The organism is Marinobacter sp. (assembly GCF_046484525.1).
In the GTDB taxonomy this organism is placed as follows: domain Bacteria; phylum Pseudomonadota; class Gammaproteobacteria; order Pseudomonadales; family Oleiphilaceae; genus Marinobacter.
In genome coordinates, this window is record NZ_JAWOIS010000013.1 from 1 (window position 1) to 115,343 (window position 115,343).

The 115,343-nt window shown below is 58.5% G+C and carries 96 protein-coding genes and 6 tRNA genes (1 of these 102 running past the window's edge); 71 read left to right on the forward strand and 31 right to left on the reverse strand.

Features of this window, described 5'->3' with window-relative positions; genetic code table 11:
• On the forward strand, window positions 1–537 hold a 537-nt coding region (locus tag R6W86_RS02640; RefSeq protein WP_410327848.1), incomplete at its 5' end, for an HNH endonuclease domain-containing protein.
• A gap of 113 nt (window positions 538–650) precedes the next feature.
• Window positions 651–1,460: an SDR family oxidoreductase gene (locus R6W86_RS02645; RefSeq protein WP_410327849.1), complete on the forward strand. Its 810-nt coding sequence runs from the start codon at window positions 651–653 to the stop codon at window positions 1,458–1,460.
• A 4-nt stretch (window positions 1,461–1,464) separates the two neighbouring features.
• On the opposite strand, the gene R6W86_RS02650 is transcribed toward R6W86_RS02645, so the two are convergent.
• Entirely contained in the window at window positions 1,465–2,649 is a 1,185-nt protein-coding gene (locus R6W86_RS02650; protein ID WP_410327850.1) for a trans-sulfuration enzyme family protein, read from the reverse strand.
• 173 nt (window positions 2,650–2,822) lie between these two features.
• On the opposite strand from R6W86_RS02650, the gene selD reads away from it, so the two are divergent.
• Window positions 2,823–3,860: a selenide, water dikinase SelD gene (gene selD / locus R6W86_RS02655; RefSeq protein ID WP_410327851.1), complete on the forward strand. Its 1,038-nt coding sequence runs from the start codon at window positions 2,823–2,825 to the stop codon at window positions 3,858–3,860.
• Window positions 3,861–3,890: 30 nt separating this feature from the next.
• Window positions 3,891–4,805: an AEC family transporter gene (locus R6W86_RS02660; protein WP_410327852.1), complete on the forward strand. Its 915-nt coding sequence runs from the start codon at window positions 3,891–3,893 to the stop codon at window positions 4,803–4,805.
• On the opposite strand, the gene R6W86_RS02665 is transcribed toward R6W86_RS02660, so the two are convergent.
• Window positions 4,782–5,702, reverse strand: a complete 921-nt coding sequence (locus tag R6W86_RS02665; protein WP_410327853.1) for a zinc ABC transporter substrate-binding protein — start codon at window positions 5,700–5,702, stop codon at window positions 4,782–4,784. The genes R6W86_RS02660 and R6W86_RS02665 overlap by 24 nt on opposite strands.
• A gap of 146 nt (window positions 5,703–5,848) precedes the next feature.
• Between R6W86_RS02665 and gltX the strand changes: the two genes are divergently transcribed.
• From gltX to R6W86_RS02680, 3 genes are all read left to right on the forward strand, one after another.
• The gene (gene gltX, locus R6W86_RS02670) at window positions 5,849–7,330 is read left to right on the forward strand and encodes a glutamate--tRNA ligase (protein WP_410327854.1); all 1,482 of its coding nucleotides are present in this window, start codon (window positions 5,849–5,851) and stop codon (window positions 7,328–7,330) included.
• Between the two features lie 116 nt (window positions 7,331–7,446).
• Window positions 7,447–7,522, forward strand: a tRNA-Ala gene (locus R6W86_RS02675).
• Between the two features lie 7 nt (window positions 7,523–7,529).
• Window positions 7,530–7,605 (forward strand) — tRNA-Glu (locus tag R6W86_RS02680).
• A gap of 266 nt (window positions 7,606–7,871) precedes the next feature.
• Here the strand turns inward: R6W86_RS02680 and R6W86_RS02685 are convergent.
• The gene (locus tag R6W86_RS02685; RefSeq protein ID WP_410327855.1) at window positions 7,872–8,723 is read right to left on the reverse strand and encodes a 6-carboxytetrahydropterin synthase; all 852 of its coding nucleotides are present in this window, start codon (window positions 8,721–8,723) and stop codon (window positions 7,872–7,874) included.
• A gap of 103 nt (window positions 8,724–8,826) precedes the next feature.
• Between R6W86_RS02685 and R6W86_RS02690 the strand changes: the two genes are divergently transcribed.
• Window positions 8,827–9,474, forward strand: coding sequence for an NTP transferase domain-containing protein (locus R6W86_RS02690; protein ID WP_410327856.1), 648 nt, complete (start codon window positions 8,827–8,829; stop codon window positions 9,472–9,474).
• Here R6W86_RS02690 and R6W86_RS02695 read toward each other — a convergent pair.
• The 3 genes from R6W86_RS02695 to R6W86_RS02705 all read right to left on the reverse strand — a co-directional run bounded on the left by R6W86_RS02695 (window position 9,434) and on the right by R6W86_RS02705 (window position 12,423).
• A complete protein-coding gene (locus R6W86_RS02695; RefSeq protein ID WP_410327857.1) occupies window positions 9,434–10,534 on the reverse strand; it encodes a response regulator in 1,101 nt (366 codons plus the stop codon). The two genes, R6W86_RS02690 and R6W86_RS02695, sit on opposite strands and share 41 nt — an antisense overlap.
• A 51-nt stretch (window positions 10,535–10,585) precedes the next feature.
• Window positions 10,586–11,848: a PEGA domain-containing protein gene (locus R6W86_RS02700; protein ID WP_410327858.1), complete on the reverse strand. Its 1,263-nt coding sequence runs from the start codon at window positions 11,846–11,848 to the stop codon at window positions 10,586–10,588.
• Window positions 11,849–11,961: 113 nt separating this feature from the next.
• Window positions 11,962–12,423, reverse strand: coding sequence for a hypothetical protein (locus R6W86_RS02705; RefSeq protein WP_410327859.1), 462 nt, complete (start codon window positions 12,421–12,423; stop codon window positions 11,962–11,964).
• Window positions 12,424–12,522: 99 nt separating this feature from the next.
• On the opposite strand from R6W86_RS02705, the gene R6W86_RS02710 reads away from it, so the two are divergent.
• Window positions 12,523–15,447 carry an insulinase family protein gene (locus R6W86_RS02710; RefSeq protein WP_410327860.1) on the forward strand — a complete coding sequence of 975 codons (2,925 nt, stop codon included), beginning with the start codon at window positions 12,523–12,525 and terminating at the stop codon, window positions 15,445–15,447.
• A gap of 71 nt (window positions 15,448–15,518) precedes the next feature.
• On the opposite strand, the gene R6W86_RS02715 is transcribed toward R6W86_RS02710, so the two are convergent.
• Complete coding sequence (locus tag R6W86_RS02715; protein WP_410327861.1) at window positions 15,519–16,334, reverse strand: pyruvate, water dikinase regulatory protein; 816 nt, start codon at window positions 16,332–16,334, stop codon at window positions 15,519–15,521.
• A 207-nt stretch (window positions 16,335–16,541) separates the two neighbouring features.
• Between R6W86_RS02715 and ppsA the strand changes: the two genes are divergently transcribed.
• Both ppsA and rraA read left to right on the forward strand, forming a co-directional pair.
• On the forward strand, window positions 16,542–18,878 hold the full coding sequence (ppsA, locus tag R6W86_RS02720; protein ID WP_410327952.1) for a phosphoenolpyruvate synthase: 2,337 nt from the start codon (window positions 16,542–16,544) through the stop codon (window positions 18,876–18,878).
• Between the two features lie 30 nt (window positions 18,879–18,908).
• The gene (gene rraA, locus R6W86_RS02725) at window positions 18,909–19,388 is read left to right on the forward strand and encodes a ribonuclease E activity regulator RraA (RefSeq protein ID WP_410327862.1); all 480 of its coding nucleotides are present in this window, start codon (window positions 18,909–18,911) and stop codon (window positions 19,386–19,388) included.
• 80 nt (window positions 19,389–19,468) lie between these two features.
• Here rraA and R6W86_RS02730 read toward each other — a convergent pair whose 3' ends face one another.
• Together R6W86_RS02730 and R6W86_RS02735 are read right to left on the reverse strand one after the other, a co-directional pair.
• Window positions 19,469–20,137 (reverse strand): TIGR04211 family SH3 domain-containing protein, encoded by a 669-nt coding sequence (locus R6W86_RS02730; protein WP_410327863.1) that lies wholly within the window; start codon window positions 20,135–20,137, stop codon window positions 19,469–19,471.
• 121 nt (window positions 20,138–20,258) lie between these two features.
• Complete coding sequence (locus R6W86_RS02735; protein ID WP_410327864.1) at window positions 20,259–20,558, reverse strand: YciI family protein; 300 nt, start codon at window positions 20,556–20,558, stop codon at window positions 20,259–20,261.
• Between the two features lie 30 nt (window positions 20,559–20,588).
• On the opposite strand from R6W86_RS02735, the gene R6W86_RS02740 reads away from it, so the two are divergent.
• Window positions 20,589–21,479 (forward strand): PHP domain-containing protein, encoded by an 891-nt coding sequence (locus R6W86_RS02740; protein WP_410327865.1) that lies wholly within the window; start codon window positions 20,589–20,591, stop codon window positions 21,477–21,479.
• Here R6W86_RS02740 and R6W86_RS02745 read toward each other — a convergent pair.
• Together R6W86_RS02745 and rne are read right to left on the reverse strand one after the other, a co-directional pair.
• Window positions 21,464–22,006, reverse strand: coding sequence for a YecA family protein (locus R6W86_RS02745; RefSeq protein ID WP_410327866.1), 543 nt, complete (start codon window positions 22,004–22,006; stop codon window positions 21,464–21,466). The genes R6W86_RS02740 and R6W86_RS02745 overlap by 16 nt on opposite strands.
• A 3-nt stretch (window positions 22,007–22,009) precedes the next feature.
• Complete coding sequence (gene rne, locus R6W86_RS02750; RefSeq protein ID WP_410327867.1) at window positions 22,010–25,204, reverse strand: ribonuclease E; 3,195 nt, start codon at window positions 25,202–25,204, stop codon at window positions 22,010–22,012.
• 596 nt (window positions 25,205–25,800) lie between these two features.
• Between rne and rluC the strand changes: the two genes are divergently transcribed.
• The 3 genes from rluC to R6W86_RS02765 are packed head-to-tail and all read left to right on the forward strand — an operon-like array spanning window position 25,801 to window position 28,592.
• A complete protein-coding gene (rluC, locus tag R6W86_RS02755) occupies window positions 25,801–26,868 on the forward strand; it encodes a 23S rRNA pseudouridine(955/2504/2580) synthase RluC (protein WP_410327868.1) in 1,068 nt (355 codons plus the stop codon).
• A complete protein-coding gene (locus R6W86_RS02760; protein ID WP_410327869.1) occupies window positions 26,865–27,512 on the forward strand; it encodes an HAD family hydrolase in 648 nt (215 codons plus the stop codon). Before rluC ends, R6W86_RS02760 begins: the two co-directional genes overlap by 4 nt.
• A gap of 39 nt (window positions 27,513–27,551) precedes the next feature.
• Window positions 27,552–28,592, forward strand: a complete 1,041-nt coding sequence (locus R6W86_RS02765) for a S49 family peptidase (protein ID WP_410327870.1) — start codon at window positions 27,552–27,554, stop codon at window positions 28,590–28,592.
• 7 nt (window positions 28,593–28,599) lie between these two features.
• Here the strand turns inward: R6W86_RS02765 and R6W86_RS02770 are convergent, their stop codons facing one another.
• Complete coding sequence (locus tag R6W86_RS02770) at window positions 28,600–29,193, reverse strand: Maf family protein (RefSeq protein WP_410327871.1); 594 nt, start codon at window positions 29,191–29,193, stop codon at window positions 28,600–28,602.
• Between the two features lie 108 nt (window positions 29,194–29,301).
• On the opposite strand from R6W86_RS02770, the gene R6W86_RS02775 reads away from it, so the two are divergent.
• The 16 genes from R6W86_RS02775 (at window position 29,302) to R6W86_RS02850 (ending at window position 47,255) form a co-directional block, all read left to right on the forward strand.
• Window positions 29,302–29,856, forward strand: coding sequence for a YceD family protein (locus R6W86_RS02775; protein WP_410327872.1), 555 nt, complete (start codon window positions 29,302–29,304; stop codon window positions 29,854–29,856).
• 81 nt (window positions 29,857–29,937) lie between these two features.
• Window positions 29,938–30,117 carry a 50S ribosomal protein L32 gene (rpmF, locus tag R6W86_RS02780; RefSeq protein WP_048495018.1) on the forward strand — a complete coding sequence of 60 codons (180 nt, stop codon included), beginning with the start codon at window positions 29,938–29,940 and terminating at the stop codon, window positions 30,115–30,117.
• Between the two features lie 44 nt (window positions 30,118–30,161).
• The gene (gene plsX / locus R6W86_RS02785; RefSeq protein WP_410327873.1) at window positions 30,162–31,163 is read left to right on the forward strand and encodes a phosphate acyltransferase PlsX; all 1,002 of its coding nucleotides are present in this window, start codon (window positions 30,162–30,164) and stop codon (window positions 31,161–31,163) included.
• Window positions 31,164–31,273: 110 nt separating this feature from the next.
• Window positions 31,274–32,212 (forward strand): ACP S-malonyltransferase, encoded by a 939-nt coding sequence (gene fabD, locus R6W86_RS02790; protein ID WP_410327874.1) that lies wholly within the window; start codon window positions 31,274–31,276, stop codon window positions 32,210–32,212.
• A 15-nt stretch (window positions 32,213–32,227) separates the two neighbouring features.
• Entirely contained in the window at window positions 32,228–32,971 is a 744-nt protein-coding gene (fabG, locus tag R6W86_RS02795; RefSeq protein WP_410327875.1) for a 3-oxoacyl-ACP reductase FabG, read from the forward strand.
• A 135-nt stretch (window positions 32,972–33,106) separates the two neighbouring features.
• Complete coding sequence (gene acpP, locus R6W86_RS02800) at window positions 33,107–33,340, forward strand: acyl carrier protein (protein WP_008938713.1); 234 nt, start codon at window positions 33,107–33,109, stop codon at window positions 33,338–33,340.
• A gap of 131 nt (window positions 33,341–33,471) precedes the next feature.
• Window positions 33,472–34,719: a beta-ketoacyl-ACP synthase II gene (gene fabF / locus R6W86_RS02805; protein ID WP_410327876.1), complete on the forward strand. Its 1,248-nt coding sequence runs from the start codon at window positions 33,472–33,474 to the stop codon at window positions 34,717–34,719.
• Between the two features lie 6 nt (window positions 34,720–34,725).
• Window positions 34,726–35,544 (forward strand): aminotransferase class IV, encoded by an 819-nt coding sequence (locus R6W86_RS02810; protein WP_410327877.1) that lies wholly within the window; start codon window positions 34,726–34,728, stop codon window positions 35,542–35,544.
• A gap of 5 nt (window positions 35,545–35,549) precedes the next feature.
• A complete protein-coding gene (gene mltG, locus R6W86_RS02815) occupies window positions 35,550–36,620 on the forward strand; it encodes an endolytic transglycosylase MltG (protein WP_410327878.1) in 1,071 nt (356 codons plus the stop codon).
• Window positions 36,617–37,249 carry a dTMP kinase gene (gene tmk, locus R6W86_RS02820; protein WP_410327879.1) on the forward strand — a complete coding sequence of 211 codons (633 nt, stop codon included), beginning with the start codon at window positions 36,617–36,619 and terminating at the stop codon, window positions 37,247–37,249. Before mltG ends, tmk begins: the two co-directional genes overlap by 4 nt.
• A gap of 101 nt (window positions 37,250–37,350) precedes the next feature.
• Window positions 37,351–38,130: an AraC family transcriptional regulator gene (locus R6W86_RS02825; protein WP_410327880.1), complete on the forward strand. Its 780-nt coding sequence runs from the start codon at window positions 37,351–37,353 to the stop codon at window positions 38,128–38,130.
• Window positions 38,131–38,313: 183 nt separating this feature from the next.
• Window positions 38,314–41,493: a bifunctional proline dehydrogenase/L-glutamate gamma-semialdehyde dehydrogenase PutA gene (putA, locus tag R6W86_RS02830; protein ID WP_410327881.1), complete on the forward strand. Its 3,180-nt coding sequence runs from the start codon at window positions 38,314–38,316 to the stop codon at window positions 41,491–41,493.
• A gap of 160 nt (window positions 41,494–41,653) precedes the next feature.
• The gene (putP, locus tag R6W86_RS02835) at window positions 41,654–43,144 is read left to right on the forward strand and encodes a sodium/proline symporter PutP (RefSeq protein WP_410327953.1); all 1,491 of its coding nucleotides are present in this window, start codon (window positions 41,654–41,656) and stop codon (window positions 43,142–43,144) included.
• A 187-nt stretch (window positions 43,145–43,331) separates the two neighbouring features.
• Window positions 43,332–44,342 (forward strand): TAXI family TRAP transporter solute-binding subunit, encoded by a 1,011-nt coding sequence (locus tag R6W86_RS02840; RefSeq protein ID WP_410327882.1) that lies wholly within the window; start codon window positions 43,332–43,334, stop codon window positions 44,340–44,342.
• Window positions 44,343–44,344: 2 nt separating this feature from the next.
• Window positions 44,345–46,495, forward strand: coding sequence for a TRAP transporter permease (locus R6W86_RS02845; RefSeq protein ID WP_410327883.1), 2,151 nt, complete (start codon window positions 44,345–44,347; stop codon window positions 46,493–46,495).
• 13 nt (window positions 46,496–46,508) lie between these two features.
• Window positions 46,509–47,255: a sulfite exporter TauE/SafE family protein gene (locus tag R6W86_RS02850; RefSeq protein ID WP_410327884.1), complete on the forward strand. Its 747-nt coding sequence runs from the start codon at window positions 46,509–46,511 to the stop codon at window positions 47,253–47,255.
• Between the two features lie 80 nt (window positions 47,256–47,335).
• Here the strand turns inward: R6W86_RS02850 and acnB are convergent, their stop codons facing one another.
• Entirely contained in the window at window positions 47,336–49,930 is a 2,595-nt protein-coding gene (gene acnB / locus R6W86_RS02855) for a bifunctional aconitate hydratase 2/2-methylisocitrate dehydratase (protein WP_410327954.1), read from the reverse strand.
• A gap of 255 nt (window positions 49,931–50,185) precedes the next feature.
• Between acnB and R6W86_RS02860 the strand changes: the two genes are divergently transcribed.
• On the forward strand, window positions 50,186–50,791 hold the full coding sequence (locus tag R6W86_RS02860; protein ID WP_410327955.1) for a tRNA-(ms[2]io[6]A)-hydroxylase: 606 nt from the start codon (window positions 50,186–50,188) through the stop codon (window positions 50,789–50,791).
• Window positions 50,792–50,917: 126 nt separating this feature from the next.
• Here R6W86_RS02860 and R6W86_RS02865 read toward each other — a convergent pair whose 3' ends face one another.
• Window positions 50,918–51,802 carry a LysR family transcriptional regulator gene (locus R6W86_RS02865; protein WP_410327885.1) on the reverse strand — a complete coding sequence of 295 codons (885 nt, stop codon included), beginning with the start codon at window positions 51,800–51,802 and terminating at the stop codon, window positions 50,918–50,920.
• 141 nt (window positions 51,803–51,943) lie between these two features.
• Between R6W86_RS02865 and R6W86_RS02870 the strand changes: the two genes are divergently transcribed.
• Window positions 51,944–52,714 (forward strand): ferredoxin--NADP reductase, encoded by a 771-nt coding sequence (locus tag R6W86_RS02870; RefSeq protein ID WP_410327886.1) that lies wholly within the window; start codon window positions 51,944–51,946, stop codon window positions 52,712–52,714.
• Between the two features lie 39 nt (window positions 52,715–52,753).
• Here the strand turns inward: R6W86_RS02870 and R6W86_RS02875 are convergent, their stop codons facing one another.
• Entirely contained in the window at window positions 52,754–53,596 is an 843-nt protein-coding gene (locus R6W86_RS02875; protein WP_410327887.1) for an ion transporter, read from the reverse strand.
• 440 nt (window positions 53,597–54,036) lie between these two features.
• Between R6W86_RS02875 and R6W86_RS02880 the strand changes: the two genes are divergently transcribed.
• From R6W86_RS02880 to R6W86_RS02895, 4 genes are read left to right on the forward strand one after another with little or no spacing between them, the layout of a single operon-like run.
• Complete coding sequence (locus R6W86_RS02880) at window positions 54,037–55,287, forward strand: efflux RND transporter periplasmic adaptor subunit (protein ID WP_410327888.1); 1,251 nt, start codon at window positions 54,037–54,039, stop codon at window positions 55,285–55,287.
• Complete coding sequence (locus R6W86_RS02885; protein ID WP_410327889.1) at window positions 55,284–56,030, forward strand: ABC transporter ATP-binding protein; 747 nt, start codon at window positions 55,284–55,286, stop codon at window positions 56,028–56,030. The genes R6W86_RS02880 and R6W86_RS02885 overlap by 4 nt, the downstream gene beginning before the upstream one ends.
• Window positions 56,027–57,235: an ABC transporter permease gene (locus R6W86_RS02890; RefSeq protein WP_410327890.1), complete on the forward strand. Its 1,209-nt coding sequence runs from the start codon at window positions 56,027–56,029 to the stop codon at window positions 57,233–57,235. The genes R6W86_RS02885 and R6W86_RS02890 overlap by 4 nt, the downstream gene beginning before the upstream one ends.
• 32 nt (window positions 57,236–57,267) lie before the next feature.
• A complete protein-coding gene (locus tag R6W86_RS02895; RefSeq protein ID WP_410327891.1) occupies window positions 57,268–57,660 on the forward strand; it encodes an acyl-CoA thioesterase in 393 nt (130 codons plus the stop codon).
• 60 nt (window positions 57,661–57,720) lie between these two features.
• Here R6W86_RS02895 and R6W86_RS02900 read toward each other — a convergent pair whose 3' ends face one another.
• Window positions 57,721–58,284, reverse strand: coding sequence for an outer membrane beta-barrel protein (locus R6W86_RS02900; RefSeq protein ID WP_410327892.1), 564 nt, complete (start codon window positions 58,282–58,284; stop codon window positions 57,721–57,723).
• A 374-nt stretch (window positions 58,285–58,658) separates the two neighbouring features.
• Between R6W86_RS02900 and R6W86_RS02905 the strand changes: the two genes are divergently transcribed.
• From R6W86_RS02905 to R6W86_RS02925, 5 genes are all read left to right on the forward strand, one after another.
• A complete protein-coding gene (locus R6W86_RS02905; RefSeq protein ID WP_410327893.1) occupies window positions 58,659–59,423 on the forward strand; it encodes a hypothetical protein in 765 nt (254 codons plus the stop codon).
• 249 nt (window positions 59,424–59,672) lie between these two features.
• A complete protein-coding gene (locus tag R6W86_RS02910) occupies window positions 59,673–60,698 on the forward strand; it encodes an amino acid ABC transporter substrate-binding protein (protein WP_410327894.1) in 1,026 nt (341 codons plus the stop codon).
• 90 nt (window positions 60,699–60,788) lie between these two features.
• Complete coding sequence (locus R6W86_RS02915; protein ID WP_410327895.1) at window positions 60,789–61,976, forward strand: amino acid ABC transporter permease; 1,188 nt, start codon at window positions 60,789–60,791, stop codon at window positions 61,974–61,976.
• Window positions 61,976–63,061 carry an amino acid ABC transporter permease gene (locus R6W86_RS02920; protein ID WP_410327896.1) on the forward strand — a complete coding sequence of 362 codons (1,086 nt, stop codon included), beginning with the start codon at window positions 61,976–61,978 and terminating at the stop codon, window positions 63,059–63,061. Before R6W86_RS02915 ends, R6W86_RS02920 begins: the two co-directional genes overlap by 1 nt.
• Before the next feature lie 11 nt (window positions 63,062–63,072).
• Window positions 63,073–63,867, forward strand: coding sequence for an amino acid ABC transporter ATP-binding protein (locus R6W86_RS02925; protein WP_410327897.1), 795 nt, complete (start codon window positions 63,073–63,075; stop codon window positions 63,865–63,867).
• A 36-nt stretch (window positions 63,868–63,903) separates the two neighbouring features.
• Here the strand turns inward: R6W86_RS02925 and R6W86_RS02930 are convergent, their stop codons facing one another.
• The gene (locus R6W86_RS02930) at window positions 63,904–64,629 is read right to left on the reverse strand and encodes a UDP-2,3-diacylglucosamine diphosphatase (protein ID WP_410327898.1); all 726 of its coding nucleotides are present in this window, start codon (window positions 64,627–64,629) and stop codon (window positions 63,904–63,906) included.
• Window positions 64,626–65,126, reverse strand: a complete 501-nt coding sequence (locus R6W86_RS02935; protein WP_410327899.1) for a peptidylprolyl isomerase — start codon at window positions 65,124–65,126, stop codon at window positions 64,626–64,628. Before R6W86_RS02935 ends, R6W86_RS02930 begins: the two co-directional genes overlap by 4 nt.
• A gap of 136 nt (window positions 65,127–65,262) precedes the next feature.
• Here R6W86_RS02935 and R6W86_RS02940 point away from each other — a divergent pair, with 136 nt between their 5' ends.
• The 3 genes from R6W86_RS02940 to R6W86_RS02950 all read left to right on the forward strand — a co-directional run bounded on the left by R6W86_RS02940 (window position 65,263) and on the right by R6W86_RS02950 (window position 70,572).
• Window positions 65,263–66,942, forward strand: coding sequence for a glutamine--tRNA ligase/YqeY domain fusion protein (locus tag R6W86_RS02940; RefSeq protein WP_410327900.1), 1,680 nt, complete (start codon window positions 65,263–65,265; stop codon window positions 66,940–66,942).
• Window positions 66,939–68,327 carry a cysteine--tRNA ligase gene (cysS, locus tag R6W86_RS02945; RefSeq protein WP_410327901.1) on the forward strand — a complete coding sequence of 463 codons (1,389 nt, stop codon included), beginning with the start codon at window positions 66,939–66,941 and terminating at the stop codon, window positions 68,325–68,327. The genes R6W86_RS02940 and cysS overlap by 4 nt, the downstream gene beginning before the upstream one ends.
• A gap of 64 nt (window positions 68,328–68,391) precedes the next feature.
• Complete coding sequence (locus R6W86_RS02950; protein ID WP_410327902.1) at window positions 68,392–70,572, forward strand: malate synthase G; 2,181 nt, start codon at window positions 68,392–68,394, stop codon at window positions 70,570–70,572.
• 157 nt (window positions 70,573–70,729) lie between these two features.
• Here the strand turns inward: R6W86_RS02950 and folD are convergent, their stop codons facing one another.
• On the reverse strand, window positions 70,730–71,590 hold the full coding sequence (gene folD / locus R6W86_RS02955; RefSeq protein ID WP_410327903.1) for a bifunctional methylenetetrahydrofolate dehydrogenase/methenyltetrahydrofolate cyclohydrolase FolD: 861 nt from the start codon (window positions 71,588–71,590) through the stop codon (window positions 70,730–70,732).
• A 219-nt stretch (window positions 71,591–71,809) separates the two neighbouring features.
• Between folD and R6W86_RS02960 the strand changes: the two genes are divergently transcribed.
• The 10 genes from R6W86_RS02960 (at window position 71,810) to R6W86_RS03005 (ending at window position 81,177) form a co-directional block, all read left to right on the forward strand.
• Window positions 71,810–71,886, forward strand: a tRNA-Pro gene (locus R6W86_RS02960).
• A 33-nt stretch (window positions 71,887–71,919) separates the two neighbouring features.
• Window positions 71,920–71,996, forward strand: a tRNA-Arg gene (locus R6W86_RS02965).
• 97 nt (window positions 71,997–72,093) lie between these two features.
• Window positions 72,094–72,169: transfer RNA gene (locus R6W86_RS02970), tRNA-His, on the forward strand.
• A gap of 76 nt (window positions 72,170–72,245) precedes the next feature.
• Window positions 72,246–72,330, forward strand: a tRNA-Leu gene (locus R6W86_RS02975).
• Window positions 72,331–72,550: 220 nt separating this feature from the next.
• Window positions 72,551–73,855: a trigger factor gene (tig, locus tag R6W86_RS02980; protein ID WP_410327904.1), complete on the forward strand. Its 1,305-nt coding sequence runs from the start codon at window positions 72,551–72,553 to the stop codon at window positions 73,853–73,855.
• 171 nt (window positions 73,856–74,026) lie between these two features.
• Complete coding sequence (gene clpP, locus R6W86_RS02985) at window positions 74,027–74,662, forward strand: ATP-dependent Clp endopeptidase proteolytic subunit ClpP (protein WP_092000058.1); 636 nt, start codon at window positions 74,027–74,029, stop codon at window positions 74,660–74,662.
• Window positions 74,663–74,738: 76 nt separating this feature from the next.
• The gene (gene clpX / locus R6W86_RS02990) at window positions 74,739–76,022 is read left to right on the forward strand and encodes an ATP-dependent Clp protease ATP-binding subunit ClpX (RefSeq protein WP_410327905.1); all 1,284 of its coding nucleotides are present in this window, start codon (window positions 74,739–74,741) and stop codon (window positions 76,020–76,022) included.
• 247 nt (window positions 76,023–76,269) lie between these two features.
• Window positions 76,270–78,687 (forward strand): endopeptidase La, encoded by a 2,418-nt coding sequence (lon, locus tag R6W86_RS02995; RefSeq protein WP_410327906.1) that lies wholly within the window; start codon window positions 76,270–76,272, stop codon window positions 78,685–78,687.
• Between the two features lie 237 nt (window positions 78,688–78,924).
• A complete protein-coding gene (locus R6W86_RS03000; RefSeq protein WP_008174603.1) occupies window positions 78,925–79,197 on the forward strand; it encodes an HU family DNA-binding protein in 273 nt (90 codons plus the stop codon).
• 126 nt (window positions 79,198–79,323) lie between these two features.
• Window positions 79,324–81,177: a SurA N-terminal domain-containing protein gene (locus R6W86_RS03005; RefSeq protein ID WP_410327907.1), complete on the forward strand. Its 1,854-nt coding sequence runs from the start codon at window positions 79,324–79,326 to the stop codon at window positions 81,175–81,177.
• A gap of 90 nt (window positions 81,178–81,267) precedes the next feature.
• Here the strand turns inward: R6W86_RS03005 and R6W86_RS03010 are convergent, their stop codons facing one another.
• The 3 genes from R6W86_RS03010 to R6W86_RS03020 all read right to left on the reverse strand — a co-directional run bounded on the left by R6W86_RS03010 (window position 81,268) and on the right by R6W86_RS03020 (window position 84,429).
• The gene (locus tag R6W86_RS03010; RefSeq protein WP_410327908.1) at window positions 81,268–81,696 is read right to left on the reverse strand and encodes a hypothetical protein; all 429 of its coding nucleotides are present in this window, start codon (window positions 81,694–81,696) and stop codon (window positions 81,268–81,270) included.
• A gap of 138 nt (window positions 81,697–81,834) precedes the next feature.
• The gene (locus R6W86_RS03015; protein WP_410327909.1) at window positions 81,835–83,196 is read right to left on the reverse strand and encodes a carbohydrate porin; all 1,362 of its coding nucleotides are present in this window, start codon (window positions 83,194–83,196) and stop codon (window positions 81,835–81,837) included.
• Window positions 83,197–83,556: 360 nt separating this feature from the next.
• Window positions 83,557–84,429: a MurR/RpiR family transcriptional regulator gene (locus R6W86_RS03020; RefSeq protein ID WP_410327910.1), complete on the reverse strand. Its 873-nt coding sequence runs from the start codon at window positions 84,427–84,429 to the stop codon at window positions 83,557–83,559.
• Between the two features lie 216 nt (window positions 84,430–84,645).
• Between R6W86_RS03020 and zwf the strand changes: the two genes are divergently transcribed.
• Genes zwf through R6W86_RS03035 form a run of 3 tightly spaced genes read left to right on the forward strand, consistent with a single transcriptional unit; the run spans window position 84,646 to window position 87,517 of the window.
• Window positions 84,646–86,121: a glucose-6-phosphate dehydrogenase gene (gene zwf, locus R6W86_RS03025; RefSeq protein ID WP_410327911.1), complete on the forward strand. Its 1,476-nt coding sequence runs from the start codon at window positions 84,646–84,648 to the stop codon at window positions 86,119–86,121.
• On the forward strand, window positions 86,114–86,827 hold the full coding sequence (gene pgl / locus R6W86_RS03030) for a 6-phosphogluconolactonase (RefSeq protein WP_410327956.1): 714 nt from the start codon (window positions 86,114–86,116) through the stop codon (window positions 86,825–86,827). Before zwf ends, pgl begins: the two co-directional genes overlap by 8 nt.
• 42 nt (window positions 86,828–86,869) lie before the next feature.
• Window positions 86,870–87,517 (forward strand): bifunctional 4-hydroxy-2-oxoglutarate aldolase/2-dehydro-3-deoxy-phosphogluconate aldolase, encoded by a 648-nt coding sequence (locus tag R6W86_RS03035; RefSeq protein WP_410327912.1) that lies wholly within the window; start codon window positions 86,870–86,872, stop codon window positions 87,515–87,517.
• A gap of 62 nt (window positions 87,518–87,579) precedes the next feature.
• Here R6W86_RS03035 and pyk read toward each other — a convergent pair whose 3' ends face one another.
• Window positions 87,580–89,028, reverse strand: coding sequence for a pyruvate kinase (gene pyk, locus R6W86_RS03040; RefSeq protein ID WP_410327913.1), 1,449 nt, complete (start codon window positions 89,026–89,028; stop codon window positions 87,580–87,582).
• Between the two features lie 21 nt (window positions 89,029–89,049).
• Entirely contained in the window at window positions 89,050–90,054 is a 1,005-nt protein-coding gene (gene gap / locus R6W86_RS03045; RefSeq protein WP_410327914.1) for a type I glyceraldehyde-3-phosphate dehydrogenase, read from the reverse strand.
• Window positions 90,055–90,225: 171 nt separating this feature from the next.
• On the opposite strand from gap, the gene edd reads away from it, so the two are divergent.
• The 3 genes from edd to R6W86_RS03060 are packed head-to-tail and all read left to right on the forward strand — an operon-like array spanning window position 90,226 to window position 93,646.
• The gene (edd, locus tag R6W86_RS03050; protein WP_410327915.1) at window positions 90,226–92,046 is read left to right on the forward strand and encodes a phosphogluconate dehydratase; all 1,821 of its coding nucleotides are present in this window, start codon (window positions 90,226–90,228) and stop codon (window positions 92,044–92,046) included.
• Window positions 92,043–93,008, forward strand: a complete 966-nt coding sequence (locus tag R6W86_RS03055) for a glucokinase (protein WP_410327916.1) — start codon at window positions 92,043–92,045, stop codon at window positions 93,006–93,008. The genes edd and R6W86_RS03055 overlap by 4 nt, the downstream gene beginning before the upstream one ends.
• A gap of 26 nt (window positions 93,009–93,034) precedes the next feature.
• Window positions 93,035–93,646 carry a uracil-DNA glycosylase family protein gene (locus tag R6W86_RS03060; RefSeq protein ID WP_410327917.1) on the forward strand — a complete coding sequence of 204 codons (612 nt, stop codon included), beginning with the start codon at window positions 93,035–93,037 and terminating at the stop codon, window positions 93,644–93,646.
• Here the strand turns inward: R6W86_RS03060 and glpD are convergent.
• Window positions 93,643–95,151, reverse strand: coding sequence for a glycerol-3-phosphate dehydrogenase (glpD, locus tag R6W86_RS03065; protein ID WP_410327918.1), 1,509 nt, complete (start codon window positions 95,149–95,151; stop codon window positions 93,643–93,645). The two genes, R6W86_RS03060 and glpD, sit on opposite strands and share 4 nt — an antisense overlap.
• A gap of 182 nt (window positions 95,152–95,333) precedes the next feature.
• The gene (locus tag R6W86_RS03070) at window positions 95,334–96,092 is read right to left on the reverse strand and encodes a DeoR/GlpR family transcriptional regulator (RefSeq protein WP_410327919.1); all 759 of its coding nucleotides are present in this window, start codon (window positions 96,090–96,092) and stop codon (window positions 95,334–95,336) included.
• A 203-nt stretch (window positions 96,093–96,295) separates the two neighbouring features.
• On the opposite strand from R6W86_RS03070, the gene glpK reads away from it, so the two are divergent.
• Window positions 96,296–97,768 (forward strand): glycerol kinase GlpK, encoded by a 1,473-nt coding sequence (glpK, locus tag R6W86_RS03075; RefSeq protein WP_410327920.1) that lies wholly within the window; start codon window positions 96,296–96,298, stop codon window positions 97,766–97,768.
• A 26-nt stretch (window positions 97,769–97,794) separates the two neighbouring features.
• On the opposite strand, the gene R6W86_RS03080 is transcribed toward glpK, so the two are convergent.
• Window positions 97,795–99,675: a sigma-54-dependent Fis family transcriptional regulator gene (locus R6W86_RS03080; RefSeq protein ID WP_410327921.1), complete on the reverse strand. Its 1,881-nt coding sequence runs from the start codon at window positions 99,673–99,675 to the stop codon at window positions 97,795–97,797.
• Window positions 99,676–100,008: 333 nt separating this feature from the next.
• Here R6W86_RS03080 and R6W86_RS03085 point away from each other — a divergent pair, with 333 nt between their 5' ends.
• The 6 genes from R6W86_RS03085 to R6W86_RS03110 all read left to right on the forward strand — a co-directional run bounded on the left by R6W86_RS03085 (window position 100,009) and on the right by R6W86_RS03110 (window position 106,138).
• A complete protein-coding gene (locus tag R6W86_RS03085; protein ID WP_410327922.1) occupies window positions 100,009–101,103 on the forward strand; it encodes an ABC transporter ATP-binding protein in 1,095 nt (364 codons plus the stop codon).
• On the forward strand, window positions 101,103–102,203 hold the full coding sequence (locus tag R6W86_RS03090) for an ABC transporter ATP-binding protein (RefSeq protein ID WP_410327923.1): 1,101 nt from the start codon (window positions 101,103–101,105) through the stop codon (window positions 102,201–102,203). Before R6W86_RS03085 ends, R6W86_RS03090 begins: the two co-directional genes overlap by 1 nt.
• Window positions 102,203–103,069, forward strand: a complete 867-nt coding sequence (locus tag R6W86_RS03095; protein WP_410327924.1) for a carbohydrate ABC transporter permease — start codon at window positions 102,203–102,205, stop codon at window positions 103,067–103,069. Before R6W86_RS03090 ends, R6W86_RS03095 begins: the two co-directional genes overlap by 1 nt.
• Before the next feature lie 10 nt (window positions 103,070–103,079).
• The gene (locus R6W86_RS03100) at window positions 103,080–103,886 is read left to right on the forward strand and encodes a carbohydrate ABC transporter permease (protein WP_410327925.1); all 807 of its coding nucleotides are present in this window, start codon (window positions 103,080–103,082) and stop codon (window positions 103,884–103,886) included.
• A gap of 11 nt (window positions 103,887–103,897) precedes the next feature.
• Entirely contained in the window at window positions 103,898–104,173 is a 276-nt protein-coding gene (locus R6W86_RS03105; RefSeq protein ID WP_410327926.1) for a DUF2160 domain-containing protein, read from the forward strand.
• A gap of 222 nt (window positions 104,174–104,395) precedes the next feature.
• Window positions 104,396–106,138, forward strand: coding sequence for an ABC transporter substrate-binding protein (locus R6W86_RS03110; protein ID WP_410327927.1), 1,743 nt, complete (start codon window positions 104,396–104,398; stop codon window positions 106,136–106,138).
• Window positions 106,139–106,491: 353 nt separating this feature from the next.
• On the opposite strand, the gene R6W86_RS03115 is transcribed toward R6W86_RS03110, so the two are convergent.
• The 3 genes from R6W86_RS03115 to R6W86_RS03125 all read right to left on the reverse strand — a co-directional run bounded on the left by R6W86_RS03115 (window position 106,492) and on the right by R6W86_RS03125 (window position 110,628).
• Window positions 106,492–107,742, reverse strand: coding sequence for an ABC transporter substrate-binding protein (locus R6W86_RS03115; protein ID WP_410327928.1), 1,251 nt, complete (start codon window positions 107,740–107,742; stop codon window positions 106,492–106,494).
• 175 nt (window positions 107,743–107,917) lie between these two features.
• On the reverse strand, window positions 107,918–108,802 hold the full coding sequence (locus R6W86_RS03120) for an aldo/keto reductase (RefSeq protein ID WP_410327929.1): 885 nt from the start codon (window positions 108,800–108,802) through the stop codon (window positions 107,918–107,920).
• 2 nt (window positions 108,803–108,804) lie between these two features.
• Complete coding sequence (locus R6W86_RS03125) at window positions 108,805–110,628, reverse strand: alpha-amylase (RefSeq protein ID WP_410327930.1); 1,824 nt, start codon at window positions 110,626–110,628, stop codon at window positions 108,805–108,807.
• Window positions 110,629–110,888: 260 nt separating this feature from the next.
• On the opposite strand from R6W86_RS03125, the gene malE reads away from it, so the two are divergent.
• From malE to malG, 3 genes are all read left to right on the forward strand, one after another.
• On the forward strand, window positions 110,889–112,088 hold the full coding sequence (malE, locus tag R6W86_RS03130) for a maltose/maltodextrin ABC transporter substrate-binding protein MalE (RefSeq protein ID WP_410327931.1): 1,200 nt from the start codon (window positions 110,889–110,891) through the stop codon (window positions 112,086–112,088).
• Between the two features lie 156 nt (window positions 112,089–112,244).
• Entirely contained in the window at window positions 112,245–113,738 is a 1,494-nt protein-coding gene (gene malF / locus R6W86_RS03135; protein ID WP_410327932.1) for a maltose ABC transporter permease MalF, read from the forward strand.
• Between the two features lie 10 nt (window positions 113,739–113,748).
• Window positions 113,749–114,639, forward strand: coding sequence for a maltose ABC transporter permease MalG (gene malG, locus R6W86_RS03140; protein ID WP_410327933.1), 891 nt, complete (start codon window positions 113,749–113,751; stop codon window positions 114,637–114,639).
• Window positions 114,640–114,702: 63 nt separating this feature from the next.
• Here malG and R6W86_RS03145 read toward each other — a convergent pair whose 3' ends face one another.
• Window positions 114,703–115,343: the 3' portion of a hypothetical protein gene (locus R6W86_RS03145; protein ID WP_410327934.1), read on the reverse strand. 397 nt of this gene lie beyond the right edge of the window; 641 of the gene's 1,038 nt are visible here — the last part of the coding sequence; the start codon falls outside the window, past its right edge — the gene reads right to left on this strand; the stop codon is at window positions 114,703–114,705.

Here is a 115,343-nt window from a genome sequence, read left to right on the forward strand (position 1 = left end):
GCCTGCTGGGTTGAGCCTGCCATTGTGAATGAGTGGATCAACCTGATGGGCAGCTGGGAGGCCCGGTACTCGTCGGAGACTTACCACAAGGCGCTGCAGTGGGTAGAAGGGCGGCGTGATACTTCGGTGGTGCGCAAGCTGGTGGAGCAGCAGTTGTCTAACGGTTCAGTGGAGTGTGTGTGGACCGCCAGAGAGCTTTCCCGGAGCCGCTATGATATTGACCATTGCTTTCCCTGGTCCCGCTGGAACAATAACGATCTGTGGAATCTGTTGCCTGCTTCCCACACCGCCAATGCGGCGAAGTCCGAAAGGCTCCCGGCAGATTCCCTTCTGAAGCAGGCCCGGCCCCGGGTGATCGAGTGGTGGGAGCATGCCATTGTCGGAACGGAACGTGAGCGGCAGTTCTACTCGGAGGCGGAAGCGGCGCTGCCGTTACTGGGTGAGAGTCATACCTTGGACGGTGTATTCGAGGGCATGCTGCAGCAGCGTTTACGCTTGAAAACCAATCTTCAGTTGGCGGAGTGGCTCGGTCTTTGAACGCCCATTTGGCTGTTCGGCCACTTCAAGTTCCGTCAATGAAGGCATAGGTTCCTCAGCGATGGCTGGTTAAGCTAAAGGGAACAATAACCAGAATGGAGATCGTTCCCTGCATGAGACACTCCCGTAAAGTCGAGTCATCCAATCCTCCCAGACACATCTACATCACCGGCGGCGCCAGCGGCATCGGCCTCCAGCTTGCGCGGGATTATGTGCGCTCTGGCTGCGCGGTCACACTGTTTGATATCCAATCCACGGAAAATGCGGTTGCCGAGCTTTCGGCCATCTCCGGCGGAGGCCCGGTGCGCGCCTTTGCCCTGGATGTCGGTGATTCCTTATCGGTCCGGGAAGTATTTTCAGAGGCTGCGGCGGAACAGGGGCCGGATGTGGTCATCCACTGCGCGGGTATCTGTATCGCAGCGCCCTTTGACGAGATCGACGATGATGCCTACACCCGGCTGATCAACATAAACCTGCTTGGCTCCCGCCATGTGGCGGCGGGCGCCCTGCCGCATCTGACGTCCGGTACCCAACTGGTGTTTGTGGCTTCCATGGCCGGGTTGGTCGGATGTTATGGGTATTCGGCGTACTGTGCCTCCAAATACGGTGTGGTTGGCCTGGCGGAGGTGTTGCGTATCGAGTTGGCGCCCCGGGGCATTGATGTGTCTGTGGTCTGTCCGCCGGAGGTGGAGACGCCATTGGTGGTGGAGGAGCGCAAGAACCGGCCCAAACAGACCGAGTCGTTGAAGCTGATGGCCGGCACTTTGCCGGTGGAATTTGCCGTTGAGCAGATTCGCCGGGGCATCGATCAGCGCCGGTTCCTGATCATTCCCGGCAAGCGGGCCCGCAGCCTGTGGTTCACCAACAAGCTGCTGCCCGGATTCCTGACCCGCCGGCTGGCGGATTTTCTGGTCAGTCGCTGAGGTTTTAGCCGAAGGCTCTGGCCAGGGCCTGGTTGAGATCCGCGATCAGATCCTCGCTGTTTTCCAGCCCGATGGACAGCCGCAGCATGCCGTCGGTAATGCCCCGCTTGAGCCGTTCTTCCTGGCTCAAGCCATGGTGGCTGGTGGCGCAGGGTTGGCTGACGAGGCTCTCCACGCCACCGAGACTGGTGGCTAACAGGAAGAGGCGCAGTTTGTCTGCCACCGCGGTGGATGCCGCCCGGTCTCCATCCACCTCGATCGTGACCATGCCTCCAAAACCTTTCATCTGCCGGGCTGCCAGTTCGTGGTCGGCAAATCCGGGCAAGCCGGGGTAGAGCACACGGCGCACCCTCGGGTGTTGTTCCATGGCTTGTGCCACCGCCATGGCGTTCTCGTTATGCTGGCGGATACGCACCGGCAGAGTGCGCAGGCTTCGTGAGAGCAGGGCGGCGGTTTCCGGGGCAAGCAGTTGGCCCAGGTTCTTGCGCCAGGGCACAACCGCTGCCGCCAGTTCTGCCGTAGTCATCAGTGCGCCTGCGGTCAGGTCGCTGTGGCCGCCCAGGTACTTGGTGGCGCTGTGCAACACCAGGTCGGCGCCCAGCTCCAGTGGTTGCTGGTTGATGGGGCTGGCAAAGGTGTTGTCCACCGCCACCAGTGCGCCACGCGGGTGGGCGATCCTGGCAATGGCTGCAATGTCCAGAATGGCCAGGTTGGGGTTGGCCGGCGTCTCGAAATAGACCAGTTTGCCGGGTTCATCCAGGGTGTTTGCCAGTTGGCCCACGTCTTCCTTGAACAGGAAATGCACCGGAATGCCCAGTGCCTGGCAGTGATTTACCAGCAGCTCCTGGGTGCCTCCGTAAAGATCACCCACGCACACAATACCCTTGCGACCATGGGCCAGCAGTGTCGCCGAAATGGCGGCCATGCCCGAGGCGAACGCCAGCGCGGCCTCTGCGTTCTCAAGCCGGGCCAGCCCCTGTTCCAGCTCCTCGATGCTCGGGTTGGTGCCCCAGCGGGTATAGAGATGGCCCGGCGCGCGGCCCTCGATCACGTCCAGCAGCGCGTCTGTGTTCTCGAACTGGTAGGTGGTGGTGTTGTAGACCGGCGAGTAGGGGCTGCCGAAGCTGTCCCGGTGATGGCGGTTGTGAATGATGCCCGTGGCGGGGCCGTGGGAGTTGTCCTGGCTCATTGCAGTTCCTGCTGGTTGGGCTTGAACGAGAATTCTTGCATGGGAATGCTTCCGCTGAAAGGTACGGGATTGATCTGGGTGGTGGAGATATGGATGCAAACCGGGCCGACGGGTAGACTTGCGCGTATTTCCTGAATACGTTCATTTACATGCGAAAAAATAGGAAACGTACTTTGGCTATCCGACTGACCGAATACAGCCACGGCGCAGGCTGTGGCTGCAAGATTGCGCCCGATGTACTGGATCGCATCCTTCATACCGACGCGCCCGAGTTCAAGGACCCGCGCCTGCTGGTAGGTAACAGCAGCCGTGATGACGCCGCCGTCGCGGACGTGGGCAATGGCCTCGGCGTGATCAGTACCACCGATTTTTTCATGCCGGTGGTGGATGATCCGTTTGATTTCGGGCGGATTGCCGCCGCCAATGCCATCAGTGATGTCTATGCCATGGGCGGTAAACCGGTGATGGCTATTGCCATTCTGGGCTGGCCGGTGAACGAGCTGGCGCCGGAGATTGCCGCCCAGGTGATCGATGGCGGCCGCGCGGTGTGTGCCGAGGCGGGGATTGCCCTGGCTGGTGGCCACAGCATCGATTCTCCGGAGCCCATCTTCGGTCTGGCGGTGACCGGCCAAGTGGCGGTGGACCGGATCGTCCGCAATGACACCGCCAAAGCCGGGGACCTGCTGTACCTGACCAAGCCACTGGGGGTGGGGATTCTCACCAGCGCCTCCAAAAAGGGCAGGGTCAGCGCGGAGGATCTTGCGGTTGCGGTGAAGAACATGGCGACGCTGAATAAAGTGGGAGAGGCCTTTGCGGAAGTGGACGGGGTCCATGCCATGACCGATGTGACCGGCTTCGGCCTGGCCGGGCATCTGCTGGAGATCTGTCGGGGCAGCGGGCTGCGGGCAACCGTGAACCGCGGTGCCATTCCGGTGTTGCCTAACCTCCAGCCCTATATCGCCGCAGACTGTATTCCCGGTGGTACTCACCGCAACGCAGCCGCTTTTGGCAAAGCCATCTCCGGCATGACGGAAGCCGACAAACTGCTGTTCTGTGACCCCCAGACCAGCGGCGGCCTGATGGTCTGTGTGGCTGAGGAGAGTCGTTCCGAGTTCGAAGCCGTGGCCCGGGAGCAGGGTCTGGAGCTGTCACCGCTGGGGCGGCTGGAAACAACTGACTCCGGTGAGAACCTCGTGATAGTAGAGGGTTGATGACCAAACACACGGATTGGAGTTGTTGATATGCCAGTGATGGTGCAGGCACTGGTGCCGGTGTTCGTGCTGATCATGCTCGGGCACCTGTTCCGGCGTTGGGACTTTCCCGGTGGCGACTTCTGGCCCCAGGCGGAGCGTTTCACCTATTACGTGCTGTTCCCGGCGATGCTGGTGTTCAAGCTCGGACAGGCCCGCTTGCCTCCATCGGCCTATGGCGACATTGCCCTGCTGATTTGCTCCATGCTGCTGGTCATGACCCTGGCAGTGGTCTTGGTGCAACTGATCTGGCGCTGGAGTGGGCCGGTGTTTTCGTCTGTGTATCAGGGCGCGATCCGGTTCAACTCCTACGTGGGCCTTGCAGCAGGCGGCATGCTGCTGGGCGATGACGGGCTGTCCCTGACGGCGATCGCTGTGGCGGTCATGGTGCCGTCGCTGAACCTGTTGTGCATTCTGATGTTCACGCTGGTGGCGGATCAGGACAAGGTGCGGTTTGGTCAGGTGCTGAAGGCCATCGTCACCAATCCGTTGATTGTCGGCTCGGTGATCGGGGTGGTGTGGAGCTATTTCCAGATCGGTTTTCATCCGCTGCTGGCAGGAATTCTTCAGCCTCTGAGTAACCTGGCCTTGCCCATGGGGCTGATGACCGTGGGGGCCGGGCTGCAGCTGACTGCCCTGCGCGGGGCGTCAATGCCGTTTCTGGTGTCATCGGTGCTGAAGCTGCTGGCCTTTCCGCTAATGGCCGCGGGCCTGGCGTGGATGCTCGGTATGGAAGGTCTGATGGTGCAGGTGGCGGTGTTGCTGGCAACGTTACCCACCGCCACCTCCGCTTACATCCTGGCCCGACAGCTGGGTGGGGATGCCCCCCTGATGGCGGGCATCATCAGTGGCCAGACCCTGCTGGCCATGGCCTCCATTCCGTTAATGCTCAGTATCCTCTGGTAGGCACTGGAGGATGGCATTCGCAATGGATTGCTGGAAGTCGAGGTAGCCGGTCCCGGTGGCCTCGATGTCCATGGCCAGCGGATCCCAGGTGCTGAATGTCACGTCCAGCCCCTCGGTGATGGAGCGCCACCACTGGCGGTTGAACTGGGGCTCGGTCAGCAGGCATGGGTGCGTCGCTTCACGCAGTTTGTCTTGAACTTCGGCGACGTGCCGTGCCCCGGGAGAAAGCTCCGGATTGAGGGTAAGCACGCCCGCCAGTTCCAGCTCGTAGTGCTCGGTAAAGCGGATCAGGGCGCTGTGGTAGGCGAAAATGTCGATCTCTCTCGCCGGTGCCAGCTGCTCGCGAATTGCCGCTTCCCTCTTGGAAAGTGCGGCCTCAAATGCGGCCAGCTTCTGGCTGATCGCATTCGGGTCTGCGCCTTCCTGCTCGGCCAGTGCCTTTGAAATATCCCGGGCCATCTCGAGACCCAGCATCGGGTCTACCCACAGATGTGGGTCCTCGCCTTCGCCATGGCCGTGATCGTGACCCTGTTCTTCTTCATGTTCATCCCCGTCAACTTCTTCTCCTGAGAGTGCGATGGTGCGCTCCCGGAACTCGTCCGCGGACAGCAGTCGGATCAGGAAGGATTCCATGTCCGGACCGACCCAGAACACCAGATCCGCATTCTCCAGGGCGCGTCGCTGGGACGGCCGGATGGTGTAGTTATGGGGGCTGGAGCCCGGCGGTACCAGGGTTGTGACCTGGACATCTTCGGGCGCTACCGCCCGCACCAGCAGTTCCAATGGCTTGATAGAGGTGACCACGTTCACTTCGGCGTTTGCGGGCGCAGCTGTGACCATGGAGGCGCCAAGAAGTGCGGGAGCAAGAGATCGGCCCATGCGGGACAAGATCGACATTTTCGGTTTCCTGAAGCTGTACTGGATGAAATGTTATAATATAACAAAAATCCATACGTCGCCAAGTGGGATGGCCATGCGAAATCGTCGGAGGGCCGGTATAATGCCGGCTTTATCAAACGGCCACCGACATTTCAGGAAGGTTTATGACTGTACGTACCCGAATTGCTCCATCCCCCACCGGAGACCCACACGTTGGTACCGCCTACGTGGCCCTGTTCAACCTGTGCTTTGCCCGGCAGCACGGAGGGCAATTCATCCTGCGCATTGAAGATACGGACCAGGCACGCAGCACGGCGGAATCCGAGCAGGATATCCTGCAGGCCCTTCGCTGGCTGGGACTGAACTGGGACGAAGGCCCCGATGTGGGTGGCCCCCACGGCCCCTACCGCCAGTCCGAGCGCAAGCACATGTATGCACAGTATGCGGAGGATCTGGTAACGGCCGGTCACGCCTTTTACTGTTTCCGCACACCGGAAGAGTTGGAGGCAATTCGCGAGGAGCGTAAGGCCAAGGGTATGAACCCGGGCATCAAGGGCGACCTGGAACTGTCGGATGAAGAGGTCAAGCGCCGCCTGGATGCGGGTGAGTCGTACGTGATCCGTATGAAGGTACCGGATGAGGGCATCTGCGAGATCGATGACATGCTGCGCGGCACCATCGAGATCGACTGGAGCCAGGTGGATTGCCAGATCCTGCTCAAGTCCGACGGCATGCCGACCTACCACCTGGCCAACGTGGTGGACGATCACCTGATGGGGATTACCCATGTTCTCCGTGGTGAGGAATGGATCAACTCCGCGCCCAAGCACAAGCTGCTGTACCAGTATTTCGGCTGGGACATGCCGGTACTTTGCCACCTGCCGCTGCTGCGTAACCCGGACAAGAGCAAGCTGTCCAAGCGCAAGAACCCCACCAGCATCAACTTCTACGAGCGCATGGGTTTCCTGCCGGAAGCGGTGACCAACTACCTGGGCCGTATGGGCTGGTCCATGCCGGACGAGCGGGAGAAGTTCACTCTCGATGAAATGATCGAGAACTTCGACATCCAGCGGGTTTCCCTCGGTGGTCCGGTCTTTGATGTGGAGAAACTGCGCTGGCTGAACGGCCAGTGGCTGCGCGAGGAGCTCGACGATGAGCAGTTCATGGAGCGCATGCGTCAGTGGTGGTTCAATGAGGACGCCCTGAAGGCCCTGGTTCCGCACGTGAAGGGCAGGGCCGAGGTATTCTCTGACGTAGTGCCCATGGCCCAGTTCATGTTCTCCGGCATGCTCAACCTGACTCCGGAAGACTTTGCCCACAACAAGCTGGAAGAGGCCCAGATCAAGCGGGTGCTGCAGTTCACCCTCTGGAAGCTGGAAGCCGAGCGGCACTGGAGCAAGGAAAACATCTTCGCCGACATCAAGGGCCTGGCCAAGGCCATGGAGCTGAAGATGGGTGATTTCATGTTCCCGGTGTTCGTGGCGATTGCCGGTACGCCAAACTCCTGGTCGGTGATGGATTCCATGGCCCTGCTGGGACCGGACATGACCCGTTCGCGGTTGCGTCACGCCTTGGAGGTTCTGGGTGGTTTCTCCAAGAAAGAAACCAAGAAAGTGGAGAAGGAATACGCCGCGCTGGGTGTGTAATAATCGGTTTGGTGAAGAAGTAATCGATCTGGACAGGGACGTTCAGAAAACTGAAAAAAAAGTGTTTTTAAGTGTTGACGCCCCCCGGGTGGATCCTTAATATACGCAGCCGTTGAGGGGCCATAGCTCAGCTGGGAGAGCGCAACACTGGCAGTGTTGAGGTCGGCGGTTCGATCCCGCCTGGCTCCACCAATTTCTAGTCCCCTTCGTCTAGTGGCCTAGGACTCCGCCCTTTCACGGCGGCAACAGGGGTTCGAACCCCCTAGGGGACGCCAATTTGGCTTGACGGTTTAGTCCACCGGCAAGCCAGCAGAGAAACCGCCTTCGGGCGGTTTTTTTGTGCCTGGATGAAAGTGAAAATGGGGTCAGAAGAAAGCGTTCTTCTGACCCCTGAGTTTGAAAAGGGGCAGGTGCAATCGCCTGTCCCCTTTTTTGATCTGACCCCTGGCTCTGGCATGAAAATGGGGTCAGATGAAAGCTTTCATCTGACCCCGTCTTAGGTCGCTGGCTTCGTGCTTTCGCCTGACCCGGCGTTACCGGTTCAGCGCTCGGCAATCGCCCCTTTCCCCACACCCTCATACGCCTTCACCCGAATCGCATCCGTCGGAAACTCCACCTTCAGCTTGTCCGCCATGTGTGCGGCAATCAGTTCGACGGTGGTGTCGGTATCGAGCATATATACCCGTTCCTCGGGCAGGGTGAGGGCAAATTCGCCCTGGTTGGCTTCGTATTCGAAGGTGACGTAGCGCACGCCATCAGCACCGACGTGGCGGCGAATGATATCCTCTTCGGAACCCACGTAGATGTCACGCCACAGGGTGGCCCAGCGGCGTTCCAGGTCGTAATCCCGGTGGCCGTTGCGGTCGATCCGGATCGGGGAGCGGTGGCCGTGGGCAATGCGCTGGCAGTTGCCCAAGTGTTTTTTCAGGCCGTGGACATAATGGTAGTAGGCACCCTCGATCACTTCCTCGCGCAGGTTGATGGCCACAGAGGTGACATTGGCCGGCAACACCTCCATCAGCTCATGCTCCAGCAGGCGGGCCACTGCGGAGGGCACCACGTGCTCGGCGGAGAGCCAGACGACTGCCTCATCCGGAGAACGGTGGACAATCTGGCTGCCATCTGTCAGGTTCCAGATGAAGGTGTCCGGCTGGTCTTCGTCCCAGGCCAGGCCCTGGTAACCGCGGGGGATTACCAGTCGGTGGTCGACGCGCTCATCGATCACGCGCTTGATGGTGCGTTTGACGTTGCTGAAGTCGAACACCATGCCCTGTTCGTCCAGTTCGCCGCCGAGCACCACGTCGGCAATCCAGCTCTCGCCTACCAGCCCACGCGTGGCGTCCAGGTAAGCGAAATCGATGACAGTAAGGTTGTCGACAAACAGGTGATTCATCGGAAGTCCGGAGGGTATGATTGAGTGATGGGCGAATTCTAGCAAAAATCAGCAGTTCCGGCAGTGCGCCGGTGCTTTACCGCCATTGGATATTGCTATCGGGGTGCTTATCAGAAGGTTCAGTTCTCATCCGGACGAATCCGGTTTTGCCGTGATTGTGCTGGCAGCCGGTGCATCAACCCGCCTGGGGCGTGCCAAGGCCCTGCTCAAGCTGCCGGATGGCGGTACTCTTCTGGATCGGGCGTTGCGCCAGGCCCGGCTGCTCAGCCGGGATGTGCGAGTGGTCACCGGCGCCTGGTACCCCTTGATCCGTTTCCGCTGCCATTTCCAGCCGTCCGTCTGGTTGCCCTGTGAGCACTGGGCTCAGGGGTTGTCCGCATCGTTGGCAACAGGCGTCCAGAGCCTGGGGCCTCGGGTGAAGGGCGTCTTTGTGCTGGTGGCAGACCAGCCGTTGCTGGATCCGGAGGCCTTGCGGGCAATGGGGGAGGCGGCACGGCAGGTGCCCAACCAGTCAATGGCGGCGGATTATGGCGGTAGGGCCGGTGTACCGGCTTATCTGCCTCGCTGGCTATGGCCGGAGGTGATGGCCCTGGAAGGGGATAGTGGCGCCGGCAGGCTGCTCACGGAGGTTGGCGCTACCCTGGTGCCCGTTGATGGCATTCATGACGATGTCGACACGCCCTCGGACTGGCGGCGCATCCGCGGCCGGCTCAGCCAAACAGCCCAGATAGCCAGGCAATTCCGACGCTGAAGATGCCGAGGCTGACTGCCAGGCCCAGGGTGTAGACCCGGGAGTTGGCGGCGCGTTGCTGGGCAACGAACAGGTCAATGGTGCGCTGGGCGATGTCTTCAGAGGTTTCCCGGGAAATTTCATGGGCCTGCTGGATCGCCTCCGACTGCAGCGTTTGCCAGAACTCGGTGTCGATGGTTTGCACGCTGGTGATGTGGTCTTTGAGCTCGTCCATATGCTCACTGGTGAAGCCGGACTGTTGCTTGAGGTCCCGTTTCAGATCGGCCAGCTCGCGCGCAAGGTTCAGGTTTACCTCGGCGGCCACGTCATCCCGCAGGTGCCGCGTGCGCTGTTCGATCAGTTCCGACAAGTCGCCCAGTTTCTCCTCAATGGCGGCTTCCTGATTGCTCCGGGTCTCATCCAGGGCGCGCCTCAGGTGATCAAACTGTTCATCGAACAGGTCGCTCAGCAGTTCATGAAGGCGGTTGTTGATGTGGGTCTTCACCGCTGAGCGGGCGATCTGTTCGATCAGTTCACTGGTAAGCGGCACCACGTTGGGTGAGGCGTGGCCATTGGTCTTCGGGTCCGGCTCCGGTTCGGTCTTGGGAGCGAGTCGGACCGACGCATCTTCGGGAACCCGCAAAACCTCCTGATCCTCCTTCCGCGGGATGTCCGTGAACGTTGGCTCCGGCAGGTTGCCATTGCTGACGTCACTGGCCAGCTGGTCGAGAACCTCGCCCACGCCGTCCGTTTGGGGCGGTTTGGTCAGGATGTTATAGACCCCGAAGTTTTTCGCTTCCTCGGTGAAGGAGGGGGATTTCCTCGAGGTGCACATGATGATCGGAATGCCCGCGGTGTCCGGATTGCCCTTGATGGCGCGGGTGGCTTCCACGCCGTTCATGCCGGGCATCAGGTGGTCCATGAAAATCACGTCCGGGCGCTCATGGCTGTTCAGGAATTCCAGGGCTTCTTCCGCCGAGCCGGCCATGTTGACCTGCATGTCGCGGCTTTCCAGCAGCTTGCTCAGGGCAAACCGGGCTACCTTGGAGTCATCTACAAGCAGAGCGTTCTTGATCGACATGGTTACTACCTCAACCTGTTACTGCGATTGCGTGGGTTACCGGGCCGGAACTTACCAGCCTTCCAGTTGCGGGCACTGGGTGGCCCGATAGCTCTTCTCCCGATAACACACACCGGGTTCGGTGGTGCGGGCAGTGAATACCTCACCGGCCGCGGTGGTCAGACGAACCTGTCCATAGGGTTCGCCATGGCGGAAGGTGGCCTCGATCGAGCTGCCGTTGGGATTGCGCAGCAGACCCTTGCCGTGAAACGTGCCTTCCATGTATTGCCCTTCGTATTTCTTGCCGTCGGCAAAGATCTCGGCACCCGCGCCGTGGAACTCACCGTTGGAAAACTCACCCTCGTAGGCGCGGCCATCCGGATAGGTAAGGGCGCCGGTACCGTGAAATTCATTATCTCGGAAGCCGCCGACATACAGCATGCCGTCAGCGGTGGTCAGGGAGCCGTGGCCATTGACCAGGCCGTCAGCCCACTGGCCGGTGAAAATGTCCCCGTTGGCCCGGGTCAGCGTACCCTTGCCGTGGAATTTGTCGGCAGCGAACTGGCCGGTGTACTCGGCACCCGCGGCACCGCGCCAGACGCCTTCGCCCTGGCGTTGCCCCTTGGCCCAGTCGCCCTCGTAGCGGCTGCCGTCCGGGTACCATGCGGTGCCCTTGCCATGGAATTGGCCGTCGATGAAATGGCCTTCGTAGCGAAGTCCGTCTTTGTCCTGGTAAGTGCCGTCACCGGTCCTGACCCCGCCGACCCAGGTTCCGTTGTGGTAATTGACGGTGGTGTAGGCCTCCAGTTTGCCGACCAGGGTCATCTCTTCCCCGGCTTTCAGGGCAACCGTCTGTTGCCAGGATTGATAGCCGGGCTTGCTGATGGTGACGTCGTATTCGCCGGGCTGGAGCTCCAGATCGAGACGGGTAGCGCCGTACTGTTTGCCATTGATGGTGACCTGATCGCCGATGACGTTGGAGCGCAGTACCATCAGGCCGGTGGTCGGCTCGGGTTCCGGTTCCGGTTTGAGTGCGGGTTCCGCCATTGCCGTTGTTCGAGTGTCTTCGGGCATGGGCGGAATGCTGAAGGGCTCGGCCACAGTAATTGCTGCCGGAGCCGGTTTCGGAGGTGCCGGCTCTGGCGCCTCCTGTATTTTCTCGGGCTCGGCGGGCTCAGGCGTGTCGGTAGCCGCCGTCTCAATGGTGTTCGACGGCGCGGGTGAGGGTTGCAGTTCCAGCAAGCTGTGGTCATTACCCACCGAGGCAAAACCGGCGGTCACCAGGAGCATCAGCGCCAGGGCATTTATGAACAGCAGTGGTCTGAAATCGACCATGGAGGAACCTCTTGATTCTGTCTTACCGAATCCGGATTACCTCCTGATCTTAACTACTGACTGCAATGTTATGTAACAGAAAGTGTCTGAAGTTATCGAGAATGCCGGCCAAATCACACTTTGTCCGGAAGCTTGTCATGGTTCAGCTGTTCCCATGATCTCATGTAGACATCGGCTTCGTATTCATAGGGAGAGCGGAATGGGGTCAGGACAAAGTCGAAGACCAGGAAAAAGAAACCGATTGAAGCCCAGGCGATCAGAATGGTGCTGATAGTGGTGGCTTGCACTTCCGGATTGGAGTTGACGAAATCCTGCAGCAGGGGAATCAGGTCGGCGGCCATGGCCACGGGGTTGAAACTCGACAGTACGAACGGAACCCAGAAGGCAATCATGATCGGGAAGAAACCGAACGACCACAGCAGGCGACGCAGAAGGTAGATGCCGACTTCCCGCCAGAACCTGTTGCGGATCTCCGGCACCTTTCGAATGCGTTCGATGTAGCGGCGTCGCTCCGCCCAGTAGGCGGCGACTTCCGGGGCCTCGAGGGTTGTGGTTTCTTCAGCAGACTTGGTCATGGCGTGCAGGGCTACCTTATCGCTACGGGACTGTGCATGATAATCGATACTACGTGTTACCCTACAAGTCTCCATTTGTTTAAAGACAGGATAGATTGAATGGCTGCTGTGATCGAGAACACACCCCATCCGGCCTTTGAGAAGCTACGCAGTCACCGGATTGACACCCTCAACCTGGAGGTTGAGGAGTACCGTCACAAGAAGACCGGTGCCCGCCACCTGCACCTGGCGGCGGACAACGACGAGAACGTGTTCTTCGTTGCCTTGCGTACCTTCCCGATGGACTCCACCGGTGTGGCCCATATCCTGGAGCACACAGCGCTGTGTGGCAGTGCGAAATATCCGGTCCGGGATCCGTTTTTCATGATGATCCGTCGGTCCCTCAACACCTTCATGAACGCTTTTACCAGCAGTGACTGGACAGCCTATCCCTTTGCCAGCATGAACCGGAAGGATTTCGACAACCTGCTCTCGGTTTATCTGGATTCGGTGTTCTTCTCCAAACTGGACCCCCTGGATTTTGCCCAGGAAGGTCATCGGCTGGAATTCGAGAAGCCGGACGATCCGAATACCGATCTGGTGTATCGCGGTGTGGTATACAACGAGATGAAAGGCGCCATGAGCGCACCGACATCCCAGCTGTGGCAGAACCTCAGCAGCCACCTGTTCCCGACCACCACCTACCACTACAACAGTGGCGGTGAGCCGGACCACATCGTCGATCTGAGTTATAGCGATCTGGTGGACTTCTATCGCCACCATTACCACCCCAGCAACGCGATTTTCGCTACTTACGGCAATATCCCGGCCCACGAGCATCACGAGCGTTTCGAGGAGTTGGCGCTCAAGCAGTTCGACAAGTTGGACATCGAGCTGCCGGTCCGTGACGAGAAGCGGATGTTCAGCCCGGTCCGGGTAGAGCAGGGCTATGCCGTGAACGAGGGTGAGGGCACCGACAACAAGGCCCATATCGTGATGGGTTGGTTGCTCGGCCACAGTTTTGATTTGCTGGAAAACATGGAAGGCCAGCTGCTTTCGGCGGTGCTGCTGGAAAACAGTGCCTCCCCGTTGATGCGGGCACTGGAAACCACCGATCTTGGTCATGCGCCGTCGCCCATGTGCGGCCTTGAGGACTCCAACCGAGAGATGACCTTCGTTTGTGGTATCGAGGGCAGCGAGCCGGATAAACACAAGGAACTTGAGACGCTGATCGAGAACACCTTGCAGAAGGTGATTGAAGAGGGTGTCAGCGAGGAACGGCTGGAGGCCATCCTGCACCAACTGGAACTGCACCAGCGGGAAATCGCCGGAGACCAGTTCCCCTATGGGCTGCAACTGATCATGAGTGCCATCGCACCGATGGTTCATGGCGGCGACCCTGTGGAACTGCTTGATCTTGAGCCGGTACTGGCAACCCTGCGGGAGAAGATCAAGGATCCGGAGTATGTGCCGGGCCTGATTCGCCGCAAACTGCTGGAAAATCCGCACCGGATCACCCTGACCCTGCGCCCGGACGAGAAGCTGGAGTCCCGGCGCCAGCAGGCGATTCGTGAAGCCCTGGCCCGTCGCAAGGCCGCCCTGACGGAGGAAGAGGCGCAGCGGATTGTTGATCGCGCCCGCGCCCTTGAAGAGCGCCAGATGCGCAAGGATGACGATTCCATCCTGCCCAAGGTGGACCTGTCCGATGTGCCCCTGCAGATGCCCGAGCCGGAGAGCCGCTATGACGGCGATATTTCCGCGACGGTCTACGCCCGCGGTACTAACGGCCTGGTGTATGAACAGGTAGTGCTGCCGGTGCCGACGCTGAGCGAAGAGGATCTCCTGTTCCTGCCTTACTACACCACGTTGATCTCGGAAGTGGGGTGTGGTGATCTGGATTACCTGCAGATGCAGGACCGGATTTCCGCGGAATCCGGTGGCATCAGTGCGGCCTTCAGCACCAAGGGCAAGATCGATAATGTTCAGGATGTCTCGGGCTACCTGATTTTCAGTGGCAAGGCCCTGGCGCGGAACCGCGGTAAACTCACCAGATTGCTGCACGATGTCTACAATGGCGCGCGTTTTGACGAGAAGGACCGTATCCGGGAAATCATTGCCCAGATCCGGGCCCGTCGGGTCCAGGCGGTGACCGGCAGTGGCCACGCCCTGGCCATGGGTGCGGCATCCCAGGGGTTGAGTGCGGGCGCCTGGCTGGCCTATCGTCTTGGTGGCCTGGCGGGAATCCGCGGTACCAAGCAACTGGATGAAGCCGTGAATGATCCGGCCGAGCTTGAGGCCTTCTGCGGCCGGCTGGCGGCTCTGCACGAGAAGATCCGGAACCAGCAGCGTCAGTTCCTGGTGATCGGCGAAGACGAGCAGCTGCCGGCCATGGTGGATGACCTCAAATCCTGCTGGCAAGGCGAGCCCGGTGGCAGCGCGGAAACCTGGCGTATGGACCCGGTCGACTACACCACCCGGGAAGCCTGGCTGACCTCCACCCAGGTCAACTTCTGCGCCAAGGCATACCAGACGGTGCCCGTGGATCATCCCGATGCGGCGGCATTGACCGTGCTTGGCGGGTTCCTGCGTAACGGCTATCTGCACAGGGCCATCCGCGAGAAGGGGGGTGCCTATGGCGGTGGCGCCGGGCAGGACAGTGTCAATGGCGTGTTCCGGTTCTTCTCCTACCGGGATCCCCGATTGGGCGAGACCCTGGAAGATTTCGACAAGGCCCTGGACTGGCTGCAGGAAACGGACCATGAATACCAGGAGCTGGAGGAGTCCATCCTCGGCGTCATCGGCCAGCTCGACCGGCCCCGGTCACCGGCTGGGGCCGCGCGGCATGCGTTCCACAACAAGCTGTTCGGCCGATCACCCGAGCAACGCGCCCGGTTCCGGGAGCGGGTCCTGGCTGTGACCCTGGATGACCTGAAGCGGGTGGCCAGCACCTGGCTGGTGCCGGAGAAGGCCAGCACCGCGGTGGTGACCAGCTCCGATAACCGGGAGATGGTGAAGGACCTGGGGCTGGAGATTCAGGAGTTGTAGGTCGGATGAAAATGGGGTCAGAAGAAAGCGTTCTTCTGACCCCAACTTCATCTCAGACCCTTGCTTCATCGTCACCGATGCCGCTTCAGTCCGGTCGTCACCATGATTCTGGTCGAAATCTCCTCCACCGAATACGCCGTGGTATTCAGGTAGGGAATCCGCTCCCGCCGGTACATCAGTTCAATCTCTTCGATTTCATGCATGCACTGCTGGATGGACGCGTAGCGCGAGTTGGGCCGCCGTTCGTTGCGGATGGTGGCCAGGCGTTCCGGGTCGATGGTCAGGCCGAACAGTTTTTCCCGGTGGGGGCGCAGGGCCTTGGGCATGCGCTGGTCGGCCAGATCTTCGTCGGTAATCGGGTAATTGGCGGCTTTTACGCCATACTGCAGGGCAAGGTAGAGGCAGGTTGGTGTCTTGCCGCTGCGGGAGGCGCCGATGAGGATCAGATCCGCTTCGTCGTAATAACGGGTGCGGGCGCCATCATCGTTATCCAGGGCGAAGTTGACGGCCTTTATCCGGCGTTCGTAGCTTCCTTCGTTGTTGATCGAATGACTTTTGCCTACGGTGTAAGAAGAAGAGGCATTCAGTTCCTGTTCCAAGGGATTAAGGAAGGTACCGAAAATGTCGACCATAAAGCCGTCGGCGCGGGAGATGATGTCGCGAATATCACTGTCGACGATGGTGTCGAATACTAGCGGCCGGTCACCATCGGTCTCAGAGGCCTTGTTGATCCGGGTTACCATGGCCCGGGCTTTGTCCTCGTCATCGATGTAGGGAACGGTCACGCGCTCGAAGTCGATTTTCTCGAATTGGGCCAAAAGAGCGTGGCCGAGGGCTTCGGCGGTCAGGCCGGTGCCGTCGGAAATGAAGAAGGCAGTACGTTTCATGGTGTGTGTCCGGTTCCAAATCTGACAGTGAGTGCCCTAGGTAATTGCCGCAGGTTACAGTATCATACACGCCAAGTTCGAGACTCCGCAGTGGATATTGCCTGCATTTGCCGCTGAATATCGCTGGCCCGGTTTTGCTCTTTGCTTCACAGACTCTAAGGGAGACGCGCTTTGGAAGATTACATCATCTGGTTTGATCACCTCGGAATGTCTGATGTCGACCGGGTAGGCGGAAAGAACGCCTCCCTGGGCGAAATGATCAGTAATCTCGCCAACGCAGGTGTCACCGTTCCCGGTGGTTTTGCCACGACAGCTTACGCCTACCGTGAGTTCCTGGCGACCGACGGTCTCAAGGACAAGATCGATGATGCCCTCGATAAGCTGGACGTTAACGATGTGAACGAACTGGCCCGCGTCGGTTCCCAGATTCGCCAGTGGGTCATCGAGACCGATTTGCCTGAAGTTCTGGAAAAGCCATTGGCAGAGGCCTATGCCAAGCTGCAGGACGGAAACGAGCAAATGGCGGTTGCTGTTCGCTCTTCTGCCACCGCGGAAGACCTCCCGGATGCTTCCTTCGCCGGGCAGCAGGAAACCTTCCTGAACGTGGTGGGCCTTCAGCAGGTGCGCCGCGCGGTCAAGGAGGTCTTCGCCTCCCTGTTCAATGACCGGGCCATTTCCTACCGGGTACACCACGGCTTCGATCACAAGCTGGTGGCCCTGTCCGCTGGTATCCAGAAGATGGTGCGAAGTGAGACGGCGGCCAGTGGCGTCATGTTCACCCTGGATACCGAATCCGGCTTCCGGGACGTCGTCTTCATTACCTCTTCCTACGGCCTCGGCGAGACCGTGGTCCAGGGTGCGGTGAACCCGGACGAGTTCTATGTTCACAAGCCCACCCTGGACGCCGGTCGCCCGGCGGTGCTGCGCCGTAACCTGGGCAGCAAGGCCATCAAGATGGTCTACCATTCCAGCCCCGGCGAAGGCGAGTACGTCGAGACCGTCAAGGTGGACCAGGAAGACCGCAACCACTTCTCCATTACCGATGCAGAGGTGGAAGAACTGGCCAGGCAGGCCATGATCATCGAAAAACACTACAACCGTCCGATGGACATCGAATGGGCGAAGGATGGTGACGATGGCAAGATCTACATCGTCCAGGCGCGCCCCGAGACCGTGAAGAGCCGGGTCGGTGCCAATGTGATGGAGCGGTATCTGTTGAACGAAACCGGCAAGGTGCTGGTGGAAGGCCGCAGCATTGGTCACAAGATCGGCAGTGGTCCGGTGAAAATCATCACCAGCATTAATGAAATGGATCGTGTGCAGCCGGGCGACGTCCTGGTTACCGATATGACGGACCCCGACTGGGAGCCGGTCATGAAGCGTGCCTCCGCGATCGTTACCGATCGTGGCGGCCGGACCTGTCACGCGGCAATCATTGCCCGGGAGCTGGGTATTCCGGCTGTTGTCGGTTGTGGCGACGCCACCGAAGTGCTCAAGGACGGGCAGGACGTGACGGTCTCCTGCGCCGAGGGTGACACCGGCATGATCTACGAAGGCGCACTGGATTTCGAGTTGCGCGAGAATACTGTGGATTCCATGCCGAACATTCCGTTCAAGATCATGATGAACGTCGGCAACCCGGATCGGGCGTTCGATTTCCAGGCACTGCCCAACGAGGGTGTTGGCCTCGCGCGCCTGGAGTTCATCATCAATCGGATGATCGGCGTGCACCCGAAGGCGCTGCTGAACTTTGACGGTCTGCCGCGGGACATCAAGCAGACCGTGGAGAAGCGCATTGCCGGCTATGACTCCCCGGTGGATTTCTACGTGGACAAGCTGGTGGAGGGCATCTCCACCCTGGCGGCTGCGTTTGCACCGAAGAAAGTGATTGTTCGCCTGTCCGACTTCAAATCCAACGAGTACGCCAACCTCATTGGCGGCACCCTGTACGAGCCGGACGAAGAGAACCCGATGCTGGGCTTTCGGGGGGCTTCCCGCTACATCTCCGATACCTTCCGTGACTGCTTCGAGCTCGAGTGCCGTGCCCTGAAGAAAGTACGTAACGAGATGGGCCTGACCAACGTGGAAGTCATGGTGCCGTTCGTACGGACCGTCGGTGAGGCGGAGCAGGTGGTTAACCTGCTGGCCGAGAACGGTCTGAAGCGGGGCGACAATGGCCTTCGGGTCATCATGATGTGCGAGCTGCCAGCCAACGCCTTGCTGGCGGATCAGTTCCTTGAGCACTTTGACGGTTTCTCCATCGGTTCCAACGACCTGACCCAGCTGACCCTGGGTCTGGACCGCGACTCGGGCATCATCGCCCACCTGTTCGATGAGCGGGATGAAGCCGTCAAGATCCTGCTGTTCTATGCCATCCAGGCCTGCAGGAAGGCTGGCAAGTACATCGGTATCTGCGGCCAGGGCCCGTCGGACCACCCGGATCTCGCCAAGTGGCTGATGGATCAGGGCATTGATTCTGTATCCCTGAACCCGGATTCGGTTCTGGACACCTGGTTCTTCCTGGCTGACGAGAAGATCGACTGATTCCATTTCCGGACAAAGGAGAGTGACAACATGGCAGACATTATTACCCCGGATCTGTGTGACGAGTTTCCGGAAGTCCAGGTGGTCGAGCCCGGCTTCAACAACTACGGCGGCGTGAAAAACTTTGGTGGTGAGATTGTTACCGTCAAGTGCTTCGAGGATAACTCCGTGGTCAAGGAGCAGGTGGGGCAGCCTGGTCACGGTCGCGTCATGGTGGTTGATGGCGGTGCCTCAAAGCGCAACGCACTGCTGGGCGATATGCTGGCTGAGAAGGCAGCCAGCAACGGTTGGGCCGGCCTGGTCATCTATGGCTGCATCCGCGATGTGGACGAGATCGGTCAGACCAACCTGGGTGTACAGGCACTGGGGACAGTGCCCCGGAAAACCGATAAGCGTGGCATCGGTGACCTGAATATTCCGGTTGCCTTCCATGGCGTGACTTTTCATCCGGGTCATTACGTGTATGCCGATAATAACGGCATCATCGTCTCCGAGAAGCCGCTGGTCTGATCCGGCGGTCAGGAACGAAGAAGGGCGGCCCGCGGGCCGCCCTTCTTTTTTGCGCGAATGTACTGGACTGAGCGGAAAGGTCAGGCCCAGTTGTCGGTCTTGCGGGTGGGCTTGAGCATGGGAATGATCAGTGCCAGCAGGACCCCCCCGAAGACAAGTCCGGCTCCCAGCAGCATGAAGTCGGACTCCTTGCTCGCCTCCAGTCGCTCGTTTTCGGCGGTCAGTACTTCCAGGTCGTTGCGGAGTTTCTGGTTTTCCTCGTTCAACTCCCGGTTGCGGCGTTCCAGGTTGATGGAATCGGCGGCAATACTCTTGATCCGCTGCAACTCTTCCTGCAGCTGCTGGGAGCGACTGGACAGGTTGGACTCAGCATTTTCCAGAGCATTGCGCTCCTTCGTGACCTCGGACAGTTGTTCTTTTATCTGGGCCAGTTCGGTCTTGGTCTGCTCAAGCTCCCGATTGGCGGCCTGAAGGCGGTCGGCCGCAATGGGCGTGTTGCTCAGATACTGACTCGCCACCCAACCCTCGGTACCCTTGGGTGTTCGGACCTTCGTGTAGCTCTCCCCGGTTTCGAGCACTTCCAGGGCTGTACCACTGGGTACCGCATTCTCGATAATCCGGTACTGGCTACCGGCGCCCGAACGAACAGGAAGGTAGAGCTTGTCATCAACCCATACGGTTCTGGCCTGGGCGGCTGCAATAGATGATACGATGAACAAGAGACTGATGATCAGGCGAAAAGGCGTCACAGATTACATTCCCGGAATTGGATGGTGAAAAACACCAGATGTTAAAGGCGCAATTTTGTCACAGATGACCCGCTGTTCAAGCCGGTCACCATTACAATAAACTCATGCGCGGCCCAGCGCTTCAGGGAAGCACCGCCTTGAAGGGTTTGACCGTCACCTTCTGGTACACGCCGGCGTCAATGTAGGGATCGGCGTCGGCCCAGGCCTGGGCTGCTTCGAGCGAGTCGAATTCGGCAATCACGAGGCTACCGGTAAATCCCGCCTCGCCGGGCTCGGGGGTGTCAATCGCCGGATGTGGCCCGGCAACGAGTAACCGGCCCTCCGCTTTCAGTGCCTGCAGGCGTTCCAGATGAGCTGGGCGTGCAGACTGGCGCAGGGCAAGGCTGTTCTCTATATCTTCACTGATAATGGCGTAATACATGAAGCTCTCTCAACCGGTTAAGGATTTTTTGTGACTATACCCCAACCCCCGAATTTGTGCATTGATCTGCACTGCCACAGCACGGCCTCGGACGGTGCCCTGGCACCGGTGGACCTTATTGTCCGGGCTGCTGAAAAGGGGGTGACGCACCTGGCCCTGACTGATCACGATACCCTGAACGGTCTTCCTGAAGCTGCAAAGGCGGCAAGCGAATCCGGAATCACGCTGGTGTCCGGAATCGAGTTGTCCTGCCTGTGGAAAGGCCGGACGATCCATGTTGTCGGCCTGGATTTTGATCGGGAGGATCCCGCAATCACTGCCCGGGTCGCGCAGCAGACGGACAACCGCCGGGCGAGGGCGGTCATGATAGCCGAGCGGCTCCAGCGCCTGAAAGTGCCGGACTTGTTGGAACGGGCGACCGCCAAGGCCGGTAGTGATGTGCCCGGACGGCCCCATTTTGCCGAAGCGCTGATCGAGGCGGGTGTTGTCCTTAATGCCGCCCAGGCATTCAAACGGTATCTGGGCGCTGGAAAGCCCGGCGATGTGCGTGCCTACTGGCCGGAATTGCCGGAGGTGGTCCAGTGGATCACTGACGCCGGCGGTATTGCGGTGCTGGCGCATCCGCGCAAGTACAAGCTGACTGCCACCAAGCTCCGGGAGCTGACCTCGGAGTTTTGCCGGGCCGGAGGGCAGGGCATCGAGGTGTCCACCTCCGGTCAGTCCAGCGGGGATCTCGGCTTTCTGGCGGAACTCTGCCGGCGCAACGGGATGTGGGCATCCCAGGGCAGTGATTTCCATTTCCCGGGAGCACCCTGGTGTGAACTGGGGAATATCATGAAAATGCCAGACGGGCTGGAGCCGGTCTGGCATCATTTTCGCGAACCTGCGGGTGTTGAAGCTCCGGCTCAGTCCGGAGCGTGAAACAGCAGGTAGAGGTCGGTCAGTGAGTCCGGAATAGCGTCGGCCATCTGGCGGGACAGCTTGTCGCTGTTGCGGACCTTCTGGAAATCCTCGTCATCGAAGAGCCCCGACAGTGTCAGCATGGGAACCATGAGATCTGCGGTTTCCTCCTCGCTGGCGGCCTCCAGCCACTCCTCCTCGTGCTCCAGGAACGTCTCCACGAAACCCGCGCTCCAGTTTTCCAGCGCGTTCATCGGGTCACCGTCCTCGGGCTCCGGAAGTTCCAGGGCCTGCCCCATATCGAGGGCGTGGGCCATGTCCTTTGACAGCTGGGCGACACTGCGGCGGAATACCTCGGGGATTTCGCCACCGGGCACCTGCTCGGTGGCGGTGGCGAGGCGGAAGATATCTTCCGCGCTCAGCTCAACCGGGCCGACGACGCTGGCGCAAACCACGCCGTGGAGCCCGAAAAAGTCCAGGGCGTCATCACCCCAGGGCTCCGCGAACAGGATGTCTTCCAGCGCTTCTATGTCGGAATTGGATAGCATTTATCAGTTACTCCCGGCCTTTTGGGCTTCTTCCGCTGCACGCTGACGGCGACGGACTTCACGTGGATCATTATACGCCCGGCCCGGCGTAACTGGCAGGTCCATTTCCGGCTTTCCGCTCTCACCCTGGAAAATCCGGGGCGCTTCGGGTGCCTTGGGCTCCGGGGCACTCTGTGCGGGCGCCTTCTCTTCCTTCGGCCTTTCAGCCTCAGGCGTGCTGGCGGACTTTGGCGCGGGCTCTTTCTCTTTGGCCTTTGCCTCCGCTTTCGGAGCCTGACCCTCGGGCTTCTCAGCCTGCGGGGCCTCCTTCTTCCTGGCGGTTAGCTGCTCTTCTGCTTTGGGGCTTACCGCCTCTGGCTGGTTTTCTGCCTTTGGCTGCTCAGCCTTTACCGGTTCGGCTTTGGTTGCCTCAGCTTCGCCAGAGTCGGCTTTCACAGGCTCCGTTTTGGCGGCCTGAGGCTTGGGCTCTTCAGAGCTGGCTGCCTCCGGCTTGCGCTCCTCGGACTTGGCTGTGTCAGCTTTGGCGGGCGCCTGTTTGGGCTCTTCGGCTTTAGCAGCCTCCTGCTTGGGAGTGTCTGCTTCCGCCTTCGAAGGCTTGGCCGATTCCTTGCGGGTTGGCTTGGTTTCGGGTTTTTCAGCTTTCTCCGTCGAATCGGCTTTCGCGGGCTGGTCTGCCTTTGCGGGCTTTTCTCCCTGATCCGCCTTCTCCGCCTTAGGCTGTGCGGTATCGGGCCTGGATTTCTTCTCTTCCTCTGCCTTGGCGGGAGCTTGTTGAGCTTCGGCTTTCTCAGCACCTACGCTGGCTGCCGGACGAGATTCCTGCTTCGACTCAGGAGCTTTCTCCGGTGCGGATGACCGTGTTTCGGCCTTCTGCTCGGCGCCCTTGTCTGAAGTATTGACTGCCTTTTCCGGCTCAGCCGCTTTCTCGGGCTGAGTGTCCTTCTGGTGCTTGTCGCTGCGCGCGGCCTTGCGGTCTGCCGGGGAGCTGGAAGGCGCCTCGGCCGGGGAGCCGTCGCGGTTCCGCTGGCGGCGCGGCTTACGGGGTTTGTCACCGCCGGAGCCTTTCTGGGCAGTATCCTTCTGCTCTTTGGGAGGCTGTTGCTCCTTCTGGGGCTTGGCCTGCTGCTGGTCTTTCTGGCCGCGGCTATCCTTCTGTTCGCGGTTGTCCTTCTGGTCCCGCTGCGGACGGTTACGACCCTGGCCGCGGCCCTTGTTGTCCTTGCGTCCTTCAGCGCCTTTGTCCTGGCCTTTCTCGCTGCCCTGACGGCCCTGGCCGCCACGGGTTTGGTCGTCGCTGCGTCCGCGGCCACGGTTACGGGTATCGTCAGCGCGACCTTGTTGCTGGCCTCCCTGGCGGCGATCACTGCTGCGGTTGCCGCCGGAGCGCTGGTCATCCCGGGCTACCCGGGACTTGCGACGATCCTGGGCGCTGCGGTCCTGGCGGGGCGGGCGCTTGCTCTGTTCGCGCTCGTCGCCCTGCTGGCTCTCGCCACCAAAGAAGCAGGCGATCTTGCGACCGAGCCGTCGGAACAGGCCTTCTTCCTGGGAAGCTGCCTCTGCCACTGTAGGCGTCGGTGTCGGCGCCGGTGCGGACGGCCGGATCGCCTTCACGGCAGCCTGTTCGCGTACCGGTTTTTCGGCGCTCGGCGTTTCAAAGATTTCTTCTTCGCGCTCGCTGTATTCCTGGGCTACCTGGTGGCTGGAGATGTGCTCGGGCGCGGTCTCGTCCTGACGGAGGCGCAGAATCTCGAAGTGGGGAGTTTCCATATGTGGCACCGGAACCACCACGACCTGGACGTTCTGGCGTGATTCGATGTCGGCCAGCTGCTTGCGCTTCTCGTTCAGGAGGAAGGTGGCAACGGATACCGGCACGACGGCGCGGACCTCGCCGGTCTTCTCCTTGGAAGACTCCTCGTAGATCAGGCGCATAATACTCAGGGCCAGTGATTCGATGCCACGAATGGTGCCCTGGCCTTCACAGCGCGGGCAGACTTCGCTGCGGGTCTCACCCAGGGACGGGCGCAAACGCTGGCGGGACATTTCCAGCAGGCCGAAGCGAGAGATCTTGCCGACCTGGACCCGTGCCCGGTCGATCTCCAGCGCTTCACGCATTTTCTGTTCCACTTCGCGCTGGTGCTTGGCTGGGGTCATGTCGATGAAATCGATTACGATCAGACCACCCATATCGCGCAGGCGCAGCTGGCGGGCAATTTCTTCTGCCGCTTCCAGGTTGGTCTGCAGGGCGGTTTCCTCGATGTCCTGGCCCTTGGTGGCGCGGGAGGAGTTGATGTCGATGGAAACCAGTGCCTCGGTGGGGTCGATCACGATCGAGCCACCCGAGGGCAGCTTAACTTCCCGCTGGAAGGCGGTTTCGATCTGACCTTCGATCTGGTAACGGCTGAACAGAGGAATCTCGTCCTTGTACAGCTTGATCTTGTTCTCGAAGGTGGGCATCACGGCGCGCACGAAGTTGAGCACGTCTTCGTAGACATTCGCCGCATCAATAAGGACTTCGCCGATGTCCTGGCGGAGGTAATCCCGCACGGCACGGATGATGACGTTGCTTTCCTGGTGGATCAGGAAGGGGGCCTTTCGCTCACCTGCAGCCTGGGTGATTGCTTCCCAGAACTGCACCAGGTAGTCGAGGTCCCACTGGAGCTCTTCGGTGGTGCGGCCTATGCCGGCGGTACGCACGATGATGCCCATGGCCTTGGGAACCTGGACGTTGTTCATGGCTTCCTTGAGCTGGGCCCGTTCCTCACCCTCGATGCGGCGTGAAATGCCGCCTGCACGGGGGTTGTTGGGCATCAGCACCAGGTAACGGCCGGCCAGGGAGATGAACGTGGTCAGGGCTGCGCCCTTGTTACCGCGTTCCTCCTTGTCGACCTGGATGATGACTTCCTGGCCTTCGGATACGACATCCTTGATGTTGATCTTGCCTTCGATCTGGCCTGGGGACTTCTTGAAGTACTCCTTGGAGATCTCCTTCAGGGGCAAGAAGCCGTGGCGCTCGGCGCCAAAGTCCACGAACGCAGCTTCCAGGCTGGGCTCTACACGGGTGATTCGACCCTTGTAGATGTTGGCTTTCTTCTGCTCGCGGGAGCTGGATTCGATATCAAGGTCAAACAGACGCTGGCCATCGACCAGGGCTACGCGCAACTCTTCAGGATGAGTTGCATTGATGAGCATTCTTTTCATGGAAAGAAAGGGTTCCTGTCGTTTGGTTTTGACAGAAAACCGGGGGGATTCGCATCAGCGAAGCGAAACGTGCGTGCCGCGGGCCTGTTACAACTGAGGCACCCGGCGGCCAGACCGAATCAGACCCTTATGGGGCGCGATTCCATTGGTTCAGTACCACCGCCGACGGTCCTTCTGCCTGTTGGCAAGGAGAGGTCGCATAGGGTGAATGTCTGTTGACGCATGTTATCCGTTTTCAGGTTCACACAGGTGCCTGGGTCTCACGTCGTATTTGTAAGCTGGACGGCCCGGCCTTGCGTGGCAATGATTCTTCGCGATGTAGCCCGTCGGTTTTCCGCACGGTTCCTGTTCTTCCGGGGCTTCCTGTCAGCCGTTCATCAGTCTGCGAAAGCAAGGTCCGGAAGCATTTCCTGCGCCGTTCCCGCTATCTGTTCGGGCGCCGGCGTTCAAACTCTCTAATAGTGTCGGTATACTTCTGCCGCTCCGGCTTCTGGCTCGATTAGGCCAGGCCGTAGACAAACGGCAGAGCACGCCGGAATATAACAGTATTACAGCGCCTGTTCAATCCTCCAAACGCGTCGTCCGCAAGGAATTCCATGTCACGCAAGTCTGTTGCGAAAAAACACGCCGGATCCCGCAAGCGGCCACCCGGGCCGACCACACGGAAGGATGGCGGTACCTCGCGGTCTTCCGGCGCGGGGCAGGAGGTGCGCCAAGGTGTCCAGTGGGTTACGGTTGACGAAAACAACGATGATCAGCGGGTGGATAATTTCCTGCTGTCCCGGTTGCGTGGCGTACCCAAAAGCATCATTTACCGGATTGTCCGCAAGGGCGAAGTCCGGGTAAACAAAGGCAGGGTAAAGCCGGATACCCGACTGCGGGCCGGTGATACCGTCCGTATCCCTCCGATCGTTCGCAAGGAAAAGCCGGAGCAAGTGAAGCCCGGGAGCCGGGTTCAGGGAGTGATGGAGGCGGCAGTCATTTTCGAAAATGATCAGATGCTTGTGGTGAATAAGCCCTCCGGTATTGCGGTCCATGGTGGTAGCGGGCTGAGTTTCGGTCTGATCGAGGTGCTACGGTCGGCGCGGCCCGACAGTCGTTTTCTTGAGCTGGTGCACCGGCTGGATCGCGATACCTCCGGTCTGGTGATGATTGCCAAGAAGCGCTCGGCCCTGCGTTACCTGCAGGAAGAATTGCGCCAGAAGCGGGTGCGCAAGTTCTATCACGCCCTGGTCGCCGGAAGCTGGCCGGAAGGTGTGGATCGGGTGGATGAGCCCCTGCTGCGATACGAAATGCCCAATGGGGAGCGTCGGGTTCGGGTCGACACGGCGGGCAAGGCGTCATTGACCACTTTCCGGTGCCTGGAGCGGTTCCAGGGTTATACCCTGGTTGAAGCCTCACCGGTGACCGGCCGGACCCATCAGATCCGGGTGCACAGTGCCTGGGCGGGTCATCCGATCGCGGGCGATGACAAGTATATGGATGAAGTGAGTATGAAAGCCTTCCGTTCCATTGGCGGGCAGCGATTGATGCTTCATGCCAGGGCCCTGGAATTCCGCCTGCCCGGCAGCGACGAGCCGATGCGGCTTGAAGCGCCATATGACGAAGCTTTTGACCTTGTGCTCCGGACCCTCGGGGCGCGCAAAACAGGATCAGAGAAATGAAAGTTAAAGTAGTGATATTTGACTGGGATGGCACCCTGGTGGATTCGGTTGACCACATTGCCGACAGCCTGCATCAGGCGGCGACCGAGCTGGGTTACCCCGAACTGGAGCGTGAGGCCTACCGGGACATCATTGGTCTGGGCATGGTTGAAGCGCTGGAAAAACTGTACCCGGGCATCTCCCGTGAAGAGATGAACACCATTCGCGAGGGTTACGCCCGTTATTTCTTTAGTAAGGTGACCACGCCCCAGAACGTATTCGAAGGCATGGCCGAGCTGGTTGCCGACCTGCGGGAGTTCGGGCGTAGCTGTTCGGTCGCGACCGGCAAGAGCCGCCGGGGACTTGAAAGCGCGCTGGTCACCAGCGGCCTGGGTGAGCACTTCGAAATCACCCGGTGCGCCGATGAGACCCGGTCCAAGCCGGACCCGGCCATGTTGAAGGAAATCCTGGAATTTTACCGGATTGAGCCGTCCGAGGCGGTGATGATTGGCGACACCCGTTATGATCTTGAGATGGCTCGCCGTATCGGTATGCCCTCTATCGGTGTCGAGTGGGGAGTGCACAAGCGGGATGTGCTGGGGGAGTACAACCCCCATGCCATTGTTGAATCAGTGCCGGATCTTCGTAGCATACTGGGACTCTGAGCCCGGTGGTGCCAATGCAGTTGCTGACAGGATGTATGCATGAGTGAGTGGGATTCTGACAAGTCGCCGGAATGGGGTGATGAGCCGGCCAGGAAGTCTTCTGGCCGTTCGTGGCTGGGCAGGAAAGGGCCCGAGATGCCGCAGGAGAGTAATCGCGACTGGAAACTGATCGAGAAGCTGGTCATGTCGCTCCAGGTGGAGCAGCGTCGCAGTCGCCGTTGGGGGATCTTCTTCAAGCTTCTGACATTCGGCTATCTGCTTGCGTTGCTGTTCCTGATCCGCTTTCCGTTCGGGGAAAGTCTCGATGCCGGAATCGGTGCCCATACCGCGGTGATCGAGATCAACGGCACCATCGCCGCGGACGAGCTGGCCAGTGCTGACAATATTGTCGGTTCACTGCGTTCGGCCTTCGAGGCCGGATCGTCGAAAGCCGTGGTGTTGCGAATCAACAGTGGCGGTGGAAGTCCGGTCCAGTCCGGTTACGTTTACGATGAAATCAAGCGGCTTCGGGAAGAGTACCCCGACAAGAAAGTCTATGCGGTTATTTCCGACATTGGTGCTTCCGGCGCTTACTACATTGCCGCGGCCGCGGATGAAATCTACGCCAACAGGGCCAGTCTGGTGGGCTCCATCGGTGTGATCGCCGGAGGCTTCGGCTTTACCGAGGTCATGGACAAGTTGGGCGTCGAGCGCCGGCTGTATACCGCCGGCGACAACAAGGCCTTCCTGGATCCCTTCTCACCGGAGGATGAGGACGAAGTCCAGTTCTGGAGCTCGGTGCTGGAAAATACCCATCGCCAGTTTATCGAGGCGGTAAAGCGAGGGCGGGGTGATCGCCTCGCCGACGACGAGCGGCTTTTCAGTGGTCTGGTCTGGAGTGGCGAGCAGGCACTGGAGTTGGGGCTGATCGACGGCCTGGGCAGCACCTCATCTGTCGCCCGGGAAATTGTTGGTGCGGAGAAGCTGGTGGATTACAGCCGCCGGAAATCCCCGCTCCAGGACTTTGTGGATCAACTGGGTGTTGCTTTTGGCGAGGGCTTTGCCGGTCAGTTGCTCGAATCCCGCCTGGAGTTGCGCTGAGGACCGGTCAGCCCTCAAGCAGCGGGTTGCACCCCCAGTTCCGCAGCATCCCGTTGAGGGCGATCAGGGGTAGACCAACGAGGCTGTTGGGGTCGCGCCCCTCCAGTCGGTCGAACAGGGTGATGCCCAGGCCTTCCATCTTGAAGCTCCCGGCACAGTCATAGGGTTGTTCCCGTTTCAGGTAGCTCTCGATTTCCTCGTCAGAGAGAGTCCGGAAGTGGGCTGTGAAGGGTTCGCAGAGGCGTTGGTATTCGCCGCTATCCGCATCCAGCAGGCACAGGCCGGTCAGGAATACCACTCTGTGTCCGCTGCTCTGGCGTAACTGTTGCACGGCCTGGGCGTGGTTGCCGGGTTTGTGCAGCAGGGTGCCGTCCGGCAGGCAGGCGACCTGGTCGGAGCCGATGATCCAGTGGCCGGGGTGTCTTGCTGCCAGGGCCCGGGCCTTGCTTTCGGCAAGTCGCAGGGCAAGATCGTCCGCGGGCTCATCGGGCCGGGGCGTTTCGTCAATATCCGGGCTTGCGGTGGTAAAGGGCAGGGCCAGGCGCTCCAGCAGGGCTTTGCGGTAGATGGAGGATGAGGCCAATAGCAGGGGTTTGGTCATTGCCGAGGTCCTTTTGTCGTTAAATACCCGTATCCCCATGGTAACCCGTGGCGAAATGGCAACGAAGTCTTTGACAGCGGCGGGTCTCGCCCCTAAAATTGCGCGCCTATGTCAAAAGCGTCAAACGCCGAGTTGCCCAAATCCGTTGATCCCTATCGGTTGGCGGAGCAGAACACCGTGCTGGAGGGAGTAATTCCTCTCAGTGCCTTGGCTCGTTTCAGAGAAGCGGTTCTGGGGTTTGACGAGGGCGCTGCGTGCCGCGTCAGGCTGTCGTTTTCCATGGACAGCGAGCGCCGCCGCATCGTCTCGGGTGAACTGGAAGCACCGGTGGATCTGGAGTGTCAGCGGTGTATGGGGCCAATGGCCACTACGCTGGATTCCCGATTTGTTCTGGGGCTGGTAACCAGTGACGAACAGGCGCAACAGCTGCCAAGAGACCTCGAGCCGTTCCTGACCGATGGGTTCAGTGCGGATCTCTGGGTCATGGCAGAGGATGAGCTGTTGCTGGTGCTGCCGCCGTTCCCGCTTCACGATCGGAATGAGTGTCCGGCCCGGGAAGATCTGGAAGTCCTCGAGCCCGATGGTACTCCGGCCGAGCCGGCAGAGTCGGGAAAAGAGAATCCGTTCAGTGTGCTGGTGGATCTCAAGAAGACGAAGCATTAACCAGGCGCAGCCTCCGATCGGGAGTCGGCGCGTTACAATGAACACACGTTATTTTTACGTTAACAGGTCAGGAGCATAATCATGGCTGTACAGCAAAACCGTAAGACCCGTTCCAAGCGTGGCATGCGCCGTTCTCACGACGCTCTGAGCACTGCTGCTCTGTCCACCGATGCAACCACTGGTGAAGTTCATCGTCGTCACCACGTATCTCCTGACGGCTTTTACCGTGGTAAGCAGGTAATCGAAGCGCGCGACGAGTAATCTCGTTGCGACCAGTCACCGCCCAAGTGTCGGATGGAAGAACCGTGACCCCGGTTACCATCGCAATAGATGCTATGAGCGGTGACCGCGGGCCCGAAGTGGTGGTGTCCGCGGCACTGTTGGCAGTGCGTGAAAACGAAGCCTTGAGCATCATTCTGGTGGGTATCCGGAGTGAGCTCGAGGCTTTTTTGCGTGAGGGTCATGCCCGAATCCGGGTGGTCGAAGCGGCCGATGTGGTCCGGATGAACGAGCGACCCTCCCATGCCCTGCGCCACAAGAAGAATTCCTCCATGGCTGTTGCCCTTGGCCTGGTCCGCGATGGTGAGGCTCAGGGCTGTGTCAGCGCCGGTAATACCGGTGCACTGATGGCCTTCGGCCGTTCCATCATCCGGATGTACCCGGGTATCGAGCGTCCGGCCATTGCCAAACTGATTCCCTCTCTCCGCGGCAAGTGCCATGTCCTGGATCTTGGTGCCAATGTCGATTCCACTGCTGAGAATCTGTACCAGTATGCTCTGATGGGTTCGCTGATGGCCTCGGCCATCTGCAGTCAGACTGAGCCGCGGGTTGCCCTGCTCAATGTGGGCGAGGAAGAGATCAAGGGCAACGAACAGGTGCGCCTTGCTTCCCACATGCTGGCCCAGTGCGAGACCATCAATTACATCGGCTATGTGGAAGGCAGTGATCTGTTCCGGGATGTGGCCGATGTGGTGGTGTGCGATGGTTTTGTCGGCAACATTGCCCTGAAAACCGGTGAGGGTGTGGCTGGTCTGCTGATTGAACTGATGGAGCAGGCGTTTACCCGTTCGCTCTACGGGCGCCTTGTGGGCCTGCTGGCGCGTCCGATCATTGGCCGGCTCCTGCAGCTGATGGATCCGTCCCGGCACAACGGTGCCAGCCTGCTCGGGCTTCAGGGTGTGGTGATCAAGAGTCATGGCAATGCCAATGAGCGTGCCATGCTGGCTGCCATCCGCCAGGCGGTCCGGGAGGTGCAACTGGAAGTCCCCCGCCGCATCAACGAACGGCTGGACGATCTCATGCTCTGAGCCTGAGACTAAAGTCTGTCCCTGGTCAGTCGTGCATTCGCGGATAATTGGCCTAACTTGTACTATTGGCTAATCTCCCGAAACCCTTCAATGACGATAAGATTCGCCCTATGAAATCAGCCTTTATATTTCCCGGACAAGGGGCCCAGTCTGTTGGCATGCTCGGTGACGCTGCCGAAGCCTGGCCCATCATCAACAAGACCTTCGCTGAAGCCTCCAATGTGCTTGGTTACGATCTCTGGCACCTTTGCCAGAAAGGACCGGCCGAGGAGCTCAACCAGACCATGGTTACCCAGCCTGCGCTGCTGACTGCCAGTATCGCGCTGTGGCGCCAGTGGTTTGTGGCCGGCGGTCGTGCACCGAGCTTTGTCGCAGGCCACAGCCTGGGTGAGTACAGCGCCCTGGTTGCTGCCGAAAGCCTGGATTTTGTCGAAGCCGTCAAGCTGGTTCGCCTTCGGGGCGAGCTCATGCAGCAGGCGGTTCCTGCCGGCGAAGGCAAGATGGCCGCTATTCTCGGCCTGGATGATGCCGACGTGGTGGCCGCCTGTGAGAGTGCGGCCCAGGGCGATGTGGTGTCCGCCGTCAACTTCAACGCGCCCGGCCAGGTCGTCATCGCTGGTTCGGCTGCGGCCGTTGACCGCGCCATTGAGGTCTGCAAGGAGCAGGGTGCCCGCAAGGCAATGCCCCTTCCGGTCAGCGTTCCCTCTCACTGTGCATTGATGAAAGGTGCCGCCGAAGAGTTGGCCGAGGCGCTTAACGATGTGCGCTTTAACGATGCTGTCATTCCGGTGGTCCAGAATGTCCACGCGTCGGCTGAAACCGATGCTGACAAACTCAAGGCCAACCTCCTCAAACAGCTCTATTCACCGGTGCTGTGGACCGATTCCGTTCGCAAGCTGGTGTCTGAAGGCGTTGAAATGGCGGTTGAGTGTGGTACCGGGAAAGTTCTGGCCGGACTGATCAAGCGAATTGACCGTAGCCTCCCGGTTTACGGAATCGAGGATCCGGATTCACTGGCGAAGGCTCTGGAAGCCTTCGGCCATTCCTGACGAAAGGAGTCTTTCATGACTTTGGAAGGTAAAGTTGCACTGGTTACCGGCGCAACCCGTGGCATTGGCAAGGCCATTGCTCAAGCGCTCGCGCAGCAGGGCGCCGAGGTTGTAGGTACCGCCACCAGTGAAGCGGGCGCCGAGTCGATTTCGAAGGCGTTTGCGGATGCCGGCCTGAAAGGTTACGGCATCGTCATGGATGTATCGAACCCGGAAAGTATAGAGTCTGGCCTCAAGGCGCTGACGGAAAAATCCGGTGCGCCCCAGATTCTGGTCAATAATGCCGGCATCACCCGGGACAACCTGCTGATGCGCCTGAAAGAGGACGACTGGACATCGGTCCTGGAGACCAACCTGTCCAGTGTATACCGCACCAGCAAGGCGGTCCTGCGTGGAATGGCCAAGGCCAGGTGGGGGCGGATTATCAACATCAGTTCCGTGGTTGCCGGTATGGGGAACCCGGGGCAGGGCAACTACTGCGCCGCCAAGGCCGGTGTTGAAGGTTTTACCCGCAGTCTGGCCAAGGAAATGTCGAACCGTGGTATTACCGCCAACTGTGTGGCGCCGGGCTTTATTGACACGGATATGACCAAAAAACTGGACGACAAGCAGCGCGAGGCTATGCTGGAAATCATACCCGCCGGTCGTCTGGGTGAGCCGGAGGAAGTGGCCGCTGTGGTGGCTTTCCTGGCGTCGGATGCAGCCGCTTACGTGACGGGCGAGACCATTCATGTAAACGGCGGAATGTACATGGGATAAGCCCCATATCCGGGGCTTCTGCGCAACTCCTTGTCGCGCAACATGTTTGACTGAGTCCCTGCTTGTTTGCAGGTAGGGTTTAATCTAAACTGGCAGCACTAGAGTTGCTTGGTTGACACACAAAGTGAGGACATTATGAGTACAGTTGAAGAGCGCGTGAAGAAGATCGTTTGTGAACAGTTGGGCGTTAAAGAGTCCGAAGTTCAGAACACATCTTCTTTTGTAGAGGATCTTGGCGCTGACTCACTGGACACTGTTGAGCTGGTTATGGCCCTGGAAGAGGAATTCGAGACCGAGATTCCTGACGAAGAGGCTGAAAAGCTGGGCACTGTTCAGGACGCGATCGACTACATCGTCGCGCACACCTGATACTCTGCGATTAAGTAAGCCAGGCAAAAAGCCGTCCTTTTGAAATATCGGAGGACGGCTTTTTTATTGGCTGAAATTCAGGTTCAATCGGCGTTTTGTTTTTCCACGGACAAGATCAGGTGCAAGGGGATATGAGTAAACGACGGGTTGTCATCACCGGTATGGGCATGCTTTCACCGGTCGGTAATGATGTGCAGAGCTCCTGGGATGCTATCAAGGCCGGACGCAGCGGAATCGCCATGATCGACCGTTTTGATGCCTCCGGGTACAACACCCGGATTGGCGGGGCGGTCAAGGATCTGAATATCGGCCAGTACCTGTCCACCAAGGATGCCCGGAAACTCGATGCCTTCATTCATTACGGACTGATCGCCGCCCAGCAGGCGGTTGATGACAGCGGTCTTGAACAGTTCGATGACCTTGATCGCGACCGGGTTGGCGTTGCCATCGGTTCCGGTATCGGTGGTCTGGAATTTATCGAGAAGAGTGTCATCCAGATGGAGAAATCCGGGCCCCGGAAGGTCTCTCCATTCTTTGTACCTGCGTCCGTCATCAATATGGTGTCGGGTAATACCGCTATCCGCTTCGGTTACCGTGGCCCCAATATTTCCATTGTGACCGCCTGTACCACCGGTACCCACAACATCGGCTACGCAGCCCGGACCATCGCCTATGGTGATGCTGATGTTATGCTGGCCGGCGGTTCCGAGATGGCGACCACCCGCACTGGCGTTGCGGCGTTTTCTGCGGCCCGGGCCCTCTCCACCCGCAATGACGAGCCCGAAAAGGCCAGTCGTCCATGGGACCGGGATCGGGATGGATTCGTCCTGAGTGATGGTTCCGGTGTGCTGGTGCTTGAGGACCTGGAGCACGCCCTGAACCGTGGTGCAACCATTTATGGCGAAGTGATCGGCTTCGGTATGAGTGATGACGCCTATCATATCACCGCACCGCCGGAGAGCGGCGAGGGCGCTGCCCGCTCCATGCGCAATGCTATCCGCGATGCCGGGATTGATCCGGAGGCAGTGGACTACATCAATGCCCATGGAACCTCCACACAGGTGGGTGATGTTGCCGAGGTCAAAGCCGTTAAAGGTGTTTTCGGCACCCACGCCGAAAAGCTGACCATGAGCAGCACCAAGTCCATGACTGGCCACCTGCTGGGCGCAGCGGGCGCGGTGGAGGCCATTTTCTCGATCCTGGCCTTGCGGGAGGGCATCCTGCCGCCGACCATCAACCTGGACAACCCCGATGAGGGCTGCGATCTGGATCTGGTCCCCAATGAGTGCCGCAAGGCGGATCTGCAGGTGGCTTTGTCGAACTCGTTCGGCTTTGGTGGCACCAACGGAACACTGATCTTCCACCGCTACGAGGATTGATCGGGCGTGCTGGGGGTGTTCTGGGCGGAAGATGGCGGCCTGCCTGCGAACGACCGCGGCCTGGCCTATGGTGACGGCCTGTTTGAAACCATTCTCATGGTCGGTGCCCGGGGTACCCTGGTGGGCTACCACCTGGACCGTCTGGTCCGGGATGCAGGAAGGTTGGGCATTCCGGTGACCAGGGCGGAGGTTCAGGAAGTCTATGACCGTGCCGCCAGTCATTATGGCCACTCCCGCGCTGATACCCGCTGGGTGCTGAAACTGATTCTGACCCGTGGCGCCGGAGGGCGTGGTTACCGTCCCGATCCGGATATGACGCCGAATCTGCTCGTTTCCGCCAGTGCTGCACCGCCCGGTGTTCCTTCCGAAGGTGTTGCGGTCACCTATTCCCGCATTCCCCTGACCGTCAACCCACTGATCGCGGGCATCAAGTCCCTGAACCGTCTGGAGCAGGTGATGGCGGCTCGGGAACTGAGCGAGGAGGTCTTTGAAGTCCTGCAGTCCAATGGGGACGGCGAGCTTTTGGAAGGAACCCGGACCAACCTGTTGTTGTACACTACGGAAGGCTGGATTACGCCTCCGTCGGAGTCGCTGGCGGTTGCCGGCGTCATGCGCGACTGGGTTCTGGGGCGTCTTGAGGCCAGGGGCGACCTCGTGATTGAGCGCCCGCTGTTGCCGGAACATATCGTGGGGCCGGGATGTCGGGCGTTCTATCTGCTGAACAGCGTCCTCGGAGTGGTTGCGGTTCGAAATCTTGCCGGTCAAGATTTGCCTGTCGATCGCGGACTTGCGACAATCTGCGATCCGCTCAAAACACTGGAATAAGTTCTTTGCTCAAGAAGTTACTGATTGTTTGCGTATCTCTTATCGTGCTGGCGGCCGCCGGCACCGGACTGTGGGTCTGGCAGGGGCTGGAAACCCTTGAGAAGCCGGTAAGTATCGAAGAACCCGTGCTGCTCAATGTGCCGGCGGGAACCGCCTTTAGCCGGGTTGCGCAGCAACTTGAAGCCGAGGGCCTCGTTGAAAAAAGCCTTTGGCTCAGGCTTCATGGCCGGCTGAATCCGGAACAGGTCCGTATCAAGGCCGGTGAGTATGAATTTACCGATGGCATGTCGGCACGGGACATGGTCGAAGCCATGGTGGCCGGTGATGTAAAGCACTGGAGTATCCAGTTCATCGAGGGCTGGACCTTCAAGGACATGAGGGCCGCGCTGGCCAGTGCCGAAAGACTCCGCCAGGAAACCGCCGACTGGAGTGACGAGGAAGTCATGGCGGCGATGGGCGCGGAGGGTGAGCACCCGGAGGGCCGTTTCTTTCCGGATACCTACCTGTTCGTCAGCAGTGATTCCGACCTGGATCTACTGAAACGTTCCTTCAACCGCATGGAAACCGTCCTGGCGGAAGAATGGGAAAGCCGCGAGAAGGGCCTGCCCTACGACAGCCCCTACGAGGCGTTGATCATGGCCTCGATAGTCGAGCGGGAGACCGGTGTCCCCCACGAACGGGACGAAGTGGCCGGGGTCTTTGTGCGTCGTCTGGAGAAGGGCATGCGACTGCAAACGGATCCAACCGTGATCTACGGAATGGGTGATAACTACCAGGGCCGGATCGGCAGCAAGGATCTGCGCACCTACACTCCCTACAACACCTACCGGATTGATGGTCTGCCGCCGACTCCCATTGCTCTTCCGGGTCAGGAGGCAATTCACGCGGCCTTGCACCCAAAAGACGGAGGTTCCCTGTACTTTGTTGCCCGGGGTGATGGCACCCACAAGTTTTCGCGCACCCTCGCGGAGCATCAGAAAGCGGTACGGGAATTCCAGCTCAACCGTCGTGACGACTACCGGTCGTCTCCGACTCCCGGGAATGGCGAGAACGCCAGCCAGGAGCAGAGCCGGTGAAGCGGGGTCAGTTCATCACCTTTGAGGGTACCGAGGGCGTCGGCAAGTCCACCCAGCTGACCAATGCTGCCGAGGTGCTGCGTTCCGAAGGCATTGATGTGGTTGTCACCCGGGAGCCGGGTGGGACACCCATGGCTGAATCGATTCGTGAGTTGCTGCTCGCGCCCCGGGATGAGCCAGTGCACGAGCTGACGGAGCTTCTGCTGATGTTTGCGGCCCGCGCCCAGCATCTGCATACCCGGATTCTTCCGGCACTGGAAGCTGGTCAATGGGTGCTTTGCGACCGCTTTACCGACGCGACATTCGCTTATCAGGGCGGTGGGCGTGGAGTGTCCTGGGAGCGTATTGCCCTCCTGGAAAACCTGGTTCAGGGCGATATTCGGCCGGACCATATCATTCTCCTGGATGCGCCGGTAGAAACAGGTATGGCGAGGGCCCGTCACCGGGGTGACCTGGATCGCTTCGAACAGGAGGCCGTGTCCTTTTTCCAGCGCATTCGCGACACCTATCTTGAGCGTGCCGGCAATGCCCCGGACCGTTACCACCGTGTTGATGCCGCGGCCCCGTTGGCGGAAGTCAGCGAGCAGGTCGCCTGCCTTGTCCGTTCCCTGGTTGCCGCCTCCCGCTGATCCGGACGGAGTAAAAATGACCAGAAACTGCCCGTTTCGTGCACTTTCTGTCCGGATCTGATTTAATTGAGTGAAATTCTCAGTTGAAGCCGGTTGTCACCATGCTTGACGCTCGCCTGTTAAAGCTGCCTATTGCATCGCACCAACACCGTCACGAGCACCATCAAGTGGTCGTTGGTGTCCGGGGCGAGGCTGATCTGAGCGTTGACGGCACCGGTTCCCATCTGGACACCTGGAAAGCCTGCCTGGTGCCCACGGAGGCAAGGCACGACTACCGCGGCGACAACCAGAACCACGTCCTGGTAATCAACCTGGATCCCTACATGCCGGCGCTCAATACGCCGGCCCACAGGGATTATGAGCGGATGGCGCCGCTGTTCGAACGGCCGCGGACGCTGGAGATGGATAACCGGCTTCAGGGCCTTGTCCAGTTTGCTGCCGGGGAGTTCGACCGGGCTCCGGACAACGACGGCCTGAAGCGTCACCTGGCCGCAAGTATTCTCCACTGCATGGCCGAGAGACTGAACGACACCCGCGAGGTAATCACCAACCGGAATACCCTCAGTCCCGAGGTGATCCGCCGCTACATCATGGAGAACCTGCACCGAAAGATCCGGGTGGAAGATCTGGCCGGCGTGGCCTGCCTCAGTGTCAGCCGATTCCACGAGATGTTCCGCGAAGTCACCGGCATCACGCCCCATCAGTTCCTGTTGCAGACCCGCATTGATCAGGCCGTGCAGCTTCTGGTTTCCACATCACTGTCGGTGTCGGAGGTCAGTTATCGCACAGGCTTCTCTTCCCAGAGCGCCCTTACCAACACACTGCGCAAACACAAGGGAGCGACCCCTTCGAAACTGCGATTTGGCGAAAAAGTCGCCTAAACCTGTAAAAAACTGCCTGTTCCGGACGTTTTTACAAAAGATTCGTAGGATTTTGTAAGCCGTGGATCCGTAGTAATACTAACTTATACCCTCAATGAACTGCCGTAAGGACGCAGCGGCTTCTTTATAAAAAGGATAAATGGTCGACCGGTATGCGTACCGGGTTCTTTCAGGGGCGCTTAGATGTTTCAAGCGAGCAGGGTATTAGAGCCGGTTTTTCAGGAGCAGCCGAGATCCTTTTTCTGGCATGCCCTGACCGCCAACTATGCCGTTGATGAGTCCGCCTACCTGAATGAGCTGATCCCCCTTGCCCAGAGCGATACCGCCGAACACCGGGCCGTGACCGCCGCTGCAACCGATTTGATCCGGAAAGTCCGGGAGCAGGACGACGCGGTCCACATGGTCGATGCACTGCTCCAGCAATACAGCCTCGACACCGAAGAGGGCATTCTGCTGATGTGCCTGGCCGAGGCGCTGATGCGTATCCCGGATAAGCATACGGCCGATGCGCTAATTGAAGACAAGATGTCCGTTGCGGACTGGAACCGGTATGTGGGCCGCAGTGAATCCACGCTGGTGAACGCTTCCACCTGGGGGCTGTTGTTGACCGGCCGCGTGGTCAGAATGGACAAGCGCCTGGACGGCTCGCCCTCCAATATCTGGAAGCGATTGGTGAAGCGCAGTGGCGAACCGGTTATCCGTAGTGCCATGTACAAGGCCATGGCAATCATGGGTAAGCAGTTCGTGCTTGGCCGTGATATCGATGAGGCATTAAATAACGCCCGTGAATACCGGCAGCTGGGCTACACCTACTCCTTTGACATGCTCGGTGAAGCGGCGTTGACCGAAGAAGATGCCGGGCGCTACCTGAAGGACTATCTCGGCGCGATTGAAGCCGTCGGTAACGACAGCTATCCCGGCAACGGGGCCCCGCGCCCGTCCATCTCGATCAAGCTCTCCGCCCTGCATCCCCGCTACGAAGTGGCGCAGGAACACCGGGTGATGGAGGAGCTTTACGAAACGGTCTGTGACCTGATCGCGGTCGCCCGTCGGAACAATGTGGCCATTACCATCGATGCCGAGGAAATGGACCGGCTGGAGTTGTCCCTGAAGCTTTTCGAGAAGGTCTACAGCTCGGAAACCGTCAAGGGCTGGAGCGGCTTTGGTATGGTGATCCAGGCCTATTCCAAGCGTGCCTTGCCGGCGCTGTGCTGGCTGACGAAGCTGGCCAAGGAGCAGGGTGACGAGATTCCCATCCGCCTGGTCAAGGGCGCTTACTGGGATACCGAGATCAAGATCTGCCAGCAGTTGGGGCTGGAAGGTTACCCGGTCTTTACCCGGAAAGAAGCGACGGATACCTCCTACCTGGCCTGTCTGCGTTACCTGCTCAGTGACTACACTCGCGAAGCACTCTACCCGCAACTGGCCAGCCACAATGCCCACACGGTGGCGTCGGCCCTGGCCATGGCCCGTGACAAGGGCAGGGAGTTCGAGTTCCAGCGCCTGCACGGCATGGGCGATGCCCTGTATAACAGCATCCTGCGGGAGCACGACATTCCGGTCCGGATCTATGCCCCGGTCGGTGCCCATAAGGACCTGTTGCCCTACCTGGTGCGACGGCTTCTCGAGAATGGCGCCAACTCTTCTTTCGTCCACCGGTTGGTGGATGCCGAGACGCCGGTGGAAGACCTGGTCCTGAACCCGGTCCAGGAGCTGCAGAAATACCCGGCACTGGCCAATGACCGGATTCCGCTACCCGAACGCATCTATGGCGGCGAGCGGACCAATTCCCGTGGCCTGAATACCCATGTGGAGGCGCATCTGGAGCCGCTGCTCGGTCGCCTGGGACAGTGGGCCAGTACCAGTTGGCATGCCGGTCCGGTAATCCGGGGCACCCGGGTGCTTGAAGGGCAGCGCAACGAAGTGTGCTCCCCCTACGACGTATCAAAAAGCCCGGGAACCGTGGTATGGGCAGGCAGGGATCAGGCCGAAGACGCATTGGCCACGGCTGATTCGGGTTTCCGGGCGTGGAACGAGCGGCCGGTGGCCGAGCGCGCCCGGTATCTGGAACGGTATGCGGATCTGCTCGAGCAGAACATGGAAGAACTGATGGCGATCTGCTGTCGCGAAGCGGGCAAGACCATCCAGGACGGAATCGACGAGGTCCGTGAGGCGGTGGATTTCTGCCGCTACTATGCGATCCAGGGTCGTGCGCGCTTTGGCAGCCCGATTGCTCTGCCGGGACCGACCGGTGAGAGCAATGAACTGTATATGGAAGGCCGGGGTGTTTTCCTGTGCCTCAGCCCCTGGAACTTTCCGCTGGCCATCTTTGCCGGCCAGGTCATGGCGGCTCTCGTGGCCGGCAATACCGTGATTGCCAAGCCGGCGGAGCAGGCCAGCCTCGTTGCGTTCCGGGCCGTGGAGCTGATGCTCGAGGCAGGGTTTCCGCCGGATGTGATTCAACTGTTACCCGGTGATGGCGAAGAACTTGGCGGCATTCTGACCCCGGACCCCAGGATTGCCGGCATCGCCTTCACCGGATCTACACAGGTTGCCCATCTGCTGAACCGGACACTGGCCGGCCGGGATGGAGCAATCGTACCTCTGATCGCCGAGACCGGGGGGCAGAACGCCATGATCGTGGACAGCAGTGCGCTCCCCGAGCAGGTGGTGCGCGATGTGTTGCAGTCCGCCTTCGCCAGTGCCGGGCAGCGCTGTTCGGCGCTGCGGGTGCTGTATGTACAGAAAGATGTGGCGGATCGCATGGAGACCATGCTTGCCGGTGCCATGCAGCAACTATCCGTTGGCAATCCGGAGCTGTACCGCACTGATGTCGGCCCGGTGATTGATGCGGAGGCCAGGCAGGCGCTCCAGGCACATCTGGACGAACTCGACCGGAACGCACGGCTGATTGCCAGGACGCCGGTGCCGTGGACCTGCCAGTCGGGCCATTTCGTTGCCCCGTCCGCGTATGGCATCGAAAGCATAAATGATTTGAAAGACGAGAACTTTGGGCCAATTCTTCATGTAGTTCGTTACGATGCCGAGCGGCTGGATGAGGTCATCGATGAGATCAACGGTAGCGGTTACGGTCTGACTCTGGGCATTCATAGCCGGAGCGAGTCCACCGTATCGTATATCGAGCAGCGGGTGAAAGTGGGTAACACCTATGTCAACCGCAATCAGATCGGAGCAGTGGTGGGGGTTCAGCCCTTCGGAGGCCGGGGCCTTTCCGGTACCGGTCCCAAGGCCGGTGGCCCCCATTACCTGCAGCGCTTTTCAACAGAGCGCACAAGGACGGTCAATACCACGGCGGTCGGGGGTAACGCCTCGTTGCTGTCGTTGGGCATTGAAAAGGTTTAAGGATCAAAAGAACAGAAGACATGGATGTCTCACTGAATTCGGGCGGTGATGTGCCTGAATCAGGGTTGTCCCTCTCATCCTGGACCCAGGGTGCAGAAGGAGAGCCGTTGCAAGTCAACAACAAGTAACCCAAAAAGCGCACGGGGAGAAAACCGAAATGATAGGAAACAACGTAGGGGTCACGATAACCTTTATCGCCTACATCCTGCTGATGCTGGGCATCGGTTATGTGGCCTGGAAGCGTACTTCCAACCTCTCTGATTACATTCTCGGCGGCCGTTCCCTCGGTCCGCTGCCTTCTGCACTGAGTGCTGGTGCCTCCGATATGAGTGGCTGGTTGCTGCTGGGTCTGCCCGGTTATGCCTATGCCGCCGGTTTCGAGGCCATCTGGATTGCCGTCGGCCTGCTGGTCGGTACCTGGCTGAACTGGCTGTTTGTCGCCAGCCGTCTGCGGACCTACTCGCTCTCCGCCGGCGACTCGCTCACGCTGCCGTCGTTCTTCGAGAACCGGTTCAATGACACCAGCCGGATCCTCCGAGTGGTCTGTGCGTTCTTTATCCTGCTGTTCTTCCTGTTCTACACCAGCTCCGGTTTGGTCGCGGGCGGCAAGCTGTTTGAAACCGTATTCGGCCTGGATTACACCGTCGCAGTAGTGGTGGGCACCATCGCGGTGGTTTCCTACACCTTCTTCGGTGGCTTCCTGGCGGTTTCATGGACCGATGTCGTGCAGGGCCTGCTGATGTTTGCCGCCCTGCTGTTGGTACCTATCATGGCCTTGAGCCTGGCCGGTGGCTGGGACGCGACTTCTGCAGCCATGTCTGCCAAGAACCCGGAGCTGTTGAATGCCTTCACAAGCACAGACGGTGAGTCCCTCGGCATCCTGGCCATCCTGTCCCTGCTGGGCTGGGGGCTGGGTTACTTTGGGCAACCGCACATTCTGGCGCGCTTCAAGGCGATCCGCAGCGAGGATGATGTCCCTGCAGCCCGCCGTATCGCCGTAATCTGGAGTGGGCTGGGTCTGCTGGGCGCCCTGCTGGTTGGCTTCGCGGCCATCGGCTACTTCGATACTCCCCTGGAAGACGGCGAACGCGCTTTCATGCTGCTGGTGGATGCACTGTTCCATCCGGTGATTGCCGGTATCCTTCTGGCGGCTATCCTGGCGGCCATCATGAGTACTGCTGACTCCCAGCTGCTGGTATCCTCCTCTGCGCTCGCCGAGGACTTCTACAAGGCGCTCTTCCGTAAGGAAGCTTCTCAGTCCGAGCTGATCTGGGTTGGCCGTTTTGCCGTGGTTGGTATCGCGATTGTCGCCTGTATCCTGGGCCTGAACCCGGACAGCAAGGTCCTGGAACTGGTGTCCTATGCCTGGGCAGGCTTCGGTGCCGCCTTCGGTCCGGCCCTGATCCTCTCCCTGTTCTGGCGTGAAATGACCAGGGAGGGCGCCATTGCCGGCATCATCGTCGGTGGTGTGACCGTTGTGATCTGGGGCAACATGTCCGGTGGCATCCTTGATCTGTACGAGATCATTCCGGGCTTCATCTTCGCCACTATCGCCATCGTGGTTGTATCCAAGTTCGGCGACAAGCCGCATGCCGATATCCTGGCCGGCTTTGACAAGGCCATCAAGGCACGGTACCACAACCTGCCGTAAGGCAGTGACTGTGGCCGGGAGGTGATCCCGGATACGAAAAGCCCCCGTCAGCTGTGTCGGGGGCTTTTTTGTGCCGTAACAGAAAGTTATGTTTGCCTCAGTAGTGGAAACCGGGTGATCGACCGACTATGTTGAGAAAGTTGAATTCGACCAAACCCGTAAAAATAACGAAATAAGGTAACAGGTTATGAACAAGCGAAGCTTTCTGAGATCCGCCATGGGGCTGGCCGCTGCCGCAGCAGTTTCCCTTTCTCCGATCACGGCGCAGGCCGAGGGTAATTATGTGATGGGCACCGCCACGACCGGTGGTACCTATTACCCCGTGGGGGTCGCCATTTCCACCCTGATCAAGGTCAAGCTTGAGCCGAAAACCGGTATCTCTGTCTCTGCCATCAGCTCGGCTGGCTCCGGCGAGAACCTGAAGCTGATGGACGAAGGGCAGATCCAGTTCGGTATTCTCCAGGGTCTCTATGGGGCCTATGCCTGGAACGGTACCGGACCGGTACCCAAGGCCTACAAAAACCTGCGTTCGGTCTCCATGCTCTGGCAGAACGTGGAGCATTTTGTGATTCAAGAGGAATTGGCTGAATCAGGCACCATTGACGATATGTCCAACCTTTACGATGAGACCTTCTCGATTGGTGCCCGCAACTCCGGTACGGAAGGCTCCGGGCGCTATATTCTCGGCCAGCTCGGTATTGACCTTGAGAAAATGGACCTGGCCTACCTGGGTTATGGTCCCAGTGCCGATGCCCTGCAAAACGGCAACATTGATGGGATGAACATTCCTGCTGGCGTTCCTGCTTCGGCGGTGACCCGTGCTTACGCCAACATGGGCAATGAAATCACCACTCTGGATTTCAATGAAGAGCAGCTGGCGAAGGTGAACAGCAACTTTGAGCTCTGGAGCCACTACAACATTCCGGCCGGCACTTATCCGAATCAGGAAAAGGACATCAACACCATCGCCCAGCCGAACATCCTCGCGGTGCGGGCCGATGTCTCCGACGAAGATGTCTACGAAATTACCAAGACGATCTATGCCAACCTGCCGTTCCTGAACAACATCCATCCGGCAACCAAGGCCATGGCCCTGGAAAAGGCCATTACCGGCCTGCCTATGCCGCTGCACCCGGGTGCGGCCCGCTTCTATAAGGAGCAGGGGCTGACTATTCCTGATCGTCTGATCGCGAAATAACCGTGGCTGAAGCGGAAAAGAACGGATCCCCAGAGGGGATCCGTGACGAAAGTGTCAGTGGGGCCAGCGATCGCCTCGATCACCGGCTTCTGGGGCCGGTGATTTTTGGCCTGGCGATTCTGGCCTCGCTGATACACCTGTATTTCAATACCATCTCCACGTTGTCCGAGCTTTGGACTTCGGCGCTGCACTTCGGGCTGTTCGGTCTGATCTGCACCCTGACCACGCCGATGTTGCGGGTCCGTTCCGCAACGGGGCAACGGCTGGTGCTCGGGATTGATGTCGTCCTCGGTCTGGCGGCGTTGGCGTGCGCGTTCTATCTGATCGCGTTCGAGACGGCCCTGTACGAGCGTGGCGTTAATTTCAACACCACGGACTGGCTGGTTTCGGTTACGGCCGTGGTGCTGGTTCTGGAGTTCGCGCGCCGGACGGTCGGCTGGTTCATCCCCGCACTCTGCATTGTCGCGCTGACCTATGTCGCCTGGTGGGGGCAGTACGTTGACGGCATCTTCAACTTCCCGGGCCTGACCTGGGAAACGGTGTTGTTCCGCTCCTACATCGGCGGCCAGGGCATGCTCGGCTCCATTGCGCGCATATCCTGGACCTACGTGTTCATGTTCATCCTGTTCGGGGCGTTCCTGGTGAAGTCCGGGGCAGGGGATTTCATCATTGAGCTCGCCCGTTGCGCGGCTGGGCGGTTTGTCGGTGGGCCGGGCTTTGTCGCGGTGTTCTCGTCCGGCCTGATGGGCTCGGTGTCCGGTTCCAGTGTGGCCAATACCGTTTCTACCGGGGTTATTACGATTCCCTTGATGCGCAAAGCCGGCTTTCCGGCCCGGTTCGCGGCTGGGGTCGAGGCTGCGGCATCTACCGGGGGGCAACTGATGCCGCCGGTGATGGGGGCGGGTGCCTTCATCATGGCCTCTTACACCCAGGTGTCCTATCTGACGATTATCGGCGTGGCGGCGTTGCCGGCGTTGTTGTATTTCCTGTCGGTCGCCATGTTTGTCCGGATCGAAGCCAAGCGCAGCCATGCGGTCAAGCTCGAGGATGATCAAGCACCGCGACTGGCCGAAGTGCTCAAGGACGGCTGGCATTTCCTGTTGCCGCTGGTGGTTCTGGTGGCGGCACTGATCTACGGCTTCACGCCGACCTATGCGGCGGGCATTGCGATCCTTTCGGTGATCGTGGCGTCGTGGTTGTCGAAACATCCCATGGGCTTCCGGGATATCCTTGATGCCCTGGCCATGGGCGCACGGAATATCATGACCACTGCAATCCTCCTGATTACCGTCGGACTGATCGTGATGGTGGTCTCCACCACCGGTATCGGCAATACCTTTTCGCTGATGATTACCGACTGGGCCGGCGGCAGCCTGCTGGTAACCATTATCCTGGTGGCCCTGGCCTCGCTGATCCTTGGAATGGGGTTACCGGTAACCGCCGCCTACATCGTACTGGCCACTCTGTCGGCTCCGGCCATCTACCAGCTGATTGCCCAGAGCCAGTTGCTGGAAATGGCAATGGCCGGCAATCTGCCCGAGCAGGCGAAGGCCATTTTCATGCTGGCGGCACCGGACAAGATGGAGTTGCTCAATGCGCCAATGGACCGGGCAACGGCCATGGAACTGCTGGCAGTGGTTCCGGATACTTTCAGCAGCCAGTTGCTGGACCAGGCGCTGTCACCGGCGACCCTGTCCATGGCCCTGGTGGCGGCCCACATGATCATTTTCTGGCTGTCCCAGGATTCCAACGTCACGCCGCCGGTTTGCCTGACTGCCTTTGCCGCCGCGGCCATCGCCGGCACGCCCCAGATGCGTACCGGATTTACCGCCTGGAAGCTGGCCAAGGGCTTGTATATCGTGCCTTTGCTGTTTGCCTACTCACCGCTGATTACCGGGGACATCACCGAGATGCTCCGGGTGTTCTGCTTCGCGTTGTTCGGTATCTACGCGATCATTGCCGGGTTGGAAGGCTATCTGGAGCATCCGCTGCATCCGGTGGTCAGGCTGGTGATGTTCCCCATTGGCGCGCTGATGCTCTGGCCCCATGGGCAGGTGATGCTGGATGCCGCCGGATTGGTGATTTTCATTCTGGTGTTTATGTGGAGCAGCCGCCGGGGTCGGGGCGTCGTGCCGGTCGCGGCGAAAGCATGACGGAGCTGCACCCATGACCATTGCGGAAGTGCTGGCCCTGTTGGGTATCGGTGGTGTCGCGGGTTTTATCAATGTGCTGTCGGCCGGCGGCTCCATGCTGACCCTGCCGTTGCTGATGTTCCTGGGGCTGCCACCCCAGGTGGCCAATGGTACCAACCGGGTGGCAATCACCCTGCAGAGCGTCACCGCCGTCAGCGGCTTTCGCCGTATGGGGCATGGCAACCTGAAGGTCAGCCTTTACCTGGCAGTCCCGGCGGTCATCGGTTCGCTGCTGGGGGCCTGGATGGCGACCCGGGTATCGGATGCCATCTTCGAGCTGGTGCTGGTGCTGGCCATGATCGGCGTATCGGTGTTCATGCTGTTGCCGCAACCCAAGCTGGATACCCGCCCGCTGACCACGGACCGCCTCGGACCAGTCATTTTCTTTGCCATGTTCCTGATCGGAATGTACGGCGGCTTTATCCAGGTCGGGGTCGGGGCGCTGTTCCTGGTGGTGCTGTACCGGATCCTGAAAATCGACCTGCCCCAGGTGAATGTGTTCAAGGTGTCGATCATCCTGCTGTATACCATCCCGGCTTTGCTGATCTTTGCGTTCAACGATCAGGTGCGGTGGGGGATGGGGCTGACTCTGGCGCTGGGTAATATCGTTGGTGCCTTCCTCGCGGTGAAGGTCAACCTGAGCAGTCAGGGTGCCCGATGGGTGAAGTGGCTGACCCTGCTCATGGTGGCGGCGATCCTGATACGGCTGATCTTCTACTGACCGGGCCGGCTGAAAGGGGAGCATAAAAAAACGCCAGCCCGGAGGCTGGCGTTTTTGCTGGAGGTCACTCCGAAAGCGACTTAGGTAACGCTGGCCTCGGACGCTTTCTTGGTGTACTCCTCCATCTGGTCGAAGTTGAGATAACGGTAGATCTCTTTCGACATGCTGTTCAGGTCCTTGGCGTACTCCATGTACTCCTGCGGAGTCGGGAGTTTGCCCAGTACCGCGCCCACGGCTGCCAGTTCCGCGGAAGTCAGGTACACGTTGGCACCATCACCCAGACGATTCGGGAAGTTACGGGTGGAGGTGGACAGAACAGTCGACTTCGGAGCCACACGTGCCTGGTTACCCATGCACAGGGAGCAGCCCGGCATCTCGGTGCGAACACCGGCGGTGCCGTAGGTGTTGAAGTAGCCTTCTTCCATCAGCTGCTGCTGGTCCATCTTGGTCGGCGGAGACATCCACAGACGGGTGCTCAGGGCGCCCTTGTGTTGCTCCAGCAGCTTACCAGCGGCACGGAAGTGACCGATGTTGGTCATGCAGGAACCGATGAACACTTCGTCCACCTTGTCGCCAGCGACTTCGGACAGGAACCTGGCGTCGTCCGGGTCGTTCGGGCAGCAAACGATCGGCTCCTTGATGTCGGCCAGATCGATCTCGATCACGTGAGAGTATTCTGCGTCCTTGTCGGCACGCATCAGCTTCGGATCCTTCAGCCACTCTTCCATCTGCTGGGCGCGACGCTCCAGGGTACGCGGATCGCCGTAACCTTCGGCAATCATCCAGCGCAACATGGTAATGTTGGAGCGCAGGTACTCGGCCACGGATTCTTCGGACAGGTTGATGGTACAACCGGCCGCGGAGCGCTCGGCAGAGGCGTCAGACAGTTCGAACGCCTGCTCGACGGTCAGGTGCTCCAGACCTTCGATTTCCAGGATGCGACCGGAGAATTCGTTGATCTTGCCCTTCTTCTCGACGGTCAGCATGCCCTGCTTGATGCCATACAGCGGGATGGCGTGTACCAGGTCACGCAGGGTGATACCGGGCTGCATTTCGCCTTTGAAGCGAACCAGAACGGATTCCGGCATATCCAGCGGCATAACGCCGGTCGCAGCGGCAAATGCCACCAGACCAGAACCGGCCGGGAAGGAGATGCCCATCGGGAAACGGGTGTGGGAGTCACCACCGGTACCTACGGTGTCCGGCAGCAGCATGCGGTTCAGCCAGGAGTGGATAATACCGTCGCCCGGACGCAGGGAAACACCGCCACGGGTGCGGATGAAGTCCGGCATGGTGTGCTGCATCTCAACGTCAATCGGCTTGGGATAAGCGGCGGTGTGACAGAAGGACTGCATAACCAGATCCGCCTGGAAGCCCAGACACGCCAGGTCTTTCAGCTCGTCCCGGGTCATCGGACCGGTGGTGTCCTGGGAACCGACGGTGGTCATGTGCGGCTCGCAGTAGGTGCCAGGACGAACGCCTTTGCCTTCTTCCAGGCCGCAGGCCTTGCCAACCATCTTCTGGCCCAGAGTGAAGCCTTTGGTGCCGGCTTCCGGATCCTTCGGCAGGCGGAAGATGTCAGTGGCGCCCATGCCCAGAGCCTGGCGAGCCTTGTTGGTCAGGCCACGGCCGATGATCAGCGGGATACGGCCGCCAGCCTGAACTTCGTCCAGGATCACGTCGGACTTGAACTTGAACTCGGAGATAGTCTCGCCGTCTTCGTTCAGGATCTTGCCTTCGTAAGGACGGATTTCGATCACGTCGCCCATGTTCATGTCGTCGACGGGGGCTTCGAAGACCAGGGCGCCGGCGTCTTCCATCGTGTTGAAGAAGATCGGGGCAACCTTGTTACCGATACAGACACCACCGGCACGCTTGTTCGGTACGCCCGGGATGTCTTCACCGAAAAACCACAGAACGGAGTTGGTGGCAGACTTACGGGAAGAGCCGGTACCGACCACGTCACCTACGAAGGCAACCGGCAGGCCCTTGGATTTGATTTCTTCGATCTGGCTCATCGGGCCGGTTACGCCGGGCTCTTCCGGCTTCAGGCCGTCACGCTCCATCTTGTAGGCAGCGCGGGCATGCAGCGGGATGTCCGGGCGGGACCAGGCATCCGGAGCGGGGGACAGATCGTCAGTGTTGGTTTCGCCGGTTACCTTGAACACAACCATTTTGGTGCTCTCGGGAACCTTCTTCTTGTTGGTGAACCACTCGGCGTTGGCCCAGGATTCAACAACGGACTTGGCGACGGCGTTGCCGGCGTCCATCTTTTCCTTCACGTCGTTGAAGGCGTCGAACATCAGCAGGGTCTTTTTGAGCTGCTCACCAGCCAGCTCGGCCAGTTCACTGTCATCCAGCAGCGCAACCAGAGTCTCGATGTTGTAACCACCCTGCATCATGCCCAGCAGCTTCACAGCGTATTCCTTGCTGATCAGCGGGGACGTGACTTCACCCTTGGCGATGGCAGACAGGAAGGCGGCCTTGACGTAGGCGGCTTCGTCCACGCCCGGCGGAATGCGGTTTTCCAGCAGGTATACCAGGGTTTCCTCTTCACCCGCTGGCGGGTTCTTCAGCAGCTCAACCAGGGCTGCGGTCTGCTCGGCGTTCAGGGGCTTGGGCGGGATACCCAGGGCTTCACGTTCGGCAACGTGTTCACGATAGGCTTCTAACACGATATGGACCCTCATCAGTTGGAATGTCCCGCGGTTGGCATCATGCCTGGCGGGAGTTTTATGGCGAAAAGGCCACGGGAGCCTCTGAATAACGCCTCAAAGCACCGATGGGGTTTCAGGATTTATTCAGAGACTCCCTGAACTGGCGCTGCATTCTATAGGAAACCCCTTACAAAGTTAAGTTGGACAGAGGTCGGAGGAATCTGCTAAGTGCGCTATACTCCCGCCTCCCGAAGTATCAGCCCGAATTCCGATATGACCGACGCCCTGCAAGAGATTCACGATTTTCTCCCGTGCCGCACCCCGGAAAAGTGGATCGAGAACGCCCTGGCCAACCAGGACCTGTTGCTGATCGACCACGCCCATTGCGAGAAGAAAGCAGCATCCACGGCGTTGAGCCTGATGTACCGCTACGTGGACAACAGCGACCTGCTGAACAAGATGTCCCGCTTGGCGCGGGAAGAGTTGCGCCATTTTGAGCAGGTGCTGGCGATCATGAACAAGCGGGGCGTGAGCTATGGTCACTTGACGCCGGCCCGTTATGCTGCCGGGCTGCGCCAGGCGGTTCGCGCCGAAGATCCGGGGCGGCTGGTGGATGTGCTGATCGTCGGCGCGATCATTGAGGCCCGCTCTTGCGAACGCTTCGCCGCTCTGGCTCCTTTCCTGGATGACAAGCTGGCGGATTTCTACAACAGCCTGCTCAAATCCGAGGCGCGGCATTACCAGGATTATCTGAAACTGGCGGTGCAGGCCAATGGCGGGCCTGTGGATGAGCGGGTGGGGGAGTTTCTGGCGATCGAGAAGGGGCTTATCGAGGCGCCGGATAGTGAGTTTCGCTTCCACAGTGGGCCGGTGGGCTAGCACGGGCCCGCTAAGTTGGGGTCAGATGAAAGCCTTCATTTGACCCCGGGTTTACGGACTTGGGCCCCAAATGGGGTCTGATGAAAGCTTTCTTCTGACCCCGTCTTCAATCTGACTCCCTCTTCGTCACTCCAGCCGCCGACACAGCTCCATCCAGGCATCAATCCCCGCACTCCGATACTTCTGCTTGTGCAGGATGAAGTAAAACTGCCGGTCAAAGCGCCGGTGCTGCGGCACCTCCAGTGGCACCAGGCTGCCACGGCGGAAGGCGTCAACGAGGACCACCTGTGACAGGCAGCCGATGCCCAGGTCCGCTTCCACCGCCCGCTTGATCGCCTCGGTATGCTCCAATTCCAGCAGCACATTCAGATCCGGCAGCAGACCGTGCATGCCGCGTTCGAAGCTCTGGCGGGTGCCGGAGCCCTGTTCGCGCATGATCCAGGTGGCCTGCCGAAGGTCGTCGTCGGTCAGCATGCCCTTGCGGGTGAGAGGGTGTGTGGGGGAACAGAACACCACCAGTTCGTCCTCCCGCCAGGGGATCATCTCCAGCTCCGAGGATTGCATTTCTCCCTCGATCAAGCCGATATCCAGCTCGAAATCCTTTACCCGCCGGGCGATAGTGCTGGTATTTGCCACCTCCAGAGATACCCGGGGCCGGGTAGGGGTATTCATGTATTGGGCCATGACGCCCACGGCCAGATAGTTACCGATAGTCAATGTGGCGCCGACCTTGAGGGCGCCGACTTCCGAGTGTTTGCTGAAAGCCTGCTCCAGTTCCCGGGCCTGGGCCAGCACCGATTCTACTTTGGGCCGGTACAGGCGCCCCAGTTCGTTGAGCTGGAGGCGTTTGCCCACCCGGTCAAAGAGCTGGATGTCGAACTGGTTTTCCAGCTCCTTCAGGGCGCTGCTGGCCGCGGATTGGGACATGGCCAGGGAATCGGCGGCCCGGGTGATGTTCTGGAAGTGGGCGGCGGCGAGGAAGACCTCAAGCTGACGGAAACTGAATTTCATAAGCAAGCGCCATAAATCGATTTTTTCGAATAAGGTTATGGGTATATCCCATTTCATCGATAGGTTAAACGTGGGTTACACTTCAGGCAATTGATATTCAGACGATTCAACTTTTTGCTTGAGCGCAGGTACGAGGTTTACATGAGCAACCTGATGAAAGAAACGGTCACCAGCGTCCATCACTGGAACGACACCCTGTTCAGCTTCAAGACCAGCCGCGATCCGGGGTTCCGGTTCAAGAACGGTCATTTTGTGATGATCGGCCTCGAGACCGATGGTAAGCCCCTGATGCGCGCCTACAGTATTGCCAGTGCCAATTATGAGGAAGAGCTGGAGTTCTTCTCCATCAAGGTGCCGGGTGGCCCGCTGACCTCGCGTCTTCAGCAGATCAAACCGGGCGACGAGATCCTGCTCAGCAAGAAGCCGACGGGCACGCTGGTGCTGGACAACCTGCTGCCGGGCAAGAACCTCTGGCTGATCAGCACCGGCACTGGCCTGGCGCCGTTCATGAGCATCATCAAGGATCCGGAAGTCTACGAGGCCTTTGACAAGGTCATCCTGACCCACGGTGTGCGCCATATCTCCGAGCTGGCCTATCAGAACGAGATTGAGGAGCTACCGGAGAACGAATTCTTTGGCGAGATGGTCAAGGGCAAACTGCTTTACTACCCGACGGTCACCCGCGAGCCGTTCCGTAACGAGGGCCGCCTGACCGACGCCATGGAATCCGGCAAGATCACCCGGGATCTGGGACTTCCGGATTTCAATCCTGACACCGACCGCTTCATGATCTGTGGCAGCCCGAGTATGCTCAAGGACACCTGCGCGATCCTGGACAAGATGGGATTCCGTGAGGCCCGGGGCGGCGATTTGGGTCATTACGTGATCGAACGGGCGTTTGTGGAGCAGTAAGCTCTCGCTCCAGCAGAAACGCTCAGAAAGCCCCGGGTCTCAGGTCTCGGGGCTTTTCGCGTTTTTGCGGGGGTCGATTGTGTCTTCGTCCAGCCAGGTCCCGCAAAACTTGCAGTAACGTGCGTCCCGCTCATGGTGATCCTTACCGCAACCAGGACAGGCTTCATTGGAGTAACGTTCTTCACGCAGCGCACGGATCACCTCGGCGGAGAAGATGCCCACGGGTAGCGCAATGATCGAGTAGCCAGTGAGCATGATGCCCACCGATATGAACTGCCCCAGAGGGGTGACGGGGGTGATGTCGCCATAGCCGACGGTTGTCAGGGTGACAATGCCCCAGTAGATCGCCGTTGGTATGCTGGTAAAACCTGCCTCGGCGGGCTCCACCAGATAAAGAACAGACGAGAAGATGGTCACCACCAACAGCACCGTGAACAGGAACAACAGAATCTGATGGCGGCTTCGGATCATGGCATCCAGAAGGAGTCTCTTTTCCCCCTCGAGTATCATCATGTCCATCACCCGGAACAGCCGCAAGGTCCGGAGTAGCCGGACCACAATCAGAGTGTGGGTACCGGGCACGATCAGTGTCAGCCACGTTGGCAGGATGGCTAGCAAATCGATAATGCCGTAAAAGCTTTTCAGGTAGAGCCAGGGCTTCTGTAACGAATATATCCGCAGGGCCAGTTCAATGGTGAAGAGCACGGTGATGCACCATTCGGCGTAGAAAAACAGGTTTCCGTAACGCGGGTGATAGCTCTCGATGCTGTCCAGCATGACAATGCCAACGCTCAGGAAAATCAGTATGACCAAACCAATATCAAAGGCCTTGGCCGTACGGCTGTCTGATTCGAAAAGCAACTTGAAAAGCCGAGTACGCATTCCCAATTCTGCGGGCTCAAGGTCTGGCATCCTTAAAGGTCTCCGTTTCACTTTCGGCGGTCCGAACTCGTCTAAACTCTAGATAGCCGTATCTCATCCCGTCAACATACTTTACTGGGAGGGAAACATCATGAAAGGATTGTCTGCAGCGAAGCTGGCCAGTGCTTCTGTTGTCATGTTGGCTGTGGGCTATCGTTTCTGATCCGGTTGTACTTGCCCTCTTACCCTCGCCTCTTCCTGCCGGCAATTCTGATCCCCCCGGTTTTTTATTGGCCCTGCGGCTGAGCCTTGTTACATATTATGGGCAGAAATGTTGATGGCTCTGATCAATTGGTCAAAAAAGCGCTTTCTGTACAGACAATACCGAAGCTGCTCGGCAAATTGCATATTGACGTTCTCAAGTCCGTGGTACATGTAATCCGGTTTGGAGGGAGAAGTTGATGCAACAGGGAGAAGAGACGTCCCGACAGGAAATGGCGGACGAGGTCAATCGGGTTATCCGTTCGGAGCGCAAGCGGGGCAGGGCCGGGCGGCTGATATGGCTACTGGTGCTGGCGGCGTTGGTGGCTATTGCCGGTTGGTGGCTGTGGCCCGATGACGGCGAGGTGCAGTGGCAGACCCACAATCTGGACCGTGGCGATATGGTGCTGACCGCCACTGCCACCGGAAGCCTGGAACCCAAGAGTGAGGTTTCCGTGGGTGCCGAGATATCGGGCCTGATCACGCAGGTCTTGGTGGACGAGAACGACCAGGTGACCGAAGGCCAGGTTCTGGCTCTTTTCGACACCGATGAGCTGGAAGTGGCGCTGGAACAGGCTGAAGCCCAGCTTGCCCTGTCACGGGCGTCGGTGGCAGAGGCCGAGGCGACTCTGGAGGAGGCGCGGGTAGATGAACGGCGGATCAGTGCATTACGTGAGCGGGGTACCACTGCCCAGGCAGAGCTGGATGCCGCCATTGCTGTTCGCAAGCGGGCCGAAGCCAAGCTGGCCTATGCCCGGGCCTCGGTGAGACAGGCGGAGGCGGCGGTGTTACAGGCCCGGACCCGGCTCGAAAAAACGGTGATTACCTCTCCCATCAACGGGGTGGTTCTGCAGCGCAGCATCGAACCCGGTAATACCGTGGCAGCCAGTTTCCAGACGCCGGTGCTGTTCCTGCTGGCGGAGGACCTGAAAGCCATGGAGCTGCACGTGTCCATGGACGAAGCCGATGTCGGGATGGTGGAAGCCGGCCAGACGGCAACCTTTACCGTGGATGCCTGGTCGGGCCGGGAGTTCTCTGCCGAAGTGCTCAAGGTTCACCTTTACCCGGCCGTCGAGAACAACGTGGTCACCTACACCACCGTGCTTTCCGTGGATAACAGCGAAGCGTTGCTCAAGCCGGGCATGACGGCCACCGCCACCATCGAAACCGGTCGTCGGGAGGATGTCCTGCGGGTACCGAACATGGCATTCCGTTTTACCCCGCCGTCGACCGATGGCAGTGGTGGCGGCCTGTTCAGCCATCCCGGTGCCCGGGCCGGATCAAGCCGATCCGGGCCCTCAAATACGGTGTGGGTGCTGCGCGACGGGGAGCCATCCCGGGTGGTCGTGCGAACGGGGGCCTCCGATGGCCGGTACACGGAACTGCCTGGTGACGAGCTGTCAGAGGGTGACGCGGTGATTACCGGCATGCAGGCGGCGGTAACTCCATGACTGAACCTGGTAACGTCGGCGGATCGGCGCCGCCGCAATCCGCGCCATCCGTGGTGGAGATGTGCGATATCTACAAGATATACGGCAGCGGTGCGACCGAGGTTCGTGCCCTGGATGGTGTCAGCCTGAGCATCCGGGCGGGGGAGTTCATTGCCATCATGGGGCCGTCGGGCTCCGGCAAATCCACCTGCATGAACATTCTGGGTTGCCTGGATGTGCCCACCTTCGGGGAATACCGGTTCCGGGGTGTTGAGGTCGGTGGCCTCGACCGGGACGAACTGGCCCTGCTGCGCCGTAATTTCATGGGTTTTGTGTTCCAGAGCTTCAACCTGCTGCCCCGCACCAGTGCCCTGAGTAACGTTGAACTGCCGCTGATTTATGAGGGAGTCCGGCCAGCGCGGCGTCATGAGCTGGCCATGAGGGCACTCACCACCGTGGGCCTCGCTGATCGGGCGCATGCGACCTCCGCCCAGCTTTCCGGTGGCCAGCAGCAACGGGTGGCGATAGCCCGGGCCCTGGTAACGGAGCCTCCGGTTTTGCTGGCGGATGAGCCTACGGGCAACCTGGATACCGTCATGGCGGGGGAGATCATGAAGGAGCTCGTGTCCATCCGTGAACAGAAGGGAATCACTATCCTCATGGTCACCCATGAGCCGGGTATAGCCCGGTATGCGGACCGGGTGCTGTTTTTCACCGATGGCAGGCTGATCCGGGATGGTGCACCGGCGGAGGTGATTCCGTGAGAGCTCTGGATACCCTGGGAATGTCGGTGCAGGCCATTGCCCGAAACAAACTACGATCATTCCTCACGACCCTTGGCATCATCATTGGCGTGGCCAGTGTGGTGGCCATGGTACACCTGGGGCAGTCCGCCACCCGCAGCGTGACCGAGCAGATTGCCAGCATCGGTTCCAACCTGTTGTTTGTTATGCCTGGCACTGCCCAACGGGGCCCCGGAGGTCTTCGGACCACTGCGGAGAACTTTGAACTGGCCGATGTCGACGCCATCCGCAACGAGGTGGATGGCATCCTGGTGGCGCCTGCACTCACCACCAGCGCCACCGTGGTTATTGGTAATGCCAACGACACCATTCCGGTCATCGGTACCACCAACGAGTACTTCTCCGTACGTAACCATTACCTGGATTACGGGCGAGAGTTCGAGGATGGTGAACTGTCTTCCGGTGCCGCGGTGTGCATCATCGGCAAGACCCTGATCGAGGAAATGTTTCTGGGTCAGGAGGCTCTGGGGGCGAACATCCGGGTCGGGCACACCGCCTGCCGGGTCATCGGTGTGCTGGAAGAGAAGGGCGAGTCCATGGGCCAGGACCGGGACAAGACCATCCTCATGCCGGTCAAGGCGGTCCAGCGCAGGCTGGTGGGTGAACTGGATGTCAGCGCAATCTACGTGTCCGCGCTGGTGGATGGCTCAACGGGCCTGGTGCAGGACCAGATAGAGTCCCTGTTGCGGCAGCGCCGAAATCCGGTCAACGGTGGTGCCGATGATTTCTATGTGCGGGATACCCAGGACATCGCCCAGGCCCTGGAGAGTACCACCAATACCCTGACGATCCTTCTGGGCGCTATTGCCGCCGTCAGTCTGCTGGTGGGTGGCATCGGTATCATGAACATCATGCTGGTCTCGGTCACCGAGCGTACCCGGGAAATCGGCATAAGGCTGGCGATCGGGGCCCGGGCCCGGGATGTGCTGACCCAGTTTTTGGTTGAATCCATCGCCCTGTCCACACTCGGCGGAATCATTGGTCTCTTTATCGGCGTGGGTGGCACCTGGCTGGTCACCTGGCAGCTCGATATGCCCTTTGTGATTTCGCCGACCGTGATGGCGGTTGGTTTTTCCTTTTCCGTGGCCATCGGCGTTATCTTCGGGTATTTTCCCGCGCGGAAAGCCGCCATGCTCAATCCGATCGATGCGCTGCGGCATGAATAACCCGCACAGAGACTCAATGACAGGAAACGAGGATGTTCACACTCGAGATTGAACCCAGGTTCAGCGATACCGACGCTCTGGGCCACATCAGCAACACATCATTACCGGTCTGGTTCGAGCAGGGCCGCACTCCTATCTTCCGGATCTTCCATCCAACCCTGGAAGTGAAAACCTGGCCCCTGATCCTGGCCCGTCTGGAAATCGATCTGCTGGCGCAAAGTTACTGGCACATGCCGGTGGAAATCCGCACCGGGGTCGGAGACATCGGCAACAGTTCATTCCGTGTGATTCAGGACGCCTGGCAGGACGGCAAGAAGATTGCCCGCGGCGTCTCGGTACTGATCCACTTTGATTATGAGCACGAGAAATCGGTTCCGATTCCGGACGAGATCAAGGAGAAGCTGGCGGAGCATGTCATGGAGTGAGGGGGGGCAGTGCCCTGCCTGAGACAGGGCCTGGCGGTTCTGGAAAGATATCGAGAGATATCAGAACCGGTAGGTGGCACCGATGCTCAGGACATCAATGTCGTAGGTGTCGAAGCGGCCGACAATGGCCAGGTTGTTTTGCAGGTTGTAGCGGGCGCCAATGCCAACGCCTAGTTCGATGCTGGAATCGCTGGCCGAGCCGAATGCGGTGTCAACTTCAGCGTCCACGTAAACCAGGCCGGCCCTACCCAGAAGTTCCAGCCCCTTGACTTGCTGATCCAGGTCCAGGGTATAGGTGGCGTAGCCACCCAGGCCGAAGTAGCTAGCTTCCAGAGTTTCTCCAAAATAGCTGGTTTCGGCATCCGCAGCAGTCAACGTCAGCTCGGCTTCAGCACCCAGGCCCGGCAAAATCTGGTCCAGAGCTGTGCCGAAGGTGCCTGCGACAATAATGGCATCGTCGCTCAGACCCATATCGGCAAAGCCCAGGCGGGCTTCCGCATAACCGTTTGTAACCAAATCGTTGGTGGTCAGGCCGTTGGAGCCGGAGGTGCCGTGGTTATCTGCGTGAGCAATGCCGGAAGCCAGAGCAGCGCATAGAGCCGAGCAAATCAATGCGTTCTTCATACAACATCCTCTTTTCTGTTATTGAATGCCGCATCGGACAGGCTCCGATGCCGGAGGCCGGACCGTATATCATTGAAAATTTGGAATCTTCAGTATTTTTGTAACCGGGTGACGTGATTGACATTCGGTAAGCGCCGTTGGCCGACGCATTCAAACTGACAAATCGGTAAGGACCTGTTCATTACCGGTCGGCTCCGTTTGCTCCATAATCCAGGTTCAGACCAACATGTTTACGAGGTATCCACTTGTTTAAAACACTGCTTCTGGGAATCGTGGTCGCCTCGTCTCTGGCCCTGAGTGCCTGTGATTCAGGCCCCGACAAGGATGAACAAAGGAAGTCGCGAGAGTCTTCGGAGCCGGTAAGATCCCCTGCCATGGGTACCGATATTTCCCTGGCACTCAAGCCTTCCCAGCTGGATTGGGTCGGCCAGAAGATTTTCCAGAACGAATGCGCGGGGAGGCTGGACTGCCTCGTGCACTGGAACACCGGAGAGGCTTTTCCTTCGCTGGGGATCGGCCATTTCATCTGGTATCCGCAAGGCGTCGAGGGGAGATTTGTCGAGAGTTTCCCCAAGCTGATCCAGTACATGACCCAACGCCAGGCGCCGGTGCCGGACTGGCTGGTAAATCTTGAGCCGTTTGATGCGCCTTGGGTGGACCGCGAGGCATTCCTGAAAGCGGAGGATTCCACCCGTGTTGCGGAACTTCGTGAGTTCCTGGCCGGCACCCAGGGGTTGCAGGCAGAATTCATTTTCCGCCGGGCCAGGGAATCGCTGGAGAAGGTCATCCAGGCTGCTCCCAGGAAGCGCCGCGAGGGCCTGCGTTCATCGCTGGAGGACCTCAGTTCGACGCCAGGAGGCGTTTACGCTTTGATGGATTATGTCAACTTCAAGGGTGAGGGGTTGGCGGAGACAGAACGATATCAGGGCGAAGGATGGGGCTTGTTGCAGGTGCTGCTGACTATGGAAGCCGGGCCGGACAAGACTTCCCTGGCGGCATTTCGGGAGGCCGCGGGCGAAGTACTTACCCGCCGTGCTATGAATGCCGAGAACCTCATAGAGCGGGAGCGATGGTTGCCGGGCTGGTTGCGCAGGCTGGACACTTATCGTGAGCCTGCTCAGGCAAGCGAAGAAGAATAATATTGCTCGAACAATAGGTGGTTTTGCTATGAATGTTCTATGCTTTGAGGCGACTGCCCTGTACAGGAGCGTGCGAGCGGGGACTGCTCCGTTCTGATGCATCGGAAGGTGCCAGTCTTTGCTTGCGCTTCTGTGTTCGGAAGGTTTTCTGAAGATAAATATAAAAAATCAGGTTGTTGGCATGTTATGGCTCGGTAATTGCTGCTGGGCCCACGTTGCTCTCAACACCAAAACATCGGAGACAAAAAAATGCTCAAAGCCCGATCGATTGCTGCCGGCGCAGCGCTAGTCATTGGTACGTTCGCTTCCTCTCAGGCCCTTGCCGCCTCCACCCTTGACACTATTAAAGACAGGGGTCACCTCCAGTGCGGTGTAACCAGCGGTCTCCCCGGCTTTTCCCAGCCCGATGAAAATGGCAACTGGACCGGCATTGACGTGGATACCTGCCGGGCCGTGGCTGCTGCCGTTCTGGGTGACGGAAAGGCGGTAGAGTTTACGCCCCTGACGGCCAAAGAGCGTTTCACAGCTCTGCAATCCGGCGAGATTGACATGCTGTCACGCAACACCACATGGACGCTGACCCGGGACGCTTCTCTTGGTCTGAACTTCGCCGGCGTGAATTACTACGATGGCCAGGGGTTCCTGATTAACAAGGGCGTCGGAGTGGACGATGCCTCACAGCTGAGTGGTGCGACCATCTGTATCCAGGCTGGAACGACGACAGAACTGAACCTTTCGGACTACTTCCGTGCCAAGGGTATGGAATTCAAACCGATTGTGTTTGATACCTCTGAGCAGACGGTGCAGGGATTCTCGGCAGGTCGCTGTGACGTTCTCACATCTGATCGTTCCCAGTTGGCCGCGCTGCGTTCGAAGCTGGCTGATCCGAGCTCGGCGAAGATCCTGCCTGACACTATCTCCAAGGAGCCCTTGGGACCGGTTGTTCGGCAGGGGGATGACCAGTGGTTCAATATCGTGAAATGGGTACTCTCGGTTCAGATCAACGCCGAGGAGCTGGGCGTCACCCAGGCTAACGTCGACGACATGTTGAAGTCAGACAACCCCAATATTCAGCGCCTGCTGGGAACGGATGGCGATATGGGCACGAAGCTGGGCCTCCAGGATGACTTCGGATACGAGGTCATCAAGAACGTCGGTAACTACGGCGAGATGTACGCTCGGAATGTTGGTCCTGACACCCCGCTGGGTCTTGACCGCGGCATCAACGCGCTCTGGACCGACGGTGGGATCATGTACGCCCCGCCTGTTCGTTAATTCCTGAAAGCATGTCGGGGGCGCTGCCAGTAGCGCTCCCCGAGATATCTCTGATGATGCAAGAAGCAGGGAAGCTTTCGGGGAAACTTGATGAAAAAACAAACGATCGATTCGAGGCCGGCGGGACCCAAGCCCTGGTATGACCCCCGGGTTCGATCACTCTTCTTCCAGATTATAGCCATCGCCTTTGTCTTCTGGGGTGGCTGGACACTCGTCGACAACACGCTCTCTAACATGGAGAGCCGGGGAATCAGCACCGGTTTCGGATTCCTCGATGAATCCGCTGGCTTTGCCATTATCATGAGCCTGGTGCCCTACGATGCAACGATGTCCTATGGCCGCACTTTCTGGGTCGGCCTGACCAATACCTTGCTGGTCTCCGCGATGGGGGTTGTTGCTGCCACCTTTCTCGGTTTTCTGATTGGTGTCGCGAGGCTGTCGAATAACTGGTTGGTCGCCAAGATTTCTTTGGTGTACATCGAGGTTATTCGTAATATTCCGCTGCTGTTGCAGATCTTTTTCTGGTATTTCGCGGTGCTCAGTAATCTGCCATCACCCCGGCAAAGCGTGGACGTGGGTGGGGCAGTGTTCCTGAACAACCGGGGATTGTACCTGCCGGAGCCATTGACCCAAGACGGCTTCGGGCTCGTCTGGGGCGCCATCATCGTAGCGATCGTGGCTGTTGTCGGGCTGAGACGCTGGGCCAAAAAACGCCAGTTGGCGACGGGAGAGATATTTCCAACGTTCAAGGTTGGCTTGGCGATTCTGGTTCTGCTGCCAGTGATATCCTATTTCATCGCTGGCCAGCCTATGCAGTGGGATATTCCCGCACTAAAAGGGTTCAACTTTGGCGGTGGCATCACACTGATTCCCGAGCTCGCCGCGCTCTGGATAGCGCTTTCTTTGTACACGGCAAGCTTTATCGCAGAAATCGTTCGGTCCGGGATTCTGTCGGTCAGCAAAGGCCAGACAGAAGCGGCAAGTGCACTTGGCCTTCCTGACGGACTGACCCTTCGGCTCGTTGTCATTCCTCAGGCGATGCGGGTAATCATTCCACCCCTGACCAGCCAGTACCTCAATCTGGTGAAAAACTCATCGCTCGCAACTGCGATCGGTTACCCCGATCTCGTGGCTGTCTTCATGGGGACCACCCTGAATCAGACAGGGCAGGCTGTTGAGGTGGTCGCAATCACAATGGTGGTCTATCTCACCATCAGCCTGCTTATCTCCCTGTTCATGAATATCTATAACCGGGCTGTGGCGATTAAGGAGCAATGATGGCTGAGTCAACGATGAAACCACCTAAAAAGACGCTCCATCCGGTTGTCTGGATGCGCGAGCATCTCTTCTCAACCTGGTACAACTCGTTACTGACCGTGCTGGTTGGATATTTGCTCGTGACAAGCGTCGGGCCGTTGGTGAGCTGGGTCTTTCTGGATGCCAACTTCAGGGGTAGTGAACCCAGTGACTGCACCGGCGCGGGCGCTTGCTGGCTGTTTGTTAGCCAGCGCCTGAATTTCTTTATCTACGGATTCTATCCGGACGAATTGCAGTGGCGGGTGGATGCGATGTTCATTCTTCTTGCCGTTGCCTTTATACCCCAGTTCATCGAGCGATTCCCCGGGCGAAAATGGTTGGGGCTTTTCGGTATTACCGGGCTGCCCGTTATCGGCTGTTTCCTGATTCCGGGCGGTCTGTTTGGGCTGGAAAGCGTTGAAAGTACCAAATGGGGTGGCTTGATGCTTACCCTCATTCTGGCCTACATCGGTATTCTGGCGTCTCTGCCCATCGGGATTCTCCTGGCGCTGGGACGTCGCTCCGAGATGCCGATCATTCGCGGCCTGAGTGTGGTGTTCATTGAAGTCTGGCGTGCGGTTCCACTCATTACCGTGCTGTTCATGGCATCGGTGATGCTGCCGTTGTTCCTGCCCGAGGGTGTGAACTTTGAAAAGCTGCTCCGGGCCCTGATCGGGATTACCTTATGGCAGTCGGCCTATATGGCGGAGGTCATTCGCGGCGGTTTGCAGGCCATCCCGCGGGGTCAGTACGAGGCAGCCGATGCGCTCGGCCTGGGCTACTGGAAAAAAATGGGACTGACCATTCTGCCGCAGGCACTGAAGATGGTTATTCCGGGAATCGTGAATACCTTCATTGCCCTGTTCAAGGATACCACCCTGGTGCTGATTATCGGGCTGTTTGATGTGCTTGGCACCGTTCAGTCCACCGTGACGGACCCGGCCTGGCAGAACGTTGCCGTGGAGGGATATGTCTTCGTCGCCTTCTGCTTTTGGGTTTTCTGCTTCGGTATATCCCGATACAGCCAGAACCTCGAACGCAAACTCGATACCGGTCACAAAACCTGATGGGTAACTCAATGACAGAACAAACCCAAACTCCCGAAACTCAGCCAGCTCCTTCCAGTCAGGAAGACAAGCCCGACATCATACGGGTTGAACAGATGCACAAGTGGTATGGGGACTTCCATGTCCTCAAGGACCTGAACCTGACGGTCAAACACGGTGAGCGCATCGTTGTCTGCGGACCTTCCGGTTCCGGGAAGTCGACGTTCATACGCTGTATCAATCGTCTGGAGGAGCATCAGCAAGGCAAGATCATCGTCGATGATGTCGAGCTGACCGACGACATTCGGCACATTGATACCGTGCGGCGTGAAGTGGGCATGGTTTTTCAGCACTTCAACCTGTTTCCGCACCTGACGGTACTTGAGAACTGTTGCCTGTCGCCGATCTGGGTGAGAAAGATTCCCCGTAAGGAAGCGGAGGCCGCGGCCATGGAATACCTGGAGCGGGTAAAAATCCCCGACCAGGCCAACAAGTACCCGGGGCAGTTGTCCGGGGGGCAGCAGCAGCGGGTGGCGATTGCCCGTGCCCTGTGCATGAAGCCCAAGATCATGTTGTTTGATGAGCCGACCTCCGCCCTGGACCCGGAAATGATCAAGGAGGTGCTGGATGTCATGATCGAACTCGCCGGTAGCGGCATGACCATGCTTTGCGTTACGCACGAAATGGGATTCGCCAAGACGGTTGCCGATCGGGTCATCTTCATGGATGGAGGAGAGATCGTGGAGGAGGCTCCGCCTCACGAGTTCTTCACCAACCCCAAGGAGCCCAGAACCCAGAAGTTCCTTCAACAGATACTGCAGCACTAGTATGAAAATAGCCGGGTATTTACCCGGCTATTTTCATTAAAGAGGGTGGTTTTTAAGTTCCGGCTCCTCGCCGGGAACAACTTGCAACCACCAGACATGGCTGTCCCAGTCGCCCAGGACAAAACGTCTTGCGGGCTTGCCGTTGGCTTTCAGGTCATGGATTGCCGGCCGGTGAGTGTGGCCATGGATCAGGCGCTGCACACCGGGGGCCTCCATTTCCTTCACGACTTCTTCAGGGGTGACATCCATGATGGTTTCGGCCTTGCCCTGATTCTTCGCCATGGAGATTTCCCGTAACTGCCGTGCCATCTGCTGGCGGTCCTCCAGGGGGCGGGCGAGGATCATCTGTTGCCACTGAGGGTTGCGCATGTTGGCGCGGAACTTCTGGTACTCCACGTCCGCGGTGCACAGGCTGTCGCCGTGCATGAGCAGGGTGGGGGTGCCGTAAAGGTCCACGACCGTCGGGTCATCCAGCAGAGTGGTGCCGGCTCGCTTGCAGAACGCCTCACCAATCAGGAAATCCCGGTTGCCATGCATCAGAAAGATCTCGGTGCCGCTTTCGTTTACTTCCCTCAGGGCGGAAGCGACGGTTTCCTGCAACGGTGTTCTCTCATCGTCACCGATCCAGGCCTCGAAAAAATCCCCCAGGATATACAGGCGCTCCACACCCATGGCTCTGTCCTTGAGGAAGGCCAGGAATGCGTCCGTGATGTCCGGACGCGACTCCTCCAGGTGCAGATCGGAGATAAACAGCGTGGTCACGCGTCCTCCAGAACCTCGGCTTTCTCGATGATCACGTCCTCGGCGGGAACATCCTGATGGCCGGCGCGCATGGTGGTGCGTACGGCGCGAATCTTGTTGACGGTATCCATGCCGTCAACCACTTTGCCGAACGTACAGTAACCCCAGCCCTCGGCGTTCTTGGCGGTGTGGTCCAGGAAGCCGTTGTTCTCGACGTTGATAAAGAACTGGGCGGTGGCGGAATGCGGGTCCATGGTACGGGCCATGGCGATGGTGCCAACCATGTTGCTGAGGCCGTTGTCAGCTTCGTTCTGGATCGGCTCCCGGGTCTTGCGCGGGGTCATGCCCGGATCGAAACCGCCACCCTGAATCATGAAGTTGCTGATGACCCGGTGAAAGATCAGCCCGTCGTAGAAGCCATCACGAACATATTGTTCGAAGTTTCTGGCGGTTTCCGGGGCCTTGTCGTAGTCCAGTTCGAGCTTGATATCACCGAAATTGGTTTGCAGCAGAATCATCAGGGTTTCCTGTACAGGTTTATAGAGGTTTCAGGACGGTATTGTACTCAAGAGTTTTGCGCTATGCATGAGTCCGGAAAGGATTTGTGAGTATAATACGCGGTTTAAGATTCAACCCCTGTCCAACAGAGATTGTATGAGCGCCGAGTCGAAGAAAGCCCACAACTTTATCCAGAGCCTGATCGAAGATGCCATCGCCAAAGGTGAGCACACCGGCAAGGTCGTCACCCGTTTCCCGCCGGAGCCGAACGGCTACCTGCACATTGGTCATGCCAAGTCCATCTGCCTGAATTTCGGCATTGCCGAGACCTTTGGCGGCGAGTGCAACCTGCGGTTTGACGACACCAACCCGGAGAAGGAAAACCAGGAGTACATCGATGCCATCAAGGCGGATGTGCAGTGGCTTGGTTACGAATGGGCCGGTGAGGTGCGGTATGCCTCCGACTACTTCGATGCCCTCTACGAATTTGCCGAGGAGCTGATCCGTAACGGCATGGCCTATGTCTGTGCGCTGTCCGCCGACGAGATGGCCGAATACCGGGGCACCCTGAAGGAGCCGGGCCGGAACAGCCCGTACCGGGACCGTCCGGTAGACGAGAATCTTCAGCTGTTCCGGGATATGCGCGACGGCAAGTACCAGAACGGTGAACTGGTGCTGCGGGCGAAAATCGACATGGCGTCTCCGAACATCAACCTGCGGGACCCGATCCTGTACCGGATCCGCTACGCCGAGCACCACCAGACCGGGGATAAATGGTGCATCTATCCGATGTACGACTACACCCACCCGATCTCTGATGCCATGGAAGGGATTACCCACTCCCTGTGCACCCTGGAGTTCGAGGACCACCGGCCGCTGTATGACTGGGTACTGGACAACATCTCGGTTCCCTGTCATCCGCGCCAGATCGAGTTTGCCCGGCTGAACCTGAACTACACCATCACCTCCAAGCGCAAGCTCAAGCGCCTGGTGGACGAAGGCTACGTGGATGGCTGGAACGACCCGCGCATGCCCACCATCTCCGGCATGCGGCGCCGGGGTTACACACCGGAATCCATCCGCGGCTTCTGCGACATGATCGGCGTGAACAAGGCCGGCGGCACCGTGGATGTGGGCATGCTCGAGCATGCCATTCGGGAGGATCTGAATACCCGTGCCCCGCGCGCCATGTGTGTCATGCGTCCGCTCAAGGTCACGCTCACCAACTACCCGGCGGACAAGACCGAAACCCTGACCCTGCCGGTTCACCCGCAGAACCCGGATATGGGCGAACGGGAGGTTACCTGGAGCCAGGTGCTGTATATCGACCGGGAAGACTTCGCCGAGGAGCCGCCACGCAAGTGGAAACGGCTGGCCCCGGAGCAGGCGGTGCGCCTGCGTGGTGGCTATGTCATGACCTGCCGGGAAATCATCCGTGACGAAAGTGGTGAGATCGTTGAACTCAAGTGCGAGTACGATCCGAATACGCTCGGCGTGAACCCCGATGGCTACAAGCCCAACGGTGTAGTCCATTGGGTCTCCGCCGCAGACAGCGTGGAAGCCGACATCAATGTCTATGACCGCCTGTTCAACCACGAATCTCCGGACAGCGACAAGGATGGTGACTTCATTGATCACCTGAATCCGGAATCCCTGGTGGTTCTGAAAGGCGCCCGGGTCGAGAAGGGGCTGGCGAACCCGCGCACGGACTTGCCGTACCAGTTCGAGCGCGAGGGTTACTTCTTCTGCGATCAGGAGCAGACCTCCGCCGCCGGTCACCCGGTGTTCAACCGTACCGTCACCCTGCGGGACTCCTGGGGTAAGGGGGGCAAGTGATCCGAATTTACAACACGCTCACGCAGAAAAAAGAAGAGTTCCGGCCCATTGAACCCGGCAAAGTGCGCATGTATGTCTGCGGCATGACCGTGTATGACCACTGCCACCTGGGCCACGCCCGGGTGCTGGTGGCTTTCGATGTGATCACCCGGTACCTGCGCCACCGTGGCTACGACGTTCATTATGTTCGCAACATCACCGATATTGACGACAAGATCCTGCGTCGGGCCGATGAAAAGGGCGAGCTCTACTCGGACCTGACCGGGCGTATGATCCGTGCCATGCATGAGGATGAGGCCAAACTCGGCGTGCTGTCTCCGTCCGAGGAGCCCCGGGCCACTGCCTACATTGACGAGATCATTGCGATGATCCACAAGCTGGTCTCCAGCGGCCATGCCTACGCAGCGGATAATGGCGATGTTTACTTCGCGGTGGAATCCTTCCCGGACTACGGCAAGCTGAGCAAGAAAAAACTGGAGGACCTCGTGGCTGGCGCCCGGGTGGATGTCCAGGAAGCCAAGCGAAGCCCGGCCGACTTTGCGCTCTGGAAAGCGGCCAAGCCGGGCGAGGTCAGCTGGCCGTCGCCCTGGGGTGATGGTCGTCCCGGCTGGCACATCGAGTGTTCCGCCATGTCGACCCAGTGCCTGGGTGATACGTTTGATATCCATGGGGGCGGACCGGACCTTCTGTTTCCGCATCATGAAAACGAAATAGCCCAGTCGGAGTGCGCTACCGGGCACAAGTTCGTTCATACTTGGATGCACGCTGGCGCCATTCGAGTGAACAAGGAGAAGATGTCCAAGTCCCTGGGGAACTTCTTCACAATTCGCGAGATTCTGGAAAAGTATCCGGCCGAAGTCGTGCGTTATTTCCTGGTATCCAGCCACTACCGCAGTCAGGTGGATTACTCGGAGGATAACCTGGCCGAGGCGGGACGAACGCTGACAAAGCTTTACCACGCTTTGCGAGGGATTGTTCCGGCCAAAGAGGCCGACGTGCCCGAAACCGAGCATGACCGCCGGTTTGCGGAAGTCATGGATGATGACTTCAACACAGCCGGGGCGATCGCTGTACTGCATGGTGTGGCGAACGAGATCAATCAGTACCGCCGTGATGGAAACGACGAGGAGGCCAAGCGAAGTGCCGCCGTCCTCGTTCGTCTGGGGGCTGTGCTCGGACTGCTGCAGCAGGATCCGGAAGTTTTTTTCCAGGCCGATACCGGGGGCGAGCTGAGTGCCGAGGAAATTGAGGCGCTGATTCAGGCCAGGGCAGACGCCCGCAAGGCAAAGAACTTTGCCGAGGCTGACCGGATTCGCGACGAACTCGCGGAGAAGGGCATTATTCTGGATGATTCCAGGGAAGGCACGACCTGGCGCCGGGGGTAAACAGGGACCCAGGCTCCGACTGTAAATGTGAGTCGGGAAAACAAACGCATTGAGGCAGACAACGATGACAGAACGCGTACAAATTGGCGGCATTCAGGTCGCGAAGAATCTGTATGATTTCGTAAACAACGAAGCGCTTCCGGGAACCGGGATCGATCCTGACAAATTCTGGGCAGAGTTCGATAAGATTGTTAACGAATTGGCCCCGCGTAACCGCAAACTGCTGGCAAAGCGTGACGCTATCCAGGAAAAAATGGACAGCTGGAACCGTGACCACAAGGGTCAGAAGCTGGACATGGCCGAATACAAGGCCTTCCTGAAAGACATCGACTACCTCGTGGAAGAGCCGGCTGACTTCAAAATCTCTACTTCCAACGTTGACCCGGAAGTGGCCACCATGGCCGGCCCGCAGCTGGTGGTTCCGATCATGAATGCCCGTTTCGCCCTGAACGCGGCGAACGCCCGCTGGGGCAGCCTTTACGATGCCCTGTACGGTACCGATGCGATCTCCGAAGACGGCGGTGCGGACAAGGGCCCGGGCTACAACCCGGTTCGTGGCGCCAAGGTTATCGAGTGGGCTCGCAACCTGCTGGACAGCTCCGCGCCGCTGGCTTCCGGAAGCCACAAAGATGCCGCCAAATATTCCGTTGAGGGCGGCAAGCTGGTTGTCAAGCTGCAGAGCGGCGAGACCACCGGCCTGAAAGACGAGTCCGGTTTCGTGGGCTACACCGGCGCTGCCGATGCGCCGACCGGCGTGTTGCTGGTCAAGAATGGCATGCATTTCGAGATCCAGATCGATGCCAGCCATCCGATCGGCAAGGACGACGGCGCGAACGTTAAGGATGTCCTGATGGAGTCCGCGCTGACTACCATCATGGACTGCGAAGATTCCGTCGCCGCTGTGGATGCTGACGACAAGACCCTGGCGTACCGTAACTGGCTCGGCCTGATGAAGGGTGACCTCGAGGAAACCTTCGAGAAGGGCGGCAAGCAAATGACCCGCAAGATGAACGCGGACCGCACTTGCACGGCCGCTGATGGCAGCGAGCTGGCGCTGAAGGGGCGCAGCCTGATGTTCGTCCGTAACGTCGGCCACCTGATGACCAACCCGGCCATCCTGCTGAGCGACGGTAACGAGATCCCCGAGGGCCTGATGGACGGCCTGATAACCTCGCTGATCGCAGTCCACGATCTCAAGGGCAACAGCAAGTTCCAGAACAGCACCAAGGGCTCTGTCTACATTGTCAAGCCCAAGCAGCACGGCCCGGAAGAAGTGGCATTCACCAACGAATTCTTCGGCCGTGTCGAGGATGCATTGGGTCTGCCGCGCTTCACCCTGAAGGTCGGTATCATGGACGAAGAGCGTCGTACCACCGTCAACCTCAAGGCCTGTATCCACGCAGCTAAAGAGCGTGCGGTGTTCATCAACACCGGTTTCCTGGACCGCACCGGTGACGAAATCCACACCTCCATGGAGCTGGGACCGTTTATCCGCAAGGGGCCGATGAAGCAGGCTACCTGGATCAACGCCTACGAGCAGTGGAATGTGGACATCGGGCTGGAAACTGGTTTCTCCGGTGTTGCTCAGATTGGTAAGGGTATGTGGGCCATGCCGGACCTGATGGCCGGCATGCTCGAAGCCAAGATTGGCCACCCGAAAGCCGGCGCCAACACCGCGTGGGTTCCATCTCCGACCGCCGCAACCCTGCACGCCACCCATTACCACCAGGTAAACGTGTTCGATGTGCAGAAAGAGCTGGCCAAGCGTGAGCGGGCGGCGCTGGAAGATATCCTGACCGTGCCGGTGATGGAGGATCCGTCCTCCCTGAGCACCGAGGACATCCAGCAGGAGCTGGACAACAACGCGCAAGGTATCCTGGGCTACGTGGTGCGTTGGATCGATCAGGGTGTGGGTTGCTCCAAGGTGCCCGACATCAACAACGTCGGCCTGATGGAAGACCGCGCTACCCTGCGGATCTCATCCCAGCTGCTGGCGAACTGGCTGCATCATGGCATCTGTACCGAAGCGCAGATCGAGGAAACCATGAAGCGCATGGCGGCGGTCGTCGACAAGCAGAACGCGGGCGACCCGGCTTATCGCAACATGGCTCCGAACTTCGATGAGAGCGTCGCGTTCGAAGCAGCGATGGCGCTGGTTCTCAAGGGCTGTGAACAGCCGAACGGCTACACCGAGCCGCTTCTGCACGAGTACCGTCAGAAGGCCAAGGCGAAGTACGGCCAGTGAGGCTTAAGCCAGACACAAAAAACCCGCGGATTCCGCGGGTTTTTTGTGGAAGGATGAGAATGGGGTCTGATCCTGAACCAAACGCCTCGGTCAGCGACTGACTGCCAAGGTTACGGCCATCTCCGGGGTCTGACCCCGAACAGGGCAGACCCCACCTTCATTGGTCTTTATGCAGCACATCCGCCGCATAAAGCGTATTCTGCAACAGCGTGGCAATCGTCATCGGCCCCACACCCCCGGGTACCGGAGTAATATACGCCGCCCGCTCGGCTGCCGCCTCAAACTCCACGTCACCCTTCAGCTTGCCGTCTTCCATCCGGTTGATCCCGACATCAATGACGGTCGCGCCGGGCTTGACCCACTCGCCCTTGACCAGTCCGGGTTTGCCTACAGCGGCAATCAGGATGTCCGCCTCGCCAACAAACCTGGCCAGGTCCGGTGTGAACCGGTGGCACACGGTGGTGGTGGCGCCCTTTAATAGCAGCTCCATGCTCATGGGGCGGCCGACGATGTTGGATGCACCCACGATTACCGCATGCTGGCCCTTGTAGGGTGTGCCGATGGAGTCAAGCAGGGTGATGACGCCAGCCGGCGTGCACGGGCGCAGGGCGGGTTTGCGCTGCATCAGGCGGCCGATGTTGTAGGGGTGGAAGCCGTCCACGTCCTTGTCCGGGCGAATCTTGATCAGGATAGGGTCTGCGTCCAGGTGCTCCGGCAACGGCAACTGGACCAGTATACCATCTACTGCGGGGTTTTCGTTCAGTTCGTCTACCAGGGCCTCGAGGGCTTCCTGGGAGGTGTCTGCCGGCAGATCGTAGGACAGGGACAGAATGCCGGCTTCCTCGCAAGCCTTGACCTTGTTGCCAACGTAAACCTGGGAGGCCGGATCATTGCCGACCAGTACCACCGCCAGGCCAGGTGCCCGCAGGCCATTCTGCTTTCGGGCTTCAACACCGGCGGCGACCTGCTGTCTCACCTGGGCGGCAATTTCTTTTCCGTTAATCAGTTTGGCGCTCATGTTTCCGTCTTGTCGGTTGGGCATCGGTAAATGAAGGCCGGCAATTGTCTCATGCTTCCGCCCGAACTCCAATTGGATCAGGGGAGGGGAACTTTTTATGGCGTGCAAGGTCTCCATCAGTGCCTGATTCATCGGTTTTTTCGAAAGCGTGTTGACGGCACCGCCCGGCGCCGGTAATATGCGCGCCAACTTTGCTGAGGCACTAGTTGTTCAGACAGACGGGGTATAGCGCAGTCTGGTAGCGCGCCTGCTTTGGGAGCAGGATGTCGGGAGTTCGAATCTCTCTACCCCGACCAATTTTCTGTGTGTTCAGGTGGGCGAACGGTCAGGCGCCCGTAGCTCAGCTGGATAGAGCAACGGCCTTCTAAGCCGTGGGTCGCAGGTTCGAGTCCTGCCGGGCGCGCCATAAAGCCGTCGGTAAGGACGGTTCCGGGGTCACCTAATCAGCAAGGTTGAAATTTCGGCGAAATTGTCGAAAATGCCGCAAGGCGATGCCCGATGTGGTGGACGTAGCTCAGTTGGTAGAGCTCAGGATTGTGACTCCTGCGGTCGAGGGTTCGAACCCCTTCGTCCACCCCACTTTTCCCCTTCAGTGATTTTCCGCAAAGACTGAACTTTGGTACTGTTTGTCTGACCTTCGTTCAGCGTTGTGTATGCGAGCGTGGCGGAACTGGTAGACGCGCTGGATTTAGGTTCCAGTGGGGCAACCCGTGAGAGTTCGAGTCTCTCCGCTCGCACCACCCTCTTTTTTTTCCGTATTTCATCCCCATATCTTCTGCTGTTCTGCAAAGCTGTGGTCCGCGCCTCCGAGCCCGTGCCATACAGGTGATTCTCTCGGCGGTGCAAACCGTGATAAACTACCGGCTTTTAATTTTCAGTCCTTCCGGGGCGAACTGCCTGGAAACGGACTTTTGTTATAGATTTCATTCACATACCGAACCTGTAATTTGAGGATCTTCCATGCAAGTGTCTGTTGAAACGACCTCCAACATCGAGCGTCGCATGACGATTGGTGTGCCCGCCCAGGAAATCGACCAGGCGGTCCAGAAACGCCTGCAGGAAACTGCTCGGACTGTGCGCCTGAACGGCTTCCGCCCTGGCAAGGTGCCCATGAGCGTGGTAAAGCGTCGTTTCGGTGACAGCATCCGACAAGAAGTTGTTGGTGAGGTTATGCGCGACAACTACATCAAGGCACTGCAGGAGCAGGACATCAACCCGGCAGGCTGGCCGCGGTTTGAGCCGAAGACCATGGAAGAAGGCAAGGACCTCGAGTTCGTGGCTACCTTCGAAGTGCTGCCGGAAATTGAACTCGGCGATCTGAGCAAGATCGAAATCGAAAAGCCCCAGACCGAACTGACCGACAAGGATATCGATACCATGATCGATAGCCTGCGTCGCCAGCAGGCCACCATGAAGGAAGTCAAGCGCAAATCCAAGAACAAGGACGTTGTGACCATCGACTTCAAGGGCTTCATTGATGGTGAAGAATTCGAGGGCGGCTCCGCCGAAGGTCATCGTCTGACCCTGGGCTCAGGCCAGATGATTCCGGGCTTCGAGAAGGGCATCGTTGGCGGCAAGTCCGGCGAAGAGCTGGAAGTCGAGGTGACCTTCCCCGAGGACTACCAGAACGAAGACCTGGCGGGCAAACCGGCCAGGTTCGAAATCAAGATTCACAAGGTTGAAGAGCCTCAGTTGCCTGAATTGGACGTCGAGTTCTTCCAGAAGTTCGGTATCGAAGCCGAGGACGAAGCCGCTTTCCGTGAGGAGGTGAAGAAGAACATGGAGCGCGAGCTGAAGCAGGCGGTATCCAACAAGGTCAAGAACGACGTAGTCGACGGCCTGCTGGAAACCACCGAACTGGACGTTCCGGCTGCCCTGGTGGACCAGGAAATCGATCGGCTGCGTCAGGATGCGGTGCAGCGTTTCGGCGGCCAGGTTGACTTCCAGCAGTTGCCCAAGGAAATCTTCGAGGAACAGGCTAAGCGTCGCGTCAAGACTGGCCTGCTGTTCCAGGAAATGGTCAAGCAGAACGACCTGAAGGCCGATCCGGCCAAGGTAGAGGAAAAGATCCAGGAGATCGCTTCTACGTATGAACAGCCTGAGGAAGTTGTTGCACACTTCACCAATAACCCGGATCAGAAGTCCCAGATCGAGTCTTCAGTACTGGAAGATGCGGTTGTAGACCATGTGCTGGAACAGGCCAAGGTTAAAGAAAAGAAGATGAAGTACGAAGAGGCCATTGCTGCGGGTCAGTCCCAGCGCTAATCAGCGGTGACCGGTTCGCGAGGCCGGTCGCGTTGGCCGAACCAGAAAACAGCCGGCTTGTCCGGCTGTTTTCATCTGGGTCGACTGGTGGCACAGTAAGGTGAGTAAAGACATCAGAAAATGTCGTGGGGCGAGTCCACGATCCATTGTCCATAAGGAGTTCAGGCGCACATGACGCAGAAACCAATTGATGGTCCCGCAATGGTTACCAATTCCGGCCTGGTGCCAATCGTGATCGAGCAGACCGCCCGTGGCGAGCGTTCTTTCGATATCTATTCCCGCTTGCTCAAGGAACGGGTGATTTTCATGGTCGGGCCGGTCGAAGATCACATGGCGAACCTGATCGTGGCCCAGTTGCTGTTCCTGGAATCCGAAAACCCGGACAAGGACATCCACCTTTATATCAACAGCCCGGGTGGTTCCGTGACTGCCGGTATGTCCATCTATGACACCATGCAGTTTATCAAGCCGGATGTCGCGACCCTGTGTATCGGTCAGGCGGCCAGCATGGGTGCCTTCCTGCTCGCGGGCGGCGCCGAGGGCAAGCGGGCGTGCCTGCCGCACTCCCGTGTGATGATTCACCAGCCGCTGGGTGGCTATCAGGGCCAGGCAACGGACATCGAGATCCACACCCGTGAGATCCTGAAGATCCGTCATACCCTGAACTCCCTTCTGGCCAAGCACACCGGCCAGGATCTGGAGACCATCTCGAAGGACACGGACCGCGACTATTTCATGGATCCGGACCAGGCCAAAGAGTACGGACTGATTGATTCGGTACTTGATAAGCGCGTGCCGAATACATAATACTGAAAGTAATCGCATCAACCTTGGCCGGCGTACCTGCCAGTAACGCCGGCAGTTGACGAACAGAGGTAATTCAATGGCAGATGAAAGAAACGGCAGAGGCGACGATAACGGCAAGTTGCTGTACTGCTCGTTTTGTGGAAAGAGCCAGCATGAAGTCCGTAAGCTCATTGCAGGGCCCTCGGTGTTCATCTGCGACGAGTGCGTAGATCTGTGCAATGACATCATCCGGGAGGAAATCCAGGAGAATTCCCAGGAGGAGGCCAGTGATCGCCTGCCGTCGCCTGCGGAAATCCGGGAAACCCTGGATGAATACGTCATTGGCCAGGATCGTGCCAAGGTGGTGTTGTCCGTTGCGGTTTACAACCACTACAAGCGGCTGCGCTATGGCGAGGGCAAGAACGACGTCGAGCTGGGCAAAAGTAACATCCTGCTGATCGGCCCGACCGGTAGCGGTAAGACCTTGCTCGCCGAGACTCTGGCCCGCATGCTTAATGTTCCGTTCACGATCGCCGACGCGACCACGCTGACCGAGGCTGGTTACGTGGGTGAGGACGTCGAGAACATCATCCAGAAGCTGCTGCAGAAGTGCGACTATGATGTGGACAAGGCCCAGCGCGGCATTGTCTACATTGATGAGATCGACAAGATTTCCCGCAAGTCGGACAACCCGTCCATAACCCGGGATGTATCCGGCGAGGGCGTGCAACAGGCGCTGCTCAAGCTGATCGAAGGCACGGTCGCATCGGTTCCGCCCCAAGGCGGACGCAAGCATCCACAGCAGGAATTCCTGCAGGTGGACACCACAAACATGCTGTTCATTTGCGGTGGTGCCTTCGCTGGGCTGGAGAAAGTGATTCAGGAGCGTTCCGAGCGCAGCTCCATCGGTTTCTCCGCAACGGTGAAGAGCCAGAACGACGCCAAGAGTGCCGGTGACGTCATCAAGAATGTGGAGACCGAGGATCTGGTGAAATTCGGCCTGATTCCCGAGTTTGTCGGCCGGCTTCCGGTGGTGGCCACTCTGACCGAGCTGGACGAAGATGCCCTGGTACAGATCCTTACGCAGCCCAAGAACGCCCTGACCAAGCAGTACCAGAAGCTGTTTGACATGGAAGGCGTAGAGTTGGACTTCCGGGAAGACGCCCTGCGGGCTGTCGCTCGCAAGGCCATGGAGCGCAAGACCGGTGCCCGGGGCCTGCGTTCCATCATGGAAGCCACGCTGCTGGACACGATGTACCAGATCCCATCAGAGCATGACGTGACCAAGGTGGTCATAGACGAAAGCGTGATCAACGGCGATTCCGAACCGTTCAAGATCTACGCCAGCAGCGACCACGCCAAAGCCGTGCCCGAGGACTGAAAAGGGGATTGCTGGCCCGGCCCGAAACCGGGGAAGGTAAACCCCGGGGTCAGATGAAGGTTTCCATCTGACCCCAATTTCACGCCCGACTCAGGGGTCAGATGAAAGCCTTCATCCGACCCCATCTTGATCCCTGCATTGATTTGACCATTTCGGCCCACGTTTCCCCCCTTCAAAAGATTGCAATTTTAATCAGCGCCCCAATGAAGGGTGATATGCTGAAAGAAATACCGTCAGAGGAAGTCCTATGACCCTGATACCCGAAGATACCGTGCAAGAATACCCGTTGCTCCCGTTGCGGGACGTGGTGGTGTTTCCGCACATGGTGGTGCCCCTGTTTGTCGGCCGTGAAAAATCCATCCAGGCACTGGAAGCGGCTATGGAAGGCGGTAAGGAAATCCTGCTGGTGGCCCAGCGCGACGCGTCCACCGACGAACCGGGCGCCAAGGATGTGTTCGAAATGGGCACCCTGGCGACCGTCCTGCAGATGCTGCGGCTCCCCGACGGTACGGTGAAAGTACTCGTGGAGGGCAACGCCCGGGCCTCCATCAGTAACATCAACGAGGCCGATTACCTCACCGGCAGCGCTGCATTGCTGGATGAGGAATCCCTTCCAGCCCGGGAAGAGGAGGTGCTGGTAAAGACCTTGATGGATGAATTCGAGAAGTTTGTGAAGCTCTCCAAGAAGGTGCCGTCCGAAGTCTCCAACTCCCTCACCGGCATCAACGAGGTGGAGCGCCTCGCCGACACCATGGCGGCGCACCTCGAGATGCGCATTCCTGAGAAGCAGGAATTGTTGGAAGCGTTGGACGTGCGTAAGCGTGTGGACCTGCTGCTGGGCAAGCTGGATGGTGAAATCGACCTGATCGAGGTCGAAAAGCGCATCCGTGGCCGCGTGAAAAAGCAGATGGAACGCAGTCAGCGGGAGTATTATCTGAACGAGCAGATGAAGGCTATCCAGAAAGAGATGGGCCAGCTCGGTGAGGGCAATAATGATTTTGAAGAACTCGAGAAGAAGCTCGAGGAAGCTGGCCTGCCGGAAGAGGCCCGCAAGAAGACCGAGGCCGAGCTGAACAAGCTCAAGATGATGTCACCGATGTCCGCCGAGGCGACCGTGGTGCGTGGCTACATCGACTGGATGCTGGCAGTGCCCTGGAAGAAGCGCAGCCGGGTTCGCCATGACATCGAGAAAGCCCGTGAAATCCTTGATCGCGACCATTACGGCCTGGACGAAGTAAAGAAGCGCATTCTCGAATACCTGGCGGTCCAGAGCCGCGTGAAGAAAGTGAAAGGACCGGTCCTGTGCCTGGTAGGGCCTCCTGGCGTGGGTAAGACTTCGCTCGGTCAGTCCATCGCCAAGGCGACCAATCGTAAATACACCCGGATGGCTCTCGGTGGTGTACGGGATGAAGCCGAGATCCGCGGCCACCGCAAAACCTACATCGGCGCGCTGCCTGGCAAGCTGGTCCAGAAGCTGTCCAAGGTAGGGGTCAAGAACCCGTTGTTCCTGTTCGACGAAATCGACAAGATTGGCATGGACCATCGTGGCGATCCCGCCTCGGCGTTGTTGGAGGTGTTGGACCCGGAGCAGAACCATACCTTCAATGATCACTATCTTGAGGTGGATTACGACCTCTCGGACGTGATGTTCGTATGTACTTCCAATTCGATGAATATTCCGCCGGCCCTGCTGGACCGAATGGAGATCATTCGCATCCCGGGCTACACCGAGGATGAGAAAGTGAACATCGCCCTGCGTTACCTGCTGCCGAAGCAGATCAGGGCTAACGGTCTGCGCAAGGATGAGTTGAAGATACCGGAAGAGACACTGCGCGACCTGATTCGCTATTACACCCGGGAAGCCGGTGTGCGTGGCCTGGAGCGTGAAATCGCCAAGATCTGTCGCAAGGTGGTTCGGGAGCACGTGGAAGCTGGTGAGAAGGCTACTGTAACGCTGACCCCGGAGATGCTGGAAGACTATTCCGGGGTCAAGAAGTTCAAGTATGGTCTTGCCGAGGAAAGCGATCAGATCGGCCAGGTGACCGGTCTTGCCTGGACCCAGGTTGGTGGTGAGCTGCTTACCATCGAATGTGCCCTGACGCCGGGCAAGGGCCGTGTGGTCAAAACCGGCTCACTCGGTGATGTCATGCAGGAGTCGATCCAGACCGCCCTGACCGTGGTGCGCAGCCGCGCGGCCGGACTCGGTATTCCGGCTGACTTCCATGAAAAGCATGACCTGCACATCCACGTGCCCGAGGGTGCCACGCCGAAAGATGGCCCGAGTGCGGGTATCGGTATGTGCACCGGACTGGTTTCTGCTCTGACCCGGATTCCCGTTCGCGCCGATGTGGCGATGACCGGTGAAATCACCCTCAGGGGCCGTGTGCTGGCGATCGGCGGACTCAAGGAGAAGCTGTTGGCAGCCCATCGCGGCGGCATCAAGACAGTCGTGATCCCAGAGGAAAATGTCCGTGATCTCAAAGAGATACCGGATAATATCAAGGAGTCACTGGAGATACGGCCGGTCAAGTGGATCGATGAGGTCCTGGATATTGCCCTGGCATATCCGCCCGAGGCTCATGCCGAGTCGCCGTCCGGAGAAGTCGGTTCCGGAAAGCCTCGGGACGAAGAAGGCGATGCTGCCGAGCGCATAAATACACATTAAAGCCTTGATGAGTTGTTGACATGCCTGAGAGCCCGTTGGTATAACTGTTTCGCCGTGAAGCAGCCAATACCAAGGGCTCCCGCGCAGTAAGTGCCTATTCCGAACACCGGTTAACAGCCGCAAGGAATAATAAAACTGAAGAATGGAATTCTCGGAACGCTTATGCGATAGTCGAGAACGTCCGCGAAAAATAAACCAACCTATAACATCTTCAACCTGAAATCGAAGGGGTTTAGTGTGAACAAGTCCGAACTGATCGATGCAATTGCAGAGTCCGCAGATATTTCCAAAGCCGCCGCTGGCCGTGCTCTGGACGCAATGACCAACTCCATCACCGGTGCCCTGAAAAAAGGCGATCAGGTTACCCTGATTGGCTTTGGTACCTTCTCTGTCAAAGAGCGTGCTGCTCGTACCGGTCGTAACCCGCAGACTGGTGCCGAGATCAAGATTCCAGCCTCCAAAGTGCCTGGTTTCAAGGCAGGCAAAGCCCTGAAAGACGCCGTCAAGTAACGGTTCTTGCTCCGGCGGCCTGGCTCATGCCAGCTGCCCAGAAGAATTGAAGGCGCATTCCGGACAGGGTGCGCCTTTTTACGTTGTAACAACACCGCACGACCTCGACGGGGATTCGGGAGTAACATGCTTCAAGATATTCGGGAAAATGCCCAGGGCACTATTGCCAAGATCATCATCGGGCTGTTGATTGTATCCCTCTCCATCTGGGGGATGGACGCCATCATCGGTGGATTCTCCGGTGAGCCGGAGGTGGCGACGGTCAATGGCGAAGATATTACCGAGCGGGAGTTTCTCCGCCTGGTGCAGCTCGAAAGCCAGCGTCGCCTGTCTCAGATGGAAACGCCGGATCCTTCCCTTCTGAATGAGGATCAGATCCGGAAAGATGTCCTGGAATCCCTGATCCAGGAGTCGGTTCTGACGCAGGATGCCGCCAACCAGGGCCTGGCACTTTCTGACGCCGATATTGATGCCCTGATTACTCAGATGCCGCAATTCCAGGTGGATGCCAAGTTCAACCGGGACCGGTTCGTGGCAACCGTTCGCAATATGGGTATGGGTGTGGGTGAATTCCGCGAAGCCATGCGCAAACAGTATGTGGTCAATCAGATTCGTGCCGGGATCGTTCAAAGCGGATTCTCCAGTCAGGAGAATGCGGCCCAACTGTTGCGGATCCAGAACCAGACCCGCGATTTCCGGGTACTGACCGTTCCCGCTAGTGCAGTTGCCGACCAGGTAGAGGTTACCGACACAGAGGTCGAGGCTTTCTACGAGGAAAATGCCAGCGCCTTCCAGCAGCCGGAGCAGGTGGATGCGGCCTATATCGCTCTTTCCCTTGGCTCCCTTGCCGACAGTACCGAAGTCACTGACGAGGAGCTGCAGGCATACTACCAGGAGCGTTCCGATGATCTGGCACGGGAGGAACGTCGTGCTTCCCATATCCTGATCGAGGATGGTGAGAGCTCCGCTGAGACCATGGCGACCATTCAGGAGCGCCTGGCCGCGGGTGAATCCTTTGCGGCACTGGCCGAGGAATACTCCATTGATACCGTCTCCGCAGAGGAAGGCGGTGACCTTGGCTATGCTGGCCGTGGAGTCTATGACGAGGCCTTTGAAGAGGCTCTGTTCGCCCTGGAAGAGGGGGCGGTCTCCGAGCCGGTGGAAACCAGTTTTGGCGTTCATTTGATCAAGCTTGAGGATGTTCGTCGTTCCGAGGTACCGCCGCTGGCAGAGCTGGAAGAACAGCTGCGCAGCGAGCTGGCCCGGGACAAGGCCGAAGAGCGCTTCGCTGAAGTGCGCTCGCAATTGGCGGATTCTGCCTACGCGGCCGATGACCTTGCCGGCCCTGCCGAAGAACTGGGTCTGAAAGTTCGCGAGATCAGCGGTGTAACCCGCGATGGCGGGCAAGCACCGTTTGACCATGCCGGTCTGGTACGCCAGCTGTTCTCTGATGACGTTCTGAATGGTGGTTACAATACCGAGCTGATCGACGTAGGTGACAGCCTGTCCGTGGTCGCCCGTGTCCGTGAGCATCGGGAGGCGCAGCAACTGCCACTGGCGGATGTTCGTGATCAGATCCGTGAGCGTCTGGTGGCTCAGGAAACCCGTGAGGCACTGGCCGAGCGTGCTGATGCGATTATCGCAAGTCTTGAGCAGGGAGAGTCTGCAGCAGACATTGAAGTGGGCCAGTGGCAGTCCTATGAGGCACAGGGCCGTAACGCCGGGGGCATTGCTCCGGCGGTCATGCAGACTGCCTTTTCCCTGCCGCATCCGGATGAGGGGGCTGTAAGCTATGGCAGCACCTCAAATGCCCGGCAGGCAGCCGTGGTGGCTCTCGATGCGGTCAACGCTGGTGAGGCAGACCGTGATGGCGAGGAGTTCGAGCAACTCCGTCAGTTCCTGGCATCACTGGAAAGTCAGCGCGAATACACCGCTTATCAGCAGTACCTGCGGGCCCAGGCGGAAGTCGAGCGCCCGTAACCGCCGTGCTGAAATACGGAAAAGGGGGAGCCAGACCGGCTCCCCCTTTTTTTGCCGTGAGATATCGGGCCCGCACCACGGGCCGCGACCTTACTCCGCTTTCTCGATGTAGACTTCAGGTACTTCTCCGGTTACATCGAAGTAGATGCCGTAGACAGCGGTTTCCGGCGGTGTGAACCGGAAGTTTTCGAAGACGGCGGAACAGTTCGCCTTGACCGGTTGGCCAAGAGTCACCACCTTGTCTTTTTCCTCCGAGAGGTATCCGCAGTTGGTCCCGGCACTCCAGTTGGCATCGCCAAACTTGAACTCATAGGGCTGGCCGTCGGCCTTCAGCTCCACTTCTGTCCGATATAAGCCCGCGTCCACTTTTTTCACCTTGTACTCGGGCAGAGCATCCCACCAGGCAAATTGCCCGCGCAGGTATAGGGACTTGCTGTAATCCCGTTCGCCACTGGTGGTGGCGCAACCGGTGACGGCGAGTATGGACGCCAAGGCGAGGGTGACGAGTTTCTTGTTCATGGTATTACTCCTGTTGGCAGAGTGCCGCCGGCGAGGCCGGCGGTAGTAGAAATGCGTGTATTGATGGGCACAGGACAAAAAAGGGGCCGGCAAAGGCCGGCCCAAGAGGTCCAACGAGCGAGTGTGGGTTTTAGAGCCTTACCACCAGGCTTCGACCTGTGCGCCGAGACGAATGTTGCCATCGTCGTCACGGTCCTCGGCACGATCACCGAAGAAGGAGCCTGCGTACAGGCGAATGGTTGGGCGGGCCCAGAAGCTCGGGCCGGCGGACCATTCCTGGGCAATCACGACTTTATGCAGGTCCTTATCGTTGTCGGTGGACCAGACGTCGCCGTCGTAGTAGCCGGAGTCATAGCCGACTTCCAGGGTGGTCTTCATGATATTGGTCCAGTTGTACTCCGGTCGCAGGACCACGCTCATCAGGTGTGGATCCTGCTCGGCGGTGTTGCCGTAGGTTTTGCCCTGTTGATACAGCGCCGAATACCCCAGGTCTATCTTGTCGGTGAGTTTGATGACGCCCCAGTCCAGGAATCGCCAGCTCTCCTCGATGGTACCATCCCACCAAGTGCTGTTGAGGGATTCGCCGCCCCCATGGGCAACATAAGCCTCGTGGCCCATAGAGCCTTCTGCGTACTGGACAACAAACTTGTTGAAGCCGCCCATCATGCCCTGGGAATACTCGGCGGTCAGGAAGAAACCGTCACGATCGACTTCTTTGGCCAGTGCGTCCTGTGCTTCGTCCTGGGCTTCGGTCAGGTCGGCATAGCCGTAGATACCGATCAGATCCAGATTGCCGGAACCTACCGGGAAGGCATAGCGCAGGTCGACCTTGTTGTTCTGGATGTAGAAATCGTCTTCGGTATCACTGCTGTGGCGGGACGGGGTGTCGAAGTTGGTGACCGCGAAGGAGAACTTGCCGGCACCTATGTCAATGCCCTCAAGACCGGCGCCGTAACCGGAATTATTCACGTAGTACAGGTCAAGAATATGGACATCCTTGCGTTGGTAATAGCGCTTACCGGCCCAAAGAGTGGCTTCGGGGGCCCAACCGATAACGCCTTTGGCGGAACCGAATGCCTGGCGAAGTGCGATATCGCCGCCGCTCCAGGGTTCGGTGGACGCAATTGCTGTTTCTTCGTTGGTGAAGTCGATTCCGATGACTTCATTGGGTCCGCTCAATGACTGGTAATCGTTGCCCTGATTTTCGGCCTGGTAGGCCAGCATGGTATCGAAGCGAAAGATATTGCCATCCTGGTTAAACAGCTCATCACCCAGGCCCACTTCGCCGTAAGTGTCGCATTCATCACCCAGACGGCCGACGAGGTGGGCATTGGCGCCGCTGCCATAACAGAGCTGTTCGCCACCGTCGGAAGTTGTGCTCAGGCCTGCCCGCGCATAACCGTGAAAGTCTACCGCCATGACCGGCGTCGCTATCGCGGCTGCGGTTACCGCAGCAGCCAGGGGAAGTTTGCTAGCAAAAAAGCGCTTGTTATTTTGCATCATCTGTATCCTGTGCTTTTTGTCGTTTTAAGCGAGCCTCTGAGTGACTCCGAATCGCCTCTGCAAGCCCTGAGAGCTGCAGATGCAAGGCGCGGTTTGCAGTCAGTCAGAGGCTCCTTGCATGTCAGGGAAGCGGAGCGTCCGGAGTGTGCCGGGCGGGTCAGGCTTCCGGTTTCCGCGATGGCAGCTTCTGCCAATCAGACATTGGGAAACCGGATTTCATAGTCCTGTAACACCGGAGCCGGTACATCATCCGGGCCAAAGAATTTAGGGGGTGAGTATTCAGGGGGGAGGAGGGGCGTAGAAGGATGAGCCCCTCTCGGGAGGTGTTTGCTAACTTGAATAGAGATGGCTGGATGTTCAGCCCTGGGGGAAGCGGGTCGCCTTCAGGCTCTCCTTGATCTTCTTGAGATGGCCGAGGAAATCCGCGCCCCGCTTGAGTGTGACGCCGGTGGCCAGAATGTCGATCACGGTCAGATGGATGATCCGCGACGACATTGGCATGTACACCTCGGTATCTTCCGGTGCGGTAACTCCGAGTACAACCGTGCAACACTCGGCCAGAGGTGATTCCGGATTTGTGATGCCGATCACAGTTGCGCCATTCTCCCGTGCAACCTTGGCAATCTCGACGGTTTCCTTGGTCCGGCCGGTATAGGAGATGAGGACGATCACATCGCCCACCTGGGAGCCGGCCGCCACCATGCGTTGCATCAGGGCGTCGTCGTAGGACATGACCGGGATATTGAACCGGAAGAATTTGTGCTGGGCATCCAGTGCAACGGAGGCAGAGCCGCCCATGCCGAAAAAGTTGATCTGTTTGGCCTGGATCAGGTAGTCGATGGCGGTCGCCAGGGCCTTGGGGTTTAGCGATTGGCGCGCCTTGTCGAGGCTGGCGATGGTGCTGAGCATGATCTTGTCGGCAAACTCGGCAACTGTGTCGTCGGGTTCCACGTTCTGGCCGACGTAGGGCGTACCGGTGGCGATGCTCTGGGCCAGGCGGATCTTGAAGTCCGGGAAGCCGGTGGCGGAGAAGCCGCGACAAAAGCGGTTCACCGTGGGCTCGCTCACGTCCGCTGCGCGGGCCAGGGCTGCGATGCTGTAGCGGGTGGCAGCACTGGGATCCCGGAGGATGGCTTCGGCCACCTTGCGCTCGGATTTATTCAGGCTGTCCTGTCGGGCCTGTATATCTTCAAGCAGATTGTCGTCACGGTGCGACTGGTTCGCGGCCATGGTGTGGATACTCCCTGCATCTGGTGCAATGGTTATAAGAAAATCGGAGTGATTATACCGCTTTTTTGCACGGATTGGGGTAGTAAAAATGTCATGTAGCGCAATTTTTCCTTGGAAAAAATCGTTTCAGCTGTCATTATTTGTTTAAAATTACTACATCAGCGGTTGGGGCTGGTTAGGCTGTGACTGCTGTTCAATACCAGAGAGAAGGAACCAATGGTCAATAATATCAATACCCGTTGTGACCTTATGCTGTTCGGCGCCCTGGGGGATCTCGCCCAGAGGAAGCTGTTCCCGGCACTTTATCAGCTCGAACGGGCCGGGCTGCTGGCGGAGGGAAGCCGGGTGCTGGCGATTGCCCGCACCGAGGCGGATAGGCCGACCGTTCGCAAACAGCTGTTCGATAAGCTGAAGCATCACGTAAAGGAAGCGGAGTTCGACGCTGACATTGCCAACCGTTTCCTGGAGCGGGTGGATTACCAGTTGCTGGATTTCAATGATCCCGGCGGGTACGAAGCCCTGAAAGCATGGCGGGATGCTCCGTCCAATGAGCTCATTGTCTACATGGCGACACCCCCGTCGATGTACGGGGTCATTGCCCGAAACCTGAAAGCGGCCAGCTGTTGCAACGAAAAGACCCGTGTGGTGGTCGAGAAGCCAATTGGACATGATCTGGGGTCGTCAAAAGTCATCAACGACGAGCTTGGCGCGGTCTACAACGAAAACCAGCTGTTCCGTATTGACCATTACCTCGGTAAGGAAACTGTCCAGAACCTGATTGCCCTGCGTTTTGCCAATAACCTGTTCGCTTCCCAGTGGGACCAGAACCATATCTCCCACGTGGAAATTACCGTTGCCGAGAGCGTCGGCATCGAGGGGCGGTGGGGTTATTTCGACCAGGCCGGACAGATCCGGGACATGGTTCAGAATCACCTGCTCCAGCTGCTGTGCCTGATCGCCATGGATCCGCCAGCGGATCTGTCCGCGGATAGCATCCGGGATGAAAAGGTCAAGGTGCTCAAGGCGCTCAAACAGATTACGCCGGATATGATGGACAGCTACGTGGTTCGCGGTCAGTACACCGCCGGTACCAGTGATGGCAAGCCCGTTCCCGGTTACCTGGAAGAAGAGGGGGCAAACAAGGGCAGTGACACTGAAACCTTCGTGGCCCTCAAGGCCGAGATCGAGAACTGGCGCTGGTCGGGGGTGCCCTTCTACATTCGCACTGGCAAGCGACTACCGGAGAAGTTGTCGCAGATCATCATCCACTTCAAACCGGCACCGCACTACATCTTTGATCCGGACCAAAAACACCTGGCCAACAACAAGCTCATCATCCGGCTGCAGCCCGACGAAGGCATGGCGCTGAAAATCCTCACCAAGGATCAGGGCCTGGACAAGGGCATGCGTCTGCGCCAGGGTCCGTTGGAGCTGACCTTCTCCGAGACCTTTGAGACCGATCGTATTCCTGATGCCTATGAGCGTCTGCTTTGGGAGATCATGAAAGGCAACCAGTACCTGTTTGTCCGTCGGGACGAAGTTGAGTATGCCTGGCGTTGGGTGGACCAGGTGATCCGCAACTGGAAAGACAGTGGCGAGCCGCCAAAGCGATACGCTGCAGGGACATGGGGGCCGGTGGCCTCCATTGCCATGATCACCAGGGATGGGAGGAGCTGGTATGAAGATGCCTGATATCGTGCTGCCTGACGGAGTTCAGTCCTGCTTTGGTGAGACGCCGGAGGAGGTCGCCAGGGCCCTCGCAGATTCGGTCAGCCTGTTTCTGGAGCGGCGCCTTGAAGAGGCGCCACGGGCAAGTCTGGTGGTCTCCGGGGGATCCACTCCATTGCCTTTTTTTCGGGCATTGTCGGAGAAGCCGTTGGACTGGCGCAGGGTGGATGTTCTTCTTGCCGATGAACGCTGGGTCCCCGAAGGGGATTTGGCCAGTAACACCACGCTGGTCAAGGAGCACCTGCTTCGGAATCATGCCGCCGGGGCGCGTTTCCTGTCGCTCAAGCAACCGGGCGAGACGCCGGAGGAGGGGCTTGAGTCCGTCAAGCGTGAGCTCAAAGATCTGGCCCTGCCGATTGATGTTCTGATCCTGGGGATGGGAAACGACGGCCATACCGCCTCTCTGTTCCCGGACGCACCGGAGTTGTCCCGGGCCATGGACACCTCAAGTAACGAGATTGTGGCCGCCATGGCGCCGCCCTCCCAGGCTCAACGCCGGATAACGCTCACCTATCCAGTGCTGGCGGAGGCCCGGTTCATCGCCCTGCACTTAAAGGGTGATGACAAACTGGACACCCTGAAAGAGGCCGCGTCGAGTTCCGGTGAAGTGATGGCCATGCCGATTCGCGGCTTTCTGAAGCCCGGGCTGCAAATCTTCTGGAGCCCGTGACGGCTCTGGCATCCCGTCTTGAAAGAATTCTGGAGATAACAGATGAATCAACTATCCGACTATCACCGGGGCAGGGTTAAGGCCGTTCTCAATGCTTGCCCCCTGGTGCCCGTTATCGCGATCAACGACCCGAACGATGCTATTCCCCTGTGCCAGGCGCTGGTGGACGGTGGTATCCGCGTGCTGGAGATTACCCTGCGCACAGAGCACGGGGTGCGTGCCATCGAGCAGGTGCGCAAGGCCATTCCGGATGCTTGGGTGGGTGCCGGCACAGTCACCAGTATTGCCCAGTATCGGCAGGTAGAGTCGGCGGGGGCCCAGTTCGTGATCACGCCGGGTGTGACCGAGGCGATCCTCGAGTTCGGTGTCACCTCCGAAGCGGCGCTTCTGCCAGGAATCGCTACCGTCTCCGAGCTGATGATGGGCTACGCCTTCGGATACCGGGAATTCAAGTTCTTCCCCGCCGAGGTATCCGGCGGTCGGCCGGCACTGAAGGCATTCGCTGGCCCCTTCCCGGACGTGACTTTCTGCCCGACAGGTGGAATCAATCGCACCACGGCCAAAGACTATCTGGCCCTGGATAATGTGAAGGCAGTTGGTGGCTCCTGGCTGACCCCGGCTGATGCGATCGCTGAAAAGGACTGGGGTAGGGTCGCTGAAATTGCCAGGCAGAGCCTGGCCGGCCTCTGAGCCGGAACCGGCCCACAAAAAAACCCACCTGACTCGGTGGGTTTTTCTGTATCGGCGAGTGATCAACGAATGTCTGATCCGACCCGCACGATCTTCAGGGTGTTGGTGCCACCCTGGGCATTGACGTAATCACCCTTGGTAATCACCACCAGATCTCCTTCATTGACCACGCCAAGCTCGACAAGCTGTGCCACGGCCAGGGCATTGGTCTGTTCATTCGGAATCTTGGCGGAATCGAACGGCACTGTCTGAACGCCGCGGAACAGGACAACCCGGTGCTGGGTGGTGTGGTGCCGCGAGTAGGCAAAGATCGGCAGGCTGGATTTGATGCGGGACATCAGCCGGGGCGTGGCCCCGGTTTCGGTCATGCAGATGATCGCCGTCACCCCGTTCAGGTGGTTGGCGGCGTACATGGCAGACAGGGCAATCGCCTCGTCGACATGTTCCATGCTTTCGTGGATGCGGTGCTTGGACTGATGCATGGATGGGTGTTTTTCCGCCCCCAGGCAGATCCGCACCATGGCCTCGACGGCCTCGGTCGGGTAGTCGCCCACTGCTGTTTCGGCGGAGAGCATGACCGCATCGGTGTAATCCATAACGGCGTTGGCCACGTCCGATACCTCGGCGCGGGTCGGCATCGGGCTGGTGATCATGGACTCCATCATCTGGGTGGCGGTAATGACCACCCGGTTCAGGGATCGTGCCCGTTTGATAATGTGTTTCTGAACACCTACCAGTTCCGCATCGCCAATTTCAACCGCCAGATCGCCGCGGGCCACCATCACCGCATCGGAGGCCTCGATCACCGCATCCAGCGCCGCTTCGTCGTGGGCCAGTTCCGCACGCTCGATCTTGGCGACCAGGCCGGCACTAGAGCCTGCCTCGCTCAGCAACCTGCGGGCGGTGTGCATGTCTTCCGCGGTACGTACAAACGAGACAGCCACGTAATCCGCGCCCAGTTTGGCGGCGGTCACGATGTCCTGCTTGTCCTTCTCGGTCAGAGCCTCGGCGGACAGGCCGCCGCCACGCTTGTTCAGACCTTTGTTGTTCGAAAGCGGGCCGCCGATCAGCACGGTGGAGGTGATACTGTGGTCATCTACCGATTTCACTTCCATTTCGATGCGACCGTCGTCCAGCACCAGGATGTCGCCCAGGGCGACATCCGAGATCAGCTGCTCGTAATCTATACCAACCCGCTCGGAGGTCCCCGCCTCCTTGTCCATGGCGGCATCGAGCACGAAGGTCTGGCCGGCTTCCAGAAAGACCTTGTTCTCGGCAAAGCGGGCGATGCGCAGTTTGGGCCCCTGAAGGTCTGCCAGCAGGGCAACGAAGCGTCCCTGTGAGAGAGCCGCATCGCGAACCCGGCGGGCTCGGGCGATATGCTCATCGGCGCTGCCATGGGAGAAATTGAGCCGGGTCACATCAACCCCGGCTCTGATGATGGAGGCCAGGGCTTCCGGGGTATCCGTGGCAGGGCCAAGGGTGGCGACAATCTTGGTACGCCTGAGCATGGTATCTGTCCTTTGGTTCGTTTACTGACCGGCTTTGACGAGTGCGATGGCATTATCGAGCATCCGGTTGGAGAAGCCCCACTCATTGTCATACCAGGCCATGACTTTTACATGACGGCCAAGCACCCGGGTATGATTTGCATCAAACACGCTCGACAACGCGTTATGGTTGAAATCGATGCTGACCAGTTTTTCCGTATTGAAGCCCAGGATCGGGTTGCTTTTCGCTGCCGAGCGCACTGCTTCGTTGATTTCTTCAACCGAGGTGTCACGGCCGGCAATGAAGCCGAAATCCACCAGTGATACATTGATGGTGGGAACGCGGACCGCCAGTCCATCCAGTTTACCATCGAGGTCCGGAATCACCTTACCGATAGCTGCCGCGGCACCTGTTTTGGTGGGGATCATGGACTGGGTGGCAGAACGGGCCCGATACAGGTCGCTGTGGTAAACGTCGCTGAGTTTCTGGTCATTGGTGTAGGAATGGATCGTGGTCATCAAGCCGCTCTCGATACCGACGGCCTTGTGCAGAGCGTCGGCGACCGGCGCCAGGCAGTTGGTGGTGCAGGAGGCGTTGGAAATCACATCGTGCCCAGCTTCGAGTATGTTGTGGTTTACGCCATAAACAACCATGGCATCGGCGTCGGGAGAGGGGGCTGAGATAATAACTTTGCGAGCGCCGGCGCTCAAGTGGGCCGCGGCCTTATCCCGCTTGGTGAACAGCCCGGTACATTCAAACACCACGTCCACGTGGAAGTTTTTCCAGGGCAGTTCTTCCGGGTTGCGGATGGCGGTAATGGCAATTCGGTCACCGTTCACGGTCAGGGATTCGGCATCGTGGTTGACGACCCCGTCAAAGCGCCCGTGTACGCTGTCATATTTAAGGAGATGGGCATTGGTTTCCGCGTCACCGAGGTCATTGATGGCCACTACCTGCAGTTGATTCCGGTAGTTATTTTCATAAAGTGCGCGGAGGACGTTGCGGCCAATGCGGCCGAAACCGTTGATTGCGATGCGGATAGTCATGTTGTGACTCCTTTGTTGCTTGATTTTTGTTCGACTGCCTCTTTGGATGTAGTAAATATAACAACAAAAAAGTAATAAATGAACGTTTTCAGGTGGAATGATCAAAAAAAAGGAAGTAAAATTACGTCTATTGAAGACTAATTTATAATAAGTGAAGCAATGGAGTTCGCCATGCACCCCACCATCGACAAGGTCACCAAGCGAATCATTGAGCGCAGCCGCGCTACGCGGCGGGACTATCTGGATCGGATGAATGCCCTGAAAGCGCTGTCACCCCATCGAAGTTCGCTGTCTTGCGGCAATCTCGCCCACGGCTTCGCCGCTTGTAGCCCGGCTGACAAGGACACCCTCAAGCTCATGAATAAGGCCAACGTGGCCATGGTGTCCGCTTACAATGACATGCTTTCGGCCCACCAGCCCTATGAAAAGTTCCCGGACATCATTCGTGAGACTGCCCACAGCATGGGCTCGGTAGCCCAGTTTGCCGGCGGGACACCGGCCATGTGTGATGGTGTGACACAGGGCCAGCCGGGCATGGAGCTGAGCCTGTTTTCCCGGGACACCATTGCCATGAGCACGGCGGTGGCGCTCAGCCATAATATGTTTGATGCCACCTTGCTACTGGGTATTTGTGACAAGATCGTTCCGGGCTTGTTGATCGGCTCCCTTAGTTTCGGTTACCTGCCCACGATTCTGGTCCCGGCCGGCCCCATGCCTTCCGGTCTTCCCAACAAAGAAAAACAGCGGATTCGTCAGCTGTACGCCGAAGGGAAGGTGGGCAAGGACGAGCTGCTGGAGGCCGAAAGCAAGTCCTATCACAGCCCCGGTACCTGTACCTTCTATGGCACCGCCAACAGTAACCAGTTGCTGGTGGAAGTGATGGGGCTGCACCTGCCCGGCGCCGCGTTCGTCAATCCGGACACCCCCTTGCGGAATGCACTTACCCAGGCGGCCACCGAGCAGGTGATCCGGCTGTCCAAACCCCATGGTGGCGAGCTGGGCCTGGGCGAAATGGTGGATGAGAAATCCATCGTCAACGCCCTGGTGGCGCTGCTGGTGACCGGCGGCTCCACTAACCACACCATTCATTGGATCGCCATTGCCCGGGCGGCAGGTATCATTATCGACTGGAATGACTACGCGGAACTGTCCTCTGTTGTGCCGTCGATGACGCGGATCTATCCAAACGGCCAGGAAGATGTGAATGCCTTCCACGAGGCGGGTGGCACACCGTACCTGATCCGGGAGTTGCTGGACGCAGGCTATCTGCACAACGATGTCGAGACCGTGGTTGGTCACGGGCTTGAGCGTTATGCCCAAATGCCGGAGCTGGATGGCGACGAACTGGTCTGGAAGCCGGCGGTCGAGGAAAGCCAGTGGCCGGAAGTACTCAGCAGCGCCTCCGAGCCCTTTGCGCCGAATGGTGGACTGAGGGTCCTGGACGGCAATCTGGGCCGCGGCGTCATCAAAGTGTCGGCAGTGGCACCGGAGCATCATCGGATCGAGGCGCCTGCCGTGGTCTTCAACGATCAAAATGATCTGAAGGCTGCCTTTGAGGCGGGGGAGCTGGACAGGGACTGTATCGTAGTGGTCCGATTCCAGGGGCCGAAAGCCAACGGAATGCCCGAACTGCACAAGCTGACCCCGTATCTCGGCGTCCTTCAGGACCGCGGTTATAAGGTCGGTCTGGTGACCGATGGCCGGATGTCCGGCGCCTCTGGCAAAGTGCCTGCGGCGATCCACGTATACCCCGAAGCCCTTGATGGTGGCGCGCTTGCACGGGTTCGTGACGGCGACGTGATTTGCCTCGATGCCGACCAGGGTTCTCTGTTGATCCGGGTGGATGAGCCGGAATTCTCTGCCCGCGAGTCTGCAAAAGTGGACCTGTCCGCGTATCATCACGGGTATGGACGGGAGTTGTTTGGCTGGTTGCGCCGCTCGGCCAGCAATCCTGAAGAGGGCGCAAGCTTTTTCTGGAACCACGATGCATGACGGAAAAACACTATTCCCTGGTTGGTGATATCGGGGGCACGAACGCGCGTTTCGCACTGGTGGAGCGGGGCGATGTCCAGCCTCAGGCCATCGAAGTGCTGGCCTGCGGCGATTACGATAACCTCGATCGGGCCGTCGTTGACTACCTGCAAAAGGTCGGCGTCCAGTCCGTCAGCCAGGCTTGCCTGGCCGTGGCCTCACCGGTTCGCGGCACGCAGGTCCGGATGACCAACAACCACTGGCGGTTCGATACCGAGGAGGTTCGCCAGCAGTTCGGCTGGTCGGCGTTCAAGGTGATCAATGATTTTACGGCCATGGCGTTGGGTGTTCCGCACGTGTCCGAGGCCAACCTGGTGCACGTATGTGGTGGCCCGGGAGATCCGCGCCGGCCACGGTTGGTGATGGGGCCGGGGACCGGGCTGGGCGTCTCGGGTCTTGTGCCGATCAAGAAAGGCTGGGTGCCGCTGATGACTGAGGGCGGCCATGTGGACTTTGCCCCCACGGATAATGTTGAAATGGACATACTCCGCATTCTCAAGGCTCGTTTCGGACGGGTTTCCGTGGAGCGTATCCTGTGCGGGCAGGGCCTGCTCAACCTCTACCAGGCCCACGCGGAGATAAGAGGTGTTGCTGCCCCACTGGATGCTCCGGAGAAAATCACGGCGGCCGCTACGGGTGACAATGAGCCGCTCGCGCGGGAAACGCTCAGGCATTTCTGTGAGATCCTGGGCCGTACCGCGGGCAACGGTGTACTGACCCTGGGCAGCCTTGGTGGGGTGTACCTGTGTGGTGGCATACTGCCGCGGTTTCTGGACTTCTTTCTGGAGAGTCCGTTCCGGAACGGATTCGAGGATAAGGGCCGGATGCGCCCCTTACTTGAATACACGCCGGTATACGTGGTCACGGAGTCCTACACCGGCTTGCTCGGGGCCGCCGAGGCGCTGGCTAACCCGGAGGTCTGAGGCCATTGGGATAACAGGCGGCTGATATGACGGAAGATCTGGGCAGATTATCGTTTGATGAGCTGGTCCGGCGGGTGCGCGCCTGCACAATCTGCAAGGATGTCTTGCCACTCGGCCCCAGGCCGGTTATCCAGCTGAGCGAATCATCGCGGATTCTTGTGGTAGGCCAGGCGCCGGGGCGTCGGGTCCACGAGACCGGGCTGCCGTTCAATGATCCCAGCGGGGACCGGCTGAGGCGGTGGATGGGAGTGACTCGCGATACCTTCTACGACGAAGAGAAGCTCGCTATTCTGCCTATGGGGTTCTGCTACCCCGGAACCGGGAAATTCGGCGACCTTCCTCCGCGGCCCGAGTGCGCTCCGGCTTGGCGCGAGGCTTTGCTTGAGCGCCTGTCAGGCATCGGTATTACTTTGTTGATTGGTCAGTATGCTCAAGCCTGGCATCTGCCAGGAGCCCCGAAATCGGTCACTGAAAACGTGAGATTATGGCAGCGGCATTGGCCTGCTGTGCTCCCCATGCCGCATCCCAGCCCCCGCAACAATCTTTGGCTACGCCGGAATCCGTGGTTCGAGAACGAGGTGGTTCCGGCGCTGCAAGAGAGGGTCGGCCGGCTGCTTGAGCCCGAGGTGCACTGTTAGTGGCCATTTTCGGTAATTGGAGTTTTCATCAGATAACGGTCCAGGGCTTCAACCTCGGAGTGGGTGGCGTAGAGTCCCTGTTTGGTCCGGCGCCATAGAATATCATCGGACGTCATGGCCCACTCATTTTTCACAAGGTGTTGAATTTCCCTCTCATAAAGAGTTCCGGCGAAATGAATGCCCAGGTCGTCCATGGAGTTGCAGTCTTCGAGAATCTCATAGGCGGTCATACCATAGGTGCGAACATAGCGGCTGATAACCCGCTCCGAGAGCCACGGGAAATCCCTCCCCATTTTCTCTTCCAGTGAGTCGTGGTTTTCAAAGTTGCCACCGGGAAGCACGGCGGTCTTCGTCCACCGTCCACCGGCCTTAGGAAAGAACTGGCAGAGTTTGTCTGTGGCGGCTTCAGCGAGCTTGCGATAGGTCGTGATCTTGCCTCCGAATACCGATATTAGTGGCGCCTTGTCTTTCTCACCGCTCACCTCGAATGAATAATCCCGAGATGCCTTCTGAGCATTTTCCTCTTCGTCATCCATTAGTGGCCTTACACCGGAGTAGGACCAGATAACATCCGACGGTTCAAGTTGGCGTTTGAAGTTGGAATTGACGATGTCCAGCAGGTATTCCACCTCCTCCGGAGAAATCTTTGCTTTTTGGGGATCACCTTCGTAATCCACGTCAGTGGTGCCCACCAGGGAAAACTCGTCCTCGTATGGGATAACAAAAACGATTCGCTCGTCTTCGTTCTGCAGGATGTAGGCCTCGGTTTCCTTGTTCAGGCGTGGCACCACAATGTGACTGCCTTTAACCAGACGGATCATCTTGGGCGCGGGCATCGACAGGGTTTCGCCGAATAACTTGCTTACCCAGGGGCCAGAGGCGTTCACAATGGCTTTGGCCGACACCGTTTTTTCCGATTCATTGGTCATATCACGGAGGGTGACTTTCCATTCCTTGGGGCCCTGTTCCGCCTTTACGCACTTGGTGCGGGTCAGAATCTGCGCTCCGAACTGCTGTGCCTTTTTCGCCGTCAACACGACCAGGCGGGCATCGTCTACCCAGCCATCGGAGTATTCAAAACCCCTGGTAATATCCGGCTTCAGTGGATCGCTTTCATCAAACCGAATCGACCGGGATCCGGGCAGTATTTCCCGTTTCGCGAGATGGTCATAGAGAAACAGACCGGTGCGGATCATCCAGGCTGGCCGCAGGTGAGGGCGATGGGGTAGCCGAAATCGCATCGGCCACATAATGTGTGGCGAATTGCGAAGCAGGGATTCGCGCTCGGCCAAGGCTTCCCGGACCAGCCGGAATTCATAGTGCTCCAGATACCGCAGTCCGCCGTGTATCAGCTTGCTGCTGCTTGATGAGGTGGCTGAAGCCAGGTCACTCATTTCGCAAAGCAGGACCTTGAGGCCTCGCCCCGCCGCGTCCATGGCAATGCCGGTGCCGTTGACTCCGCCGCCAACGACAATAACGTCAAACTGATCGTACTCCGTAGTCATTGTTGGTCATCTCCTGACGCCAATGGAAAAGACGCTTGGTTGTATTGCGCACTTTTCGATATTCAACATGCGGTATTTCGGTATTATGCGAAAGGCAAGTATATTCGTAAAGGAAAAAAGAGAAAAAAAACGAAAACCTGACAGTGTGCGCGTTTTCGGATAGAAATGCCGGAGAAAGATGATCAGACGATATGGAGCTGTACGTTGTGTTCGGCCAGCAGCTGACGGATTTCCACGGGTGGTTGCTGGTCGGTGAACACATGGTCAGCCTGGGAAATGCTTCCGAGACGGACCATGGCATTGCGCCCGAACTTGGAGTGGTCGGCCGCAAGGAGCACTTGGTTGGAGTTGGCAATGATTGCCTGGGCGACGCGGACTTCACGGTAATCAAAGTCGAGCAGGGAGCCATCGTTGTGAATGCCGCTGATGCCAATAATTCCGAAGTCCATTTTGAACTGGTTGATGAAGTCCCGGGTAGCCTCACCGACAATCCCGCCATCCCGGTTTCGTACTTCACCACCGGCAATGATTACGTGGAAATCTTCTTTGGCGGAGAGAATGGACGCGACATGAAGGTTGTTGGTAACGATTTGAAGGTTGTTCTTCTCCAGGAGGGCCTTGGCAATGGTCTCGGTGGTGGTGCCGATATTGATGAACATGGAAGAGTTATCGGGAATCAACTCCACCAGCGCTTCAGCGATTCGCTCCTTGGCCTCAAGGTCCATGATTTTGCGGGCCTGATAGGCGGTATTGACCGTGCTGGAATCAATGCCTGCTCCGCCATGGTGTCTGCGGAGCTTTTTCTGTTTCGCAAGTTCATTCAGGTCCCGGCGGATGGTCTGGGGCGTAACCTTGAACTGTTCTACCAGCTGTTCGGTTGTAACGAAACCGTTTTGCTGGATCAGCTCCATAATCAGATCTTGTCGGCGACGCTGTGCCACTAAAACCTCCCCGCTCTGTCGTTTTTCTCAAGCGAAATACTGTGCGTCCGAAATCATTCCAAAGTTTAGTGGTTTTCAGCGGGTTATGCAGCTTTTTTAGAGGGTTTGCCTGGCGAAATGTGCGATTACCATGAAAAACACTTGGCATTTATTTTCAAAAAGGTAAAAATACGAAAAAATAAGAAATCAAGGTCGGAAATACTATGAGCCGGTACATACTTTCCATCGATCAGGGAACCACCAGTTCCCGCGCCATACTCTTTGACCTGCAGGGCAACATCCACGCCACCCGACAGCAAGAGTTTCCTCAGCATTTTCCGGCCAGTGGTTGGGTAGAGCACAATCCGGAGGACATCTGGTCATCGGTTCAGCAGACCTGCGACGCGGTAATGGCCGAGGCGTGTGGTGATCGTGGCGAGGTGGTTGCAGTGGGCATTGCCAACCAGCGTGAGACTGCGGTGGTCTGGGATCGCAAAACCGGAGAGCCTGTTTACAACGCAATTGTCTGGCAGGACCGGCGAACCGCTTCCTACTGCGAATCCCTGAAAAGTGAAGGGCTTGAATCCTGGGTTAACGGCAAAACCGGGCTGCTGATCGATCCCTATTTCTCAGCCACCAAGATCCGTTGGATATTGGAAAATGTGGCCGGCGTCCGCAAGCGCGCAGAGCGAGGTGAGCTGGCTTTCGGAACAGTAGACAGCTTTCTGCTGTGGCGATTGACCGGTGGCCGTGAGCATCGCACTGACGCCACCAATGCCAGCCGCACCCTGTTGTTCAACATTCATACCCAGACATGGGATCCGGAGCTTCTGGAGCTTTTCGGCATTCCCGAATCTCTGTTACCGGAGGTGATGGATTCTGCCGACCAGTTCGGACAGATCACCGAGGGTGGGGCACTTAACGGTACGTCGGTGCTTGGTGTTGCCGGCGATCAGCAGGCAGCCCTGTTTGGTCAGACCTGCTTTGGCATCGGTATGGCAAAGAGCACCTACGGCACCGGCTGCTTCCTGATGCTTAATACCGGCGAGAAGGCCTTGCAGTCGGAACACCGCTTGCTCACTACGGTAGCCTACCGGGTGAATGGCAAGCCCACTTATGCGCTCGAAGGCAGTATTTTTATCGCCGGGGCCACTATCCAATGGCTGCGGGATGGCCTACAGCTTATCCGGAATGCCTGTGAGACAGAACCGCTGGCGGAAGGGACTCCGGTCGACCACGGCGTGTACCTGGTGCCGGCATTTACCGGGCTTGGGGCGCCCTACTGGGATCCTAATGCAAGGGGTGCCATATTCGGCCTGACCCGGGATACTGGCATCAGGGAGATTGTCACGGCTGGCCTGCAATCCGTTTGCTATCAGACCAAAGATCTGCAGAAGGCCATGGAAAAAGACGGCATTCGCCCGGTCAACCTCCGGGTTGACGGTGGCATGGTGACGAACAACTGGGTTCTCCAGTTTCTGGCTGACATTCTCGGTGCCCGGGTGGATCGCCCGTCCCTTGTTGAAACCACTGCCCTGGGCGCCGCCTACCTGGCCGGTCTGGAAGCCGGTGTCTATAAATCTCTCGAGGAGCTTACGGAGTTATGGCGGTGTGACCGAAATTTTGAACCTGTGATGTCCAAGGAGCATCGGGACAAGCTCTACGGTGGCTGGATCCAGGCGGTGCAAAAGCTTTGATGCCCTCCGTTCTGCGGGAGCGGGGGTCAGTGAACCCCCAGTTCCCGCAGACGCTTGTACAGCGTGTTGCGGCTGATGGCGAGTTCCCTCGCTGCCTGTGAGACGTTGCCCGTGCACTTGCGGTATACCTGCAGTGTTCTGGCGAGTGTATTCCCCGGTTCCACCTCAACGTCTGCAACACCTGGCTCCGGAAGATCTGTATCGGAATCCCAACCGGAGGTGGCTTCGAATTCCACAAGAAAGTCTTCCGGCAAATGCCAGACCTGTACGTCTTCCCCATCGGCTATCGCGATAGCTACCCGCAACACGTTCACCAGCTGCCGGATGTTGCCTGGCCAGGGGTGGTTCTCCAGGGCCGACAGGACCTTGGGAGAAAGCTGCCTGGACTGCTCGGGATCCCGGTGCTGGGAATAGATGTTCTGTATCAGAGTCAACCTGTCGACCCGATTTCGCAGCGCAGGAAGTTCGACGCATAGTCCGTTGATCCGGTAGTAAAGATCCGCCCGGAAATGGCCACTTTCGATGCGAGATGTCAGCGGTCGGTTGGTCGCGGTAACCAGCAGAATGTCGACAGGGACGCTGTCGGTGGAACCCACGGGGGTGACAACCCGCTCCTGAAGCACCCGCAGCAGGCGGGATTGTGCCGAAAGGGGCATTTCGCCAATCTCATCGAGAAACAGAATGCCCTTGTGGGCTTTTCGTAAGAAACCCAGTGAACCCTGCGCCCTGGCGCCGGTAAAGGCACCCGGCTCGTAGCCGAATAATTCCGATTCAACCAGTTCCGGTGGAATGGCGGCGCAGTTCACCGCGACCAGTGGCTGATCCTTGCGGTGGGATGCCCGGTGAAGTGCCTTGATCAGAACTTCCTTACCGACCCCTGTCTCGCCGGTGACCAGTACCGGTACACCCCGCTGCAGTACCTTAAGACTCTGGGTGACGCACCGCTTGACTGCGGAATCACCGTACTCGAGATTCTTGATAGTCAGCAATTCACCGGATTGCCTCACATCCTCTGGTAATGAGGGCTGATCTGCCTCGCCGGCATTTTCCGGGGCTCTGGTGGGGCGTTTGATCCGGGCACTGAGACGCACCTTGCTGCGGGTGGTCAGTTGCAGGGTCTCCGTTTCGGGATGGCCCAGAATGTGATTGCGATGGCCGGTAAACAGTTCATCCAGTCGGGCCTCGACAGTATTCATTCCCAGCAACTGGTCCGCCCGCTGGTTGCTTGCAATGACCCGACCAGAATCATCACATACCAGGATGCCGGACCAGGGGCTATCGAAGTTGTCCGCCGTTGTATTCAGGGTGATCTGGAAATGATCCGGGCCAAACTGACGATTGATGAGGCGGTTTTCCACGGATTGGGAAAGCAGCCGAACCATGCCGAGGGTGTGGGCTTGGGGCAGGTAGGCGTCGCTGAATGCACTGAGAACACCGGCAATCCGCCTGTTGGCATCGAAGATCGGTGCTGCAGAGCCAATGATGCTTCGGTTTGTTTTCAGGAAATGTTCATTCCGATGAATCTGCACAGGCGCACCAATAACGATTGAGGTTCCGATGGCGTTGGTTCCGCAATTCTGCTCCTGCCAATTTGCACCCGCCTGAAACCAGGGCTTCAGGCGTGGCTCGGTGATGCGTTCATCGCCCCAGCTGTTCAGTACGGTTGCGTGTTGATCGGCGAGCAGAATGAGGCAACGGCTGTTGGAAAGCACGTTCCGGTAGTAGGGCAGCACTTCCGCCTCGGTCATCGAGAGAAGTTCGCTGTACTTGCGGTTTATTTCCTCCAGTCGGACGGATTCGGGTATCAACGGTGCCGGCTCATGATGATGGTCAAGGCCCCAGGCAATGCAACGGTTCCAGGAATCGGCAATAACGCTTCGGTAATCCGAATATTCGTTTTTTCTCATCAGGCGGCACTCAGGTGTTCGTTTGTTGTTTTGGTTGACGATTCGAGTAGCTAACCCTGTCAAATGTGTATGAGGTGTTGCTCAATCATCTGTGCAAATACTGTTCACGTCAATGTTCAATTTGAACAAAGTATTGCTAAACGAACATCCCAATTTTCGAATAGGAAATTATAAGGAGTTAAAAAAGTCCGTAAAAACAATGTAATAGGTAGAGTTGCCTAGGGGAAAGCGTAATCTGGTACAGGCTTTGCCTATAAACGCTCAAAATCGAAGTTCCGCGGTCTGTGCAATCCAGCCGGGAGTACGTTTCCACAAGAATAAAAAGGAAAGCCTATGCCCTTAACACTGGAGAATCTCTCCCGTGAGGTCGACGGTGTCGACTACATCCGGGATGCCAACCTCACCTTCGAGGCAGGTTCCTTTAACGTTCTGCTCGGCCGGACACTGGCCGGGAAAACCTCGCTGATGCGTCTGATGGCCGGGCTGGACAAGCCTGATAGTGGCCGTCTGATCTACAACGGTGAGGACGTCACAGGGCAGAGCGTGCAGAGCCGCAATATTTCGATGATCTACCAGCAGTTCATCAATTATCCCAATCTGACTGTCTACGAAAACATCGCCTCGCCACTGCGATTGGCGAAGATGACCGACTCTGAGATTGATCGCCGCGTGAAAGAAACCGCATCGATGCTTCGGATCGACCCGTTGCTGAAGCGCTACCCCCTGGAGCTGTCGGGTGGGCAGCAGCAGCGAACCGCCATGGCGCGGGCGCTGGTGAAAGACGCCACCCTGGTGTTATTCGATGAGCCTCTGGTCAACCTCGATTACAAGTTGCGTGAAGAACTCAGGGCGGAGCTGCGTGACCTGTTCCGCGAGCGTCAGTGCATCGCGGTCTACGCCACCACGGAAGCCAACGAAGCCCTGGCGCTCGGTGGCACAACCACATTGCTGCACAAGGGTCAGGTGGTTCAGACCGGCCCGGTAATGGATGTCTATCGGGCGCCTGTAAACACCCTGGCTGCACAGTTGTTCAGTGAGCCCCCTATGAACATGATTCGCGGTCGGGTTTCAGAGACCGAGGTGACCTTCGACGAATACTCCCATCACGGACTGACTCAGGAGCTGGCGAAGCTGCAACCGGGCGATTACTGGTTCGGGATCCGTCCCAGCCATATCGGTCTGGTACCCACCAGCGACGATGATCTGGAAATGTCCATGGAGGTGGAGCTCAGCGAGATTAGTGGCTCTGAAACCTTCATGCACGTTGAGAACAGTCACTTTGAAATGGTGATGCAGCTGATGGGCGTGCATCAGTACCACACAGGTTCACCGATCAAGGTGTACCTGCCGATCAACAAACTGTTCGTCTTCGACAATAACGAGCAACTGGTGCACACACCGTCCCAGGTTTTGCGAGGGTCTGTCTGATGGCTGAAATTCAATTGAAATCACTTGCCCACAGTTACAGCGTTATGCCCGAGGGGCCGGAAGATTACGCCATCCGTCAGCTTGACCACGTCTGGCACAGGGGTGGGGCATACGCTCTGCTGGGTCCGTCCGGTTGCGGAAAAAGCACTATGCTGAACATCATCTCCGGCCTGGTTCAGCCCTCCGAGGGGGATGTCCTGTTCGACGGCAAGCGTGTGAACGAGCTGTCGCCGCGGGACCGGAACATTGCCCAGGTATTCCAGTTCCCGGTTGTTTACGACTCCATGACGGTATTTGACAACCTGGCGTTTCCGCTCAAGAACAACAAGGTGCCGGCGTCGAAGATCAAGGCCCGGGTCCATGAGATCGCCGAAGTGCTGGAAATCGAGACCAAGCTCTATAAAAAGGCCAAGAACCTTACGGCCGATGAGAAGCAGAAGGTGTCCATGGGCCGGGGCCTGGTCCGGGAAGACGTGTCTGCGATCCTGTTCGACGAGCCCCTGACGGTGATTGACCCCCACCTGAAGTGGAAGTTGCGCCGCAAGCTCAAGCAGATCCACGAGCAGTTCGATATCACCATGGTCTACGTGACCCACGACCAGCTGGAGGCCTCCACCTTTGCCGACAAGATCGCGGTGATGTACAGCGGCCAGATCGTCCAGTTCGGCACCCCGACCGAGCTGTTCGAGCAGCCCAACCACACCTTCGTGGGGTTCTTCATTGGCAGTCCCGGGATGAATCTGATCAAGGTACAGCGCTGCCCCCGTGGAGTCTGCTTCGGAAGCACGGTGGTGGCACTCGAACGCTGGCAGGTGGATGTCCTGCAGCGAACCAGGTCCACCAACCTCAAGATCGGTATCCGGCCGGAATTTGTGGAAGTGGCCTCTGTTGGTTCCGACGACACTTTTGAGGCCGAGGTTGTGGATGTGGAGGATCTCGGTACCTACAAGATCGTTACCGTCCAGCTGGACGGCGAGAAGATGAAAGTCCGGCAGAGCGAGGAGTTCGATGCCTCGATCGGCTCATGGGTTCACCTCTCGTTCCCACAGCAGTGGCTGAAGCTGTATGTGGATGAATTCCTGGTACAGGAGCAACAGTGATGCAAAAGGTACAAAACAACAAAGCCTGGTGGCTGGTGCTGCCGGTATTCCTGCTGGTTGCCTTCTCGGCACTGATTCCGCTGATGACCGTGGTGAATTACTCGGTCCAGGACATTTTCGGCCCGGGCCAGGCGTTTTTCGTGGGCACGGAATGGTTCAAGGAGGTGATGACCAACGAGGCCCTGCAGGATTCCCTGATTCGCCAGTTCATTTTCTCTGGCTCCGTCCTGTTGATCCAGATACCTCTCGGAATCGGGGTGGCGCTGATGATGCCAAAATCCGGCATCAAGGGCTCGCTTTGCCTGATTCTACTGGCCATTCCCCTGCTGATTCCCTGGAACGTGGTTGGAACCATCTGGCAGATCTTCGCCCGTGGTGACATCGGTCTGTTCGGCTGGGGCATCAATCAGTTGGGCGTTGATTACAACTACACCGGCGACACTCTCGACGCCTGGCTGACGGTTCTGTTGATGGACATTTGGCACTGGACGCCGCTGGTCGCCTTGCTTTGCTATTCCGGGCTGCGGGCGATTCCGGAGGCTTTCTACCAAGCGGCGGAAATAGACCGCGCCTCGAAATGGGCGGTGTTCTGGTATATCCAGCTGCCGAGGCTCAAAAGTGTTTTGATCATCGCGGTGCTGCTGCGGTTTATGGACAGCTTCATGATCTACATAGAGCCTTTCGTGCTCACCGGTGGTGGCCCTGGCAGCTCCACGACCTTCCTGAGCCAAACCCTGACAACCATGGCAATCGGGCAGTTTGATCTGGGGCGCGCGGCCGCGTTCTCACTGATCTACTTCCTGATTGTATTGCTGATTTCGTGGCTCTTCTTCACCGCCATTACGCACGCCGACAAAGAAAAATAAGGAGAGTGTGATGAGACAGACACGTTCGAAAAACGTCGGGATTACACTGTTCATTCTGTTGCTCCTGACACCGATCTACTGGTTGCTGAACATGTCGTTCAAGACCAATCAGGAAATTCTCGGTGGGCTCACCCTGTGGCCCCAGAACTTCACCCTTGATAACTATGCCGTGATCTTTACCGATCCCAGCTGGTACGACGGCTACATCAACTCGATGATCTACGTATCCATGAACGTGGTCATCACGTTGCTCGTGGCGTTGCCCGCGGCCTATGCGTTCAGCCGCTACAAGTTCCTGGGTGACAAACATCTTTTCTTCTGGCTATTGAGCAATCGGATGGCGCCGCCGGCGGTCTTCCTGCTGCCTTTCTTCCAGCTGTATTCGTCCATCGGACTGTTCGACACCCACATTGCGGTGGCGCTGGCTCACTGCCTTTTCAACGTGCCCCTGGCGGTCTGGATTCTTGAAGGGTTCATGTCCGGCGTGCCCCGGGAGTATGACGAGATGGCCTATCTTGATGGCTACAGCTTTCCGAAATTTTTCGTGAAGGTGTTCCTGCCGATGATTCGCTCCGGAATCGGGGTAACGGCGTTCTTTGCCTTCATGTTCTCCTGGGTGGAGCTGTTGCTGGCCCGGACGCTGACCTCCGTGGATGCCCAGCCAATCGGGGCGATCATGACCCGAACGATAGGGGCAAGCGGTATCGACTGGGGTGTTCTGGCTGCCGCCGGTTCGCTCACCATCATTCCCGGCCTGCTGGTGATCTGGTTCGTTCGTAACCACATTGCCAAAGGCTTCGCCCTCGGACGCGTGTAAGGAGAGGTTTGATGATTGCCTGGATGAACTGGACGCCGACCGTAGCCATCTTCTTTGCAGTGATTGCGGGAATTCTGGCGGTTATGACGGTTTTTGAAATTGTCTCCCCTTGCACGGAGAGAAAAGGGTTCCTGCCAATTGCCACCACCCGAGGTGACCGGCTGTTTATCGGATTGCTCTCCGCTGCGTATATCCATCTGGCCTTCCTGGCTGTCAGCGACATCACCCTCTGGGTGGCGCTGGCGGTTTCGGTGGTCTGGCTGCTGGTGCTGCTGCGGTGGGGTTGACAGGAGATTGAATGTTCGAAAATTCATATTTTCGAACATTCCGGAGCTGAAAAATTTCTGGTAGGTCTTGTATAGATTTCGAAAGCGAACTAATTTTAATTAAATGATCGGAATCGATCACTGGATGGATTCCGAAAAAAGAATAGCGACCAAAGCGCTATAAGTGCGGAAGCGAAGCCTGGAGGTTTCGTTCCATTCATGAGAAAACGAACGAGGTTGGATATGTTCAACAACAATAAATATCCTGAAACCCTTTTGCTAAGCGCGGTCATTGGCCTCGCCAGCATGGGTGTGAGCCTGCATGTCAGTGCCGACCAATACAGTGAGGCAGCTGAGAAGTGGGTGAATGAAGGGTTCAAGAATTCGACTCTCAGCAAGGAAGAGCAGCTCAAGGAGATGGAGTGGTTCATCACAGCGGCTGAAGAGTTCCGCGGAATGGATATCAATGTGGTTTCCGAGACCATCGCCACTCACGAGTATGAATCGAACGTGCTCGCCAAGGCCTTCTCGGAAATCACCGGCATCAATCTGACCCACACCCTGATCCAGGAAGGCGATGTTATCGAAAAGCTTCAGACCCAGATGCAGTCGGGTCGAAACATCTACGACGCCTACGTGAATGACTCCGACCTGATTGGTACCCACTTCCGCTACGGCAAGGTGGTGGCGGTCGAGGACATCATGAACGGCCCCGGTAAGGAATATACCCTGCCAACCCTGGATCTCGACGACTTTATCGGCCTGGATTTCACCACAGGGCCCGATGGCAAGCTCTACCAGCTGCCTTCACAGCAGTTTGCCAACCTGTACTGGTTCCGCGCAGACTGGTTTGAGCGGGAAGACCTGCAGAAGCAGTTCAAGGAGATCTACGGCTACGATCTGGGTGTGCCGGTTAACTGGTCTGCCTACGAAGACATTGCCGAGTTCTTCTCGGTTCACGTCAAGGAAATTGACGGTGAACGCGTCTACGGTCACATGGACTACGGCAAGAAAGATCCGTCTCTGGGCTGGCGTTTCACTGATGCCTGGTTCTCCATGGCCGGTGCCGGTGACAAGGGCCTGCCGAACGGTCTGCCGGTTGACGAGTGGGGTATCCGGGTTGAGGAATGTAATCCGGTTGGCGCCAGTGTCAGCCGTGGCGGTGCAACCAATGGTCCTGCCGCTGTGTATGCCACTACAAAATACGTGGATTGGCTGCGTGAGTATGCTCCTCCCGAGGCTCAGGGCATGACCTTCTCTGAGGCCGGCCCGGTTCCTGCTCAAGGTAACGTGGCCCAGCAGATATTCTGGTATACCGCCTTTACCGCAAGCATGATCAAGGATGGCCTGCCGGTTGTGAACGAAGATGGCACGCCCAAGTGGCGCATGGCGCCATCCCCTCGTGGCCCCTACTGGGAAGAGGGGATGAAGCTGGGATATCAGGACGTGGGTTCCTGGACCTTCCTGGACTCTACGCCTGAGAAGCGTCGCCTTGCAGCATGGTTGTATGCTCAGTTCACCGTATCCAAGACGGTGTCCCTGGAGAAAACCATTGCCGGCCTGACTCCGATCCGCGAGTCCGATATCGAATCGGATGTGATGACAGAAATGGCACCGAAACTCGGTGGCCTGGTGGAGTTTTATCGGAGCCCTGCGCGGGTTCAGTGGTCACCTACCGGTACCAATGTGCCTGATTATCCGAAGCTGGCTCAGCTTTGGTGGCAGTATATCGCTCAGGCGGCCAGTGGTGAGGCCACTCCCCAGGAAGCACTGAATGGCCTTGCTGAAGCTCAAGACCGTGTGATGGAGCGTCTGGAGCGTGCCAATGTGCAGCCGAACTGTGGTCCTAAGCTGAACGAACCAAGAGATCCTCAGTACTGGCTGTCTCAACCTGGTGCACCGAAGCCGAAACTGGACAACGAAAAGCCCCAGGGTAAAACCGTTGCCTACGAGGAGTTGTTGAAGACCTGGGAGGAGGCTCGCTGATCAAGAGCCGCTATCGAGGAGCGAGACCTGCCGTGCCACGGACCCTCGGGACGCGGCAGGTCGAGCACCTCGCTGAAAACCCTGCTAAGGAAGAGGGGGCTTGCCACCGAGGAAGGCCGTGAGGATGGTTTTGCGCCGAACCTGCGCACCAGTGAAGAGGTCCTCGATTTTTTTCTGCCACAGCTGAGAAGGCCGGATACCGGCCGGGATTTGACGTTGTTTTGGCCATGGGCTGCGCAGCTTTCAGTTCTAACACCTGACCCATAAGTTCGGTGCACACGCGCTCTATCGTGGGGTAGGCGCTATCCGTTGCGCCACCGATTACCTGTTCTGACATCAGAATGCGCCGATGCTCAAAGGGACAGCGGTTTGCCTGCCTCCCGTCGCCGCTCTTCCCATTCCTCGCGCGTCTGGGCCGCTTCATCGCCGGGCATGGAATCGATGATGTCGAAGTAATCCGAGCTGTACTCATCCGCCACGATAGTGTTCCGGTCCTTGACCTTCACCACGTGCACGGTCTGGACATTCTGGTGGTCAAATTCGCGCCAGTACTGCTCGTCCTTCAGCAGGCTGTAGCGGTGACCCTCCAGGGCGCGGATGATTGATTTGCTGTCGGTGGTGCCTGCGCGCTCCACGGCATCCTTATACTGGTAGATGATGCTGTAGGCCGAGGCGGCAGAAGTGGACGGTCGCATTTCATAACGCTGGGAGAATGCCTCCACGAATTCCTTGCCACGGGCAAAATTTTTCTCGTACGGCAGGTTCCAGACCCAGGGTGAAGCGCCGACGATACCGGACATGATGGTTGGGCCGACCTGCCGTGCCATGCCCAAGGTCAGGTTCGGCACCACGACCTGCATTTTGTCGAGAACGCCCATCTCGTAGGCCACGTTCAGGGCCCGGACCATGTCATCACCGAACAGCACCAGCATCAGGACCTTGGCATCGCTGGCCATCGCCTGTTCCAGGGCGCCGCGAAAATCGGAAATCAGCGCCCGTGGGAAGGGGGTCTTCACGGCCTGGTGGGTATTGGTATCTTCGGTGCCAGAGAATTTGCGCACGGATTCCTCGACAGACCAGCCCCAGGTGTAGTCGGCGGTGATGTAGAAATACTCCTCATTGGCATGATTGCGACTGAGGTACTGGCTCAGGACCTTGGCGGTCATCCAGGCGTTGTAGGGCTCACGAAACATGTACTTGTGGCCTTCGGCGCCGGTGGTGGCATTGGAGTAGGTGAGGGTGCCGAAGTAGATGGTATCCCGGTCGCGAGCGGCCTGGCCCGAGGCAATGGCCACAGCGCTGGATACGCCGCCGAATACCATCTTCGCGCCCTCCCGGTCAATCAGTTCGGCGGTGTTTTCCGCCCCCTGCTTGGGCTCACCCCGGGTGTTGCGGATGACCAGTTCCAGCGGTTGCCCCATCACGCCGCCGGCCTTGTTGATTTCGTCCACGGCCAGAAAGGCGCCAAGCCGCTGTTGCAGGCCTTGATCCTTGTAGCGTCCGGTCTGCGGGTAATTCAACCCGATCTTGAGGGTTTCAGCATGGACAGTGGAGCCTGCCAGAAGGAGCAGGCACGCAGAAAACAGGACCTTTCTCAAAGTCATGGAAGTTGGCCTCCAGAAGCAATATCACCGATACGGTGGAAGATTTCTGATTGTTGTTGTTACGCGCACGTAAGTGTCAGCGCAGAAGGTAAGGCCAACAATGGGACTAAGGTGGAAGTTCCTGTAAAAATTTGCAGAAAGTTGATGTATGTCAAATCTAGTCCTGTGGCCCGGGTCAGGGCACCCGCCGACCCCGGACCGCCTCAAGCAGGGCGAACCACAGGGGGCGCGGCAGTTCCGAACGACAGCCCTCAAGCGCCGCTCTGATCCGTTCTTCGTTCATGCTTCCGAGAACCGGGATCGGTTTTCCCGGAATCTGGTGGATCCAGGCCATGGCCAGTGCGGTTTCAGACAGCCCGGTCTGAGCCCGGGCGGTTGCCAGCAGATTCCCGGGCAGGTGGCCTGCCAGCTTGCCACCTCCCAGGGGGGACCAGGCCAGCCAGCGTAACCGGTCGCTGAGTTGAGCTTCATGGGTACCGTCAAACAGCGGCTCGGCATGGGCCAGTGAGAGCTCGGTCTGGTTGCAGGCCAGGGGCAAATCGGTGTTTTTCTGCAGCCATCTCCACTGCTCCGGGCGGAAATTGGAGACGCCGATGTGGCGTATCTTGCCGGCACTGACAGCGTCTTCCAGTGCTCTCGCCACCGGCTCGGCCTCCATTAGCGGGTCCGGGCGATGGATCAGGAAAGTATCCACCTGTTCAACCCGCAGCCTCCCTAAAGCCCGGTTGATGGCCCCGGATACATGCTCTGCTTCGGCCCGGTAGTGCTTGGTCTGCCATTGACTGGTGTCCTGATGAGCCAGAACGATGTCGGTCTTGGTTATGATGCGGATCTTGTCACGGAGGCCGGGATAGGCTGCCAGAGCCTTGCCGAACAGCCGTTCGCACTCGCCATCCCCATAGATGTCGGCGTGGTCAAACACATCAAGCCCACGCTCCAGCTGACTTTCGATCCAGGCCGCCAGTGTTTTGGGTGTGTGCAGTTCAGGGTGATCCAGCAGTCGCATCATCCCGAGTATCAGTGGTGTCTTGGCCAGGTATCCGGTTGCCTGTGATGTCATGGTTACTTCCTCCCGAAGGCGATGACCACCCGGTCTTCACCGTGGTGTCTTGAGAATACATAGGGTTGCTGGCTGATCAGGTTATGGGTGCCAGCACCAATCGCAGGATGGCGGGCGCGGAACTGACCGAGCTTGCGCCAATGATCAAGCATGCCAGAGACCGCGCCGGATTCAATAGCTGACCAGTTCATGTCGGACCGGGTGCCCTGGTGAGGATCGGATCCGGTCGGGCCAAACCGACGGGCAGATTCATCACCGTAGAAGATCTGAACCGCACCAGGGGTGAGTAGGAGCGCGCCGGCCGCCTGTTTCTGCAGTGTCAGGTCGTTACCGGCAATCCGGCTGAACAGGTTGGTGTCGTGGGAGGAAATGTAGCTCAGTACATTAAATGGATCGGTACCGTTCAGTGTCCCGGCATAATCTGCAAAGACCGGTTCCATCGCGCTCAGGCATCGGGCCCCGGTAGCGGCTTTCTCCTGCAGATCGAAATTGATGACTGCGTCGAAGCCTGCATCAAAGTAGACAGATTTCTCGACAGAATGCGGGAAGACTTCCGCCACCATCCAGAACTCCTCTGCCGGCAGTGGGGCCTTTGGGTGTCGGGCACGGAATTCTTCCAGCGCTTCCTGGGCCCGGAGTTTGAGTTCTGCCCAAGCCTCGGGTTCCACGTGCTTGGCGGTATCCACACGGAAGCCGTCCACTCCGAATTCCCGGACCCAGTCGGTCAGCCAGGTGATCAGATATTCACGGACTGTGGCATTCTGCAACGATGTGGTTCGACTGCTCTCCTTGTTTTGCAGGAACACGGGCAGTTCCACCGAGTCAGTGGCTTCGGTCTTGAAGTCGGGCAGGAAGGCCAGTGAGCCACGCAGTTCATCAATGGACGCGTTGGGTGGCGTATCGTAGTCGGCGATGCCGGCGCGCACCCAGTCCTTGCCCCACCAGCGGCGCCAGTCTGGATGGTCGTAGTCGATAAAGGCGTGATACGCGTGCAGGTTTTCCCAGGATTCGGGCTGCCAGTGGCTCCATTGGTCCGGGAGGTGTTTCTCGAAACCCTCGAACAGGGAGCCGAAGTCGAATTCCTGCATGTCCTGGAGCGTGCTGTAACCGGGGTGGTTCATGACCACGTCCATGACGACCCGGATGCCGCGGTTGTGCGCTTCCTGTACGAGCGTTCGGAACTCTTCACGGGTGCCGAAGTTGGCGTCGGGCACGGTGAAATCCAGGGCATAGTAGCCGTGGTAGCCATAATGCCGGAAGTCGCCCTGGTCGCCGCCGCCAACCCAGCCGTGAATCTGCTCGAAGGGTGGAGTAATCCAGAGTGCATTGACGCCAAGGCGCTGGAGGTAGTCCAGGCGTTGGGTGAGGCCGATGAAATCGCCGCCATGGAAGGTGCCGATCTCGTCCTTGTCATCGGATTTGCGGCCGTAATTGAGATCGTTGGTGGTGGTACCGTTGGCAAAGCGGTCAGTTACCGCGAAATACACGGTTGCACCCGCCCAGGTAAACCGACCGGTGTTTTCTCCGGCGGCCTCAAGCAGGATCAGGCCCTCGGAGTCGGGGCCCGGTGCCATGATGACCTGACCATTGTGGACGGTAGCGGTTCGCCCGGTGTAGTAATCCCGTACGATTTCGCCATCGGCGAAGGAGCCCCGTACCGGGATCATGATTTCTGAATAGTCGGCTTCACAGAAACCGTCAGGACGATCCACCGAGGGCGGGCCGGCGGCAGTGGTGTTCGGTATTCCGGTGGACGCACAGCCCGCGGTGAGCAAGGTAGAGGTAATGAAGGCGGGCAGGGCGGTTGTTCTGAATCCGCGGGACATGGCAAGCACTCCGGTCAGTTTCTGATTCTTGTGCCTGCCATCAAACCAAACTCCCGCCGGCGCCGGTAGAAGGAATTTTCTACGCCCTACTACTCCCCCATACTACGCCTCTGGTATTGAAATAAGGGGTGATGCTTATAACGCCGTTTTGCAACACAGTTTGACTACTCGCAAAAAACCTTTGCGTTGAGTCCGGCCGGACAACCTCCTGGCGGGCCGGAAAACAAGAATAAGGCAAGAACTGACAGAGGAATGACCTGATGCATCGTCGAACGTTTATTCGCAGTACCCTCGCCGCTTCCATTCTGGCAGCCACTTTCGGAATGGCCGCACCTGCCCATGCCGAGATCGAGGAAGGCAAATTGGTGGTCTGGATCAACGGTGATAAAGGCTATGACGGCCTCCAGGAAGTCGGGGACTGGTTCACCGAGGAGACCGGTATTCCCGTTGAGGTGGCTCACCCGGACAGCGCCACCGACAAGTTCCAGCAGTCTGCCGCCACCGGTAATGGTCCGGACATCTTCATCTGGGCTCATGACCGCTTCGGCGAGTGGGCCCAGAGCGGCATTATCTCCGAGGTGAAACCCTCCCAAAAGGTTATCGACGCCAACTATGCGTTCACCTGGGACGCAGTCAGCGTGGACGGCAAAAAGTACGGCTACCCCATGGCGGTCGAGTCCATTGGCCTGATCTACAACAAGGACCTGCTGCCGGAACCGCCGCAATCCTTCGAGGGGATTCCCGCGGTCCACAAGAAGCTGGCGGAAGACGGCAAGCGCGCCATCCTCTGGGACTACAACAACACCTACTTCACCTGGCCGATGCTGGCGGCCGCCGGTGGCTACATCTTCGGTGAAAATTCTGGTGGAAGCGTCAATGTGAAAGACACTGGCGTGAACAATGACGGTGCCATGAAAGGCGCCAGGACGCTGGCGATGCTGATCGAAGAGGGCGTGATGCCCCGTGGTGCCGATTACAGTGCCATGGAGTCCAGCTTCAACCAGGGCGAGACTGCGATGATGATCAATGGTCCCTGGGCCTGGGCGAACGCAAAGAAGAGCGGCATCAACTTCGGCGTCACCACGCTGCCCACCATAGGCGGTCAGCCCAGCAAGCCCATGGTCGGTGTCATGGCTGCGACTCTGAACTCGGCCAGCCCCAACCAGGACCTGGCGGTGGAGTTCCTGGAGAACTACGCCCTGTCCGTGAAGGGCCTGAAGATGGTCAACAACGATGTGCCACTGGGTGCGGTCGCCAACAAGGAATTCATGGAGGAACTGTCTTCAGATCCGAAAATCAAGGCGACCTTCGAAAACGCCCAGCTGGGTGAGCCCATGCCGAACGTTGCGGCGATGGGTGCCTTCTGGTCTTCCATGGGTCCGGCACTTCAGAACATTACCTCGGGACGCCAGTCCGTCGAGGATGCCCTGAACGCAGCGGCTCAGCGCATCACCCGGTAAAAAAGAGATGCGCCAGGTAGCCGGGTGTGGACTACCCGGCTACCTGATACCAGTAGTGAATGAGAAACTGCCGCCTCGTGTGTGACGGTACCAATCGGGCTGACTACAATGATAACGGAAACCCTGTCCTCTCCCGGGATCGAAAGCAGACCTTCAATGATCCGAGTATTCCTGAAGTGGAGTGCATTGGCCGTTCTGGTGGCCGCGGCGCTCTACCTGATCCTGGCGTTGTATGTGCAGCGTGAGTTTGTCTTCGCCATGTTGTTCCTGGTGCTGACGGCCTCAGCTGTGGCAGTGTTTGTCAGCAGAAAGCTCTACTCGCACCGGTACATTTTTCCGGCAATTGCCGGGATGGGGCTGTTTGTGATTTTCCCGCTGATGTACACAGTGGGGATCGGCTTTACCAATTACAGCGCCACCAACCTGCTGAGCTTCGAGCAGGTGAAGGACAACCTGCTTTCCCGGTCCTACCAGTCCGAGGCGGTTCGCTATGACTTCAGCGCCTACCGCACGAATGAAGGTTATGTGTTGTACCTCGAGGGCGAACATCAGACCCTGGCGACGCAGCCGTTGGACCTTGCGGCCGATGGGAGCCGGGCCGCCTTGTTTCCCGTGGAATCAACCCCGGCCGGCGAGCCGTTGCAGATCCGGGAGGTGATCAAGCTGCGCCAGGAGCTGTCCGCACTGACACTGGTTACCGACGACAACCGGGAGCTGAGCCAGGCCAGCCTGCGCTCGTTTGCGGCCATCCATCCGCAGTTCACCCTGCACGAGAACGGCACCCTGACCAACAACCAGACCGGGGAGACCTATTTCCCGAATCACGAGATCGGTTTTTACGTAAACGGGGAAGGCGAAAAGCTGGTCCCCGGCTGGACCGTGAACATCGGTTGGGCCAACTACGTGAAAGTGGTGACGGATCCCAGCATCAGCGGGCCGTTCCTGCAGATTTTCATATGGACTCTGTCATTTGCGGTCGCAACCGTGATCTTTACCCTGGCTCTGGGGCTGTTGCTGGCTAACCTGCTGCAGTGGGAACAGATCCGCGGCAAGGGCTTCTACCGCACCATGCTGATCCTGCCTTACGCGGTGCCCGCCTTCATCTCGATCCTGGTGTTCAAGGGCCTGTTCAACCAGAATTTCGGCGAGATTAACCTGGTGCTGGAGGGACTGTTTGGCATACGTCCGGACTGGTTCAGCGACCCGGCGCTTGCCCGGACCATGATCCTGATCGTGAATACCTGGCTGGGCTATCCCTACATGATGCTGCTGTGCATGGGGCTGTTACAGGCTATCCCGAAGGACCTGTATGAGGCTTCTGCGATGGACGGGGCAGGGCCGGTCAACAACCTGTTCAACATTACCCTGCCACTGATCATCAAGCCGCTGATGCCCCTGCTGATCGCCAGCTTTGCATTCAACTTCAATAACTTTGTTCTGATCGCGCTTTTGACTGGCGGTGCCCCGGATATCATCGGCGCCAGCACACCGGCGGGTACGACCGATCTTCTGGTGAGCTACACCTACCGGATCGCGTTCCAGGATTCCGGGCAAAACTTCGGCCTGGCGGCGGCCATCGCTACCGTGATTTTCCTGGTGGTGGGTGCACTCTCGCTGATCAACCTGAAACTGTCGAAGGTCAAGGTATAAGGAGCTTCCCATGGCAATGGTTCAACCCCGCTCCACGAAATACCGTGTGCTGGCATCCCATATCGGTATGCTGGCGTTCATCGCGATCATCCTGTTCCCGCTGCTGATGGTGATCTCGATCTCCTTCCGCAGCGGAAACTTCGCCGCCGGCAGCCTGCTGCCGGAAAACCCTTCGCTGGAGCACTGGTATCTGGCGCTGGGTATTACCTACACCGACGCGGACGGTGTCACCACTCAGCCGCCGTTCCCGGTGCTGGTGTGGCTGTGGAATTCCATCAAGGTGGCGGTGGTGTCCTCGGTGCTGATCCTGGCGCTGTCCACCACCAGTGCCTACGCCTTCGCCCGGATGCGCTTTGCCGGAAAGGGTTTTGTGCTCAAGTCCATGCTCATTTTCCAGATGTTTCCGCCGGTATTGTCCCTGGTGGCGCTCTACGCCTTGTTTGACCAGATCGGTAATCACGTCAGTTGGCTGGGGCTCAATACCCACGGCGCGGTGATTGTTGCCTCGCTGGGTGGAATGGCCCTGCACATCTGGACGATCAAGGGTTATTTCGATTCCATCGATCGGTCCCTGGAGGAGGCGGCGATTGTGGATGGCGCCACCACATGGCAGGCCTTCCGTTACATCCTGCTGCCATTGTCGGTGCCCATCCTGGTGGTGGTGTTCATCCTGGCCTTCATTATGACCATCATGGAATATCCGATAGCTTCGGTGCTGCTGGTGGATACCGACAAGCTCACCCTGGCGGTGGGCGCCCAACAGTACCTCTACGAGCAGAACTATCTGTGGGGTGATTTCGCGGCGGCAGCGGTGCTTTCCGGCCTGCCGATCACCGTAATCTTCCTCTACTGCCAGAAATGGATTGTCGGCGGTCTGACCGCCGGTGGCGTCAAGGGATGACGCCGATTTTCGCTTTTGCGACCCGGCCAGAACAATCCCCCCCACTGGCCGGGGCTTTTTTCACTAATTCTGCCCGTAAACGCGGCTTTCCTGGTAACGGTAGTAACCAGCTGCTTCTTCATCCCGAATAGTCGCCGCCATTTCATCTCCGAAAATTTCCTGGCTCAGATCGTCCAGCGCCTCTTCCCTCTCAGGTCCCGGTTGGTATTTTTCAACGATGGCCTGTCGTTCGGTTTCATAAGTCTCGCCCTGGGCCCAACGGTCGTCCCGGTCCCGGTCAAGCTGATCCCAGCGATCGAGGGCCTGCTCTTCCATGCCGAGTTCCTGGCGGATCCCACGCAGCGTTTCATAACGTTGTTCCGGCGCCTGCTCGTGCAATGATTGCTGTACCGAGGAAAGGGAAAGAAAACGATCCGTCAGTTCCTGGCGCCGTCGCTCCATGACCTGAGCAGCCTCGTCGTCGTATGTGTCCTGAATTGCGCGGGTGTACTCCTTGGCTTTGGCGAGAGTGGGGCCAGGCTGTTGATCGAGGTCCTTGAGTGACTGGCTCAGGGAATAATTCCGCAGCTCTGATTGCCAGATCTCATCGGCGGCCTCACCAAACAGTTCCCGGCGTTTGGCCCAGATAAAGTCCCGGCGCTCGTCCGGCCCCATGGATCGCAGGGTGTACTGTTCCTGTTCCATAAAATCCTTGTAGGCGATCA

Coding starts and splice junctions, on each gene's coding strand:
- R6W86_RS02645 (WP_410327849.1), top strand. CDS start 651: ATGAGACACTCCCGTAAAGTCGAGTCATCCAATCCTCCCAGACACATC.
- R6W86_RS02650 (WP_410327850.1), bottom strand. CDS start 2,649: ATGAGCCAGGACAACTCCCACGGCCCCGCCACGGGCATCATTCACAAC.
- R6W86_RS02660 (WP_410327852.1), top strand. CDS start 3,891: ATGCCAGTGATGGTGCAGGCACTGGTGCCGGTGTTCGTGCTGATCATG.
- R6W86_RS02665 (WP_410327853.1), bottom strand. CDS start 5,702: ATGTCGATCTTGTCCCGCATGGGCCGATCTCTTGCTCCCGCACTTCTT.
- gltX (WP_410327854.1), top strand. CDS start 5,849: ATGACTGTACGTACCCGAATTGCTCCATCCCCCACCGGAGACCCACAC.
- R6W86_RS02685 (WP_410327855.1), bottom strand. CDS start 8,723: ATGAATCACCTGTTTGTCGACAACCTTACTGTCATCGATTTCGCTTAC.
- R6W86_RS02695 (WP_410327857.1), bottom strand. CDS start 10,534: ATGTCGATCAAGAACGCTCTGCTTGTAGATGACTCCAAGGTAGCCCGG.
- R6W86_RS02700 (WP_410327858.1), bottom strand. CDS start 11,848: ATGGTCGATTTCAGACCACTGCTGTTCATAAATGCCCTGGCGCTGATG.
- R6W86_RS02705 (WP_410327859.1), bottom strand. CDS start 12,423: ATGACCAAGTCTGCTGAAGAAACCACAACCCTCGAGGCCCCGGAAGTC.
- R6W86_RS02710 (WP_410327860.1), top strand. CDS start 12,523: ATGGCTGCTGTGATCGAGAACACACCCCATCCGGCCTTTGAGAAGCTA.
- R6W86_RS02715 (WP_410327861.1), bottom strand. CDS start 16,334: ATGAAACGTACTGCCTTCTTCATTTCCGACGGCACCGGCCTGACCGCC.
- ppsA (WP_410327952.1), top strand. CDS start 16,542: ATGTCTGATGTCGACCGGGTAGGCGGAAAGAACGCCTCCCTGGGCGAA.
- rraA (WP_410327862.1), top strand. CDS start 18,909: ATGGCAGACATTATTACCCCGGATCTGTGTGACGAGTTTCCGGAAGTC.
- R6W86_RS02735 (WP_410327864.1), bottom strand. CDS start 20,558: ATGTATTACGCCATTATCAGTGAAGATATAGAGAACAGCCTTGCCCTG.
- R6W86_RS02745 (WP_410327866.1), bottom strand. CDS start 22,006: ATGCTATCCAATTCCGACATAGAAGCGCTGGAAGACATCCTGTTCGCG.
- rne (WP_410327867.1), bottom strand. CDS start 25,204: ATGAAAAGAATGCTCATCAATGCAACTCATCCTGAAGAGTTGCGCGTA.
- rluC (WP_410327868.1), top strand. CDS start 25,801: ATGTCACGCAAGTCTGTTGCGAAAAAACACGCCGGATCCCGCAAGCGG.
- R6W86_RS02760 (WP_410327869.1), top strand. CDS start 26,865: ATGAAAGTTAAAGTAGTGATATTTGACTGGGATGGCACCCTGGTGGAT.
- R6W86_RS02765 (WP_410327870.1), top strand. CDS start 27,552: ATGAGTGAGTGGGATTCTGACAAGTCGCCGGAATGGGGTGATGAGCCG.
- R6W86_RS02770 (WP_410327871.1), bottom strand. CDS start 29,193: ATGACCAAACCCCTGCTATTGGCCTCATCCTCCATCTACCGCAAAGCC.
- R6W86_RS02775 (WP_410327872.1), top strand. CDS start 29,302: ATGTCAAAAGCGTCAAACGCCGAGTTGCCCAAATCCGTTGATCCCTAT.
- rpmF (WP_048495018.1), top strand. CDS start 29,938: ATGGCTGTACAGCAAAACCGTAAGACCCGTTCCAAGCGTGGCATGCGC.
- fabD (WP_410327874.1), top strand. CDS start 31,274: ATGAAATCAGCCTTTATATTTCCCGGACAAGGGGCCCAGTCTGTTGGC.
- fabG (WP_410327875.1), top strand. CDS start 32,228: ATGACTTTGGAAGGTAAAGTTGCACTGGTTACCGGCGCAACCCGTGGC.
- acpP (WP_008938713.1), top strand. CDS start 33,107: ATGAGTACAGTTGAAGAGCGCGTGAAGAAGATCGTTTGTGAACAGTTG.
- fabF (WP_410327876.1), top strand. CDS start 33,472: ATGAGTAAACGACGGGTTGTCATCACCGGTATGGGCATGCTTTCACCG.
- R6W86_RS02825 (WP_410327880.1), top strand. CDS start 37,351: ATGCTTGACGCTCGCCTGTTAAAGCTGCCTATTGCATCGCACCAACAC.
- putA (WP_410327881.1), top strand. CDS start 38,314: ATGTTTCAAGCGAGCAGGGTATTAGAGCCGGTTTTTCAGGAGCAGCCG.
- R6W86_RS02840 (WP_410327882.1), top strand. CDS start 43,332: ATGAACAAGCGAAGCTTTCTGAGATCCGCCATGGGGCTGGCCGCTGCC.
- R6W86_RS02850 (WP_410327884.1), top strand. CDS start 46,509: ATGACCATTGCGGAAGTGCTGGCCCTGTTGGGTATCGGTGGTGTCGCG.
- R6W86_RS02860 (WP_410327955.1), top strand. CDS start 50,186: ATGACCGACGCCCTGCAAGAGATTCACGATTTTCTCCCGTGCCGCACC.
- R6W86_RS02865 (WP_410327885.1), bottom strand. CDS start 51,802: ATGAAATTCAGTTTCCGTCAGCTTGAGGTCTTCCTCGCCGCCGCCCAC.
- R6W86_RS02870 (WP_410327886.1), top strand. CDS start 51,944: ATGAGCAACCTGATGAAAGAAACGGTCACCAGCGTCCATCACTGGAAC.
- R6W86_RS02875 (WP_410327887.1), bottom strand. CDS start 53,596: ATGCGTACTCGGCTTTTCAAGTTGCTTTTCGAATCAGACAGCCGTACG.
- R6W86_RS02880 (WP_410327888.1), top strand. CDS start 54,037: ATGCAACAGGGAGAAGAGACGTCCCGACAGGAAATGGCGGACGAGGTC.
- R6W86_RS02885 (WP_410327889.1), top strand. CDS start 55,284: ATGACTGAACCTGGTAACGTCGGCGGATCGGCGCCGCCGCAATCCGCG.
- R6W86_RS02895 (WP_410327891.1), top strand. CDS start 57,268: ATGTTCACACTCGAGATTGAACCCAGGTTCAGCGATACCGACGCTCTG.
- R6W86_RS02900 (WP_410327892.1), bottom strand. CDS start 58,284: ATGAAGAACGCATTGATTTGCTCGGCTCTATGCGCTGCTCTGGCTTCC.
- R6W86_RS02905 (WP_410327893.1), top strand. CDS start 58,659: ATGGGTACCGATATTTCCCTGGCACTCAAGCCTTCCCAGCTGGATTGG.
- R6W86_RS02910 (WP_410327894.1), top strand. CDS start 59,673: ATGCTCAAAGCCCGATCGATTGCTGCCGGCGCAGCGCTAGTCATTGGT.
- R6W86_RS02915 (WP_410327895.1), top strand. CDS start 60,789: ATGAAAAAACAAACGATCGATTCGAGGCCGGCGGGACCCAAGCCCTGG.
- R6W86_RS02920 (WP_410327896.1), top strand. CDS start 61,976: ATGGCTGAGTCAACGATGAAACCACCTAAAAAGACGCTCCATCCGGTT.
- R6W86_RS02925 (WP_410327897.1), top strand. CDS start 63,073: ATGACAGAACAAACCCAAACTCCCGAAACTCAGCCAGCTCCTTCCAGT.
- R6W86_RS02935 (WP_410327899.1), bottom strand. CDS start 65,126: ATGATTCTGCTGCAAACCAATTTCGGTGATATCAAGCTCGAACTGGAC.
- R6W86_RS02940 (WP_410327900.1), top strand. CDS start 65,263: ATGAGCGCCGAGTCGAAGAAAGCCCACAACTTTATCCAGAGCCTGATC.
- R6W86_RS02950 (WP_410327902.1), top strand. CDS start 68,392: ATGACAGAACGCGTACAAATTGGCGGCATTCAGGTCGCGAAGAATCTG.
- folD (WP_410327903.1), bottom strand. CDS start 71,590: ATGAGCGCCAAACTGATTAACGGAAAAGAAATTGCCGCCCAGGTGAGA.
- tig (WP_410327904.1), top strand. CDS start 72,551: ATGCAAGTGTCTGTTGAAACGACCTCCAACATCGAGCGTCGCATGACG.
- clpP (WP_092000058.1), top strand. CDS start 74,027: ATGACGCAGAAACCAATTGATGGTCCCGCAATGGTTACCAATTCCGGC.
- clpX (WP_410327905.1), top strand. CDS start 74,739: ATGGCAGATGAAAGAAACGGCAGAGGCGACGATAACGGCAAGTTGCTG.
- lon (WP_410327906.1), top strand. CDS start 76,270: ATGACCCTGATACCCGAAGATACCGTGCAAGAATACCCGTTGCTCCCG.
- R6W86_RS03005 (WP_410327907.1), top strand. CDS start 79,324: ATGCTTCAAGATATTCGGGAAAATGCCCAGGGCACTATTGCCAAGATC.
- R6W86_RS03010 (WP_410327908.1), bottom strand. CDS start 81,696: ATGAACAAGAAACTCGTCACCCTCGCCTTGGCGTCCATACTCGCCGTC.
- R6W86_RS03015 (WP_410327909.1), bottom strand. CDS start 83,196: ATGCAAAATAACAAGCGCTTTTTTGCTAGCAAACTTCCCCTGGCTGCT.
- R6W86_RS03020 (WP_410327910.1), bottom strand. CDS start 84,429: ATGGCCGCGAACCAGTCGCACCGTGACGACAATCTGCTTGAAGATATA.
- zwf (WP_410327911.1), top strand. CDS start 84,646: ATGGTCAATAATATCAATACCCGTTGTGACCTTATGCTGTTCGGCGCC.
- pgl (WP_410327956.1), top strand. CDS start 86,114: ATGCCTGATATCGTGCTGCCTGACGGAGTTCAGTCCTGCTTTGGTGAG.
- R6W86_RS03035 (WP_410327912.1), top strand. CDS start 86,870: ATGAATCAACTATCCGACTATCACCGGGGCAGGGTTAAGGCCGTTCTC.
- pyk (WP_410327913.1), bottom strand. CDS start 89,028: ATGCTCAGGCGTACCAAGATTGTCGCCACCCTTGGCCCTGCCACGGAT.
- gap (WP_410327914.1), bottom strand. CDS start 90,054: ATGACTATCCGCATCGCAATCAACGGTTTCGGCCGCATTGGCCGCAAC.
- edd (WP_410327915.1), top strand. CDS start 90,226: ATGCACCCCACCATCGACAAGGTCACCAAGCGAATCATTGAGCGCAGC.
- R6W86_RS03055 (WP_410327916.1), top strand. CDS start 92,043: ATGACGGAAAAACACTATTCCCTGGTTGGTGATATCGGGGGCACGAAC.
- R6W86_RS03060 (WP_410327917.1), top strand. CDS start 93,035: ATGACGGAAGATCTGGGCAGATTATCGTTTGATGAGCTGGTCCGGCGG.
- glpD (WP_410327918.1), bottom strand. CDS start 95,151: ATGACTACGGAGTACGATCAGTTTGACGTTATTGTCGTTGGCGGCGGA.
- glpK (WP_410327920.1), top strand. CDS start 96,296: ATGAGCCGGTACATACTTTCCATCGATCAGGGAACCACCAGTTCCCGC.
- R6W86_RS03080 (WP_410327921.1), bottom strand. CDS start 99,675: ATGAGAAAAAACGAATATTCGGATTACCGAAGCGTTATTGCCGATTCC.
- R6W86_RS03085 (WP_410327922.1), top strand. CDS start 100,009: ATGCCCTTAACACTGGAGAATCTCTCCCGTGAGGTCGACGGTGTCGAC.
- R6W86_RS03090 (WP_410327923.1), top strand. CDS start 101,103: ATGGCTGAAATTCAATTGAAATCACTTGCCCACAGTTACAGCGTTATG.
- R6W86_RS03095 (WP_410327924.1), top strand. CDS start 102,203: ATGCAAAAGGTACAAAACAACAAAGCCTGGTGGCTGGTGCTGCCGGTA.
- R6W86_RS03100 (WP_410327925.1), top strand. CDS start 103,080: ATGAGACAGACACGTTCGAAAAACGTCGGGATTACACTGTTCATTCTG.
- R6W86_RS03105 (WP_410327926.1), top strand. CDS start 103,898: ATGATTGCCTGGATGAACTGGACGCCGACCGTAGCCATCTTCTTTGCA.
- R6W86_RS03110 (WP_410327927.1), top strand. CDS start 104,396: ATGTTCAACAACAATAAATATCCTGAAACCCTTTTGCTAAGCGCGGTC.
- R6W86_RS03115 (WP_410327928.1), bottom strand. CDS start 107,742: ATGACTTTGAGAAAGGTCCTGTTTTCTGCGTGCCTGCTCCTTCTGGCA.
- R6W86_RS03120 (WP_410327929.1), bottom strand. CDS start 108,802: ATGACATCACAGGCAACCGGATACCTGGCCAAGACACCACTGATACTC.
- R6W86_RS03125 (WP_410327930.1), bottom strand. CDS start 110,628: ATGTCCCGCGGATTCAGAACAACCGCCCTGCCCGCCTTCATTACCTCT.
- malE (WP_410327931.1), top strand. CDS start 110,889: ATGCATCGTCGAACGTTTATTCGCAGTACCCTCGCCGCTTCCATTCTG.
- malF (WP_410327932.1), top strand. CDS start 112,245: ATGATCCGAGTATTCCTGAAGTGGAGTGCATTGGCCGTTCTGGTGGCC.
- malG (WP_410327933.1), top strand. CDS start 113,749: ATGGCAATGGTTCAACCCCGCTCCACGAAATACCGTGTGCTGGCATCC.